General features: G+C 35.5%; 111 protein-coding genes, 1 other RNA gene and 2 riboswitches (2 of these 114 cut by a window edge). Of the genes, 63 read left to right on the top strand and 49 right to left on the bottom strand.

Annotation, left to right across the window (positions count from 1 at the left end):
* From prc to ACGH47_RS01010, 3 genes are all read right to left on the bottom strand, one after another.
* A protein-coding gene (prc, locus tag ACGH47_RS01000) for a carboxy terminal-processing peptidase (protein ID WP_267349685.1) crosses the window boundary here: on the bottom strand, window positions 1-552 show its beginning. It extends 1,539 nt beyond the left edge of the window; 552 of the gene's 2,091 nt are visible here — the first part of the coding sequence; its start codon is at window positions 550-552; its stop codon lies beyond the left edge, outside the window.
* 9 nt (window positions 553-561) lie between these two features.
* Entirely contained in the window at window positions 562-1,524 is a 963-nt protein-coding gene (gene proQ, locus ACGH47_RS01005; RefSeq protein WP_267380782.1) for an RNA chaperone ProQ, read from the bottom strand.
* Window positions 1,525-1,587: 63 nt separating this feature from the next.
* Window positions 1,588-1,944 carry a DNA-binding protein gene (locus tag ACGH47_RS01010; protein ID WP_065558735.1) on the bottom strand — a complete coding sequence of 119 codons (357 nt, stop codon included), beginning with the start codon at window positions 1,942-1,944 and terminating at the stop codon, window positions 1,588-1,590.
* A 177-nt stretch (window positions 1,945-2,121) separates the two neighbouring features.
* On the opposite strand from ACGH47_RS01010, the gene ACGH47_RS01015 reads away from it, so the two are divergent.
* Both ACGH47_RS01015 and rnpB read left to right on the top strand, forming a co-directional pair.
* On the top strand, window positions 2,122-2,463 hold the full coding sequence (locus tag ACGH47_RS01015) for a helix-turn-helix domain-containing protein (protein ID WP_411590973.1): 342 nt from the start codon (window positions 2,122-2,124) through the stop codon (window positions 2,461-2,463).
* Between the two features lie 356 nt (window positions 2,464-2,819).
* Window positions 2,820-3,208, top strand: an RNA gene (gene rnpB / locus ACGH47_RS01020) — RNase P RNA component class A.
* On the opposite strand, the gene ACGH47_RS01025 is transcribed toward rnpB, so the two are convergent.
* The 6 genes from ACGH47_RS01025 to ACGH47_RS01050 form a co-directional block, all read right to left on the bottom strand.
* Entirely contained in the window at window positions 3,203-3,907 is a 705-nt protein-coding gene (locus ACGH47_RS01025; protein ID WP_267349689.1) for a DedA family protein, read from the bottom strand. The genes rnpB and ACGH47_RS01025 overlap by 6 nt on opposite strands.
* A 26-nt stretch (window positions 3,908-3,933) precedes the next feature.
* Window positions 3,934-5,394 (bottom strand): metalloprotease TldD, encoded by a 1,461-nt coding sequence (gene tldD / locus ACGH47_RS01030; protein WP_411622425.1) that lies wholly within the window; start codon window positions 5,392-5,394, stop codon window positions 3,934-3,936.
* Window positions 5,395-5,488: 94 nt separating this feature from the next.
* Complete coding sequence (rng, locus tag ACGH47_RS01035) at window positions 5,489-6,964, bottom strand: ribonuclease G (protein WP_267349692.1); 1,476 nt, start codon at window positions 6,962-6,964, stop codon at window positions 5,489-5,491.
* Window positions 6,965-6,991: 27 nt separating this feature from the next.
* Complete coding sequence (gene mreD, locus ACGH47_RS01040) at window positions 6,992-7,477, bottom strand: rod shape-determining protein MreD (RefSeq protein ID WP_267349693.1); 486 nt, start codon at window positions 7,475-7,477, stop codon at window positions 6,992-6,994.
* Entirely contained in the window at window positions 7,464-8,306 is an 843-nt protein-coding gene (mreC, locus tag ACGH47_RS01045; RefSeq protein WP_065558741.1) for a rod shape-determining protein MreC, read from the bottom strand. The genes mreD and mreC overlap by 14 nt, the downstream gene beginning before the upstream one ends.
* 142 nt (window positions 8,307-8,448) lie before the next feature.
* Window positions 8,449-9,492: a rod shape-determining protein gene (locus tag ACGH47_RS01050; RefSeq protein WP_065558742.1), complete on the bottom strand. Its 1,044-nt coding sequence runs from the start codon at window positions 9,490-9,492 to the stop codon at window positions 8,449-8,451.
* Between the two features lie 363 nt (window positions 9,493-9,855).
* On the opposite strand from ACGH47_RS01050, the gene accB reads away from it, so the two are divergent.
* Entirely contained in the window at window positions 9,856-10,320 is a 465-nt protein-coding gene (gene accB, locus ACGH47_RS01055; protein ID WP_065558743.1) for an acetyl-CoA carboxylase biotin carboxyl carrier protein, read from the top strand.
* Between the two features lie 41 nt (window positions 10,321-10,361).
* Entirely contained in the window at window positions 10,362-11,708 is a 1,347-nt protein-coding gene (accC, locus tag ACGH47_RS01060; protein ID WP_065558744.1) for an acetyl-CoA carboxylase biotin carboxylase subunit, read from the top strand.
* 133 nt (window positions 11,709-11,841) lie between these two features.
* On the opposite strand, the gene ACGH47_RS01065 is transcribed toward accC, so the two are convergent.
* Together ACGH47_RS01065 and ACGH47_RS01070 are read right to left on the bottom strand one after the other, a co-directional pair.
* Window positions 11,842-12,612, bottom strand: a complete 771-nt coding sequence (locus ACGH47_RS01065; RefSeq protein ID WP_267349698.1) for an ABC transporter permease — start codon at window positions 12,610-12,612, stop codon at window positions 11,842-11,844.
* Entirely contained in the window at window positions 12,605-13,549 is a 945-nt protein-coding gene (locus tag ACGH47_RS01070; protein WP_411622427.1) for an ABC transporter ATP-binding protein, read from the bottom strand. The genes ACGH47_RS01065 and ACGH47_RS01070 overlap by 8 nt, the downstream gene beginning before the upstream one ends.
* A gap of 232 nt (window positions 13,550-13,781) precedes the next feature.
* Between ACGH47_RS01070 and mog the strand changes: the two genes are divergently transcribed.
* The 5 genes from mog to cysS all read left to right on the top strand — a co-directional run bounded on the left by mog (window position 13,782) and on the right by cysS (window position 18,971).
* Window positions 13,782-14,351 (top strand): molybdopterin adenylyltransferase, encoded by a 570-nt coding sequence (mog, locus tag ACGH47_RS01075; RefSeq protein ID WP_267359471.1) that lies wholly within the window; start codon window positions 13,782-13,784, stop codon window positions 14,349-14,351.
* A gap of 205 nt (window positions 14,352-14,556) precedes the next feature.
* Window positions 14,557-15,015, top strand: coding sequence for a transcriptional regulator ArgR (gene argR / locus ACGH47_RS01080; protein WP_267359469.1), 459 nt, complete (start codon window positions 14,557-14,559; stop codon window positions 15,013-15,015).
* 110 nt (window positions 15,016-15,125) lie between these two features.
* A riboswitch (Lysine riboswitch) is annotated at window positions 15,126-15,300 on the top strand.
* 81 nt (window positions 15,301-15,381) lie between these two features.
* Complete coding sequence (gene lysC, locus ACGH47_RS01085; RefSeq protein WP_267359467.1) at window positions 15,382-16,743, top strand: lysine-sensitive aspartokinase 3; 1,362 nt, start codon at window positions 15,382-15,384, stop codon at window positions 16,741-16,743.
* Between the two features lie 311 nt (window positions 16,744-17,054).
* On the top strand, window positions 17,055-17,297 hold the full coding sequence (locus tag ACGH47_RS01090) for a GlsB/YeaQ/YmgE family stress response membrane protein (protein WP_065558750.1): 243 nt from the start codon (window positions 17,055-17,057) through the stop codon (window positions 17,295-17,297).
* A gap of 282 nt (window positions 17,298-17,579) precedes the next feature.
* Complete coding sequence (cysS, locus tag ACGH47_RS01095; RefSeq protein ID WP_411622429.1) at window positions 17,580-18,971, top strand: cysteine--tRNA ligase; 1,392 nt, start codon at window positions 17,580-17,582, stop codon at window positions 18,969-18,971.
* Window positions 18,972-19,017: 46 nt separating this feature from the next.
* On the opposite strand, the gene trmJ is transcribed toward cysS, so the two are convergent.
* Window positions 19,018-19,704, bottom strand: coding sequence for a tRNA (cytosine(32)/uridine(32)-2'-O)-methyltransferase TrmJ (gene trmJ / locus ACGH47_RS01100; RefSeq protein WP_411603780.1), 687 nt, complete (start codon window positions 19,702-19,704; stop codon window positions 19,018-19,020).
* Window positions 19,705-20,036: 332 nt separating this feature from the next.
* On the opposite strand from trmJ, the gene raiA reads away from it, so the two are divergent.
* From raiA to ACGH47_RS01120, 4 genes are all read left to right on the top strand, one after another.
* Entirely contained in the window at window positions 20,037-20,369 is a 333-nt protein-coding gene (gene raiA, locus ACGH47_RS01105) for a ribosome-associated translation inhibitor RaiA (RefSeq protein ID WP_065558752.1), read from the top strand.
* 101 nt (window positions 20,370-20,470) lie between these two features.
* Window positions 20,471-21,622: a bifunctional chorismate mutase/prephenate dehydratase gene (pheA, locus tag ACGH47_RS01110; RefSeq protein ID WP_411598976.1), complete on the top strand. Its 1,152-nt coding sequence runs from the start codon at window positions 20,471-20,473 to the stop codon at window positions 21,620-21,622.
* Between the two features lie 15 nt (window positions 21,623-21,637).
* On the top strand, window positions 21,638-22,675 hold the full coding sequence (gene mutY / locus ACGH47_RS01115; protein WP_411622431.1) for an A/G-specific adenine glycosylase: 1,038 nt from the start codon (window positions 21,638-21,640) through the stop codon (window positions 22,673-22,675).
* Between the two features lie 125 nt (window positions 22,676-22,800).
* Entirely contained in the window at window positions 22,801-23,841 is a 1,041-nt protein-coding gene (locus ACGH47_RS01120) for an NADH:flavin oxidoreductase/NADH oxidase (RefSeq protein WP_411622433.1), read from the top strand.
* Between the two features lie 59 nt (window positions 23,842-23,900).
* Here the strand turns inward: ACGH47_RS01120 and ACGH47_RS01125 are convergent, their stop codons facing one another.
* Window positions 23,901-25,085, bottom strand: coding sequence for an FAD-dependent monooxygenase (locus ACGH47_RS01125; RefSeq protein WP_411622435.1), 1,185 nt, complete (start codon window positions 25,083-25,085; stop codon window positions 23,901-23,903).
* Between the two features lie 7 nt (window positions 25,086-25,092).
* Window positions 25,093-25,266 (bottom strand): twin-arginine translocase TatA/TatE family subunit, encoded by a 174-nt coding sequence (gene tatA / locus ACGH47_RS01130; protein WP_411590960.1) that lies wholly within the window; start codon window positions 25,264-25,266, stop codon window positions 25,093-25,095.
* Window positions 25,267-25,924: 658 nt separating this feature from the next.
* Between tatA and ACGH47_RS01135 the strand changes: the two genes are divergently transcribed.
* Window positions 25,925-26,617: a helix-turn-helix transcriptional regulator gene (locus ACGH47_RS01135; RefSeq protein WP_267349713.1), complete on the top strand. Its 693-nt coding sequence runs from the start codon at window positions 25,925-25,927 to the stop codon at window positions 26,615-26,617.
* Window positions 26,618-26,856: 239 nt separating this feature from the next.
* Window positions 26,857-28,692 (top strand): ABC transporter ATP-binding protein, encoded by a 1,836-nt coding sequence (locus ACGH47_RS01140; protein WP_411622436.1) that lies wholly within the window; start codon window positions 26,857-26,859, stop codon window positions 28,690-28,692.
* Between the two features lie 47 nt (window positions 28,693-28,739).
* On the opposite strand, the gene dacB is transcribed toward ACGH47_RS01140, so the two are convergent.
* Window positions 28,740-30,182 carry a serine-type D-Ala-D-Ala carboxypeptidase gene (gene dacB / locus ACGH47_RS01145; RefSeq protein ID WP_411622438.1) on the bottom strand — a complete coding sequence of 481 codons (1,443 nt, stop codon included), beginning with the start codon at window positions 30,180-30,182 and terminating at the stop codon, window positions 28,740-28,742.
* Window positions 30,183-30,355: 173 nt separating this feature from the next.
* On the opposite strand from dacB, the gene ACGH47_RS01150 reads away from it, so the two are divergent.
* The gene (locus tag ACGH47_RS01150; RefSeq protein ID WP_411622439.1) at window positions 30,356-31,387 is read left to right on the top strand and encodes a TerC/Alx family metal homeostasis membrane protein; all 1,032 of its coding nucleotides are present in this window, start codon (window positions 30,356-30,358) and stop codon (window positions 31,385-31,387) included.
* Between the two features lie 46 nt (window positions 31,388-31,433).
* On the opposite strand, the gene cycA is transcribed toward ACGH47_RS01150, so the two are convergent.
* Window positions 31,434-32,807 (bottom strand): D-serine/D-alanine/glycine transporter, encoded by a 1,374-nt coding sequence (cycA, locus tag ACGH47_RS01155; RefSeq protein WP_267349717.1) that lies wholly within the window; start codon window positions 32,805-32,807, stop codon window positions 31,434-31,436.
* A gap of 191 nt (window positions 32,808-32,998) precedes the next feature.
* Here cycA and mltA point away from each other — a divergent pair, with 191 nt between their 5' ends.
* From mltA to asmA, 3 genes are all read left to right on the top strand, one after another.
* Entirely contained in the window at window positions 32,999-34,078 is a 1,080-nt protein-coding gene (gene mltA / locus ACGH47_RS01160) for a murein transglycosylase A (RefSeq protein WP_267380797.1), read from the top strand.
* Between the two features lie 70 nt (window positions 34,079-34,148).
* On the top strand, window positions 34,149-34,730 hold the full coding sequence (gene dcd / locus ACGH47_RS01165; protein WP_065558762.1) for a dCTP deaminase: 582 nt from the start codon (window positions 34,149-34,151) through the stop codon (window positions 34,728-34,730).
* A 33-nt stretch (window positions 34,731-34,763) separates the two neighbouring features.
* On the top strand, window positions 34,764-36,656 hold the full coding sequence (gene asmA, locus ACGH47_RS01170) for an outer membrane assembly protein AsmA (protein ID WP_411622440.1): 1,893 nt from the start codon (window positions 34,764-34,766) through the stop codon (window positions 36,654-36,656).
* 100 nt (window positions 36,657-36,756) lie between these two features.
* Here the strand turns inward: asmA and hslU are convergent, their stop codons facing one another.
* From hslU to sucC, 11 genes are all read right to left on the bottom strand, one after another.
* Window positions 36,757-38,085, bottom strand: a complete 1,329-nt coding sequence (gene hslU / locus ACGH47_RS01175; RefSeq protein WP_267349720.1) for an HslU--HslV peptidase ATPase subunit — start codon at window positions 38,083-38,085, stop codon at window positions 36,757-36,759.
* Window positions 38,086-38,111: 26 nt separating this feature from the next.
* Complete coding sequence (gene hslV / locus ACGH47_RS01180) at window positions 38,112-38,639, bottom strand: ATP-dependent protease subunit HslV (RefSeq protein ID WP_025316169.1); 528 nt, start codon at window positions 38,637-38,639, stop codon at window positions 38,112-38,114.
* A 170-nt stretch (window positions 38,640-38,809) separates the two neighbouring features.
* The gene (gene tolA / locus ACGH47_RS01185) at window positions 38,810-39,823 is read right to left on the bottom strand and encodes a cell envelope integrity protein TolA (RefSeq protein ID WP_411622442.1); all 1,014 of its coding nucleotides are present in this window, start codon (window positions 39,821-39,823) and stop codon (window positions 38,810-38,812) included.
* A 30-nt stretch (window positions 39,824-39,853) separates the two neighbouring features.
* The gene (gene tolR, locus ACGH47_RS01190; RefSeq protein WP_267349722.1) at window positions 39,854-40,273 is read right to left on the bottom strand and encodes a colicin uptake protein TolR; all 420 of its coding nucleotides are present in this window, start codon (window positions 40,271-40,273) and stop codon (window positions 39,854-39,856) included.
* Window positions 40,274-40,276: 3 nt separating this feature from the next.
* Window positions 40,277-40,948: a protein TolQ gene (tolQ, locus tag ACGH47_RS01195; RefSeq protein ID WP_218837365.1), complete on the bottom strand. Its 672-nt coding sequence runs from the start codon at window positions 40,946-40,948 to the stop codon at window positions 40,277-40,279.
* Between the two features lie 9 nt (window positions 40,949-40,957).
* On the bottom strand, window positions 40,958-41,353 hold the full coding sequence (gene ybgC / locus ACGH47_RS01200; protein ID WP_267359440.1) for a tol-pal system-associated acyl-CoA thioesterase: 396 nt from the start codon (window positions 41,351-41,353) through the stop codon (window positions 40,958-40,960).
* A 180-nt stretch (window positions 41,354-41,533) separates the two neighbouring features.
* Complete coding sequence (gene cydX, locus ACGH47_RS01205; RefSeq protein WP_411622443.1) at window positions 41,534-41,647, bottom strand: cytochrome bd-I oxidase subunit CydX; 114 nt, start codon at window positions 41,645-41,647, stop codon at window positions 41,534-41,536.
* A gap of 9 nt (window positions 41,648-41,656) precedes the next feature.
* A complete protein-coding gene (cydB, locus tag ACGH47_RS01210; RefSeq protein WP_267349724.1) occupies window positions 41,657-42,793 on the bottom strand; it encodes a cytochrome d ubiquinol oxidase subunit II in 1,137 nt (378 codons plus the stop codon).
* 19 nt (window positions 42,794-42,812) lie between these two features.
* Window positions 42,813-44,384: a cytochrome ubiquinol oxidase subunit I gene (locus tag ACGH47_RS01215; RefSeq protein WP_267380800.1), complete on the bottom strand. Its 1,572-nt coding sequence runs from the start codon at window positions 44,382-44,384 to the stop codon at window positions 42,813-42,815.
* Window positions 44,385-44,494: 110 nt separating this feature from the next.
* Window positions 44,495-45,361: a succinate--CoA ligase subunit alpha gene (gene sucD, locus ACGH47_RS01220; protein ID WP_267349726.1), complete on the bottom strand. Its 867-nt coding sequence runs from the start codon at window positions 45,359-45,361 to the stop codon at window positions 44,495-44,497.
* A 27-nt stretch (window positions 45,362-45,388) separates the two neighbouring features.
* The gene (gene sucC / locus ACGH47_RS01225; RefSeq protein WP_411603421.1) at window positions 45,389-46,558 is read right to left on the bottom strand and encodes an ADP-forming succinate--CoA ligase subunit beta; all 1,170 of its coding nucleotides are present in this window, start codon (window positions 46,556-46,558) and stop codon (window positions 45,389-45,391) included.
* Window positions 46,559-46,737: 179 nt separating this feature from the next.
* Between sucC and fldA the strand changes: the two genes are divergently transcribed.
* From fldA to cls, 5 genes are all read left to right on the top strand, one after another.
* Window positions 46,738-47,250: a flavodoxin FldA gene (fldA, locus tag ACGH47_RS01230; RefSeq protein ID WP_267349728.1), complete on the top strand. Its 513-nt coding sequence runs from the start codon at window positions 46,738-46,740 to the stop codon at window positions 47,248-47,250.
* Between the two features lie 80 nt (window positions 47,251-47,330).
* A complete protein-coding gene (gene fur, locus ACGH47_RS01235; protein WP_065558774.1) occupies window positions 47,331-47,789 on the top strand; it encodes a ferric iron uptake transcriptional regulator in 459 nt (152 codons plus the stop codon).
* 66 nt (window positions 47,790-47,855) lie between these two features.
* On the top strand, window positions 47,856-48,401 hold the full coding sequence (locus ACGH47_RS01240) for a septation protein A (protein ID WP_411622444.1): 546 nt from the start codon (window positions 47,856-47,858) through the stop codon (window positions 48,399-48,401).
* Window positions 48,402-48,424: 23 nt separating this feature from the next.
* The gene (gene yciA, locus ACGH47_RS01245) at window positions 48,425-48,883 is read left to right on the top strand and encodes an acyl-CoA thioester hydrolase YciA (RefSeq protein WP_267349730.1); all 459 of its coding nucleotides are present in this window, start codon (window positions 48,425-48,427) and stop codon (window positions 48,881-48,883) included.
* Between the two features lie 5 nt (window positions 48,884-48,888).
* A complete protein-coding gene (gene cls, locus ACGH47_RS01250) occupies window positions 48,889-50,352 on the top strand; it encodes a cardiolipin synthase (RefSeq protein ID WP_065558777.1) in 1,464 nt (487 codons plus the stop codon).
* A 41-nt stretch (window positions 50,353-50,393) separates the two neighbouring features.
* Here the strand turns inward: cls and cpdA are convergent, their stop codons facing one another.
* A complete protein-coding gene (gene cpdA, locus ACGH47_RS01255) occupies window positions 50,394-51,221 on the bottom strand; it encodes a 3',5'-cyclic-AMP phosphodiesterase (protein WP_267359427.1) in 828 nt (275 codons plus the stop codon).
* Between the two features lie 176 nt (window positions 51,222-51,397).
* Window positions 51,398-52,027: an ADP-ribose diphosphatase gene (gene nudF, locus ACGH47_RS01260; protein WP_411596534.1), complete on the bottom strand. Its 630-nt coding sequence runs from the start codon at window positions 52,025-52,027 to the stop codon at window positions 51,398-51,400.
* 138 nt (window positions 52,028-52,165) lie between these two features.
* Between nudF and tolC the strand changes: the two genes are divergently transcribed.
* Entirely contained in the window at window positions 52,166-53,515 is a 1,350-nt protein-coding gene (gene tolC, locus ACGH47_RS01265) for an outer membrane channel protein TolC (RefSeq protein ID WP_411622446.1), read from the top strand.
* A 105-nt stretch (window positions 53,516-53,620) separates the two neighbouring features.
* On the opposite strand, the gene ACGH47_RS01270 is transcribed toward tolC, so the two are convergent.
* Window positions 53,621-54,511, bottom strand: a complete 891-nt coding sequence (locus ACGH47_RS01270; protein ID WP_267359423.1) for a LysR family transcriptional regulator — start codon at window positions 54,509-54,511, stop codon at window positions 53,621-53,623.
* 452 nt (window positions 54,512-54,963) lie between these two features.
* Between ACGH47_RS01270 and ACGH47_RS01275 the strand changes: the two genes are divergently transcribed.
* Window positions 54,964-55,752, top strand: coding sequence for an SDR family NAD(P)-dependent oxidoreductase (locus ACGH47_RS01275; RefSeq protein WP_411622447.1), 789 nt, complete (start codon window positions 54,964-54,966; stop codon window positions 55,750-55,752).
* 86 nt (window positions 55,753-55,838) lie between these two features.
* Here the strand turns inward: ACGH47_RS01275 and metG are convergent, their stop codons facing one another.
* Window positions 55,839-57,866 carry a methionine--tRNA ligase gene (gene metG, locus ACGH47_RS01280; protein WP_267359419.1) on the bottom strand — a complete coding sequence of 676 codons (2,028 nt, stop codon included), beginning with the start codon at window positions 57,864-57,866 and terminating at the stop codon, window positions 55,839-55,841.
* A gap of 253 nt (window positions 57,867-58,119) precedes the next feature.
* Between metG and apbC the strand changes: the two genes are divergently transcribed.
* Complete coding sequence (gene apbC / locus ACGH47_RS01285; protein ID WP_411622449.1) at window positions 58,120-59,187, top strand: iron-sulfur cluster carrier protein ApbC; 1,068 nt, start codon at window positions 58,120-58,122, stop codon at window positions 59,185-59,187.
* Between the two features lie 101 nt (window positions 59,188-59,288).
* On the opposite strand, the gene ACGH47_RS01290 is transcribed toward apbC, so the two are convergent.
* Window positions 59,289-60,050: an acid phosphatase gene (locus ACGH47_RS01290; protein ID WP_411622450.1), complete on the bottom strand. Its 762-nt coding sequence runs from the start codon at window positions 60,048-60,050 to the stop codon at window positions 59,289-59,291.
* A 298-nt stretch (window positions 60,051-60,348) separates the two neighbouring features.
* Window positions 60,349-60,705, bottom strand: a complete 357-nt coding sequence (locus ACGH47_RS01295) for a DMT family protein (RefSeq protein WP_267359414.1) — start codon at window positions 60,703-60,705, stop codon at window positions 60,349-60,351.
* Window positions 60,706-60,895: 190 nt separating this feature from the next.
* Between ACGH47_RS01295 and ACGH47_RS01300 the strand changes: the two genes are divergently transcribed.
* Complete coding sequence (locus tag ACGH47_RS01300; protein WP_411622451.1) at window positions 60,896-62,062, top strand: sugar transporter; 1,167 nt, start codon at window positions 60,896-60,898, stop codon at window positions 62,060-62,062.
* 38 nt (window positions 62,063-62,100) lie between these two features.
* Here ACGH47_RS01300 and ACGH47_RS01305 read toward each other — a convergent pair whose 3' ends face one another.
* Window positions 62,101-64,020 (bottom strand): ABC transporter ATP-binding protein, encoded by a 1,920-nt coding sequence (locus tag ACGH47_RS01305; protein WP_411622452.1) that lies wholly within the window; start codon window positions 64,018-64,020, stop codon window positions 62,101-62,103.
* A 195-nt stretch (window positions 64,021-64,215) separates the two neighbouring features.
* On the opposite strand from ACGH47_RS01305, the gene ACGH47_RS01310 reads away from it, so the two are divergent.
* The gene (locus ACGH47_RS01310; RefSeq protein ID WP_267359408.1) at window positions 64,216-66,384 is read left to right on the top strand and encodes a hypothetical protein; all 2,169 of its coding nucleotides are present in this window, start codon (window positions 64,216-64,218) and stop codon (window positions 66,382-66,384) included.
* Window positions 66,385-66,433: 49 nt separating this feature from the next.
* Here the strand turns inward: ACGH47_RS01310 and glyA are convergent, their stop codons facing one another.
* Window positions 66,434-67,690, bottom strand: coding sequence for a serine hydroxymethyltransferase (gene glyA / locus ACGH47_RS01315; protein ID WP_411622453.1), 1,257 nt, complete (start codon window positions 67,688-67,690; stop codon window positions 66,434-66,436).
* A 382-nt stretch (window positions 67,691-68,072) separates the two neighbouring features.
* Between glyA and ACGH47_RS01320 the strand changes: the two genes are divergently transcribed.
* From ACGH47_RS01320 to thiD, 13 genes are all read left to right on the top strand, one after another.
* A complete protein-coding gene (locus ACGH47_RS01320; protein WP_411599000.1) occupies window positions 68,073-69,515 on the top strand; it encodes an LTA synthase family protein in 1,443 nt (480 codons plus the stop codon).
* 7 nt (window positions 69,516-69,522) lie between these two features.
* The gene (locus ACGH47_RS01325; protein ID WP_411622455.1) at window positions 69,523-70,146 is read left to right on the top strand and encodes a LysE family transporter; all 624 of its coding nucleotides are present in this window, start codon (window positions 69,523-69,525) and stop codon (window positions 70,144-70,146) included.
* 211 nt (window positions 70,147-70,357) lie between these two features.
* Window positions 70,358-71,320, top strand: a complete 963-nt coding sequence (gene gutQ / locus ACGH47_RS01330; protein ID WP_267349756.1) for an arabinose-5-phosphate isomerase GutQ — start codon at window positions 70,358-70,360, stop codon at window positions 71,318-71,320.
* A 184-nt stretch (window positions 71,321-71,504) separates the two neighbouring features.
* Window positions 71,505-72,026, top strand: coding sequence for a shikimate kinase AroK (gene aroK, locus ACGH47_RS01335; RefSeq protein ID WP_065558794.1), 522 nt, complete (start codon window positions 71,505-71,507; stop codon window positions 72,024-72,026).
* Between the two features lie 70 nt (window positions 72,027-72,096).
* Window positions 72,097-72,906, top strand: coding sequence for an SPOR domain-containing protein (locus tag ACGH47_RS01340; RefSeq protein ID WP_267349759.1), 810 nt, complete (start codon window positions 72,097-72,099; stop codon window positions 72,904-72,906).
* Between the two features lie 46 nt (window positions 72,907-72,952).
* Window positions 72,953-73,768: a Dam family site-specific DNA-(adenine-N6)-methyltransferase gene (locus tag ACGH47_RS01345; protein WP_267349761.1), complete on the top strand. Its 816-nt coding sequence runs from the start codon at window positions 72,953-72,955 to the stop codon at window positions 73,766-73,768.
* Window positions 73,769-73,813: 45 nt separating this feature from the next.
* Window positions 73,814-74,491, top strand: a complete 678-nt coding sequence (gene rpe / locus ACGH47_RS01350; protein ID WP_411590302.1) for a ribulose-phosphate 3-epimerase — start codon at window positions 73,814-73,816, stop codon at window positions 74,489-74,491.
* A complete protein-coding gene (locus ACGH47_RS01355) occupies window positions 74,484-75,179 on the top strand; it encodes a phosphoglycolate phosphatase (protein ID WP_267380815.1) in 696 nt (231 codons plus the stop codon). Before rpe ends, ACGH47_RS01355 begins: the two co-directional genes overlap by 8 nt.
* Window positions 75,180-75,203: 24 nt before the next feature.
* Window positions 75,204-76,199 carry a tryptophan--tRNA ligase gene (trpS, locus tag ACGH47_RS01360; protein WP_267380816.1) on the top strand — a complete coding sequence of 332 codons (996 nt, stop codon included), beginning with the start codon at window positions 75,204-75,206 and terminating at the stop codon, window positions 76,197-76,199.
* A gap of 123 nt (window positions 76,200-76,322) precedes the next feature.
* Window positions 76,323-77,684 carry a Trk system potassium transporter TrkA gene (gene trkA, locus ACGH47_RS01365; protein WP_220215588.1) on the top strand — a complete coding sequence of 454 codons (1,362 nt, stop codon included), beginning with the start codon at window positions 76,323-76,325 and terminating at the stop codon, window positions 77,682-77,684.
* 68 nt (window positions 77,685-77,752) lie between these two features.
* Window positions 77,753-77,853, top strand: a riboswitch (TPP riboswitch).
* 45 nt (window positions 77,854-77,898) lie between these two features.
* Window positions 77,899-78,684, top strand: a complete 786-nt coding sequence (gene thiM, locus ACGH47_RS01370) for a hydroxyethylthiazole kinase (protein ID WP_411622457.1) — start codon at window positions 77,899-77,901, stop codon at window positions 78,682-78,684.
* 12 nt (window positions 78,685-78,696) lie between these two features.
* Complete coding sequence (thiE, locus tag ACGH47_RS01375; RefSeq protein WP_411622459.1) at window positions 78,697-79,338, top strand: thiamine phosphate synthase; 642 nt, start codon at window positions 78,697-78,699, stop codon at window positions 79,336-79,338.
* A gap of 8 nt (window positions 79,339-79,346) precedes the next feature.
* The gene (gene thiD / locus ACGH47_RS01380; protein WP_411622620.1) at window positions 79,347-80,144 is read left to right on the top strand and encodes a bifunctional hydroxymethylpyrimidine kinase/phosphomethylpyrimidine kinase; all 798 of its coding nucleotides are present in this window, start codon (window positions 79,347-79,349) and stop codon (window positions 80,142-80,144) included.
* Window positions 80,145-80,311: 167 nt separating this feature from the next.
* Here thiD and ACGH47_RS01385 read toward each other — a convergent pair whose 3' ends face one another.
* On the bottom strand, window positions 80,312-80,515 hold the full coding sequence (locus ACGH47_RS01385) for a heavy-metal-associated domain-containing protein (RefSeq protein ID WP_267349770.1): 204 nt from the start codon (window positions 80,513-80,515) through the stop codon (window positions 80,312-80,314).
* 844 nt (window positions 80,516-81,359) lie between these two features.
* Here ACGH47_RS01385 and ACGH47_RS01390 point away from each other — a divergent pair.
* The gene (locus ACGH47_RS01390; protein ID WP_411622460.1) at window positions 81,360-81,803 is read left to right on the top strand and encodes a DUF3597 domain-containing protein; all 444 of its coding nucleotides are present in this window, start codon (window positions 81,360-81,362) and stop codon (window positions 81,801-81,803) included.
* A 91-nt stretch (window positions 81,804-81,894) separates the two neighbouring features.
* Here ACGH47_RS01390 and pth read toward each other — a convergent pair whose 3' ends face one another.
* The gene (gene pth, locus ACGH47_RS01395) at window positions 81,895-82,479 is read right to left on the bottom strand and encodes an aminoacyl-tRNA hydrolase (protein WP_324100926.1); all 585 of its coding nucleotides are present in this window, start codon (window positions 82,477-82,479) and stop codon (window positions 81,895-81,897) included.
* Between the two features lie 86 nt (window positions 82,480-82,565).
* Complete coding sequence (locus ACGH47_RS01400; protein ID WP_065558808.1) at window positions 82,566-83,513, bottom strand: ribose-phosphate pyrophosphokinase; 948 nt, start codon at window positions 83,511-83,513, stop codon at window positions 82,566-82,568.
* A gap of 271 nt (window positions 83,514-83,784) precedes the next feature.
* On the opposite strand from ACGH47_RS01400, the gene trmB reads away from it, so the two are divergent.
* The 11 genes from trmB to relA all read left to right on the top strand — a co-directional run bounded on the left by trmB (window position 83,785) and on the right by relA (window position 96,853).
* Window positions 83,785-84,486: a tRNA (guanosine(46)-N7)-methyltransferase TrmB gene (gene trmB / locus ACGH47_RS01405; protein WP_411599005.1), complete on the top strand. Its 702-nt coding sequence runs from the start codon at window positions 83,785-83,787 to the stop codon at window positions 84,484-84,486.
* Between the two features lie 18 nt (window positions 84,487-84,504).
* Window positions 84,505-85,230, top strand: a complete 726-nt coding sequence (gene nfsA, locus ACGH47_RS01410) for an oxygen-insensitive NADPH nitroreductase (RefSeq protein ID WP_411622461.1) — start codon at window positions 84,505-84,507, stop codon at window positions 85,228-85,230.
* Complete coding sequence (locus tag ACGH47_RS01415) at window positions 85,230-86,390, top strand: histidine-type phosphatase (RefSeq protein ID WP_411622462.1); 1,161 nt, start codon at window positions 85,230-85,232, stop codon at window positions 86,388-86,390. Before nfsA ends, ACGH47_RS01415 begins: the two co-directional genes overlap by 1 nt.
* A 532-nt stretch (window positions 86,391-86,922) precedes the next feature.
* Entirely contained in the window at window positions 86,923-88,203 is a 1,281-nt protein-coding gene (locus ACGH47_RS01420) for an MFS transporter (RefSeq protein WP_267359387.1), read from the top strand.
* A 39-nt stretch (window positions 88,204-88,242) separates the two neighbouring features.
* Window positions 88,243-89,262, top strand: a complete 1,020-nt coding sequence (gene galE, locus ACGH47_RS01425; protein WP_411622464.1) for a UDP-glucose 4-epimerase GalE — start codon at window positions 88,243-88,245, stop codon at window positions 89,260-89,262.
* 41 nt (window positions 89,263-89,303) lie between these two features.
* Window positions 89,304-90,353, top strand: coding sequence for a galactose-1-phosphate uridylyltransferase (gene galT / locus ACGH47_RS01430; RefSeq protein ID WP_411622621.1), 1,050 nt, complete (start codon window positions 89,304-89,306; stop codon window positions 90,351-90,353).
* Window positions 90,354-91,511: a galactokinase gene (gene galK, locus ACGH47_RS01435; RefSeq protein ID WP_411622465.1), complete on the top strand. Its 1,158-nt coding sequence runs from the start codon at window positions 90,354-90,356 to the stop codon at window positions 91,509-91,511.
* Window positions 91,502-92,500 carry a galactose-1-epimerase gene (gene galM, locus ACGH47_RS01440; protein WP_411622467.1) on the top strand — a complete coding sequence of 333 codons (999 nt, stop codon included), beginning with the start codon at window positions 91,502-91,504 and terminating at the stop codon, window positions 92,498-92,500. Before galK ends, galM begins: the two co-directional genes overlap by 10 nt.
* Before the next feature lie 253 nt (window positions 92,501-92,753).
* Window positions 92,754-93,242: a pantetheine-phosphate adenylyltransferase gene (coaD, locus tag ACGH47_RS01445; protein ID WP_267359378.1), complete on the top strand. Its 489-nt coding sequence runs from the start codon at window positions 92,754-92,756 to the stop codon at window positions 93,240-93,242.
* Between the two features lie 12 nt (window positions 93,243-93,254).
* Window positions 93,255-94,592, top strand: coding sequence for a 23S rRNA (uracil(1939)-C(5))-methyltransferase RlmD (rlmD, locus tag ACGH47_RS01450; protein WP_411622468.1), 1,338 nt, complete (start codon window positions 93,255-93,257; stop codon window positions 94,590-94,592).
* 2 nt (window positions 94,593-94,594) lie between these two features.
* Complete coding sequence (relA, locus tag ACGH47_RS01455) at window positions 94,595-96,853, top strand: GTP diphosphokinase (RefSeq protein ID WP_411603377.1); 2,259 nt, start codon at window positions 94,595-94,597, stop codon at window positions 96,851-96,853.
* A gap of 63 nt (window positions 96,854-96,916) precedes the next feature.
* Here relA and folA read toward each other — a convergent pair whose 3' ends face one another.
* Window positions 96,917-97,423: a type 3 dihydrofolate reductase gene (folA, locus tag ACGH47_RS01460; RefSeq protein ID WP_411603778.1), complete on the bottom strand. Its 507-nt coding sequence runs from the start codon at window positions 97,421-97,423 to the stop codon at window positions 96,917-96,919.
* A gap of 10 nt (window positions 97,424-97,433) precedes the next feature.
* Complete coding sequence (locus ACGH47_RS01465; protein WP_411596516.1) at window positions 97,434-98,498, bottom strand: MJ1255/VC2487 family glycosyltransferase; 1,065 nt, start codon at window positions 98,496-98,498, stop codon at window positions 97,434-97,436.
* A gap of 319 nt (window positions 98,499-98,817) precedes the next feature.
* Here ACGH47_RS01465 and ACGH47_RS01470 point away from each other — a divergent pair, with 319 nt between their 5' ends.
* The 5 genes from ACGH47_RS01470 to mutT all read left to right on the top strand — a co-directional run bounded on the left by ACGH47_RS01470 (window position 98,818) and on the right by mutT (window position 104,679).
* Window positions 98,818-99,180 carry a hypothetical protein gene (locus tag ACGH47_RS01470; RefSeq protein WP_267359370.1) on the top strand — a complete coding sequence of 121 codons (363 nt, stop codon included), beginning with the start codon at window positions 98,818-98,820 and terminating at the stop codon, window positions 99,178-99,180.
* Window positions 99,181-99,310: 130 nt separating this feature from the next.
* The gene (locus tag ACGH47_RS01475) at window positions 99,311-100,861 is read left to right on the top strand and encodes a multicopper oxidase family protein (protein WP_411590283.1); all 1,551 of its coding nucleotides are present in this window, start codon (window positions 99,311-99,313) and stop codon (window positions 100,859-100,861) included.
* A 147-nt stretch (window positions 100,862-101,008) separates the two neighbouring features.
* Window positions 101,009-101,347 (top strand): hypothetical protein, encoded by a 339-nt coding sequence (locus ACGH47_RS01480; protein ID WP_411590281.1) that lies wholly within the window; start codon window positions 101,009-101,011, stop codon window positions 101,345-101,347.
* Window positions 101,348-101,430: 83 nt separating this feature from the next.
* Window positions 101,431-104,157: a preprotein translocase subunit SecA gene (gene secA / locus ACGH47_RS01485; RefSeq protein WP_411622469.1), complete on the top strand. Its 2,727-nt coding sequence runs from the start codon at window positions 101,431-101,433 to the stop codon at window positions 104,155-104,157.
* Between the two features lie 117 nt (window positions 104,158-104,274).
* On the top strand, window positions 104,275-104,679 hold the full coding sequence (gene mutT, locus ACGH47_RS01490; RefSeq protein ID WP_267349800.1) for an 8-oxo-dGTP diphosphatase MutT: 405 nt from the start codon (window positions 104,275-104,277) through the stop codon (window positions 104,677-104,679).
* 53 nt (window positions 104,680-104,732) lie between these two features.
* On the opposite strand, the gene ACGH47_RS01495 is transcribed toward mutT, so the two are convergent.
* Genes ACGH47_RS01495 through ACGH47_RS01515 form a run of 5 tightly spaced genes read right to left on the bottom strand, consistent with a single transcriptional unit; the run spans window position 104,733 to window position 106,623 of the window.
* The gene (locus tag ACGH47_RS01495; protein WP_267359364.1) at window positions 104,733-105,119 is read right to left on the bottom strand and encodes an EamA family transporter; all 387 of its coding nucleotides are present in this window, start codon (window positions 105,117-105,119) and stop codon (window positions 104,733-104,735) included.
* Window positions 105,116-105,475: an EamA family transporter gene (locus tag ACGH47_RS01500; RefSeq protein ID WP_267349804.1), complete on the bottom strand. Its 360-nt coding sequence runs from the start codon at window positions 105,473-105,475 to the stop codon at window positions 105,116-105,118. The genes ACGH47_RS01495 and ACGH47_RS01500 overlap by 4 nt, the downstream gene beginning before the upstream one ends.
* On the bottom strand, window positions 105,463-105,897 hold the full coding sequence (gene zur, locus ACGH47_RS01505) for a zinc uptake transcriptional repressor Zur (protein ID WP_065558826.1): 435 nt from the start codon (window positions 105,895-105,897) through the stop codon (window positions 105,463-105,465). Before zur ends, ACGH47_RS01500 begins: the two co-directional genes overlap by 13 nt.
* Before the next feature lie 23 nt (window positions 105,898-105,920).
* Window positions 105,921-106,193 (bottom strand): RnfH family protein, encoded by a 273-nt coding sequence (locus ACGH47_RS01510; protein ID WP_267349808.1) that lies wholly within the window; start codon window positions 106,191-106,193, stop codon window positions 105,921-105,923.
* 1 nt (window position 106,194) lies between these two features.
* A complete protein-coding gene (locus tag ACGH47_RS01515; RefSeq protein WP_267349810.1) occupies window positions 106,195-106,623 on the bottom strand; it encodes a type II toxin-antitoxin system RatA family toxin in 429 nt (142 codons plus the stop codon).
* Window positions 106,624-106,690: 67 nt separating this feature from the next.
* On the opposite strand from ACGH47_RS01515, the gene smpB reads away from it, so the two are divergent.
* On the top strand, window positions 106,691-107,173 hold the full coding sequence (gene smpB, locus ACGH47_RS01520; RefSeq protein ID WP_411622470.1) for an SsrA-binding protein SmpB: 483 nt from the start codon (window positions 106,691-106,693) through the stop codon (window positions 107,171-107,173).
* 43 nt (window positions 107,174-107,216) lie between these two features.
* Here smpB and ACGH47_RS01525 read toward each other — a convergent pair whose 3' ends face one another.
* The 3 genes from ACGH47_RS01525 to ACGH47_RS01535 all read right to left on the bottom strand — a co-directional run bounded on the left by ACGH47_RS01525 (window position 107,217) and on the right by ACGH47_RS01535 (window position 110,651).
* Window positions 107,217-108,215 (bottom strand): substrate-binding domain-containing protein, encoded by a 999-nt coding sequence (locus ACGH47_RS01525; protein ID WP_411590278.1) that lies wholly within the window; start codon window positions 108,213-108,215, stop codon window positions 107,217-107,219.
* 15 nt (window positions 108,216-108,230) lie between these two features.
* A complete protein-coding gene (locus tag ACGH47_RS01530; protein WP_411622471.1) occupies window positions 108,231-109,349 on the bottom strand; it encodes a glycoside hydrolase family 172 protein in 1,119 nt (372 codons plus the stop codon).
* A 63-nt stretch (window positions 109,350-109,412) separates the two neighbouring features.
* Window positions 109,413-110,651, bottom strand: coding sequence for an oligosaccharide MFS transporter (locus ACGH47_RS01535; RefSeq protein ID WP_267359356.1), 1,239 nt, complete (start codon window positions 110,649-110,651; stop codon window positions 109,413-109,415).
* Window positions 110,652-111,338: 687 nt separating this feature from the next.
* On the opposite strand from ACGH47_RS01535, the gene ACGH47_RS01540 reads away from it, so the two are divergent.
* A complete protein-coding gene (locus tag ACGH47_RS01540) occupies window positions 111,339-112,118 on the top strand; it encodes a GntR family transcriptional regulator (RefSeq protein ID WP_267349820.1) in 780 nt (259 codons plus the stop codon).
* A 145-nt stretch (window positions 112,119-112,263) separates the two neighbouring features.
* Here the strand turns inward: ACGH47_RS01540 and lolA are convergent, their stop codons facing one another.
* Entirely contained in the window at window positions 112,264-112,857 is a 594-nt protein-coding gene (gene lolA / locus ACGH47_RS01545) for an outer membrane lipoprotein chaperone LolA (protein ID WP_065558834.1), read from the bottom strand.
* 176 nt (window positions 112,858-113,033) lie between these two features.
* On the opposite strand from lolA, the gene ACGH47_RS01550 reads away from it, so the two are divergent.
* Together ACGH47_RS01550 and nrdA are read left to right on the top strand one after the other, a co-directional pair.
* Window positions 113,034-114,371, top strand: coding sequence for a replication-associated recombination protein A (locus ACGH47_RS01550; protein WP_411622474.1), 1,338 nt, complete (start codon window positions 113,034-113,036; stop codon window positions 114,369-114,371).
* Window positions 114,372-114,580: 209 nt separating this feature from the next.
* A protein-coding gene (gene nrdA / locus ACGH47_RS01555; protein ID WP_411622475.1) for a class 1a ribonucleoside-diphosphate reductase subunit alpha crosses the window boundary here: on the top strand, window positions 114,581-115,343 show its 5' portion. Its footprint extends 1,523 nt past the window's final position; only the first 763 of its 2,286 coding nucleotides appear in the window; the start codon lies at window positions 114,581-114,583; the stop codon falls past the right edge of the window.

Here is a 115,343-nt window from a genome sequence, read left to right on the forward strand (position 1 = left end):
TAATGAGAGACTTAACTCATCATATTTGACTCGTTTATCCCAATAATTATCAAGCTCTTCTTCGGTGCTTGCCCATGAAATATCTTCTCTTTTAAAATCAATATTTTCATTAGTTGAAAAATCCATAGGGCGTTGTAAAACTTTTAAAGCATATTGAAATCGGTTATATCTTTTTTGAATAGAAAGATTATAAATGTCATAGGCCATTTTCAAATCGCCATCTAACAGCTCTTGACCTAACGACGCTTGTTTATCTCTAAAGCTATCAATATCACGCTGAATAAAAAAAGATTTATTGCCATCTAATAGTTTAAAATAGCGGTCAAAGATTTTGGCTGAAAATGCCCCATCTAAATCAAAATTACGGTAATGGGCTTGAGTAAAATAGTTAGTTACCCTATTTGCCACAATTTGATGAATTTGATCTTGTTTAAGCGTAGGTAATTGTTCTGTAACTGACGAATTAGTCTGAACTGCTTGGCAAACGATACTTGGACTAATAACACAAAGAACAAGTAACGATTTTCTTATACCTTTAAATAAATTACTCATTGCCATTCTCTATTGATTAATTATGTGCTCTGGTTTAACTGTTAGTTGCATACCTGAACCAACCTTCACTTTGATATGTTCTTTTTCAATATCAATGATCTGCACTTTTAATGGTTTATTGCCCATCGTAACCTTAACAAAATCACCAATTTTTAAAACTCTATTTTTTTTAGGTGGAGTATAAGCTCTTTTAGGTTTCGATTTGTTTTGTTTTTTAAAGTGCTCTTTAGCTTTACTTTTGCTCTCTTTAAGCTGTTGTTGTGCATAATCCATCTGTTCTTGGGTAATGACTTCATTGAGATTACCATCTAAATCAACACGATGCGAGCCAACTTTTATACTATATAAGTAACGCCAATTATTGGTATAAACACGTAAGGCAACACGTAGTTTCGTTTTGCTTAATTCTTGGTTTCCATCAAGACGTGAAAGTATGTCCTGAAATATGCCGATTTTCAAGGGTTTTGCTTCGCCCTCAATAGTAAAACAATTAGGAAATTGTTGGGCTAAATATACAATAATTTCTTTACTATTTGTCAATTGAAACTGTTTTTCCATCTGTTCTGCCGTAATAATTAAACTGTTGGGTTGTGAATGAATTGCGTTATTGTTTACTTTGGGTTGTTCCTTAAAGGATTCTATCGTTTTTTCTTTACTTTCTATTAGTTGTTGCTTAGCAAGATCCATCTGTTCCTGAGTTATGATTTCATGGGGATTACCGTCTAAATCGATCCGATAAACCCCAATTTTTATACTTTCTAAATAATGCTGACTATTCATGTAGAAATCTAACGCATCATTGAGTTTAGCTAAGCTTAATTTAGGGTTTTCATTTAATCGGGAAATAATGTCGTGAACAATGCCCTTTTTTAAAGGTTTGACATTACTCCCGAACGCAAAAGAATCTGGAAATTGCTTAACTAAATAAGCAATAATTTCGTCATTTGTTGTTAATTGAAATTGTTTTCCCATTTACTTTTCCGTAATAACTAAATTTTATAAGCGCTAAAGTATATATCAGCTAAATTAATAACACTAATCTTCTTTATTTTGTTTATTGATGAAACTGATGAAATCTTTTATACCATTTCGCATTAGCCATGAAGAGACAATCGATTGCTCATCGGGTGTCAATTGTTCAAAAGCAGTCATCCAAAGTTGAAGAGGTTCAATGGGTGAAATTACATAGCTTGCACTCTCTTCCTCAATATATAATGCTTTTTTGACATCTGACGGTAAACTTCCAATATGATATTCGACAGCTTTACCTCGAACACCTGAACGTTTACGTGCAGTCCATTTTTCAGCTCTTGCTTTTCGATTAATACCTTGTATTGTTGTAGGCATCCCTGCAATGCTTGACAGCTCTTTAGATGAGAACCATTCTTTCATTTTAACCATCCTAATTTTAAATAACCAGAAAAAAATACAGAAATTAAAGAAATCTTGTTATACTAAATAAGAAACGAGTTATTATTGCAAATTAACTTGAATAATGAAATTACTCGTTTCAGTAATTTTAGAGCATAGCATAGATAAAATAAGTTATAAACTAAGAGGGAACAAAAAATGGAAATAAAATTCAGCGATTGGCATCACGCTGATATTATAGCTGCACTAAAAAAGAAAGGGACAACACTATCTGAATTATCACGCCGATCGGGTTTTAGTTCGTCAACTCTTGGTAATGCGCTTGTTCGACCATGGACAAAAGGGGAATTTATCATTGCTAAAGCCCTTGATTTAGATCCGGCCGAAATTTGGCCTAGTCGTTATATTGATGCAAAAACAAATCAGCCAATTAAGCGTGTTGTTTATGAAAAGAAATTAAATTTTGAATCATCCGGTTTAAATCAAGAAATGATTGAAGAAATGATAGAAAAAATAAATAAAAATAATCAGGAAACTTAAGAAATATTTCAATGAAATATATAAAGATTAAGTTCATTTGTTTCTAAATTTTATGTATTGACTGATATTTTCAACAAAATTAAATTATTAAACTATATTAATTTTAAGTGACTTCTTATTTTGTTTAAAAATAGTTTTTTAGTTTAATTAGTGAATGAATTAGGGAGTATATGATTACTCAATCTTTTATTGTGACTTCGCAAGTTGCATCATTATTTTTAATTTAGTAAAACTAGAGATAAAAAATAGTTTAATTGAGTTTAAAAACCATTCTTTTAAACAGATATTCTTATTAGTGATGCTAAAATCATGATGCTGTGCTAGACAAAATGATACTTTACGCTATACTAATCTGCGAAATTAACCAGACAATCGCTGCTTTGTTGTAGTCCTTGTAAAAGAGGAGACAAACAGAGGGGAGGAAAGTCCGGGCTCCATAGGGCAGAGTGCCAGGTAACGCCTGGGGAATTTTGGCGCGAGCTAATATTTACGACTAGTGCAACAGAAAGTATACCGCCGATGGCTTATAGTTAAGATCAGGTAAGGGTGAAAGGGTGCGGTAAGAGCGCACCGCGCAACTGGTAACAGTTGTGGCACGGTAAACTCCACTCGGAGCAAGGTCAAATAGGGATTCATTGGCGCGGCCCGCGTTGAATCCGGGTAGACTGCTTGAGCTAATGCGTGAGTATTAGCCTAGAGGAATGATTGTCCACGACAGAACCCGGCTTATCGGTTAATTTCAATTTTCTTCTTTTTGATTCTCAATTTCAGCGACATGCACTTGTTTCTTTTTGTTTAACCAACGTTTTAACGCCAGCCAAATAGAGAAGATCAAACCTAAAAGCAATAACAATACAGGAATTAACATTAAAAGTGACATGATCTGCTTCTCATAGGTTTTAAAAATCGGCGACAAACCGAATAGATAACCTAAAGTCACAATCAAGAAAATCCATAACGTTGCACTAATCCAATTATAAATATGAAATTTTCTACTATGTAGATTGGATAATCCAGCCATCATCGGTAATAATGTTCGTACAAAAGCAATAAATCGACCGATAAACAACGCTTGTAATCCATATTTATGGAATAAAACTTCGGATTTACGGTGATATTTTTCAGGCAGGTGTTCCATCCAACCTTTTACAATTTTGGTATTACCAAGCCAAAGCCCTTGTAAATAACCTAACCAAGTTCCCAGGGCTGCTGCTGCAATTAAGATGACATTGATTAACCCGAAATGGAAAACATCAAGACTAATTAGCACACCAGTTAAAAAGAGCAAGCTGTCACCCGGTAAAAAAGCTGCCGGTAAGACGCCATTTTCTAACAATATGATGACAAATAACATACCATATAATGTCCATAAGACATTTGGATTTGATAGTGTTGCAACATCCATATTAATAAAAGCTTGATAAAGAGTAATGATTGTTTCCATCTATTTTAAAATCCTATTCATCTAAGTTATTGGTGATTAATAGTACCACCTACAGTTAAATTATTCACTTTCAAAGTTGGTTGCCCAACACCTACCGGTACACTCTGCCCTGCTTTACCACAGGCACCCACACCAGAATCTAATTCAAGATTATTCCCGACCATTGATATTTGTTGCATGGTTTCGATACCTGAACCAATTAATGTTGCCCCTTTTACCGGCGTCGTTATTTTGCCTTTTTCGATTAAATATGCTTCTGATGTGGAGAAAACAAATTTACCAGAGGTTATATCAACTTGACCGCCAGCAAAATTTGGTGCATATAAACCATAATCAACACTACTGATAATTTCATCGAACGTTGACTTGCCTGATAACATATAGGTATTCGTCATTCGAGGCATCGGAAGACAATCATAGCTTTCACGGCGTCCATTACCTGTAGATTGAGTATTCATCAATTTTGCATTGAGTTTATCAAACATATAGCCTTTTAAAATGCCATTTTCTATCAGTACTGTTTTTTGACTTGGCGTTCCTTCGTCATCAATCGAAAGTGAACCGCGTCGATTTTCCATTGTACCGTCATCCACTATAGTACAAAGTTCTGAAGTGACTTTTTCACCTATTTTTCCTGAAAATACAGAGCTATTTTTACGATTAAAGTCACCTTCTAAGCCATGCCCCACCGCTTCATGTAATAAGACACCTGGCCAACCTGCGCCAAGAACAACTGGCATTGTTCCTGCTGGTGCTGGTTTAGCAGATAGTGAAACTAATGCTTGGCGTACGGCTTCATGTGTGTAGCTATCGGCAATGCTTTCCCCTGTTTTAGGGTGAATAGTTAAAAAGTAGTCATAACCAAAACGACCACCACCGCCACTACTACCACGTTCACGCTTGCCATCTTGCTCGACAAGAACAGAAACGGATAATCTGACTAATGGTCTGATATCGGCACAATAAGTCCCATCAGTAGCCGCAATAAGGATATCTTCATAACTGCCAGTCAAACTCGCCGAGACTTCTGTAACTCGTGAATCAAGCGCACGTGCTAACTGATCGACTTGCCTTAATAAGGCTATCTTTTGATCTTGATAAAAGCCATTAATTGGATTAATTGACGGATATCTTAAGCTATTTTCCAATGTTTTAAGGGGAGTAATTTTAATTGGCGTTTGTAAAGTTGTAATGGAATTTGCTGCCAAAACACTCTGCTCTAAGCGATTTAAAGCAAGTTGATCGGTATAGGCAAACCCTGTTTTTTCGCCAATGATAGCTCTAACCCCCACACCTTGATCACGATGATAAGAAGCATTTTTGATAATACCATCTTCGATTGCCCAACTTTCATAAAAGCCCGATAAAAAGTACAAATCGCCATAATCAATTTTTCTTGAACCTAACATATCCAATAAACGCATAATATCTGAATGATTTAGGTTATTTGGACAAAGTAGTCGTTCACTTACTTCAGTTACAATCATAAATTCCTTAATTAATATTTCAACTTTAATAATTTTTAAAGTTCATTTATTATCAATATATTGTTAATTATTAATATCTCAAGGCTTTGAAGCTTTACATTAATACCACATCATATTGTTCTTGAATATAAAGCGGTTCAACTTTGACTTCAACACGTTTACCAACAAACACTTTCACTTCTGCTAAAGCATGTGATTCATCATTATTTAAAGCATTGGCAACCGCTGCAGACGCATAAACCAATAAGTATTCAGAACGATGTGCTTTATGAACACGGACAATTTCACGCAATATTTCATTGCATACGGTTTCTACGGATTTGACGATACCGCGACCTTTACAGGCTGGACACTCTTCACATAAAATGTGCCCCAAACTTTCACGAGTACGTTTACGCGTCATTTCCACTAAGCCTAAAGTCGAAAATGAATTTACGGTCGTTCTTGCTCTATCTTTGGCTAAAAAATCTTGTAGTGATTGGAGCACTCGTTCTCGATGGACATCTTCTTGCATATCGATAAAATCGATAATAATAATACCACCTAAATTACGTAATCGTAATTGACGCGCAATAGCAATAGTTGCTTCGATATTCGTATTAAAAATTGTCTCTTCAAGATTGCGATGCCCAACAAATGCGCCTGTATTAATATCAATTGTCGTCATGGCTTCGGTTTGATCGATAATTAAATAACCACCTGATTTTAATTTAACTTTACGATCCAGTGCTCGTTGAATTTCGTTTTCTGTATCATAGAGATCAAATATTGGCGCACTACCTCGATAGTGCGTTAGTTTATCAGTAACTTCAGGCATGAATTCTTGCGTAAATTCAACTAATAAATCATACGTTAATTTTGAATCAACCAAAATGCGCTCAATAGGATCGCCAACAAAATCACGTAATACACGCTGAGAAAGTTGTAATTCTCCGTAAACCAGATTTTTACTGATTGGCCTAGCCATACGCTCTTGTATTTTTGACCACAGTCGTTTTAGAAAATTAGCATCTTGTTCTAATTCATGCGCACTTGCACCTTCAGCTGCCGTACGAACAATAAAACCACCTTGATCGGTAACATACTGTTCAACAATTTTTTTAAGTCTATCTCGTTCTTCTTCACTTTCAATACGTTGAGAAGTCGCCACGTGAGCTGAGTTTGGACCGGGCATTAATACTAAATAACGAGAAGGCAATGTAATATCTGTAGTTAACCTTGCCCCTTTAGTTCCCAACGGATCTTTAACAACTTGTACCATCAAGTCTTGTCCTTGGCGAACAAGTTCAGAAATATCTTTAACTTGAAATTGCTCTTGCTCAGTATCCGATACACATTCCGTATGAGGCATAATGTCTGAAGCATGTAAAAAGGCTGCTTTTTCAAGACCAATATCAACAAATGCTGCTTGCATGCCAGGTAAAATGCGGATCACTTTACCTTTGTAGATATTTCCAACAATACCACGCCGAGATTCACGATCGACATGAATTTCTTGTAATACACCATCTTCAATATAAGCGACACGAGTTTCAGAAGGTGTTACGTTCATTAATAGTTCAACTGACATAAAGATTCCTGTTAAATAGATCGCTAATTAATTGATCGCAAAGCTCCGTCTCACTAGTCGTAAAAATAGGTAAATTACTATCCATAATACTCCGTCAACAAAGCTTGATAGTAAATTTAATGGGGACATTGTTATAGTATGATAAATACTGACCTGAAATAAAAACATCAATAAATTATAACAAATTGATATGCCAAAAATAATAAAGCATTGTTGCCATAATGCTAAATTACGTATCAATTGGTATTTAAAAATCAGTAAATAAGCAATAATAGAAAAAATAAATGCATGGATACCGATTATCGTACCGGAAAAGAGATCCATAATAATGCCTAGAATAAATGCTGTCCCTATACCAACACGATGCGGAAGCGCAATTAACCAATAAGCTAAGAAGAGCATTAGTACATGTGGCTTGTATATATTATAAGATGGCGTCCAAGGTATAATTTGTAAACATAAACCTAAAAATAACGTTATCCAAATAACCAGTATTCCTCTAGGGTTTTTCATGTTGTTCTCCTTGATCGCCCCATAATAGTAATAGATAACGTAGTCGTTTTAAATCAGCAGTCGGAGTAGCTGAAATAATGGGTGATGAATCACTGATATCAATTTTAACTGAACTTACTACCGCAACAGGATAACCTTCTGGAAATCGACCATCTAGCCCCGATGTGACAAGAACATCACCAACTTTAATATCAACATTATTCGGTAAAAAATCGAGTGTTAAATCATTATTACATCCATTACCGACAGCAACCATAGCAATATCATTTCTTTGCACTTGAACAGGTATGGCATGTTGAAAATCACAAACTAAAATAGCTCGACTCGTGTTTTGAGCTGTCTCATAAATCTGTCCAACAATACCTTTTTCATCAATCACAGGTTGCCCAACATATACTCCTTCATGTTGCCCTTTATTGATAACGATCTGATAAGCGTAAGGATTAGTATCAGCTAATAAAACTTGAGCAGCCATTTTATGCTCTTCATGCCATAAAGGTGCTTTCAATAATTCCCGTAATCGATTATTTTCGTGTCTTAAATGTGCAAGTAGTAGCAGATCAGCTTTTTTATTTAATAATTCTTCAGATAATCTTTCGTTTTCATTGACTAATTCTTCTCTGGATTTCGACATTTCATAGAGTGAATCATACGATGCTGCCGGTGAATTAGAAATGTAATAAAGTGGCGAAATAATAGTATCAAGATAATATCGAATTTCTTTAAATGGACGATAATTAACATCAAAAACTATTAAAATTAAAGCAAGTGCCATAGAAATAAATAGTTGCACACTAAGCGGTGAACGATTAGAAAAAAGTAATTTCATTGTTCAATACTTACCTGTTATATACTTAAGCGCTATTGATACAAAGATGTGACTCCGTCGACAATGTCGACGGATAAGAAAGTATGATATTGAATAATTTACCACTTTATTGCACTAAATGAAATGGTAACTAAGACAAATCTTAATCTTCACTGAAAAGATCACCACCATGCATGTCAACCATATCCAGTGCTTTTCCTCCGCCTCGTGCTACACAAGTAAGCGGATCTTCAGCGACAACAACATGGATACCCGTTTCAGCGGCTAACAATTTATCGATATTACGTAATAACGCACCACCACCTGTTAATACCATACCATGTTCAGAAATATCAGAAGCAAGCTCTGGCGGACACTGCTCTAAAGCGACCTTGACAGCACTCACGATACCACTTAATGGTTCTTGTAACGCTTCTAAAATCTCATTCGAGTTCAACGTAAAGCTACGAGGAACACCTTCTGCTAAATTTCGACCACGAACTTCAATCTCAAGAACTTCATCACCCGGATAAGCGCTACCAATGAAATGTTTAATTTTTTCGGCTGTTGCTTCTCCAATGAGAGCACCATAATTACGACGAACATAGTTGATAATAGCTTCATCAAATCGGTCACCACCTATTCGAGCAGAAGCAGAATAAACCACACCATTAAGGGAAATCACCGCAACTTCTGTTGTTCCGCCGCCGATATCAACCACCATCGATCCCGTTGGTGACGAGACGGGTAAGTCTGCACCGATAGCGGCTGCCATTGGTTCTTCAATTAAATAGACTTCACGGGCACCTGCCCCTAATGCCGATTCCCGAATAGCACGACGTTCAACCTGTGTTGCCCCAACAGGCACACAAACAAGAACACGCGGGCTAGGTCTTAAAAAACTATGGCTGTGCACTTGGCGAATAAAATACTGTAACATTTTTTCTGTGACAGAAAAGTCAGCGATAACACCATCTTTCATTGGTCTAATAGCTGCAATATTACCTGGAGTACGCCCTAACATCTGTTTCGCAGCCTGTCCGACAGCAGCAACACTTTTCGGTGTTCCAGAACGATCTTGTCGAATGGCAACAACGGAAGGTTCGTTTAATACGATCCCTTGCCCTTTTACATAAATAAGTGTATTGGCTGTACCTAAATCAATAGATAAATCATTTGAAAACAAGCCGCGAACTTTTTTGAACATAATAAAAACTTTTCCTAGAATTAATCTTGTTTAAGTATATTTAGAGTTTGAAGCAAGCTAATTATAAAATATAATTTTCTTGTAAAATCGGTCAAAATAATATCTTATTTAGTCTGTCAATTCCATAGCAAGCCTCAATAATAATTGAGTTATAATATTGTATCGCAATTATAAAATAATACCTAGAAAATAGTATAGCAATAGATTGTAAAGGAGATATATAATGACAAATTATATTTTACAGTGTATCCTGCGGCGTTAATGTTGAGTTACTGCCTTATTATCACGTTAAAAGATTTCTTTTAAGATATTAAGGATGCATTAATTAATTGTTACTTATATCAAATAAACACGGTGTAATTCATGGATATACGCAAAATTAAAAAATTAATTGAGTTAGTTGAAGAGTCAGGAATTTCAGAACTTGAAATCTCTGAAGGTGAAGAATCAGTACGTATTAGCCGTTCAGTGGCAACAACAAGCTATTCTGCGCCTGTACAAAATATTCAAATTCCTCAAGCTGCTCCTGTTGTAGTAACATCAGCTTCTTCTAATGGAGAAGTGGCTAATGAAGTCGAGCCTGTTGCTGTTTCTGGAACAACAATAAAATCCCCAATGGTTGGTACTTTTTATCGTACACCTAGCCCTGAATCAAAAGCGTTTGTTGAAGTTGGGCAAACAGTGAATGTGGGCGATGTACTTTGCATTGTCGAAGCGATGAAAATGATGAATCAAATTGAATCAGAAAAAGCTGGGACTATTAAAGCTATTTTAGTTGAAAATGGTCAACCCGTTGAATTTGATCAACCATTATTCATTATTGAATAATCAGAATTTATTAATTAATTTTTACGATTAAGAGATTGAATATGCTTGATAAAATTCTTATTGCTAATCGCGGTGAAATTGCGCTACGTATATTACGTGCATGTAAAGAACTTGGCATTAAAACTGTTGCTGTTCATTCTTTGGCAGATAAAGATTTAAAACATGTCTTACTTGCAGATGAAACTGTCTGTATCGGTCCTGCTGCGTCTGCCAAAAGCTATCTTAATATACCGGCATTAATTTCAGCGGCCGAAGTTACCGGTGCAGCTGCGATTCATCCTGGATATGGATTCTTATCAGAAAATGCTGATTTTGCAGAGCAAGTTGAACGTTCTGGTTTTATTTTTGTCGGTCCAAAACCAGATACGATTCGTTTAATGGGTGATAAAGTATCTGCGATTGAAGCCATGAAAAAAGCAGGTGTGCCTTGTGTACCTGGTTCTGATGGTCCATTGAGCAATAATATTGATACAAATAAACAGATAGCAAAAAAAATAGGTTATCCCGTCATTATTAAAGCCTCAGGTGGCGGTGGTGGTCGTGGTATGCGTATTGTTCGTGATGAAAAAGATCTAGAACAATCCATTAAAATGACCAAATTAGAAGCCAAAACTGCCTTCAATAATGATATGGTTTATATGGAAAAATTCCTTGAAAATCCACGTCATATTGAAATACAAGTGCTTTCTGATGGTCAAGGTAATGCAGTTTATTTAGGTGAGCGCGATTGTTCAATGCAAAGACGTCACCAAAAAGTGGTAGAAGAAGCTCCTGCTGTTGGTATTACGCCTAAAATGCGTAAATTTATCGGGGAACGTTGCGTTAATGCTTGTATTGAGATTGGTTATCGTGGCGCAGGTACATTTGAGTTTTTATTTGAAGATGGCGAGTTTTACTTCATTGAAATGAACACACGTATTCAAGTAGAACATCCTGTAACTGAAATGATAACTGGCGTTGATTTGATTCGAGAACAAATCTTAATTGCCGCTGGCAAACCACTTTCAATCAAACAGAGTGATATTCATATTAAAGGTCACGCGATTGAGTGTAGAATTAACGCAGAAGATCCAAAAACATTTATGCCATCACCGGGTAAAATTACTCGTTTTCATGCGCCGGGTGGGTTTGGTATTCGTTGGGAATCTCATATCTACGCTGGTTATACCGTACCACCATATTATGATTCAATGATTGGTAAATTAATTGCCTATGGTGAAACTCGTGAAGTGGCGATCGCTCGTATGAAAAATGCGTTAGCTGAACTCGTTATCGATGGTATCAAAACCAATATTGATCTTCACATTGAAATTATGAATGATAAAAACTTCCAAAAAGGTGGAACAAATATCCATTACTTAGAGAAAAAACTAGGTATTTATGAGTAGTCCATTAATGTCTAATCTCGACAATAATATTGTTATTTTAGCGTGTTAATTGCTTGATTTGTCAAATCATTAACATAAAACTTAACGGTTCTACTTATCCGCCGACTTATGTCGGCGGTGTTATTTTTACTGCTTAACTTCTTAATCCTTTACCACTTTCAATCAAACGCCACACAGCGATATATAAAATCACCACAAACAAGATAAGCATTGAAAAAGTGATCCATAGCGAAACATCTGTGGTACCAAGAAAACCATAACGAAAACCATTAATCATATAGACAATAGGATTTAATTTAGATACCCATTGCCAAAATGTTGGCAGTAACGTGATTGAATAAAATACCCCCCCAAGATAAGTTAACGGCGTTAACACAAATGTTGGCACAATACTAATATCATCAAATGTTTTAGCATAAACTGCATTTAACAGTCCAGCTAACGAGAATAGTATTGAAGTTAATAGTAGTGTGAAAATAACGAATACCCAAGAATGAACTTCATAAGTCACAAAAAAAAGGGATACCATTGTCACTAAAGCGCCAGTTAAAATACCTCGAATAACGCCACCACCAACAAATCCCCAAATTAAGATATGTGTTGGAACAGGTGCAACTAAAAGTTCTTCGATATTACGTTGAAATTTAGCACTAAAAAATGATGAACAAACATTTGTATAAGAGTTGGTAATTACCGACATCATAATTAATCCCGGTACAATAAATGCCATATAACTATGACCACCCATATTGCCAACTCGTGACCCAATTAAATTGCCAAAGATAATAAAGTAAAGCGACATAGTTATAACAGGAGGAATTAAGGTTTGAATCCAAATTCTTAAAAATCGTATCACCTCTTTACGCCAGATACTTTTTAGGGCTATCCAGTATAAGTTATTCATTATCGGCTCCTTTTGTTTGAGTATCATTACGCACTAAATCAACAAATAACTCTTCAAGTCGATTGGTTTTATTGCGCATACTGATAACTTTGATTTGTTGTTGATTAAGTTGCTCAAACAATTGATTTAATCCATGCTGTTTATCGACTTTAACTTCCAACACGCCTGGCTCTACATTGGTAAATGCATAATCGTTTAAAACTATAGGCTGACTGGATGGTAAATAATCGATAATAATCGTTTCAGATTGACTATTCGCCAGTAAATCACGCATAGAGGAATTAGCAATGAGTTCACCATGTTGAATAATACCAATATGCCGACATAACATTTCTGCTTCTTCTAAATAATGTGTGGTCAAAATAATCGTAATACCCTGACGATTGATTTCTCTTAAAAAATCCCACATAGAACGTCGTAATTCAATATCAACCCCTGCCGTTGGTTCATCAAGAATTAATAATTTAGGTTCATGAACTAATGCTCTTGCTATCATGAGTCGTCTTTTCATGCCACCTGATAACATACCTGCTCGGCTATTACGCTTATCCCAAAGATCTAAAATACGTAAATATTTTTCAGCACGTTCAAGTGCTAATTTACGGGGTAATCCGTAATATCCACCTTGGTTTGCAACAATTTGCAGTACTTCTTCAAACTGATTGAAATTAAATTCTTGAGGCACTAACCCTAACTGCCTTTTGGCGTTGACAATATCTTTATCTAAATCAAATCCAAAAATTTTAACTTGACCCGATGTTTTGGTAACCAAAGAACTTATGATTCCAATCGTAGTGGATTTTCCAGCACCATTAGGCCCAAGCAGTGCATAAAAATCACCAGCTTGTACAGTTAAATTAATACCTTTTAATGCTTCTACACCATTTTTATAAATTTTTTTGAGTTCAATTAACTCAAGTGCAGGAATAGATGACATGGATGTATCCTAATTGAATATTTTATAATTAAATTGCTATAAAATCCTATTTGATGTGAATTAATATTGACAATATAATTATTCATTGTAAAGAGCTTTTTAGCATTATTTGAATTGATTATATGGCACCCCATTAACAAAACATAAAAAAGATTAATGTTTGTTAAAATCAACTCACAAACGCTTAAACTAAGTTAAGTTAAAATAAATCATTAAGTAAGGAAAGAATATTATGATTAAGATTGGGTTGGTTTCGGTATCAGACCGTGCATTTAATGGTGTATATGAAGATGAAGGAATTCCATCTTTAATTACCTGGTTAACAAAAACATTAAAAACCCCGTTTGAAACCCTACCGCGTATTATCCCTGATGAACAACCGTTAATTGAACAAACCTTATGCGATTTGGTGGATAAATTACATTGTGATTTAATACTGACAACTGGCGGAACAGGGCCAGCTTTAAGAGACGTCACACCCGATGCAACAATAGCGATAGCCGATCGTATTTTACCTGGCTTTGGTGAACAAATGCGTCAAATTAGTTTGCATTTTGTGCCCACTGCAATTCTATCCAGACAAATCGGTGCAATACGAAACAAATGTTTAATTCTGAATCTACCTGGCAGACCTAAATCTATTCAAGAAACATTAGAAGGTGTGAAAGATAATGCTGGAAATGTGATTGTAAATGGTATTTTTGCCAGTGTGCCTTACTGTATTGAGCTATTAGAAGGACCATACATCGAAACACATGAACATGTTGTTAAAGCTTTTCGACCGAATAAACCTGTAAAATAGAAACTTTAGTTTTATGCAACTTTGATGCATAATTATCTAATAAAATAAACTGCTTTTATTTCTCCATTCGATAAAAGTTTTTGTGCAATAAAAGATAACTTCTGACTTCTATATTGTTATATCTGATTGATTTTAAACTTTTAAGCAATGTTTATAAATAAAATTGAATGTCAAAACAGTAAAACATTTAATCCAAAGGAACACTATGAAACAAGATGATTTCACTCGCGTATTTAAAGAGATGCTAAGTCAAGAAAAATTCAGTTCACAAGTTGAAATTGTTCAAGCTCTTCAAGATCAAGGTTTTGACAATATTAATCAATCTAAAGTATCAAGAATGTTAACTAAATTTGGTGCCGTGAGAACACGAAATGCCAAATCGGAGATGGTTTATTGTTTACCCGCTGAAATCAGTGTTCCAACGACAAGTAGCCCATTAAAAAATTTGGTTTTAGACATTGATTATAATAGTTCAATGGTCGTCATTCGAACTAGCCCAGGCGCTGCGCAACTTATCGCAAGATTACTTGATTCAATCGGAAAATCAGAAGGTATTTTAGGTTCCATTGCTGGCGATGATACAATTTTCAGTACACCAACGAAAGGATGTACGGTGAAAAAATTATATCAAATTATTCTTGAGCTATTTGAACAGGAATTATAAAAACTGATCAGTTAACTTTTCTGTTATTATTTGAATTTTTAATATTTAACCTATTGACACAATTAACAGAATCGTTAATTCTATACACACTGATTTTGTAATTTAAATCACAAGAACGAAGAGGCGCATTACTCAGGTAGATTATTTTAGGGGCTGGAACCGTTAATAAATGATTGAGGGGATGTAATGCCGAGATTTAATTGATAATCCAGAACTCAGTTAGATCGACTGCAAGGGCTGAATCCCTTGGGTTGTCACCCTAACAGGTGGAGCGCTTCAGGGTTTTACTCATTTTCCTTAACGGTAAATAAGTCATGACCTCGCTCTAACTCTGTTAAAAATAATAATTTTTAATATGAGGAATTCATGGAAACATCATTTGTAATTGCTAAATTTGGTGGTACCAGTGTTGCCGATTACCAATCTATGGTAAACAGTGCAAATATCGTTGTCACCAATCCGAATGTCAAAGTTGTGGTATTATCTGCCTCTGCAGGTATTACAAATTTATTAGTAGCTTTAGCTGAAGGGCGAGATGCTGAAGTAAGAGCACAACACATCGCGAAAATTCAATCTATTCAATATAGTATTTTAGAACAACTTCCTCAAAATCCTACATTACGTGCTGAGATAGATCAGATAATTGCTAATATTGCCTCTTTATCAGAAGCCGCTAGTCTCGCTACATCATCCGCCCTAACCGACGAACTTGTCAGTCATGGCGAAATTATGTCTTCTAAACTTTTTGTAGAAATATTGAAAGAAAAACAGAAAAATGTGTTATGGTTCGATGTGCGTAAAGTCATGCGGACGGATAATAAGTTTGGTAAAGCCACACCAATAATTGAAGATATTAAACAACTCTGTTGTGCACATTTAAAATCATTGTATGCCAATAACATTATTGTTACACAAGGATTTATTGGTTCTGAAAGCACCGGTAAAACCACTACCTTAGGTCGAGGAGGTAGCGATTATACTGCCGCTTTGCTTGGTGAAGCGTTAAATGCAACACAAATCGATATTTGGACAGATGTTGCCGGTATCTATACTACCGATCCTCGAATTGCGCCATCCGCTAAACGTATTGACGAAATTTCTTTTGCTGAAGCGGCGGAAATGGCGACATTTGGTGCTAAAGTGTTACATCCTGCAACACTGGTGCCAGCTGTTCGAAGCAATATCCCAGTATTTGTCGGGTCAAGTAAAGCGCCACAAGCAGGCGGAACAATTGTTTATAATACTAATAGCATCAAATCAGATCTGCCATCATTTAGAGCATTAGCACTGCGCCGCAAACAAACCTTACTTACGTTAACTAGTTTAAATATGTTACATGCACAAGGCTTTTTAGCGAATGTGTTTACTATACTGGCTAAACATAATATTTCTGTTGATTTAGTCACAACGTCAGAAGTCAGCATTGCATTAACTATTGATACGACAGGAACTAACACCAATGGCACCAGTTTATTAACTAAAGCACTATTTGATGAGCTTTCCACACTTTGCCATGTCGATGTTGAAGAAGATTTAGCTTTAATAGCCATCATTGGTAATAAACTGACATCAACCAAGGGTATAGCTAAAGAGGTGTTTGGTGTCTTAGATGATTTTATCATTCGACTTTGCTGTTACGGTGCTAGCACGCATAACCTTTGTTTATTATCAAGAAGTAATGATGCGGAAGACATCATTAAAATTCTCCACAAAACAATTTTTGAATAATACTCTCTATGAGGAAGATAATCTCTTCCTCTTTATCTGCTAAGTTCAAACTAAATTCCATACTAAGCTAAAAAATAAATTGTAAAGCTTAATAAAATATCTAAACATTTAATAAAAAAAATTATAGAATATAGCTAAATTATTTTATGCCGTACGTTCATAAAACTGTTCTCTATTTATCAATTGTCATCAATCTTCATCTAGTTTTGTTATTAGTAATTTATACGTTTAAAAAGTGTATTACTTTTTTTAATTCAATTTACTACATCTGTAAACTAACATTAAATACAACAAAATAAGGGTAAATTATCATGGGTATTATAAGTTGGATTATTCTAGGATTAATTGCCGGTTGGATTGCTAAATTTTTCATGCCTCTAGGCAGTGTTGGGGTGGTGAAAACCATTTTACTCGGTATCGCGGGAGCCTTGGTAGGAGGATATATAAGTACTTTCTTCGGCTGGGGAAGCGTCACTGGATTCAATTTCCCAAGTTTGTTTATCTCAGTATTAGGGGCGATTTTATTAATCTATCTTTATCGTCTTTTCAGATAAAAAATTCGTTTCAAATCAAAATTGGCGGATTGCTTCCGCCAATTAATTAATGCAATTATCAAAATAATTCTTATCGATAATTCAATGAATTTTATTTTTTGGTTTAGCATCAGTTACCATACTCACCGCTTTTAAACCTACGCTTGTAGCATCAAAAAACCGAATGGCATAAATTAGATTCCTTTCATTTTCGTTGTAAAGATGTTAATAAGTAATTTCGTCGTATGGCGATTTTTGTTATATTAATCTCCAAAATCACTTATTAATAAATAGTAAACTAGAATGCTTAAAATATTCAATACATTATCTCGAGAAAAAGAAGTATTTCAATCCATTAACCCCAATAAAGTCGGACTTTATGTCTGTGGGGTGACGATTTACGATCTTTGTCATATTGGTCATGGGCGCACTTTTGTCGCATTTGATGTTGTTTCTCGTTATCTGCGTTTTTTAGGTTATGACTTAACTTATGTCCGTAACATTACCGATATTGATGATAAGATCATTAAAAGAGCCCTTGAAAATGGCGAAACCTGTGAACAATTAACCGAACGTATGTTACAAGAGATGTATGCTGATTTTGATGCATTGAATATTAAACGTCCTGACGTTGAACCTCGTGCAACTCAACATATGCAACAAATTATTGAATTGGTTGAAGAGTTAATAAAAAAAGACCATGCTTATATTGCTGATAATGGCGATGTAATGTTTTCCGTCGATAGTGATCCTAATTATGGTATTTTATCTCGTCAAAATTTAGAACAATTACAAGCGGGTGCCCGTGTTGATGTTGTTGATGTAAAACGCAATCCAATGGACTTTGTGTTATGGAAAATGTCTAAACCAAATGAACCAAGTTGGGATTCACCATGGGGTAAAGGTCGTCCTGGTTGGCATATTGAATGTTCAGCAATGAATAGCTACCAATTGGGTAATCATTTTGATATTCATGGTGGTGGGTCTGATTTGATGTTCCCACACCACGAAAATGAAATTGCTCAATCAACTTGTGCTCATGATGGACAATATGTAAATTATTGGATGCATTCGGGTATGGTAATGATTGACCAAGAAAAAATGTCAAAATCACTAAATAACTTTTTCACGATTCGTGATGTATTAAAGCATTATGATGCAGAAACAGTTCGCTATTTCTTATTGTCAGGTCACTATCGCAGTCAACTCAACTATAGTGAAGAAAATCTAAAACAAGCCAGAATGGCACTAGAGCGTTTATATACAGCTTTACGGGATACCGATCCTAATCATCCTCATACCACACCAGACAGTGATTATTACCGTCAGTTCTGTCAAGCAATGAATGATGACTTTAATACACCTGAAGCCTATTCCACACTATTTGATCTCGCGCGTGAAATTAATAAAGCAAAAGCGGAAAATGATATGGCGCACGCCAATGAATTGGCAGCCGAATTACGCTATTTATCCGCTGTTCTAGGTTTATTAGAACAAGATCCAGTCAAATTTTTACAAGGCGAATCACAAGACGATGTTGATAGCACCTTAATTGATGCTTTGATTCAACAACGTAATGAAGCCCGCGCCAGTAAAAATTGGGCGTTAGCCGATGAAGCCCGAGATAAACTAAATGCTATGAATATCGTGCTTGAAGATGGTGCGAATGGCACGACTTGGCGCAAAAAAAGTTGATGATATAAGCTTAAACACCCATTAAAAAATGGGTGTTGATAATCATCTATCTTAATTTTTTATCCACTGACGTTAAAATACCCCGTAAAATATTTAACTCTTGTTGCTCAATCCGTGCGCGAGTAAATAACCGACGTAAGCGCCCCATAATTTGACCGGGGTGATTAGCATTAATAAATTCAGTTTTCAACAAAGTTTGTTCTAAATGCTGATAGAAACGTTCGATGTCTTCATCTTTGGGAAACTCAATACTATTTATATCAGCCTCTTGTTCAGTTAAAACAGAATCAATATTTAACATCGACATTCGTATTTCATAACAAAGCACTTGTACTGACATCGCCAAATTCAATGAGCTATAAGCTGGATTTGCAGGAATCCCAACATGATAATGGCACTTTTGCAACTCCTCATTAGTTAATCCCACTCGTTCACGACCAAAAACCAAAGCAACATTTGCATCATTATTAGATGCTTCTTGAATAATTTTATCGCCACACTCTTTTGGTGTTAAATTCGGCCACTGTAAACTGCGAGGACGAGCACTAGTCCCGATCACTAACCGACAATCTGCAATCGCCTCATCCAAAGATGAAAAAATTTGGGCTTGTTTTATAATATCACTCGCTCCAGCTGCTAAAGAAATAGATTGAGAATCTGGTTTTATTACTGGGTTAACCAAACAAAGATGCGTTAATCCCATTGTTTTCATTGCTCTAGCGGCTGAACCCATATTACCAGTATGCGAAGTTTCAACTAAAACAATCTTCACGTTATCTAAATAATTCACAATATCCTCATTAAAAAGTATCGAGTTCCTATTAGAACCAAATAGTTAACAGTATATAGGAAAAAGATGGCAAAATGCAGATTTGAAATCTGATTGATCAAAATCAGCAGAAATTATTTTGAATGTTAATCACAAAATTTACAGAATAAATAAATAACTGATTGACGAAACTGCAATAATTTGCCAATGTAGAGGTAGAAATCCCCCATTGAGTTAGCTCAATTTGTTAGCGAATTTTTTAGTAAACTTTTTAGTAAACATAGTGGAGGTCAATCATGACGTTAAGTATTACCAGTAAACAAATGGACATTACTCCTGCAATTCGTCGTTATCTTGAAGATAAGTTTTCGAAACTAGATAAATGGAGAGCACTGTTAATCAACCCTCACTTTATATTATCGAAGGAACCTGATGGATTTATTATTGATGCCACCATTGCAACCAAAGGCACACCGTTAGTTGCTTCAGCTAAACACATTGATATGTATGCAGCAATTAATGATCTTATTGGAAAACTCGAAAAACAACTCAATAAGATTCAGCATAAAGGGGAATCTCGCCGAGCCTTTGATAGCATCAAAGGAGCCGTACTGGAAGAGCAAGTTTAGAAAATAGATGATCACAAATAAATTAAAAGGCACTTTGATAGTGCCTTTATTTTTTAGCTTGTTATAATATTACACATCTATTTTTTACTTAATTAAGCCAAATGACTGTTAATCCTTTACTACCCTTGCGAGATAAAATTAATGAAATTGATGCGAAATTATTAGAGCTTGTAGCTAAACGTCGCCAAATTTCAACACAAGTCATTCAAACAAAAATTGAAGCCAACATTCCTGTGCGTGATTTAGAACGTGAACGCTCATTAATCAATTCACTTATTCATCAAGGAAAAGACTATCATCTTGATGATATTTTAATAAAACGTCTATATCAGGTTATTATTGAAGATTCCGTTCTACTACAACAAAAGATCTTACAAGAAAAACTTAATCACAACACCATAGCGACGGCAAAAGTTGCTTTTTTAGGGCCCAAAGGCTCTTACTCCCACTCTGCTGCGCGACGTTATGCGAGTGCTCACTTTGAAGAAATGACGGAATCCAGTTGTTCAACCTTTAAAGATGTTTTTGAGCAAGTCGAAAAAGGAGTGGTGGATTTTGGTATTTTACCTATCGAAAATTCAAGCTCTGGTTCGATTAATGAAGTTTATGATCTTTTACAAAAAACCAATTTACATATCATTGGTGAACTTTCATTACCTATAGATCACTGCGTACTTGCTATTGCTGATGCCAAACTGGAGCAAATTGACACTATTTATAGTCATCCACAACCATTTCAACAATGCAGTAACTTTTTAGAAAAATCACCTCATTGGAAAATTGTCTATTGCGATAGTACCTCGTCAGCTATGGAGATGGTAGCAAGCCTCAATAAGCCAAATGTTGCAGCAATGGGGAACAAAGATGGCGGTGAATTATATGGACTACAAGTACTTGAACATGATTTTGCTAATCAAAAAGAAAATATCACTCGCTTTATTGTGTTAGCTCGACAACCTGTTGACGTTTCAAATCAGATACCTGCTAAAACAACTATCCTAATGAAAACAGGTCAACAAGCTGGGGCTTTAGTTGATGCATTACTAGTATTGCGCAATCACAACATTGTCATGACAAAGCTGGAGTCTCGACCAATCCATGGTACGCCATGGGAAGAGATGTTTTATATCGATCTACAAGGTAATCTAAATTCTCATGAAATGCAAACCGCACTTAAGGAACTTTCAGCTATTACCTTATACACCAAAGTGCTTGGCTGTTATCCAAGTGATTCCATTTCTTCTCTCATGTAATATATTATTGACATTATGCAAAAATTTTCAAATGCCGTGCTCAAGTGGTATGAACAGTACGGCAGAAAAACGTTACCATGGCAAATTGAAAAAAGTTCTTACCATGTTTGGTTGTCTGAAGTGATGCTCCAACAAACTCAAGTTGCAACTGTCATCCCCTACTTCAATCGTTTTATTGAGCATTTTCCGAAGATAACCGATTTAGCACACGCCCCGATTGATGATGTGTTACATTTGTGGACTGGATTGGGTTACTATGCTCGAGCCCGTAATTTACATAAAGCGGCGAAAATGGTTACTGACAAGTTTAAAGGTCACTTCCCTACTTTATTTGATGATGTCGTTGCCTTACCCGGTGTTGGGCGGTCAACTGCTGGCGCAATTTTGTCGCTATCTCAAAACCAACATTACCCTATTTTAGATGGTAATGTAAAACGGGTTTTAACACGCTTTTTTGCTGTTGAAGGTTGGACTGGCAATAAAAGCATTGAAAACAGACTTTGGCAATTGAGCGAACAGGTCACACCAAAGCATGATGTAGCAAAATTTAATCAAGCGATGATGGATATAGGCGCAATGGTTTGCACTCGTACTAAACCTAAATGTAACTTATGCCCACTACAAAGTGATTGTATCGCTTATCAAACAAACAGTTGGCAACAATATCCTACCAAAAAACCGAAAACAACAACTCCTGAAAAATCGGCTTATTTTTTGATGCTAGAATACAACCAGAGTATATGGCTTGAAAAACGACCGCCATCGGGTATCTGGGGCGGTTTATATTGCCCACCACAATTTGCTACAAAGCAAGCATTAATCAATTGGCTAAACGATTGTGGAATTCAAACAACTCCACCACAACAATTGATTTCTTTTCGCCATACTTTTAGCCATTTTCATTTAGATATCATACCGATTCATTGCATCATGGTTAACAACACGAAATGTTTAGATGAAAGTAATGGCTATTGGTATAACTTAACAACAGAAAATGCGAAAATTGGCTTAGCAACACCCATTTACAATTTATTGAAGCAATTGAATTCATGATTGATTAAATGAGCTTAAAATTGATCGGTTGGTTAACTATCGGTTAAATTAGCGATATTATAGCTTAATTATTCTTCACAAAAAGTTGAGAATCTATTGTTCACCAATAATTTAAGGAATTCTATATGGCTAAAATATCTTATTTAAATACGCCTTTTACGATTAAAAGATTATCATTAAAAAATCGTATTGTTATGCCTCCAATGTGTCAATATCAAGCTAAAGATGGTTTACCAAATGATTGGCATTTTATTCATTATGTTTCAAGAGCTGTTGGGGGCGTTGGTTTAATTATTGTTGAAATGACGAATGTTGCACCAAATGGACGAATCTCGCCAAATTGTCTAGGCTTATGGAATGATGAACAACGTGATCAGTTTAAACGCATTGTTGATGCCGTTCACGCCCAAAATGGCAAAATAGCCATTCAAATTGCCCATGCAGGGCGTAAAGCGTTGGGAGCTGATGATGTGGTATCTTGCTCTCCCCTTCTTTATGACGGCGTTAACGAAGCCAATAAACAGTGGCAATATCAAATGCCAAGAGAATTATCAAAAGACGAAATCGCTGACATTATTCAAAAATTTAAAGAATCAACCCAACGGGCCGTTGAAGCTGGTTTCGATGCAATTGAAATCCATGGCGCACATGGTTACTTAATACATCAATTCAGTTCACCTAAAACCAATTTACGAACCGATGAATATGGTCAAGATAAGCTACTATTTGGCGAACAAGTTATCAAAGCCGCTAAATCGGTAATGCCACCTGACATGCCGTTAATTATTCGGTTTTCAGCGCAAGAATATGGTAAAGATGGATATAGTATTGATTATGGATGCAAAATAGCTAAACGTTTTGCAGATGCGGGCGCTGACGTTTTAGATGTGAGTGGTGGCGGTGACGGACAACTTGATCCAGCAAACACCCCTGATTTTCATGCCGGTTATCAAGTTTACTTGGCTAGCGCTATCAGACAATCGATAGATTTACCAATAATAGCTGTTGGTATGCTTGAAGATCATTACTTAGCCGATTACGTTTTAAGCCGAGGTGATGCAGATTTGATAGCAATTGGTCGAGGCTTACTCAATGATCCTTATTGGCCTTTGCGTATTCCTTCATCGCCATTTGTTCCGGCATCTTATCAAATCGCCTTTAAATAACTTAAGCTAAAATTTTACTTCCTGTAGCACACGCTACAGGATAATAAACATTAGCAAATTTATATCTTCATGGCATATTTAATTAACTGTTTTTTTAATGGAGAACAATAATCAATAGTATTCATGCCTACCGTTCTTAGTGCCTTCTTAAATAAATTATCCCCATTAAACATATCTTGAATAGTTTGCATTGCAGTTAACATCACCACCGCATCTTTACGACGCGTAAACTGAAATGATTTTAGATTACCGACCAGGCCAATATCCTGATTTGCATCAATTAATTTTTTTATCGTCGACACTAACAAGGCCGAATCTTGAAAACCTAAGTTGACGCCTTGCCCGGCTAAAGGATGAATTGTGTGCGCTGCATCGCCTACCAAAACTAAACGATGCTTAACAAACTGTTTGGCAAAGCGTGCTTTTAATGGAAAAATCATTCTTGGGTTAATTAACTGACAGTGACCTACTTTATCACCTGTTAATTGAAATAATTGATGAGAAAAGTCGGTTTCAGATAACAAAGCTAAATTAGCTGCATTATCAGGTTTAGTTGACCATACTAAACAACTTTTATTAGGATGATAAAGGGGAAGAAAGGCAACAATACCATTGGGATAAAAAATTTGTTTTGCACAAGCATGATGAGGATATTCGGTTTCAACGGTTGTAATGAGTGCGTGATGAATATAATTACGTTCTAAAACCGAAATATTTTCATGCTGACGAATCCATGAATTTGCACCATCTGCACCAATAATAAGTTTCGCTGGTAAAGTAACCAGATCTGCCAAGGTCAAAAAAGCACTATTATCATCGAATACACTATCTATCACTTCTTGACTATAAATCGTTATGTTGTTACTAGCTAAAGCATAGTGATATAAATAATGAGACATAACGTGATTTTCAATGATATAACCTAAATTTTGATAACCATAATCCTTAGCCTGTGCTGATAAATGAGCCTTTCCATTCTTTTCCCACACATCAATTTCAGTAAACTCTTGCACACGACCACTTAAGCAAAGTGCATTCCATACACCAATTTGAGCAAAATAGCGCTGGCTAGCACCATTTAGCGCTGAAGCTCTGACCCCAATCTTATCCTTTGGCAAACTTTCATGTTGGTGAATATTTTTATCAATAATGGCAATTTTCAAATCATAATGACTTAAAGCACAAGCCGTTGCCAAACCTACTAAGCCACCCCCAACAATGGCGACATCAAATTGAATACTCATAGCTCAATTATTTATTATCTAATTTAGGATCATTCTTAGATTCAATATCTTCACTCATCTCCTTTTTAAACCCTTTCAGCGCAGAACCTAAATCAGATCCTAAGTTTCGTAGTTTTTTAGTACCAAATAACAAGACGACAACAGCAAGAAAGACTAAAAGATGTGGGATACTAAATGACATAATAAAATCCTCTTTATTAAATTTTATTAATTCGTCTAACAATAGAATTGTAAACAAATGGTATATATATTTATACATTATACCTTTTAAGGGATGATTTCATAAGAAGTTTAAGCAAAAAAAAAGACCTGCATATAAATATACAGGCCAACATGAAATATAAGGAATATAAGGAAAGAAAACAATGAAAAATCCTTACACTGCTTATTATCCATTTTTTTTCGTTTCAGTCAACGTTTTTATTTGTTTTTTTATTTATTTTAAATTTTAAAAGAAAAAGGTCAAAAACAAGAATTAAATCTTTTAAAATCAATAAATAAATAAATTTAACGTAAGTAACTCATGAAAATAAATTAATTTGACATATATCAAATATAAAATAAAAAACATTTAAAAAGCAGACAAAAATCTTTTTTTCTCGTGGAAATAAACAAAATTCCAACAGAAAAACAAAAATAAAATATTTTTTTAAAAACACTATATTTTGATTTTTTAATACGCAAATTGATATAATTAACTTGCTATAAAACGAACAATTCAGACAAAATTACAAAAAATTACTTTTTTATATTAGCTTTTCATTTAATGTTGTATGTAAAACTTATAAAATATCTACTATAATTTGAAAAACGGATGTAATAGGAGAAACAAATCAGAAATGAATATGATTAAAAATAAAAATGTAAAAACATTTAAAGAAAGATTACATAGCTCAATGCAAGGTTTATCTGTCTCCGCCTTCGCTAAAAAATGTGATATGTCTGAAACAGTGATCAGAGATTATTTATCAGGAAAAACTTATCCATCTTTGACACGTCTGGAAGTGATTGCTGAAAAATGCAATGTTTCATATAACTGGCTGGCAACAGGCTATAAATTAGAAGTTTTAGATCCTAAAGAAGATGAAGCAGATGTCTACAACGAGAATATATACCGTATTCCCGTCTATAAAAAACAGTTACCAACCAAAGAAGAAGCGCAATCACAACGATATATTCGAGAAACACCTCCTGTCATGAACTATCCCGTTGTTGAAGGTTGGGCTTCTCATCGAGGATTAGATATCAAAAAATTAATCATTTATTGGGCTAAAGGGGATCTCATGTCGCCTGAAATCAACAATAATAATGGTTTAATTATTAATACGGAAATCGTTGAAATTATTGATGGAGCAATCTATTTAGTTGAATATGAAGATATTACCTTTTTACGTAAAGTTCGATTAACGCAAAATGGGTGGGTTTTAATTTGTAACAATAACCAATTCCCTACCATTGAAGTCTCTAAAGAAAATTTTGATAAGTACCATTTTGTGGGTCGAGTTGTACAAATTATTAAAGATATTTTTTAGTCAAAAAATAGGCAAATATCGTTATTCAAGATATAATTGAAAAGCAAGAAAGAATATAAAATGAACTCTTTCTTGCTTTAGTTTTTAATATTTTTAGAATCTGCAATAATAGGTAGTAAAATGTTGTTAAATTTCATAACTATCCATCAGTTTTAGGATATCTAACTCTATTCATTCTACTCGCAATGTTAATATCAACGATTCAATTTAATGAAAAATAGCAAATAATTAGGTCAATTATGTATCGATTTTTTGAAAAATTGGTGTCACCTTATCCTAAAAGTGAACCGCAACCAGCAGCTAAAAATTTTCTAGGTTTTATATGGCAATCAACCCAAGGCACTCGAATATTCATGCTGCTTTTAATTATATTTAGTGCACTCAGTGGCGCATTTGAAGCTTTTCTATTCGCTGCCCTTGGCAAAGTGGTGGATTGGCTTGCGATTGTCGAACCTAATGAGATTTGGCAAAAAGAAAAAACATCGCTATTAATTTTAACCTTAATCATTTTATCCAGCACTTTGATTATTGGATTACAAACAATCATCAAGCATCAATGTTTAGCGGGAAATTTTCCAATGCGAATGCGTTGGAATTTACATCGACTAGTGCTTAATCAAAGTATGCGTTTTTTTCAAGATGAGTTTGCCGGAAGAATATCGGCAAAAGTTATGCAAACTGCATTAGCCGTTAGAGATACCTGCTTTCTTGTTGCTGATATCTTAATATTTGTGTTGATTTCGTTTATAACTATGGCTGCGGTAATCGGTCAATTAGCCCCTTGGCTATTGCTGCCATTCTTTGGGTGGTGTGTCCTTTATGGCTTAGCCATGTACTATTTTATTCCTCGCTTAAGTAAAGTTGCAAGTATGCAAGCAGATGCTCGTTCTACCATGACTGGACGTGTAACGGATGCTTATACAAACATTATGACGGTTAAACTGTTTTCTCATGCCGGTAATGAAGCAAAGTATGCCCAAGAGTCTATGGATGAGTTTTTGATTACTGTCAATAAACAAATGCGACTAGTCAGCAGTTTTGAAATCGTGAATCATTTACTATCTATTCTACTTATTTTATCAACGACTGGTGTTGCCTTGCTGTTATGGACAAATCAATTAGTTGGAATCGGTGCTATTGCAACAACCACAGCATTAGCGCTTCGTTTAAACGGTTTATCACATTGGATTATGTGGGAGCTTGCAGCTTTATTTGAAAATATTGGGGTTGTGAAAGATGGTATGAATACATTTTCAACTGCAACAACCATTGTTGATAAACCCAATGCCAAAAATCTAAATGTGACTGATGGAAAAATCGAGTTTAAAAATATTTATTTCACTTACGATGAAAAGATTCGAAATTCGGTAATTAACGATCTCAATTTAACTATTAAGCCCGGTCAAAAAATAGGGTTAGTTGGACGCTCTGGCGCCGGAAAATCAACATTAATTAATCTGTTATTACGTTTTTATGACTTACAACAAGGTAAAATTCTTATTGACGGACAAGACATTACCGAGATTAATCAAGAAAGCTTACGGGCGCAAATTGGTATGGTTACACAAGACACGTCCTTGTTACATCGAACTGTTCGGGAAAATTTACTTTATGGTAATAATCAAGCTACTGAACAAGAGATGATAGATGCGGCTAAAAAAGCCCATGCAGATAAATTTATTCAAACATTAATCGATGCTAATGGTAGAACCGGTTATGATGCTCATGTTGGTGAACGAGGTATAAAACTATCGGGTGGTCAAAGGCAACGCATTGCCATTGCTAGGGTGATCTTAAAAAATGCACCAATATTATTACTTGATGAAGCAACCAGTGCATTAGATTCAGAAATTGAACAAGCTATTCAAGAAAGTTTATATGCACTAATGGAAGGCAAAACTGTTATCGCTATAGCTCATCGTTTATCAACTATTGCCGCAATGGATAAACTGGTTGTTTTGGATGAAGGAAAAATTATCGAACAAGGTACACATCAAGAATTACTGAATAAAAATGGTTTATACGCTCAACTTTGGAAACATCAAAGCGGTGGTTTTTTACCAGATAGTCTATAAGTGCGTTTAACGGTTTGGCACCTTTGTCTAGGTGCCAATATCATTTTTTATTCACCAATCACAAATTTTTTATAAAATTCAGATTCGAAACGCATTATTGCACTATTTTTAGGCTCATCCCTTCTTTCAGGATGATACCCCGAAAGTAACTGAACAAAAGCGATAATTTTTCCATCTGACTTCTCAATAAATCCAGCTAAATTATAGCTGCCTTGTATATATCCCGTTTTTGCTCGTATGGTTTCTATAAAAGGCGGTTGATTAAAGCTTTTGCGATATTGTAATGTTCCATCCTTCCCTGCAACAGGAAGTTTTTCAATAATTTTGAGATCGCGATCATGAGCTGAAATATATTGCAGAATTTCCATCATTTTGTCTGCACTGACAAGATTCAATCTAGACAAACCTGAACCGTCAACAATCACCAAATTTTCGAGATCAATACCAGCTTTTTTAAGTAAAATTTGTTTAACCGCATCTCCACTATTTCGCCATGTACCTGGAATTTTAAAGTAATGAGCCCCAATTGTTCTAAAGATAGCATCAGCGTACAGATTGTTCGATTTTTTCAACATTACGGTTAACAATTCTGATAGCGGTGCAGACTGGCTTGAAACTAATAATGAAAGTTTGCTATTTATTGGCTCATTACGTGCTGAAATCGCACCATTAAACAAAATTTTCTGTTGTTTTAACTCATTTTTCAAAACACTTGAAAAATAATCCACACCATTAAGTACAGCAAATTTTAATGCTATTTTATCTGAACCTGACGCAATACATCCGGATAATTGATAGCGATTTTTGTCAGTATAACTGGCATCAAGCTCACAGTATTTATCATTCAAATCTTTACTGTTTTTAGCTATAGTTTTAACATTACCTGTCACCGTGACAGGAATATTTGAGGAAACAGAAATAGAGGCTTTAGCACCGACCTTACCCGGTTTGATTGTCACATAAAAACAATTATCATCGATAATTGCAGCTGACGGCGGTGCATTGTAACAAGCGGTTAAATTATTCCAAGACCAACCTTCTGCTTTATCGTGACTGGTAAATATAGAAGTATCTAAAATGACTTTTCCTGTTATTTTTTCAACCCCTTTCCCACGTAAACTTGCCAGCATATTTTTTAACTGTCCACGAGTAAAAGTTGGATCACCACTCAGTTGAATAATCAAATCACCATTTAATTGTTTATTGGCAATTGAACCATTAGTTAACATTTTAGTTTCAAATCTAAAATCCGCTCCTAATTCAAGTTCTGCTGCAAGTGCAGTGATCACTTTTTGGGTACTGGCTGGCTGTTTAAATTGATCGCTTTTATATTTAGCTAATGTTCTTGGTTTGTCATCAACAGATTGAACTAAAATTGATATATCACTACCTTTGGGTAACGAAGATACATAAGACTCAACTGACTGAGCTTGCAATATAGCGGAAAAAAAAGAAATAATAAAAAAACTTACTACTTTGAAATTTTTCATCAAATCAGCTCAAAATTATTTTAATTAATGGGAAGGGATATTGAAAACAAATATATCTTTTTTTGTTATTGCTATCAATATATACTCAACTACTTTTATATATATGTTCTGTAAAAATAGTTAAATTTTGTTATTAAAAGATCATGACATAACTACATATTAGGCGATAAATTATGATTCACAACTCATTAGGCTTTCCAATTGAAACGGTCATCGTTTTTATTGTATTAGCATTAACAGCTATTGTTATTGATTTATATGCACATCATAACGATAAACCCATAAATTTAAAAAATGCTGTATTATGGTCACTATTTTGGATTGCTGTAGCTTTAGGATTTACTCTTTATCTATATCTTCATCATGGTAGTGCAATAGCGAGCTTATTTATCACTGGTTATGTACTTGAAAAGGCTCTCTCTGTTGATAATTTATTTGTGATTATGGCTATCTTTTCATGGTTTTCTGTACCTGAAAATTATCGTCATCGCTTGCTTTATTGGGGAGTAATAGGCGCCATCATATTCCGTGCTATTTTTGTTATCATTGGGACAGGTTTATTAGCTTTAGGGCCTTGGATGGAGCTCGTTTTTTCCGTTATTGTTGCTTTTACCGGTTTGATGATGTTAAAAAATCAAGGTGAAAATGAAGAAATAAAAGATTATTCAAACCATTTCGCTTATCGAATAGCAAAACGTATTTTTCCCGCTTATCCTAAAATTGTCGGGCATCATTTTTTATTAACCTCTAAACAGTTAGATCAAGAACTTGCAAAACCAGAAAACAGTAACTTAATTGGCAAATTACCTAAAAGAGCTTTTTACGCAACCCCGCTTTTTTTATGTATTACTGTAATTGAACTTAGCGATGTGATGTTTGCCTTTGATTCTGTTCCTGCTGTCATCGCGGTTAGCCAAGAACCACTCATCGTTTATAGTGCCATGATTTTTGCAATTTTAGGTCTCAGAACCATGTATTTTGTTTTAGAAGCCATGAAACAATACTTAGTTCACTTAGGAAAAGCGGTTATTTGTTTACTGTTTTTTATAGCAATCAAATTAGCATTAAATGCAAGTAACCATTTATTTGGGCATGGTATTGATATTAGTCCTATAACAAGCCTTTATATCGTATTAGGCATTTTAGCTATCGGTATTATTGCCAGTATCATTTGGCCTGAAAAAGATCACCACAAAGCCGATTAATCTTCAGACAATGAGTAGGAATTCATCCTACTCATTATAGTAATAATTATTGACGTTTTAGCGAACGTATAAAATAGCTTATCCCTAAAATTACAAACCAAATTGGTGTTGCAATCAATGCTTGACGAGTATCTTTTTCAAAAGTAAGTAAGACAATAACAAATATAAAAAACATCAAGCTAACCAAGCACATCAAATTACCACCTGGCATCTTAAATTGAGATTGTTCGTGCAAATTCACTTTTTTACGTCGATAAGCCATATACGATATCAATATCATTGACCAAATAAACATAAATAATATGGCGGAAATCGTCGTTACTATGGTGAAAGCTTCCATCACATTAGGAACTAAATAAATCAGAACTACACCACCGAATAAACAAGTACATGAAAAGAGTAAACCATTGGCAGGAACTGAACGACGTGATAATTTTCCAAAAGGCTCTGGTGCATCTTGTTTTTTAGCCAAACCAAATAACATTCGGCTGGTAGAATAGATACCACTATTAGCCGACGAAGCAGCCGATGTTAATACCACAAAATTAATAATGCTTGCTGCCGCTGGTAAACCAATTAGGGTAAATAACTCAACAAATGGACTCTTATTTGGTGAAATAAATGACCATGGTGTCACACTCATAATGATAATTAATGCAAACACGTAAAAGAAGATAATACGTGCAGGCACAGAATTAATGGCTCGAGGTAAATTTTTATTTGGATCGACTGTTTCAGCGGCGGTAGTACCAACCAGTTCAATTCCCACAAAAGCAAAAATAGCTATCTGAAAACCGGCAAAGAATCCCATAAAACCATGAGGAAAAAATCCGCCATAATCCCAAAGATTCGAAAATGCAGCTGTGGTATTCGTTTGATCTGAGTGGTATGCTGTGAAAATTAATCCTAATCCAATACCAATCAAAGCTAAAATCGCAATAATTTTAATCATTGAAAACCAAAATTCGGTTTCGCCAAACATTTTTACTGTTAATAAATTAAGTGTTAACAGTAAAACGACGGTTAATAACATCGGGATCCAAGATTGCAAATCAGGAAACCAATGCTGTGCATAACCGGCAATAGCAACCACATCAGCAATACCTGTTACCACCCAACAAAACCAATAAGTCCAACCAGTAAAAAACCCTGCCCAAGGGCCGAGTAGATCATTGGCAAAATCACTAAACGATTTATATTTCAAGTTGGAAAGCAAGATTTCACCCATTGCTCGCATAACAAAAAATAAGATAAAACCAATAATCATGTAAACAAAGATGATCGACGGTCCAGCAAGGCTAATTGTTTTTCCTGATCCCATAAATAAGCCTGTACCAATTGCACCACTGATTGCAATTAACTGAATATGCCGATTAGAAAGGTTTCGTTTTAGGTCATTGTTTGAGGATGTATTGCTCATCACTATTATTACCTTTTATTCCGTAATTTTCGATTTTTTAAGGAATATAGGACTATAAATTCAATATTGCTAAATCGCAAGCTGATTTTTTATGAAAACTTTTTATTGTCCGTTAATAATTATGAGTAGTTTCTTATAATATAATTGTGTAGCATATTCAATACTGTTTATTATTGATAATAACTAATTAGATGAAAAAAAAACTTAATCATTATCTTTTCATTGTTTTTATTGCCTTTTTTACACTTTCGCTGTTAACCAGCTGTCAAGATAAACCCATTAAACAGGGTCAACAATACTCGGACGGGCGATTACCCTTATCACTTAATATCAGCTATCCAAATTTAGATACGCCTGTAAACATAACAGACTACATTATGCAGGTGGAACAAATAAAAACCGCATCGCCCGCATTATACAAACAAAATGAACATATTTATAAAGCTGTTGATGATTGGATTAATGGCTTGCTTGCTTCTAATGAATTTCACAAAGTAGGATTAAATAGTTATGAAATGGCAGGTCAAGATGGATTTGGAAACGTGCACTTAACTGGTTATTATACCCCAATTATTAAAGCCAGACATAAACCTACTAAAGAATTTAAATATCCTATTTATAAAATGCCGGTTAACTACAAAGGTCAATTACCAAGTCGACAACAGATTTATAAAGGTGCTTTAGCTGGTAAAGGACTTGAAATTGCTTATAGTAATTCATTAATTGAAAACTTCATTATGGAAGTACAAGGTAGTGCTTATATCGATTTTGAAGACGGTGAACCTTTGGTCTTTTTCAGCTATGGCGGTAAAAATGGACATGGCTATTCCAGCATTGGAAGAATTTTAATTGAACAAGGTGAAATTGAAAAAGAAAAGATATCGTTACAAGCCATTAGAGATTGGGCAACAACTAAAACTGAAAAACAGCTCAAAGCCTTGCTAACCGAAAACCGTTCCTTTGTCTTTTTTAAGCCCCAATACAATGCTGATGTCAAAGGAGCAGCAACTGTACCTTTGGTTGCTAATGCATCGGTAGCATCAGATAAGTTACTTGTCCCTCTTGGTTCGGTGGTGTTAATGGATTTACCATTACTCGATGAGGATGGTCAATATAGTGGTAGACGAGAAACTCGTCTAATGGTTGCGCTCGATGTTGGAGGCGCCATAAAAGGCCATCATTTTGACCTTTATCTTGGCGTTGGAAATGACGCAGGTAAACTTGCTGGATACTACAATCATTATGGTCGGGCATGGGTAATTAAACCTTAATTTACGAACATCGACGGCATAACAAGAAACTGTTAAAATAGCAGGATAGAGGCTCAATTAAGGATAACTCATGAGATTATGCGATCGAGATATTGAAGCATATTTACAAAACGGTAAATTAAAAATAACCCCTCAACCAGCACCAAGTTCAATAAATGGCGCAACAGTTGATGTCAGGTTAGGTAATCAATTTCGGACTTTCCGAGAACATACAACTCCCTATATCGATTTAAGTGGACCCAAAGAAGAAGTTTCCGCAGTATTAGAACGTGTAATGAGTGATGAAATAGTACTATCTGAAGGTCATGTTTTTTACCTTCATCCAGGAGAACTTGCATTAGCCGTTACACTTGAATCTGTGACGATTCCTGATGATTTAGTTGGCTGGCTTGATGGACGTTCTTCATTAGCCAGACTTGGTCTTATGGTGCATGTAACTGCACACCGTATTGATCCAGGTTGGCAAGGACAAATTGTCTTAGAGTTTTTTAATTCTGGAAAAATCCCATTAGCACTTAGACCTGGGATGACTATCGGAGCCCTAAGTTTTGAGACTTTAACAGGGCGAGCGGCGAGACCTTACAATCGTCGACAAGATGCAAAATATAAAGACCAACATGGCGCTGTAGCCAGTCGTATTGATAAAGACTAAATCAGCATATAACCTTACTATAGGAACACTAATATGATAAAAAAAATATTGGTTACTCTTTTTATTTTAATTCTGATTATAGCTATTGGGATCATTTCACTGATTGTTTTTGTCGATCCTAATAATTTCCGAGGATTTATTTCTGATAAAGTAAGAGATAAAACAGGTTATGAATTAACTATTGAGGGTGATTTACGTTGGCATATTTGGCCACAAGTCAGTATATTAACCGATTCGGTAAAACTGAATGATACCGGTGCGCAAAAACCTATTTTGACCGCAGACAATATGCGACTAGATGTTGAACTGCTACCACTTTTTTCGAAAAAGTTGGTAGTAAAAAATGTTTTTGTTAAGTCGGCTGTCATCAATATTACCGATGATAGCAAAGGTGAAATGGCACATAAAAAAAACGCCAACAATATACCTCATAAACCTAATGAAGATAAACAAAAGAATGAAGAGCAAAGCAAATCAAGTTGGCAATTCACATTGAACAAATTTGAAGTTGCAGATAGCACTTTAGTACTACAACAAAAAGATACGCTAATTAATTTTAGGAACATTAACTTAACGGTTGAACAAAAAGCGGATAAAAATCTCAATGTTGATTTCAAAGGAAATGTTGATAAAAATCAACAGGATTTATTTTATGTTGCAAATGCCAATATTGATTTAAGTCAATACCCTGAACAGGCGACAATCGATCTGAAAAAATTTGATTATACGTTAACAGGTATCGGCATCCCTAGTGGCGAAATAAAAGGTAATTTGAAAACTGTTTTACATTATCAAAAAAATCCGCAAAGCGTGAACACGCAAGATCTTCTATTATCAGTTAATGGTAATACATTTACAGGCAACGTTAGTCTCAATTTAGCTAACAAGCCTTATTTAGCGTTAGATCTCAATGCTGATAAATTAAATTTAGATCCGTTTATTACGGCCAAAGAGAAGCCTAGCGATAATGAAAGTAGTCCATCACAGCAAACGACACCTGTTGTATCGACAGTTCAAAAAACTAATAATGAACTTGATTTCCTAAATAGTTTCAATGCGAAAGCTAAGTTAAATATTGGGCAAATCATTGCTAATCAAATAACACTTGATAATGTTCATGCTGATATCAGTAATAATGATGGTATTGCAACGTTTAATAACTTGAATTTTGATTTTGCCAAAGGGCATATTACGGCAAATGGTTATGCCAGCGGCAAACAAAAGAATGCATTAATTAAACTGAGCAGTAAAATCAGTAATATCGATTTAAATGAATTCTTTAATCAAATCAATACACCAAATGATTTAGTAGGCGTATTTAATGCAAACGGAGAATTAGAAGCAAGCACCATTTCCACGGCTAACTTGTTATCCAGTTTACGAGGAAACGTTGCTATCAACATAGCTAATGCTAGATTGGATAATATTAATATTCAAAATATCATTCAAAATGCGGCAGCGAAGTATAGTAAAGATGTGCTGACAACCGAAAATCAACAAAAATTCACCGAGTTTCATCAAATTTCTGCTAATGGTAATATAAATAATGGTAATTTGGATGTCACGACATTAACCGCTAATTCAGAAACATTAGATATTATAAATGGTTCGGGAAGAGTAGGACTAGTTCAAAAAGACCTCGATATCAATTTAAATGTCAAAATGCTAGGTGGTTGGAATGGAAAAAGTGAAACCATTGCCAAATTACAACAATTAACGATTCCACTACGAATTTATGGTGAATTTACAAAACTTCATTATCAAATTGATATTAGCCAAGTCTTTAAAGATGTTCTTAATGATAAACTACAACAAGGATTAGATAAACTTCGAGAAAAACTCGAAAATCGAAATTCAAAAGATGATTCTAAATCAAAATCGAAGCAAAAAGCGGCGGATATCTTAGGTCAGTTATTTAAAAAATAGTGCTTGATCTGCACGTTAAATTGATTGTTGTGACGATCAATGATGTTAATAAAAAAGGTGAGATTAACTCACCTTTTTTTATTCGATAAAAAACATTTATTTATAGAATAAATTTACTTAAATCTTCATCAGCAACCAGTTTATCTAAGTGATCGCCTACATATTTAGCATCAATAGTAATAGTTTGACCACCTAACTCACTTGCATCAAACGAAACTTCTTCCATTAATCGTTCTAACACAGTATGCAAACGACGAGCGCCTATATTTTCATTTTGTTCATTCACCTGCCAAGCAGATTCAGCTATTTTACGGATACCATCAGGCGTAAATTCGATATTGACACCTTCTGTTGCCATTAATGCTTTGTATTGTACTGTAAGCGAGGCATTTGGCTCAGTTAAAATTCGCTCAAAATCTTCAGTTGTTAACGCCTGTAATTCAACCCTTATAGGTAAACGCCCTTGAAGTTCAGGGATTAAATCAGATGGATTAGCTGTTTGGAAAGCCCCCGAAGCAATAAATAAAATATGGTCGGTTTTTACTGCACCATGTTTAGTAGAAACAGTACATCCCTCAACAAGTGGTAATAGATCACGCTGTACACCTTCACGTGAAACATCAGGACCTGACGAATTACCTCGTTTACAGACTTTATCAATTTCATCAATAAATACGATCCCATTTTGTTCCACCGCTTCGATAGCTTCATGTTTAAGATCGTCAGGGTTAACCAATTTAGCAGCTTCTTCTTCAATCAACTGTTTAAATGCATCTTTAATTTTCATCTTACGTGGTTTGGTTTTTTGTCCACCTAGATTTTGAAACATTGATTGTAATTGATTAGTCATCTCTTCCATACCCGGAGGAGCCATAATTTCGACACCAATATTAACGCCAGCAACTTCAATCTCTATCTCTTTTTCGTCAAGCGTACCTTCACGTAATTTTTTTCGAAATGCTTGTCTTGCTGTAGAATCATTATTGTTTTCAACTTGTCCCCAGCCATCTTTAGCCGGTGGGACAAGTACATCTAAAATCCGTTCTTCAGCTAGTTCTTCAGCACGATTACGATTTCTTTCCATCGCTTCTTGTCGAATCATTTTTACCGCTGAATCCGTCAAATCACGAATAATGGAATCGACTTCCTTACCAACGTAACCTACTTCAGTAAATTTCGTCGCTTCAACTTTGATAAAAGGTGCATGAGCTAATTTCGCTAAGCGCCTTGCAATTTCTGTTTTACCAACACCAGTTGGACCAATCATTAATATATTTTTTGGGGTGACTTCGTGACGGAGTGCTTCATCTAGTTGCATACGACGCCAACGATTACGTAACGCTATTGCAACGGAACGTTTAGCTTTATCTTGTCCAATAATATGTTGGTTTAGTTCGCTTACAATTTCGCGAGGAGTCATTTCAGACATAATATAATTCTCTTAAATCAGTTAAATTAATAATTAAGTTCTTCAATCGTTTGGAAATTATTGGTATACACACAAATATCGCCGGCAATCGATAATGATTTTTGTACAATATCATGTGCAGATAAAGAAGTATTATCCAGCAAAGCTCTTGCCGCAGCTTGAGCATAAGGTCCACCAGAACCAATTGCAATTAAATCATCTTCTGGTTGAATTACATCCCCTGTACCAGTAATAATTAGTGAAGCACTTTCATCAGCAACAGCAAGTAAAGCTTCTAATTTGCGTAACATTCTGTCTGTTCGCCAATCTTTAGCTAGTTCAACAGCGGCCTTCGTCAAATGACCTTGATGCATTTCTAATTTACGCTCAAATAATTCAAAAAGTGTAAAAGCATCAGCAGTACCACCAGCAAAACCTGCAATCACTTTGTTATTATAAAGACGACGAACTTTACGTGCATTTCCTTTCATAATAATACGTTCGCCTAGTGTGACTTGACCGTCTCCACCGATTACAACTTGCCCTTCTCGACGGACACTGACAATTGTTGTCATATTCTGCTCCTTCTCTTACATAAATATCTTAATTTGGAATGAATAGGTTATATATTGGGATGATAAATTGGTTTTCAACATCTTTTATACAAAGATGTTGTCAATTTATTGAATGAATGGATAATCGAGATTCACATCACATTGTAAAATCAATTGAAAATCCATATTTACTATGGTTCAAAGTTGATTATCATCTTTTTAACTTCAGGATAAAGTATTTGAGAAGGTTCCGGAATTACGGCTAACAATGTAGCAGCAACGGCTTCACGGCATAATGCATCATCGCCGCTCAACACTTTATGATCCAACAATAGACCGTCCGGTGCGATTTGAATTTGTAATTGGCAACGCTGACCTACATAAAGACGATTTGGATTAATAAATTTATTACTTATAGCGGTTTTAACTAAAAATTTATATTTATCTAATTCGCCGTTAGAAACACCTTTTCTTGTTGCTGGTACACTTGATCCACCTGTCGTAAGTTCACCTAATAGTTCATTAACAGCTTTATCATTTGCTGCCTTTTGTTGCGCAGCTCGTTTAGCAGCTTCCTTTTTTTCGCGTGCCGCTTTTTCTTCAGCAGCTTTTTTTTCTGCTTCTTGCTTTTCTCGTGCTGCTTTTTCTGCAGCAGCTCTTTTTTCTGCTTCTAACTTTTCTCGTGCTGCTTTTTCTTCAGCTGCTCGCTTTTCAGCTTCTTGCTTTTCTCGTGCTGCTTTTTCTTCGGCGGCTCGCTTTTCAGCTTCTTGCTTTTCTCGTGCTGCTTTTTCCTCAGCGGCTCGCTTTTCAGCCTCTAGCTTTTCTTGTGCTGCTTTTTTCTCAGCTTCAAGCTGTTCTTGTTTAAGTTTTTCAGCAAGTTTTAAACGCTCTTTTTCTAAATCCTTTAAATACTGTTGCTGTTCCAGTTGCTTTTGCTGCAACAACTGATTCTGTTTTGTAATTTGCTCATCAACCTGTTGCCTTAATTGCTGTTGATTTTTCTGACTTTGTGATTGCCTTTTATATTGTTCAGATATAATAGATGGATCAACCATAATTGCATCAATCGATTGACCATTGACCGTACCGTAATTATCACTATCATCTTGTATAGCTTTATAACATAAAAAAATTATCAATAACACATGAAACAGGATTGATAAAATTATGGCTAAACTGAATTTTGAATTTGATTTTTTAGACATTGCTGACATTTTAATGTGTTTTATTCTAGTTTACATTGGTTGTGTCATTAAACCAACAGATTTAACACCTGCAGATTGTAATAAGTTTAAAGCTTTTATAATTTCTTCATAAGGTACATTTTTAGCTCCACCGACTAAAAATACCGCCTTTTCATTCAATGCTAATAACTGCTTAACTTCAGCAATGATCTGTTCTTGCTGTAAGCTTTCTTGTGGCACACCATCGATTCTGAGTGTATAAACCCCGACATCTGCCACTTCTAATATTATGGTTTTATTTTCAGAAGCTGAAACCGTCTTAGATTCGGTTGATTCAGGCAGATCGACTTCAACGCTTTGGCTAATAATGGGGGCTGTTGCCATAAAAATAAGTACCAATACTAACAGTACATCAAGCAATGGTACAATGTTAATCTCTGATTTAGTTGAAAAACGTGAACTTCTACGCATAGTTTATTTCCTGACAGCCACAGCTTGACGCTGTAAAATAGCTGAAAATTCATCAATAAAGTTGAGATAACTTTGCTCAATACGGCTGACTTTCAACGATAAACGATTAAATGCCATAACCGCTGGAATTGCAGCAAATAAACCAATTGCTGTTGCAATTAAAGCTTCAGCTATACCTGGCGCAACAAGTTTTAATGTCGCTTGTTTAGCTGCGCCAAGAGAAATGAAAGCATGCATGATTCCCCAAACGGTCCCAAATAACCCAATATAAGGACTAATAGAACCTACCGTACCTAAGAAAGGAATATGCTGTTCAAGATTATCAAGTTCTCGATTCATAGCAAGGCGCATAGAACGAGATGCACCGTCTAAAGCGGCCTCTGGCATATTTGGATTGATTTGATATAGACGGGTAAATTCTTTAAAACCTGAATAAAAAATATGTTCTGTACCTGTAATTTCATCTTTGTTGGATTTTGCTTTCTCAAATAAAACATTCAACTCGTCAGCTGCCCAAAAACGATTATCAAATTGTTCAATTTGCTTTTTGGCTTGCCTTAAAACCTTAGTTCTCTGAAAAATAATTGCCCATGACATAATTGAAAACATCAATAATAACAACATAACACATTGCACTAAAAGACCTGCTTGTAAGAACAGATTAACAATATTCAGATTTTCCACTTATATAAACTCCAAAACTAGTGACTTTGGAAGCCCACATGGCTTCATTTTAGTGATATCAACACAAGCAATAATAACATCAGCACTGCTAATCACTTGATTGTTCTCATTAATAATAGTTTGCTTAAAAATTATAGATGCCTTGCGAATTTGATCAACTTTACTATTAATAGTTAACAGGTCATCCAAACGAGCGGGGAAGTGATAGCTAATATCCATCTTTTTAACAACAAAAGCAATACTTTCTTGTAATAGCTTATGTTGACTGATTCCAAGTTGTCTTAGCAATTCTGTTCTCGCTCGCTCATAAAAAGCAAGATACCTGGCATGATATACGACACCACCAGCATCAGTATCTTCATAATAAACTCTGGCACTCCAATTAAATTCTTTCATATTTGTATTTACATATTTTAAAAGCAATATGTTTTATTATATCTAAATCTTAAATATGCTGCACTATGATATAGAATTACTCAAATGAAAACAATTATCATTTGTAACATATTAATGATTTAAATTAACGATGAATGAAAAAGGTGACGATTGTCACCTTTAAAAATATAGAGATGCTTATTAATTGCTATTTTTGGGTTCTTTTTCGCTGTTTGTTTGTTCAACCCAAAGTCCTGTAACAACGGCAAGCATACAAGCTGCAATAAGACCGATAAACCATAAAAAGTAATACATAATTATACCTTAATAAAGTGAATGTTTGTTATTTTCGATATGATTTTTATCAAGTCGTCCGAACATTTTAATATATGACCAAGTAGTATAGAAAAGGATAATGGGTAAAAATATCACTACTACAAAGAACATAATATTAAGTGTTAACTGGCTTGATGTTGAATCCCACATTGTTAAACTCGCATTAGGCATAATGCTTGATGGTATAATGAATGGGAACGTTGCTATGCCATAAGTTAATAACACACACGCAATAGTTAACGTTGATAAAATAAATGATAAAGCATTTTTATTTAACCCAGAACAAACAATGTTGAGTAAAGGTAAAACAACACCGAGTACAGGAACAATCCATAAAATTGGATAATTCATATAATTTCTAAGCCATGTTGATTCGGTGGATACCACTTTATTTAATGGCTGTGACGTGACACTATGATCTATCGTGCTGACCACTTCATAACCATGCATACCAAACATGACCCAAATACCCGCTAAAATAAATGTAATGACTAAAATTAAGCAAGATATTTGAGTTGCTTTTCGGGCTCTTAAATATAATTCACCAGAGGTCTTCATTTGCAACCAAGTGCCGCCATGAGCAACAAACAACATCAAACTCACCACACCGGTTAATAAAGCAAACGGATTAAGCAAACCAAAGAAGTTTCCATCATAGAAGACACGATAAGAATTATCAAATCTAAATGGAACGCCTTCTAATAAATTACCAAAAGCCACCCCAAAAACAAGAGCAGGAACAAAGCTACCAATAAAGATTGCAATATCCCATAAACCACGCCATTTTGAATTTTCAAGTTTACTGCGATAATCAAAGCCTATTGGTCTAAAAAATAATGCACATAGAACCAAAATCATTGCGATGTAAAAGCCCGAAAACGACACAGCATAAGCAAATGGCCATGCAGCAAAAATCCCAGCTCCAGCCGTAATTAGCCAAACCTGATTACCATCCCAATGAGGCGCAATAGCATTTATCATAATTCGGCGTTCAGTATCTGTTTTACCTATGAAAGGGAGTAAAATACCAACCCCCATATCAAAACCATCAGTGATAACAAAACCAATCAAGATAACACTAATTAGCAACCACCAAATCGCTCGTAGAATTTCGTAATCAATCATTGTGTTTACTCCCTTTGTCCTATTCTGTAGTTGGTTGCGTTTTTTCGTAATGATATTTGCCTGTCCCCAAAGAACTTGGTCCAAGACGTGCAAATTTAAACATTAAGAACATTTCAGCAACTAAGAACAGAGTATAAAGTCCACAAATTAGTATCATAGTAAATAATACTTCACCTGGAGTTAACGACGAATTAGCCACACCTGTTGGTAAAATATCTTGAATTGCCCATGGTTGTCGACCGTATTCAGCAACAAACCAACCACATTCACATGCTATCCATGGAAAAGGTAAGAACACTAATAATAAACGGTGAAGCCAACGTTTTTCACCAATTTTATTTTTATAAGTAGTCCATAATGCAAGACCAGTTCCTAAGATCATTAATACACCAAGACCAACCATGATTCTAAATGACCAGAATAGTGGCCAAACAGTAGGAATAGAATCTTCTGTGGCAGCTTTAATGTGCGCTTCCGTCGCTTCCGGAATCGTTAAATTATCTCGATCAGTAAAACGTTTGACTAAATAACCATAACCTAAATCAGCTTTGTTATTTTCAAACAATTTAAGCACCTCGGGATCTTGATTTCCTTGTTGGATTTTTTCAAGATTTGTATAAGCTAAAATACCGTTACGAATTCGCATTTCGTTAGTGGCTAAAATGTCCTTTAACCCTGTTACTTGCTTATCCAATGAACGTGTTGTCATAATGCCCATTGCATAAGGTATTTCAATCGCAAATAAATTTTCTTTATCTTTTTGAGAAGGAAAAGCAATAACATTAAATGATGCAGGGGCGGGTTGAGTTTCCCATTCGGCTTCGATAGCAGCAAGTTTAGCTGGCTGAACGGTTGTCATTTCGTGACCGGCTTCATCCCCCATAATCGCGACAACAATAGATACAATGAAACCAAACATAGCTGCTACGGCAAAAGAGCGTTTAGCAAATTCGCTATCACGTTTTTTAAGTAAGTAATAAGAACTGATACTTAAGACAAAAATCGCACCTGTTAGATAACCCGCTGCGACAGTGTGCACAAATTTGTATTGTGCAACAGAGTTGGTGATCAGATCATAAAAACTTGCCATTTCCATGCGAGAGTTGATTGGATTGAAATCTGAACCGATTGGGAACTGCATCCAACCGTTAGCAACGAGAATCCATAGTGCAGAAAAATTCGACCCGAATGCAACGCACCATGTCACAAGAAGATGTTTACCGCGACTTAATCTATCCCAACCAAAAAAGAATAACCCTACCATTGTTGATTCTAGAAAAAAGGCCATTAACCCTTCTATTGCCAATGGTGCCCCAAAAATATCGCCGACGTAATGCGAATAATAAGACCAGTTAGTACCAAACTGAAATTCCATTGTTAAACCTGTTGCTACACCAACAGCGAAGTTAATAGCAAACAGTTTTCCCCAGAATTTAGTCATATCTTTCCAGACTTGCTTACCACTAACAACATATACCGTTTCCATAATTGCTAGCATAAACGCTAAACCTAGCGTTAATGGTACAAAAATAAAATGATACATTGCCGTGAGTGCAAACTGGAGACGCGATAGTTCTACTATATCTAACATAATTGCTCCCTGTTCCTTTAATATGCCCACAAAGTGTATAAAGATATATCGCAATATTGTACATCAATATTTAAAGAATAAAAATTGATTAATGTCAAAAAAAACACTGTTTAAACTGCTTTTTTTACCGCATTACCAATTTCAGCAAGACTACTAACTACAACTACACCAGCAGCAGTTAATGCTTTTACCTTTTCTTCAGCAGTGCCTTTATTACCCGAGATAATTGCTCCTGCATGCCCCATGCGTTTGCCGGCTGGTGCCGACATACCGGCAATATAGGCTATAACTGGTTTGCTAACATGTTTTTTAATGTATTCAGCAGCTTCTTCTTCCGCACTACCACCAATTTCGCCAATCATCACAATTGCTTTAGTCTTCGGATCTTGCTCAAGTAATGCTAAAATAGAAATAAAATCACTGCCTGGAATGGGATCACCACCAATACCAATACAAACAGATTGACCTAGTCCAATATCAGTAGTTTGTTTGACTGCTTCATAAGTCAAAGTCCCTGATCGAGACACAATACCGATATCACCAGCTAGATGAATATGCGCAGGCATAATGCCAATTTTACATTCATCAGGCACAATAATACCCGGACAATTAGGACCAATCATAATTGTATCACTCTGTTTTAGCTTTTCTTTGACAATAAGCATATCCAAAGTAGGAATACCTTCAGTGATACAAACAATTAATTTAATACCTGCTTCTATTGCTTCGAGTATCGAATCTTTACCAAATGCCGCAGGAACATAAATCACACTTGCCGTTGCCCCCGTCGCTTCAACAGCTTCTTTGACAGTATTAAAAACCGGCAATCCGAGATGAGTTGTTCCCCCTTTACCGGGTGTAACCCCACCAACCAATTGAGTTCCATATTCAATCGCTTGTTGTGAATGAAAGGTACCTTGGCTACCCGTAAATCCCTGACAAATGACTTTCGTTGCGTTATTGATTAAAATTGACATAATTATTGTTCCCCACTCTTCCTATTATTATGCGACCGCAACAATTTTTTGTGCAGCATCAGTCAAACTTTCGGCTGTAATAACATTTAATTGGCTTTCAATTAAAATTTCTCTGGCAAGCAGAGCATTATTACCTTCAAGACGAACAACAACAGGAACAGTTAGCCCAATTTCTTTAATAGCGCTGATAATACCATCGGCAATTAAATCACATCGAACAATACCACCAAAAATATTGACCAATATCGCTTTGACATTTTTATCTGATAAAATCAATTTGAACGCTTCAGCGACTCGCTCTTTGGTTGTACCGCCGCCTACATCGAGAAAATTGGCCGGTTTTCCACCATAAAGTTTGATCATATCCATGGTTGCCATTGCCAAACCTGCCCCATTAACCATACAACCGATATTGCCATCTAACGAAACATAACTAATCCCTTGTTTGGCGGCAATAGATTCACGTTTATCTTCTTGTGTGGTATCTCTTAAAATAGTTAAGTCAGGATGTCTAAACATTGCGTTATCATCTAAAACGACTTTAGCATCTAAGCAAACGAATTCACTGGCATCGGTAATTACCAAAGGATTGACTTCTGCTAATGACACATCATTTTTTAAGAAAAACTGCGCAAAATTAACAAATAGTTTAGCAAATTGGTTAATAAGTTTACCCGTTAACCCTAATTTAAAGGCAAGTTCTCTACCTTGAAAAGCACAAGGACCAGTTAAAGGATCAAGTGCAATTTTATGTATTAAATGTGGTGATTTTTCAGCGACACTTTCAATATCAACGCCGCCTTCAGTTGAAGCCATGATGACCACACGTTGAATACTACGATCTATTACTGCCCCTAAATAAAGTTCTTTCTGTATATTGGAAGCTTTTTCAATTAAGATTTGATTAACAAGTTGACCTTCTGATGTGGTTTGATAAGTGACAAGATGCTGACCTAGCCATTTTTCAGCAAAAAGTTTAATTTGATTAAGATCATTAGTACAAATTACACCACCAGCCTTTCCTCTGCCCCCTGCATGAACTTGACATTTAGCAACCCAAGCACCTGAATCAGACTTAGATGCTAATTCAGCTAAAGTATCTTGTACTTCATCCATTGAGTTACATACAAACCCTTCTGGTACGGGTAAGTTGTATTGCTTGAAAAGATATTTGGATTGATATTCATGCAAGTTCATAAACAAATTCCACAACTTAAGTTAATATTTAAAATAGCCTCAATTCTAATCCAAGATTAATCAATTGTGTAGTAAATAATATCTTATAGGTATTGTAATTGAGAATTATTGCTGATAATAAGTGACAATGATATACTCATTAGCTAAATTAATATCGTAATAATTGTAAAGGTAAAAAAATGAAACAAGTTGGTATTTTTTTTGGAAGTGATACAGGCAATACAGAAAATGTTGCCAAACAAATCCAACTCATTTTGGGTAACGATAAAGCCGATCTTTTAGATATTCGAGAAGCCACCAAAGAGCATATCGAGCAATATGCTTACCTTATTTTCGGTATTCCAACTTGGTATTATGGTGATCCACAAGCTGATTGGGAAGACTTCTTTCCTAATTTAGAGCAAATCGATTTTAACGGAAAAACTGTCGCTATTTTTGGCTGCGGAGATCAAGAAGACTATTCAGAATTCTTCTGCAGTGCAATGGGAACAATACGCGATATTATCGAACCGAAAGGCGCCAAAATTGTTGGGCATTGGCCAACTGAAGGTTATAACTTTGAAGCATCTAAAGGTTTAGTTGATGATACACATTTTGTTGGTTTGGCAATTGACGAAGATCGTCAACCAGAATTAACAGAAGAACGCATTTCTACTTGGGTTGAACAAGTAAAAACAGAAATGAATATTTAATCTATTTTAATGATTTAATGTATTTTTCGTTCATCATATTTTATAATCATTAACTTATATCAACTATATTGGGATGTAATATGACAAATCATGATAGAGATAATAATGCAGCGCTGAAAAGTGCTGGTTTAAAAGTTACATTACCTCGTTTAAAAATTTTAGAGTTACTACGTGATCCTTCATGCCAACATATTACTGTAGAAGATCTCTATAAAAAACTTCTTGATATGGGAGAAGAAATTGGACTTGCAACAGTTTATCGAGTTTTAAACCAATTTGATGACGCAGGTATCGTAACCCGACACAATTTTGAGGGTGGTAAAGCCGTATTTGAACTTGCAACACAACAACATCATGATCATCTAATTTGTTTAGATTGTGGTGAAGTATTTGAATTTCGTGATGAAATTATTAATACCCGACAAAAAGAAATTGCAGAACAATATGGCGTAAAATTAACTTTCCATAGTTTGTATCTTTATGGTCATTGTGATTCCGGTAATTGCAAAAAACACCCAGAACTTCATACCAAAAAATAAGCCTATTTTATAGGCTTTTTTTACTTTTCAAATTATCGTAATTCTTCTGTTAGGTTAATAATTAAAATGAAACAGCTTTTAAACTTTGTCCCACTTGTTGTCTTTTTTGTCTTTTTGACAATGTATGATATTTTTGTTGGTGTTCAAGCATTAATGATTGCATCATGTGTATCACTTGTTATTGGAATAATTTTATACAAAAAAATTGATAAAGTAGAATTAATTTCCTTTTTGATGGTGATGATTTTTGGTGGTATTACGCTCGCCACAAAAGAAGCGATATTCATAAAATGGAAAGTAACAATTATTAATTTTTTATTTGCATCTGTTCTATTAATCAGTCAATCTATATTTAAGAAAAACTTAATTCAAAAAATGTTAGGCAAAGAGTTACAATTAGATGACATTATTTGGAATAAACTGAATTTAATATGGATAGTCTTTTTTATACTTTGTGGAACGTTCAGTTTGATTGCAACTTATTATATGTCTGATAACTTTTTTTGGAAATTTAAGGTTTTTATTTTACCCATTTTATCATTGTTATTATCTTTGATTTCAGGAATTTATATTTTCAAAAATATTGATAAAAAAGATCTAGAAAGTAAATAGCATATGCAGGAGCATCTTTAAATATGAGACAAAATATTGAAAGTCCTAAAGGACAATTAGTACTAAGAACACTTGCTATGCCTTCGGATACCAATCCTCATGGACATATTTTTGGTGGTTGGATCATGTCTCAAATGGATCTTGCAGGTGGTATTTTATCAAAAGAGATTGCTAAAAACAGAGTAGTGACTGTTAATGCTAGTAGCATTACTTTTCATAAACCCGCTATGGTTGGTGATGTAGTTTGCTGCTATGCTCGTTGTATAAAAACAGGAAGAACCTCAATGACAATTGCTATTGAAGTTTGGATCAAAAAATTAATTGATACTGATGATACAACACAGCGTTTTTGTATTACTGATGCGGTATTTACCTATGTGTCTGTCGATAAGCATAATAATCCAAAACCTTTACCAGAAATATTTCAAAACTTCGATTGCGACAAAGACCCGATTAGCAAATTAAATCTTAACAATAGTTGAGCAATATGCAATTATACTCATTCCATACTCTAATTAGTTCGTTGATCTTTCTAACTTATTGGTTGCTTATTGTAGCAACCTCATTGCGTATTGTTTTCAAACGCAGACCGACAACCTACGTTATTGCATGGATGTTAATAATCTATATTTTACCAATTGTTGGAATCATACTCTACTTTGCCATAGGGGAAGCCCATTTAGGTCAACAACGTGTAAAACGTGCGCAACAAATGCGTCCTACAATTGCTAAATTTATTAATCGACTTGAAGATTTTCCTGATATTTTTACCCGTAATGTTAGTCAAGTCAGTAAACCGATTTTTCAACTTTGTAAGCACCAAACCGGCCTCGATGGTATTAATGGTAACCATATAGAGTTACTTAGCGAAACAGATGAGATATTCGATCGTTTAATCGATGATATCAATCATGCAACATCCAATATTGAAATGGTTTTTTATATCTGGAACGAAGGCGGTAGAGCGGATGATGTTGAGAATGCATTGATTGCCGCAACCAAACGAGGCGTAACCTGTCGTTTAATGGTTGATTCCGCAGGTAGTCGCCATTTTATCAGAACCAAAGCAAGTAAAAGAATGCGTGACGCAGGCATTACAATTATCGAAGCGTTAAAAGTAAATCTGTTACGTTTTATGTTCCGACGTCTTGACCTACGTCAACATCGCAAAGTTGCCATTATTGATAATTATATTTCTTATACTGGCAGTATGAATATCGTGGATCCTCGCTATTTTAAACAAAATAAACACATTGGCGAATGGGTAGATATCATGGTAAGAATGAATGGGCCAGTGACAACGTTAATGGGTGCAATTTATGCAAGTGATTGGGAGCTTGAAACGGGGAAATACTTAGCATTACCGCAAATTACTGAGTTTGCCGAACCGCCCGAAGAGAAAAAACACATAATGCAATTAATTGCTTCAGGGCCGGGTTATACTGAAAATATGATTCATCAAGTGCTGTTAACCGCAATATACTCAGCGCAAGAACAAATTATTTTTACTACCCCTTATTTAGTGCCTAGCGATGATATATTACACGCTGTTGTGACAGCTGCTCAGCGAGGTGTTGAAGTGATTATTATCGTTCCGAAAAAAAATGATTCACTTATGGTCAAATGGGCTAGTCGAGCATTTTTCTCTGAATTACTAGAAGGTGGTGTCAAACTTTATCAATTTAATGATAATTTATTACATACCAAAAGTGTGTTAATTGATAATCAACTTAGTTTAGTGGGTACCGTAAATTTAGACATGCGTAGTTTATGGCTCAATTTTGAAATCACTACAGTTATTGATGATGCTGAATTTGCTAAATCATTATCTCAGCTTTTACATAAATACTTATCTAACTCAGATATCGTAAATATCGATGAATGGAAAAAACGCCCAATTTGGCAACGTGTTATTGAACGACTTTTTTATTTTTTTGCACCGTTGCTATAAAAAATTAATTTTTTAAAACTAATGTTATAATCGGATCTAATTCAATAGCCATTTTGTGACATATCTGGTTGAAAACAATTGTCAGCAATACGATGAACCTTGGATTGAATTGTTCCATCTATTGAAAGCTTGATTTCTCGCCATCCTGGTGCTTCATAGGATAATTTAAAATCATAAGATTTTGGCATAAATTGTACGCAAGTGGAAGGTGTAGAAAACGCTTTGCAGCCGTGCCAAATATATTCCAGACTTTGATGAATATGTCCCCAAGCTACGCCTTTTATATTGGGTTGATGCTTAATAATTTCTTCTAATTCATGTTTGTTTTTTAATATGTGTTGATCTAACCAGTGACAACCTGACTCAATAGCATGATGATGCAAAAACACAAAAGCATAACGATCATCATGACTTGTTAATGTGCATTGCAAAAATTCAAGTTCTGACTGGGGTAAAAAACCATAGGCTTGATCCACAACCTGACTATTAAGCAACACTAAAAGCCATTTATCCCCTAGAAGAACAATTTTATTTTCAGCGAGTTGATAGTCAGCAAAAATTTCATGCATATCATGATAATTGTCATGGTTGCCTGCTAACCAAACACAAGGTAAATTAAATTTTTGTATTTGCTCGGCAAAAAGACGATAAGCTTGTTTAGATCCATCTTGAACAAAATCACCTGTTGCCACTATTAAGTCAAACGGGCTTTTTCTATTTTCTATTTCTCTTATCACTGTTCGAAAACTAGCATTTGAATCAATACCTAATAATTTACTCTGGTCATTAGCAAAAAGATGTGTATCGGTAATATGTAAAATATTACTGTAATTTCTATTTATGATTGGAAGCGTTAAAAATGACCCCAAAATTGACCTCAACATTTTATCAAAATACACGATTAGAGATAATCAAATCCCCAAAAAAAGGATAGCAAAGCTGGCTAGACTAAATATTTTTTATTATAAATTCAAGTAGATTTATAAAGTGTAAAATGGATCACATTTTTATGAAAGAAAAACTTAAATGTGATCATTGCCATTGATTATATCCATTCATCTTTTAATGATTTATAGTTGAGCTGTAACCATTGAAGCGCAATAATTGATGCCGCATTATTAATCACGCCTTCTTGAACCCACTGATAAGCTTGCTTGCGGCTAATTACATGCACTTTGATATCTTCGTTTTCTTCTGCCAATCCATGAATTCCCATAGCAGTTGAGGAATCTACTTCACCAACTAATATATGAAGTTTTTCCGTTAATCCTCCCGGTGAAGCCAAATAACTTACAATCGGCTTACAACGTCCAATTGTTATACCTGCCTCTTCCATCGCTTCTCGCCTTGCAACCTCTTCATAAGATTCATTTTCATGATCCATCATGCCAGCAATAAGTTCTAATAACCACGGACTATCCTGAGTTTCGATAGCAGCAATACGAATCTGTTCTATCATGACTACGTTATCAAGTTTAACATCGTAAGCTAATAACACGACAGCATGTCCCCGCTCCAGAATTTCTCGCGTTACGACATCGCTTTTGGTGCCGTCAAATTTACGGTATTGAAAACGGTATTCAATTAAAGAAAAAAAGCCTTTATACAAAACGCGTTTAGTCAAATTAAACACATCTTTCTTGTTAAACACAACAGGATCATTATTAATTTTCATAGAAACTCTCAATTTTAGTCTTAATTTTAATAAAAAGTGCGAATAGTTAACAAACTATGCTTACTATATCCTATTTATCTGTTAAAATTATGCAAATTAAAAATACTATTATATTTGAATGTTTTAAAGAGAAAATTGATGAAAAAAACTTTAACCTTTCTAATCGGCTTAGCGCTAAGCCACTCTGTATTTGCCGAAAATTTGGTTCAGGTTTATGAACAAGCTAAGGAAACGAATCCTGATTTAAGCAGTTCATTAGCTGAAAAAGAAAAGGCATATTCAGCAATTTCTGGATCACGAGCAAGCTTATTACCACAAATTGGTTTAAGTGCTTCTTATGGTGTAACTCATGGGCGTCGTGATACCAGTGGTGTAAAATCCAAAAGTGGGAACCTTTATCAAGTAAGCTTATCACAAAGTATTTTTAATTATTCTAATTGGAAAGCTTTAGATATCACTAAAAAGCAAGCTAGTATTGCTGATATAGCTTATCAATATCAAGGACAAACGCTTATATTAAATACCTCAGTTGCGTATTTTAATGTACTTAAAGCACTTGAGGCATTAAACTTTATCGATGCACAGAAAAAAGCAATTGGTCGTCAATTACAACAAACCAAACAACAACATCAAGTTGGTTTGGTAGCAATTACCGATGTGCAAAATGCGCAAGCAAATTATGACCTTACGCTTGCTCAACAAGTTAATGCATTGAACGATTTGAATAACGCTATCGAAAACTTACGTCAGGTCAGTGGTCGATTCTATTCAAATTTAGCAACCATTAATACCAAAATGTTTAAAACCGAAGCGCCAATTTCAATTAATTCGTTGTTAAAACAATCTGAAGTGTCTAATCTTAATTTATTAACAATGAAATTAAACCAAGAAATAGCTCGTGATCAAATCAAATTATCACAAGCAGGACACCTACCGACAGCAAGTTTAGATGCATCAACAAATCTAAATAAAACCGATAGATATGGGGATAATTTTGCAACTAATGGGGGTCAAAGAGGAAAATCTTATTCGGGTAATAATTATGTTGGATTAAGTTTAAATTTACCTATCTTCTCAGGTGGCGCTACGCAATCTAAAGTTGAGCAAGCTCAACACAACTACGTTAGTTCGAGTGAAAAGCTTGAAAGTACTAATCGCAGTGTAATCAATCAAGTCCGTTCTTCTTATAACAATATTTCTTCGTCAATTAGTGCGATTAAAGCTTATCAACAAGCGGTTGTTTCAGCTGAAAGCTCATTAGAAGCGACGAATTCAGGTTATCAAGTAGGAACTCGAACTATTGTTGATGTATTGAATGCAACTACTCAACTTTATAGCTCTAAACGAAATTTATCAGATGCTAAATATAACTATCTAATAAATTTACTACAACTTAAATATGCTGTTGGTACATTAACCGCAGACGATTTAGTCTATCTAAATAATATGCTTGGTAATGAAGTCAGTACCTTAGCAACAATACAATAATCTTTAAGTATAACTGTTTGACTTTAGGCGATTTTATCGCCTTTTTTTATTGCCTTATAGCAGTTATCTTAAATCAAGTCTGATCATAACATCATTTGATGATTTTCATGACATCGTATCAACCACGAATTCAATAAACATTTTCATTATAGCTAGCGGTTGCCTGTCAGCAGTATAAAGCATATGGACTTCCCGAGCGGGAGGTAAATAATTTTGTAATATCGGTAATAATTTATCTTGTTTTATCGCCTCATTAAGCATCGGTTCGGGTAACATCGTTATCCCCAAACCTTCAATAGCGGCAATCGCTAATGCTGAAGTATCATTTGATTGTAATGAACCAGAAATAGAAAGATTGACGGCTTTGCCATTCATCGTAAATGGCCAAACATAATCATTTTTATTTCGATTCACATATTGATAAATTAAACACTGATGATTTTTTAAATCGTCAGGAACAGCTGGTACACCATTTTGCATCAAATAACTGGGCGAAGCAGCAAATATAAGTTGAAAAGGTTTAAGTTTGCGTCCGATCAGACCGGAATCATTTAATTGACCGATACGAAACACAATATCATAATCCTCTTTTACTATATCAACATAGCGATCACTTAATTGAATATCAATGTTTAATTTAGGATAGCGTTTCATAAAACGGCTAATGACCGGAATTAAATTATAGTGTCCATAACTGACAGGTGCACTAATCCTTAATCGACCTTTTGGCTCTTCAATAAATTGTTGGGCTAATATCTTCGTCTCTTTTATTTCTGCAAGAATTAACAAACACCGTTGATAATACTGTTTGCCAAACACGGTAAGATGTTGCGAGCGTGTTGTTCGATTAAGTAATTTTAATCCTAAGTGTTTTTCTAAAAAAGCAATGTATTTAGTCACCATCTGAGGTGAAGTATTCAATGATACTGACGTAGACACAAACGATCCTGTTTTCACCGTCAATACAAATGCTTCCATACACTTTAATAGATCCAAATTATCAACTCCTAGTTGTTAATAAATCAATTTTTATAATATTTATTATCCCTTATTTTATAAAGATAATAAAACAAAATCATCTTGGGTGTGAAAACATAAAATTTACTACGAGATAAACAGGTATTGTCAATTAAACTTCTATTGAAGATAACGTTATAGATTCAAAACTGAATAATACAACAAATTGAAGATCGCTTGTTATCCTAAATAATGACGTAAAAAGTAAACACCTTTATATTTTAATAATTTGCGCAAAGGGTATTTGGTTCTATCAAAACTAGCTTTATATCCTGAAGTTGGTGATTGGCGTGAACTTAACCAACATAAACTGTGTTTTATTCAAAATCAATTAGTTAAAGCATAGAAATCCAATAAACAGAAAATTACTCCATAGTCTATGGAAAAACCGACATAACAATTACTTTATTAAGAAATTAAAAGGAAAAAAAATGAACAATCATGTTAAAAAATACACTGCAATTACCGGCGCAAGTTCAGGCATTGGTTATGCCACTGCAATTGAATTTGCTAAACGAAATAAAAACCTTATATTGATAGCAAGAAGAGAATCACAACTAGAAACATTGAAACAAAAAATTGCCGAATTAAATCCAAATTTGGAAATCATCATTAAAATTTGTGATTTGTCGCAAGCCGATAATGTTTTTTCACTCTTCAAACAATTAGATAGCTATTATATTGAAACATGGATAAATAATGCAGGTTTTGGGCATTACGGAAGTGTTAAAGATCAAGATTTAGATAAAATACAATCTATGCTACATTTAAATATCGAAGCCTTAACAATTCTATCAACGCTGTATGTGCATAAATATCACCATCAATCTGGCACACAAATAATTAATATCTCTTCACGAGGTGGATACACAATTGTACCCAATGCTGTCACTTATTGTGCGACTAAATTCTATGTTAATGCTTTTACTGAAGGTTTAGCGCAAGAATTAAGACAAGCAAAAGCGAAATTAACGGCTAAAGTCTTAGCCCCTGCGGCAACCCAAACTGAATTCGGTCAAAAAGCGAATAATGTCAATGAATATGACTATAATAAAAGTTTCAGCCAATATCACACAGCAGAGCAAATGGCTGGTTTTTTAATGGCGCTATATGATAGCGACAACATCATCGGAGAAATTAGCACAAAAGATTTTTCATTTACATTAAAAGATAGCATTTTACCTTATTCTGGCAATGCGGCTGAAAATCAAAAGTCTTAAAACTTTTACAACAAAACACGTTAAAAAAATTAAACATCTTAACAAGCGTTTTAACTTGTTAAGATGTAAAAAAAGAAAACAATTAATTACGAAATTCGCATACCCGGTTTTGCTCCACTATCAGGTGACAATAAGTAAACGCCTTCACTATCATCTTTACCACTTGCACAAAGTACCATGCCTTCAGAGATACCAAAACGCATTTTACGAGGCGCTAAGTTAGCGATCATAATCGTTAATCTGCCCACTAAAACTTGAGGATCAGGATAAAACTCTTTAATGCCTGAAAAGACATTACGAGTTTCGTCTCCTATATCAAGTGTAAGTTGCAATAATTTGTCTGATCCTTCAACAACACATGCATTTTTAATTAATGCAACACGCATATCCACTTTTGCAAAATCATCAAAATTGATCGTGTCAGCAATCGGTTCAGCGACTTTTTCTTTAGCTGGCGTCGCTAATGCAGCTTGTTGTTTTGTTTCGTCAATCATAGCAGTAATTTTATCCATATCTATACGGTTAAATAGGGCTTTAAATTTGTTAATATTGTGTCCGGTCAAAGGTTGATTAATCGAATCCCACGTCAATTGGCTACTTAAAAATGCTTCAGTGCGTTCCGCTAATGCTGGCACAATAGGTTTTAAATAGGTCATTAAAATACGGAATAGATGAATACCCATTGAACAAATATCTTGTAATGCTTGATCTTGCCCTTCTTGTTTTGCTACAACCCACGGCGCTTTTTCATCTATATAACGATTTGCTTCGTCAGCCAGTGCCATAATTTCACGTATTGCTTTACCGGATTCACGTTGTTCAAAATAATCAGCAATTACTTTTGATTTTTCAATGAACAAAGCATAAAGTTCTGGCTCAGCAAGATTATCAGACAATTTACCGTCAAAACGTTTGCTGATAAAGCCTGCCGAACGGGAAGCAATATTAACAACTTTATTGACTAAATCACTATTAACACGTTGGACAAAATCTTCCAAATTTAAATCGATATCATCAATATGTGGCGACAATTTCGCTGCATAATAGTAACGCAAGCAGTCTGGATCTAAATGTTTTAAGTAAGTACTTGCCTGAATGAAAGTTCCACGTGATTTTGACATTTTTGCACCATCAACCGTGACATAGCCATGAACAAAAATATTGGAAGGTTTACGATGTTCACTACCGTCTAACATTGCTGGCCAAAATAGACTATGGAAGTAGACAATATCTTTACCGATAAAATGATAAAGTTCAGTCGTTGAGTTTTTATTCCAAAACTCATCAAATATCGCTTTATTATTTTTATTACAGTAATTAAGGAAAGATCCCATATAACCTATTGGCGCATCTAACCAAACATAAAAATATTTACCGGGTGCATCCGGAATTTCAAAACCAAAATAAGGAGCATCACGACTAATATCCCAAGGTTGTAATCCTGCTTCAAACCACTCTTGCATTTTATTCGCAACTTGATCTTGCAATGTGCCCGATCGGATCCATGCCTGTAACATTTCTGAAAAAGCGGGCAAATCAAAAAAGAAATGCTCTGAGTCTTTCATTATTGGGGTTGCGCCAGAAATAACCGATTGAGGATTAATGAGATCAATTGGATTATAAGTTGCACCACAAACTTCACAGTTATCACCATATTGATCTGGGGCTTTACAACGTGGACACGTGCCTTTCACAAACCGATCAGGTAAAAACATCTGTTTTTCTGGGTCAAATAATTGTGATATTACTTTTGTTTTGATATAACCATTGGCTTTTAGCTTTTTATAAATCTGTTCAGATATCTCACGATTTTCTGGACTATGCGTTGAATGGTAATTGTCATAACTGATGTTAAATCCAGCAAAATCACGTTGATGTTCAGTTTTAACTTCTGCAATCATCTGTTCAGGCGTCATCCCTAATTGTTGGGCTTTAAGCATGATTGGCGTACCATGCGCATCATCTGCACAAATAAAGTAAATCTCATTGCCACGCATTCGTTGATAGCGTACCCATACATCAGCCTGAATATGTTCTAGCATATGTCCTAAGTGAATTGAACCATTTGCATAAGGAAGTGCACAAGTCACTAATATTTTGCGTTTTGTTGTCATGTCAATTTAATACCTTTTATTACATAATGTCGGGAATAGTACATCAAACATGGGATTATCGCTAGATTTATGCCATAATTTAATAAAAATTCTTTCCAGATTCAGAAAAATCAGCAAACTAATGACTCACGACATTTTGGAAAGCATAAAATAATTTGGCTGTTCTCAATATTTTACTTAAATAAGCATGATAATTATACAAATCAGCATAAAAGCAGATAAAACCGTAGATAAAAAATGAAGGCTAATCACCATGGAACCCAAAAAGATTCTTGAAAATTTTGCTCATCCTACTTTGCGAAAAAATTTGATCGAATTAGGTGCAGTTAAAAAGTGTAAAATGGAAAATCAAACTTTGCATATTCATTTAACGATGCCCTTTGCATGGCAAATCACTTTTGAAGAGCTGAAAAAAACCATTACACCTCAATTACTCGAAATTGACGGTATAAAACAAGTGAATTGGCAAATTGATTTCAATATTGCCACCCTAAAACGAGCAAATCATCAACAAGCGATAAAAAACATTAAAAACATCATCGCCATTAGCTCTGGTAAAGGAGGAGTCGGTAAATCATCAACCGCGATTAACCTTGCGCTTGCACTGCAAAAACAAGGCGCCAAAGTTGGTATTTTAGACGCCGATATTTATGGCCCGTCTATACCTACCATGTTAGGAACCGAAAAACAACAGCCACTTACTCCCGACAATAAACATATGACACCAATTATGGCCTATGAATTAGCCAGTAACTCGATTGGCTATTTAGTCGATTCGGATGGAGCAATGGTATGGCGAGGACCAATGGCAAGCAAAGCATTATTGCAAATTTTGCAAGACACGCTTTGGCCTGAACTTGATTATTTAGTGATTGATATGCCACCAGGGACAGGAGATATTCAATTAACACTCGCGCAAAGTATTCCTGTTACTGCTGCGGTGATTGTTACCACGCCTCAAGACATTGCCTTAATCGACGCTAAAAAAGGCATCACAATGTTCAATAAGGTTAATATCCCGACGCTAGGCATTATCGAAAACATGAGCTACCATATCTGTGAAAATTGTGGGCACCACGAGGCAATTTTTGGTGAAGGTGGTGCGGCACAGCTTGCCGAAAAATATCAAACTCAATTACTTGGGCAAATACCGCTGCATAAAATGTTGCGACAAGACCTTGATACAGGAACGCCAACAGTTATTAGTCATCCAGACAGTGAATTTACTGAAAATTATTGTCGAATTGCCGGGCAACTTGCCAGTGAATTATATTGGCAAGGTGAAGCGATTTTACCGGATATCTCATTTAAAGCGTTATGATTGTTAAGCTGGATATTGGTTGTTTAACGAAACAGCCAATATCAGCCTTAAATTGATAAACATTGGATTTACAATCGAATCATATTTTTCGATAATTCTTATTATTTTTTATTTTGTTGGTTGGTTTTTAAGCGGTTAAACTCCATTTTGGCTTTTGCCAGTTGTTGATTAAACTGGGCATTAGCATGCAGTTGTGCCACCACACTCGCCGCCATCACTCTAGCCGCATCAATATCACTTTGCCAATGGTATCCACAAATAACACGACTTTCACCCACTTCAAGACCTCGTTTTAAAATTTCATTTTGACGTTGTGGGTTGATTTCAGCTAACACCAGCGATATAGCAAAACCAATTGTTGTATGTCCTGAGGGATAAGATCCATTAGTAGACAGCGTTTTTTCGTCTTCTGGTCGGCAAGTGGGCTCATTGAAAAACGAAAATGGTCGGATACGATTGTAATAATTTTTCGCCGAACGAGTAGCCAGATCACCAGCATCTTCTTTCATTGTCGTAATCAATTTATAAATTTCGGGTGTTTTGATAGCAGATATATCAAAACCAAACGACGTTGAAAATTGCTGAGTGACATTTTCCTTGCTAGAGTCAGCATCAATATAAGCTTGTCTTCCTCGTTCGGTATGACGCATCGATTTACCCCAATCATACATGGCTTTATCTCTTAAAAATTCAACACTGGTAAATGAAGGAGGTGGTGGTAACAATTGTAAACTATCAGGAGCTTGATTTTCAGTAAGATAATAGTCATTAGGATGTGTTGTTACATCTTTTATTTCTACGGCGAATGCTTGAGCACATAATAAAGAATACAGCATAATACTTTTAACTAACATTTTTTGCATAGACGGCCCCCTTTTCTTTCTCGATATTGATATTCCTATATCGTTGGTATTTAAAACGATTAAATTGCCTTGTTACAATGTCCATACAATAAAGTTTTCTAAATCTTATTGTCTAATCACATTGATTTATTTGATATTAATCAATCTTAAATTGAATTATTGGATTAATAAATTACATCATTTACATTATGTGACAACTATCACATTTTCATACTGTCACTTTTTATCAATAGTGATATAAAAGTTTAAATCACTCTTCAAGCCGTAATGATATTTAAAATAGAGGTATCATAACTGTTTATGATGCAAAAATTTTATCTCGAAACATAAAAAATACTGCGCCAAGCAAACAACAACCAGCCCAAATATAATCAGTTTTAAAAGGTTCTTTTAAGATATAAATTGAGAAGGGTATAAAGACAGACAAACTAATGACTTCTTGAATAATTTTTAATTGACCAGCGGTGGCAACTTGAAAGCCTATACGATTAGCAGGAACTTGCAATAAATACTCAAACAGCGCAATCCCCCAACTAATAAAAACGGCAACAATCCAGACTTGATTATGCAAAAAACGTAAATGGCCATACCAAGCAAACGTCATAAACATATTACTAAAAATTAATAGACATATCGTAATAAAAAGTTGATTCATGATTATCATCACTGCTAGTGGAAAGGTATGAGTATTATATACCTGTTACGAATGAAGGTACAAAATCGATAAAGAATGCCGATTAGTTGTCATCGAAGATGACACCATTATCTTTACTGACTGTTTAATAACGAACATTATTCATGTTATAATGACACTCAATCTATTTATCCCTTCTTTAAAAAACAACATGATAAACAATGCTAATAAACGGTCTCGAATTTGGTCGTCAATTTTATGTTTGGCATTTGCAGCATTTATTTTTAATACCACCGAATTTGTTCCGGTAGGGTTGCTACCCAACATCGCTAAAAGTTTTTCAATGGATGAAGCGCATGCTGGATTATTATTAACTATCTATGCTTGGTCTGTTTCATTATTATCGTTACCCTTAACGGTATTAACTTCAAAAATGGATCGCCGAAAACTTCTTGTTTTCTTATTTAGTTTATTCATTGGTAGCCATATCTTAGCGGGTTTTGCTTGGGACTTTTATAGTTTAATGGTAGCCAGAATTGGAATCGCTTGTGCACACGCTGTATTTTGGGCTATTACTACGCCTTTAGCAGTACGACTTGCACCCAATGGCAAAAAAGCTAAAGCAATGGGTTTTATTGTTGTCGGCGTTTCAATGGCAACAATTTTAGGTATTCCAATTGGCACGATAATTGGTCAAGTTGTTGGTTGGCGGATTACTTTTTTATGCATCGGTTTTATTGCTTTTTGTGTCATGGTTTCATTACTCTATTTATTACCGCCTGTGCCAAGCACAGACACCTTATCTATCCGTGATATTCCGAAAGTACTTAAACGACCAGTATTACTCAATATCTATCTGTTAACAGCAATTATTATTACTGGGCATTTTTGTGCTTATACCTATATCACCCCATTTATGATAAATGTCGGTGGCTTTAACGAAAAAGTGGTGGTTAGCATTCTATTAGCTATTGGTTTTTCAGGTATGATCGGCAGTGTTGTCTTTGCTAAATATTCGGATAGACATCCAACAGCAATTCTAATCATCCCTTTGTTATTATTGATGATTTGTTTACTTTCACTCTATGTTTGCTCGTTCAATTTAATCACTGCAATCTTACAAGGCATGTTATGGGGACTTGCGATCACCATCATCGGCATGGTTATGCAAAGTAAAGTCATTGATGTTGCTCCAGATGCAGCTGATATTGCAACCTCCGTTTATTCAGGTATTTATAATATCGGCATTGGAGCAGGTGCGTTTGTGGGTAGCCAAGTCTTAGTTCGACTATCAACCGAGTATATCGGGTTTATTGGTGCAATATTTGTTATTCTTGCATTAGCACTCTTTTTAATATTAACAAAAAGAACATGGTAAATGCTAACAAGAGCTTGCCAAGCAAGCTCTTAACGCTATTATTGTTGACTTAACGACTCAAGCGCTTCCCAACGTGCAAAAACTGCTTCTAGTTCAGCTTCTTTATTGGCCAAATCAGTTAAAATCGGGCTTGTCACCTCGTGGGGTTGATTAAAAAAGTCACTGTGCCCTATTTGCGCTTGTAAATCAGCTATTGCTAATTCCAATTGCTCTATTTGGTTTGGTAATTGTGCTAATTCACGTTGTTCATGATAACTTAACTTTACTTTCTTTTTCGCTTCAGGCATTTTGGTTTCTGCTGTTACCGGTTTTTCATCGGATTTAACCGGTGCAGTATTTTTATTCACCGGCACGGGTTTTGCTTGCTGCTGTTGCTGTAAAGCATCAGTATATCCGCCCGCATAAATACCGATATGACCTTGTTCTTCAAAAAACCAACATTGGGTAACCACATTATCAACAAATTGTCGGTCATGGCTAACCAATAAAACAGTGCCTTGATAATCATTAACTAGTTCTTCTAACAACTCTAAAGTTTCAATATCCAGATCATTGGTGGGTTCATCGAGAACTAATAAATTACTTGGTTTTAAAAATAGTTTGGCTAACAATAAACGATTTCGCTCACCGCCAGATAATGCACGAACAGGAGTTCTGGCGCGTTTTGGTGGAAACAAAAAGTCCTGCAAATAGCCAAGCACGTGACGAGATCGACCATTAACCATCACCTCTTGCTTACCTTCAGCCAAATTATCCATCACAGTCTTTTCAGGATCCAACTCAAGTCGATACTGATCAAAATAAGCGACTTCCAATTTGGTACCACAATGTACGCTACCCGAGGTCGGCTGTAAGTTACCTAACATCAGCTTTAAAAGTGTTGTTTTACCTATACCATTAGGACCAATCAGCGCAATTTTATCGCCACGTAATACTTGTACCGTAAAATCATTAACCAGTAATTTACCTTCGACTTGATAGCTCACATTATCCAATTCAAAAACAATTTTGCCCGAACGCAACGCTTCTTCAATTTGCATTTTTGCACTACCCATGACTTGGCGACGCTGTGAATGTTCTTGTCTCATCGCCTTTAAAGCGCGTACTCTACCTTCGTTACGTGTACGGCGAGCTTTGATACCTTGACGTATCCACACTTCTTCTTGAGCTAATTTTTTATCAAATTCTGCATTTTGCAACTCTTCGACACGTAGTGCTTCCTCTTTTCCAACAAGATAACTATCATAATCACCACCCCATGAAGCCACTTTACCTCTATCGAGGTCAATAATACGCGTTGCCATTTGCCGAATAAAAGAACGATCATGTGAAATAAACACAATGCTACCATTAAAACTTTTTAAAAATTCCTCTAACCATTTAATCGTTTCGATATCTAAATGGTTAGTTGGCTCATCCAGTAACAATACTGTTGGCTGACACACTAATGCTTTAGCCAATGCGGCTTTACGCAACCAACCTCCTGATAAGGATGACAACAGCACATCACCATCCAAGGAAAGTGAAGAGATAACATTACGAATACGATTATCAAGTTGCCAACCATTTTGCTGATCTAATTGCTCTTGTAATTTAGCTAATTTAGACAGATTACTTTCACTGGGATCTTGTTCAATACGATGAGATAAATCATAATAATCCCTCAATAATTGAGCTTGTTCTTTTAAACCTTCTGCAACGAAATCGAACACATTTCCTTGAATATCCCTTGGGGGATCTTGTTGTAAACGTGATACAACAACATTATTCTCATAAATAATTTGACCTTCATCTAACGGTACTTCTTTATTTAATACTTTTAGTAACGTTGATTTACCTGCACCATTACGCCCAACAAGACAGACACGCTCATTAGCTTCAATCGACATATCAATATGGTCGAGTAGTGGCGCATCACTAAAGGAAAGATAAGCATTTGTAAGATTGATTAATGACATAGTTATTTTTTATTTGGATATTAAGTAATATGGCGTTATTCTATCATAAAGTTGTGGTCAGCAACTAAACTCAATTCTTCAAAATTTTTTAAAATTTCACAAGTTTAAAATCACTGTTCTCTTTCATTAAACGACTAATACTGTTATATTTATTTACATAAAGGAAATAAAATAAATTTCAGTATGGAGGTTATCATGAGTCATATGTGGACATTTCAGCGTGTAGGTGGATTAGATCAAGTTGTTTTTAAAAACGCCGACGATATTATTAATCTACCCAATCTTGACCCTAAATTATGGGTCGCACTCAGTTGCCCGACGACAGGGCTAGATTTTGACAAACGAACATTGGCACTTTTGGATGAAGATCAAGACGGTCGCATTCGCATTCCCGATATATTAGATGCTATCGCTTGGACAAGAGGTAAAATTCACTCTTTTGAAACGATCTTACATTCATCAGATATTTTACCTTTGTCACAAATTAATACAGAAACAGAACAAGGTAAAAAATTATTCATCACCGCTCGCAGCATTCTTGTCAATTTAAACAAAAGTGATTGTGATTATTTAACTCAAGATGATGTACAACAATCTATTAAAATTAATGCAGGCAAACTTTACAATGGTGATTTAATTTTTCCTGCATCCGCCGAGCTATCACCAGAAATGCAAACTTTTATCAAATCAGCAATAAAAATTGTTGGGGCTGAAAAAGATATGAGTGGAGAAAATGGAATTAACATAGATATTGCCAAAACATTTGTTCAAAACTTACAAATATGGCAACAATGGCAAAAGGATATAAGTAATACACAAACACCATTTGGCGAAAATAGTGCTGAAATATGGAACCTTGTTCAAACGCTAAAACCCAAAATAGATGACTATTTTTTACGTGTGGAACTTGCACAATATGCACCACAAGCACAAACAGCATTGAACGTTGATGAGAAGTATATAGTCCCAACAGAAAATGGGTTATTATCAGACGAAGCGCTAGCCGAATTACCGTTATCAAAAATCGATACCCATAACTCTCTCGATTTGGTCAATGGGCTCAATCCATTATGGAAAGCAAAAATTACACAATTTAAAACACTCGTTTCGCCGTTATTAGCTAATTCTAATGTACTAACAGAAGAAGAATGGCAAAATATTCAAACCAGTCTGGATCCTTACGCCTCGCTGATTAATTCAAAACCTAGTATGGTTCAAACCAAAGTTTCAGTTCAACCAACCGATAGCATTGAAGATTTATCAAACAAAACGATTAAAAACATGGCAAATAGTGATTTATTGGCTCAATTTCAAGAAATGGTTGATCAAGACAATAAAACGCCGATTTCAGCCTCAGATGTTTTAATTTTAGAAAAACTTGTTCTATTTCACAAACATTTGTATCGACTACTCGTCAATTTTACCTCTTTTTCTGATTTCTTTTCACTTGAAAAAAGAGCCGCATTTCAACTTGGAAAACTCTATATTGATGGTCGCTGTGCAACGTTATGTGTTTCGGTAGATAATATTGCCAAACACATTACAATGTCTAACTACTCGGAACTGTGTTTACTTTACTGTGAATGTACCAGACAAGGTGAAAAAAAGGTGATTGCAGCGGCTATTACTGCAGGGCAAGGTGATTTACTTATCGAAGGTCGTAACGGTGTATTTATTGACAATGAAGGTAATGATTGGGATGCTAATGTAGTTAAAATTATTACAAAACCAATCAGTATCCAACAAGCTGTTTGGGCTCCTTATCAACGTATTGGTCGCCTAATTACTGAACAAATTAATAAATGGGCAACCAGCAAAGATGCCGATATCGAAAAAACCGGTACGCAAGTCTTACAAAATCCAGATACCAAATTTGATATTGGTAAAAGCGTGGGTATATTTGCCGCAATTGGCTTAGCACTTGGTGCAATTGGTACTGCTTTAGCAACCATTTTCCAAGCACTATTTTCATTAAGCTGGTGGCAACTTCCTTTGGTTATTATTGGATTATTTGTCATTATATCGGGCCCTTCTGTGATTTTAGCTTGGTTAAAATTAAGACACCGTACACTTGGACCACTTCTTGAAGCATCCGGTTGGGCAATTAATGGGCAAGTGAAAATAAACTTATTATTAGGTGGATTACTCACTAGTAAAGCAGAATTACCGAAGAATGCAAAACGTAATTTACGTGACCCAATGAGAAAACGTCGTAATAAATTTGCTATTGTATTTTGGATAGCTTTAGTATTAGGTATTGGTATAACAGGTGGGTGGTTATGGCATAAAGGTCATATAACACACTTTATAGAGCAACAAAAGCAAGAACTTATACAAAAAACCACAGACACAGAAAAACAATAAAAACAAATCTATCATTATCGCCGATAGTGTCGGCGATAATGATGGTATCTTAATGTTGATAAACAGGGAATTGCCGACATATCGCTAATACTTTTTCTTTTACGGCTTGGATCGTTTGTTCATCATCAATATTATCTAATACATCGCAAATCCAATTAGCCAATTCACGAGACTCGGGCTCTTTAAATCCTCGCCTTGTAATCGCAGGTGAACCAATACGAATACCAGATGTGACAAAAGGACTTTGCGGATCTTTTGGCACACTATTTTTATTCACGGTAATATTTGCACTACCTAATGCGGCATCAGCTTCTTTACCTGTAATTTTTTTATCGACTAAATCAATCAAAAATAGATGATTGTGTGTTTCACCAGAAACCACTTTATAGCCTCGTTTTAAAATCACATCAACCATTGCTTGCGCATTTTTAACAACTTGTTGTTGGTATTGTTGATAAGCCGGTTCCATTGCTTCTTTTAATGCTACCGCTTTTGCTGCAATGACATGCATTAAAGGCCCGCCTTGGGCACCCGGAAATACGGATGAATTTAATTTTTTATAAAGATCTTCACTACCACCTTTTGCCAAAATTAATCCGCCTCTTGGTCCACCAAGAGTTTTATGGGTTGTTGTGGTAACCACATGCGCATAAGGAACAGGATTTGGATAAACACCTGCGGCCACTAAACCTGCAACATGCGCCATATCCACAAGTAAATAAGCTCCCACACTATCAGAAATTTCACGCATACGCTTCCAGTCAACAATACCAGAATAAGCAGAAAAACCACCAATAATCATTTTAGGTTTTGACTCATTAGCAATGGTCGCTAACTGTTCATAATCAATATGGCCTGCCGCATCAACACCATAGGCAACCACATGATAAAGCTTACCTGAAAAACTAACCGGTGCACCATGGGTTAAATGACCACCTTCAGATAAATTCATACCCAGTACTGTATCGCCAGGATTTAATAACGCGGTATAAACAGCAAAGTTAGCTTGCGAACCTGAATGGGGTTGTACATTTGCATAATCAGCACCAAATAACGTTTTTGCTCGTTCAATAGCCAATTTTTCAACAATATCGACATATTCACAACCACCGTAGTAACGTTTACCTGGATACCCTTCTGCATATTTATTGGTTAACTGGGAACCTTGTGCTTGCATTACTCTTGGGCTGGCATAATTTTCGGATGCAATTAATTCAAGATGATCTTCTTGACGTTGTTCTTCACCCTTAATGGCATCCCACAACTCCTTGTCATAATCGGCAATAGTCATTTCTTTACTAAACATTTTGACTCCTTATTTTCAATTACATTGGCTTTTAGGCTGTTGGTTAACTTTACGCTTAAAAATCACGATGAATTATCCTTACCTATCCAACATTTTATTTCAATCTTTTTTATGAGTTATAAATAATATTTATAGAAATAAGATTATAAAAATCTTGATAGGCTAAATATCCGATTAATTCACCAAACGGTTATAATTTAACCTTAACAAAAAAATGTGATTTTTTAATTTATTTGTTGATAAATAACAGATTAATTACACTCAAAATTGTCAGTTAACAGCATTCTATCTAGCTATTGAGATAAAAATACTCGCTGCTTTTTATTTTTCATAATATTAAGTATATACTTATGCAAAAGTTAATCATTGAGTATTTTGTTCTATGCCACTTTCGACATTAATTGTTTTACCTCTTTTAATTATTACCGTCGTGGTTGCCTCTTTTTTTAAACGCAAAAAGTGGCAACTGCTGGTGATCAGCCTGTTGACAGTTTTTGTAGTCATGGAGTTAACCTCAATCTATTTTAGTGGCGGCTTTATAGACTACCAGTTTTACGTCAATTTAAATATCAATGACATTATACAAGGGTTATTCATTTTTAAATTACAAGCACTCTTGGTGATTGTTGTTTTTTTGGGTTTTGTATTTTTACTGTTTAAGTTAGCGAGTTTATTTAAGCGAAAATGTCATCCATTACTTCGTTTGGTATTGGCTATGATTGCCATTATTAGCATCAGTTATCACAATGGACCGTTAAGCCGTTTATACGAAATTTATCAAGTGACAAACGCACCTCGTGAATCATTCGAACAAGCACTACAAACGCTCAATATGACAGATTACACTAATAAAAATCAGTTAATTAGTCATAAAGGAAAAAATATTGTCGTCATTTCGTTAGAATCGTTTGAACAAGGTTTTTTAGATTTTGCGGATATCACACCGCATTTAAGACAATTACGTCAAACATATACTTTCTTCCCGAATATGCCAATGAGTGTTGGTAGTAGCTGGACAACTGCATCAATGTATACTTACATGACAGGCGTGCCTTTTTTAATTGGTGGGTACTCAACTTCGCCATTGATGAAAAGCAATCAAACCCAATTAATCAGTTTAGGGGATGTATTGAAACAGGCAGGCTACCAAACACGCTATGTTATGGCTGGCCCTGATTTTGCAGGTATTGGACATACCGCTGAATTACTTGGTTTGAAAGTGATTTCTGAAAAAAACTATATAGGTCAGTATCCCAATGCACCTTTTGGATTATATGACAAAGATATTTTTGATATCGCCAAAAAACAAATTAATGATATGAATGAAGCAAATCAACCTTTTGCGCTATTCATTTCAACTGTTTCAACCCATGCCCCTAACGGATTTTATGATGAACGAATGACATCGGTTATCACACCTAAAGAAGATAATATGTCATTTGTTGCTGCCTCACTGGATTATAACGTTGGACAATTTATCCAATATTTAGAGCATAATGGATTGCTCGAAGATACGGTCTTTTATATTTTTCCGGATCACTTAATGATGGGTTCGGGTACCCCTACTATTCATCGCCTATCTGAAAAAGAGCGTCAACTTTATTTATTAACCAATGCTAAACCTGAAAATTTACATAAATCACCCGATCAAACAATCTATCAAATTGATTTACCAAGATTGATTTTAAATGGTGCTCAAATTAAAAGTAATGCTAAATTTTTAACTGATTATTTAACCCAAACCGACATGGATAAAAAACAGTTTATTGAACAAAATAAATCTAAAATCGCAACGTTAAATCACTCAGCTGAATACGTTAAATAGGTCAAACATGACACTTGATACCATGATCATAGTCACTACCGTCAGTTTTTTGGGAATGATTTCGCCCGGACCTGATTTTTTTCTAGTGCTAAAAAACAGTTTAAGTTATAACCGAAAAATAGCACTACTCACGTGTTTGGGTGTCATTATCGCCATATTAATTCATATGAGTTATTGTGTTGCGGGAATCGCAGTGCTGATTACCGCAACACCCTTACTTTATAATGCATTACGTTATGTTGGTGCTGTATACCTAATCTGGATAGGCATAAAAGCACTACTTGCCAAAAATAGCGGTACTCGTTATCTAAATTGTGAATCACATGGTAGGATGATCTCATCTGGCACAGCGTTTATTCAAGGCTTTTTATGTAATTTACTTAATCCTAAAGCTACTTTGTTTTTTCTGGCTATATTTACTCAGGTACTTAGTGCTAATTCAACGATCATTGACAAATTATTAGTGGCACTGATAATTTGGGTAGAAGCGATTTTTTGGTGGCCATTTGTTGTCTTTATTTTTCAAACCCGATCGGTACAACGATGTTACGGTAAAATTCAGTTCATCATTGATAAAATTCTGGGTATCATTATAATCGCACTGGGAATAAAAGTAGCTTTAGGTGGTTAATGCCTCGTTATTTTCCAAATTCTAATACTTTATCGATCATAAATTTATAAGAAACATGATTGACGTAAAAATTAACTCGCTTTCTTTTTGAATATTTCTCTGTTACTTGCTACACTGTTAGCTATCTAATATATATTATTATTTTCAATTTTACTTATTGAAGATCATAAATGGCACAAATACCTTCTAAAAACTCCATAGGTTAATTGAAATGGATAAATTATTAAAATATGGTCGTGAACTTCTTGAATTGGAAATTCATGAAGCTCAAAAGTTACCTAATCGGCTAGGTGAAGACTTTATTACAGCTTGCCAGCTTATTTTAACTGCAAAAGGAAAAATTGTCGTATCGGGTATTGGAAAATCGGGACATATCGGAAAAAAAATTTCTGCTTCTTTAGCCAGTACTGGTAGCCCTTCTTTTTTTATGCATCCCTCCGAAGCGCTACATGGCGATTTAGGAATGGTAAGCGAAAATGATGTAGCAATACTAATTTCTTATTCGGGTCGAGCAAAAGAGTTTAATTTTATACTCCCTATACTTGCTTCGATGAAAGTACCGGTGATTGCCATAACTGGTGGTTTAGACTCACCCTTAGCCAAAGCGGCTCAAGCCGTAATTGATATATCGATCGAAAAAGAAGCTTGTCCTATGGGGCTAGCACCTACTTCGAGTTCGACAAATACATTATTAATGGGTGATGCGCTGGTCATAGCCGTCATGCGAGCCCGAGGTTTTAATGAAGAAGATTTTGCTCGTTCACATCCGGCAGGCAGTTTGGGTGCGAAATTACTTAATCAAGTAAAAGATGTCATGAGAACGGGAGATTTAATTCCAAAAGTTCCCCATACTGCAACAGTACTTGAAGCTATGCTTGAACTCAGCCGTACAGGTGTGGGATTAGTTGCAATATGTCAGGATAATAATAAAATTATTGGCGTATTTACTGACGGGGATTTGCGTCGATTATTATTAAAAAATGGCACATTACAAGACAGTATTGAAGCTGTGATGACAAGTCCTGGTTATAGAATACCCGCAAGTTGGAAAGCAACAGAAGCTTTAAAATCATTTAATTATCACAATATTACTGCTGCACCAGTTGTGAATAACGAAGGTGAATTAGTCGGTGCATTAAATATTCACGATTTGCATCAAGCAGGAATTAGCTAAAACTATTAATAAATACCTATTGCAAAAAGGGGCTTTCTATTGAGATAATTACCAACCTAAATTTTTGTCGTTAGACGGAGATACAAGAAAAGTTACACAATTAACTGCTTGTGAAACGAAAGATCACGGTCAGTTAATATTGTGTTGTAAATTTTAACCAAAATTAATAGATGATGAAACTACAATGGCAGAAAAGCGAAATATTTTTCTAATTGGCCCAATGGGGGCAGGAAAAAGCACAATAGGTCGACAAATTGCACAACAGTTAGGCATGGAGTTTTTTGACTCTGATCAAGAGATCGAAAAACGAACGGGTGCCGATATTGCTTGGATTTTTGACTTAGAGGGTGAAGACGGATTCCGCGCCAGAGAAGAAAAAGTCATTAATGAATTGACTGAAAAACAAGGTGTAGTACTCGCGACAGGCGGTGGATCGGTTCTATCAAAAGAGACACGTAATCGTTTATCTGCTCGTGGGATAGTGGTCTATCTTGAAACAACCATTGAAAAACAGATGGCAAGAACTCAAAAAGACAAACGGCGTCCATTATTACAAGGAGGAAATACCCCTCGAGAACTCTATGAAGAGCTTGCTGATGAACGTGAACCACTTTATCAAGAAATTGCTGATATCACTATTAAGACAGATGAACAAAGTGCTAAAGGTGTAGCTGGTTATATCATCGATAAAATAGAGCAAATTTAAGCTACTTATTATCAAGATAATGACTGATACTGAAATAGTAATAGTGTAGATGTCAAGTTAAGGAGTAAATATGCGTGTAGATAAAGATGACCGTTATATATCAGAAAAAGCGAATAAAGACTCTACAACTTCATTCAAATTACCAAGTTTTCTTAATTATTTTTCCAAGAAAAAATTAATTATTCTTGGTTCTGCTATGGTAATCTTTTTCTTAACGCTAAGTTTTGTGATATTAAGTTCTTCAACAGAAAATGAACCAACATCATTGACGTCGCCTGACGTCAATGGTTATTCATCAACAAATATTGAAAACAGCAACAACGCTCAATCTTTAACTGATGAGTTAAACGCATCAAGTAACACACAAACCACCGATTCAAGTTTATTACCCAACTCTACAACTGCTTCAAGATCGAATCAATCATTAGACAGTCAAGAGCCACTAACCAGTAATAGTAATATTGTGGATGAATCAAGGAAAGCTCGTAATCAATCAAATGATTCGACTATAAAAAAACCAACAACATCGTCCCTTTCTGAGAAAAATGGAGCGAATAGTCATAATACTATTTCAAGTCATAACGGAAACAGGAATAAAAACAATACTATTTATATTAAAGATGATGAATACACTATTCAACTTAGTGCTTCATCATCTATTGAAAACTTAAAAAAATTTGTTGAAAAAAATAATATTACTCATTACCAAATTTACGAAACTAAACGTAATAACAGTAAATGGTTTATTTTGATTAAAGGTATATATAAATCATCAGATGAAGCCAAAAAGGCTATAAAATCTTTACCTAGTGCTTTACAAAAGGATAATCCATGGGTCAAATCTGGTGCATCTGTGAATAAAGAAAAAGCTGAAAAATAAAGGATATGGTTCATTTATCCTACCAAAGACAAAATAGGAGTATCCTTTGAAAAAACAACGAGCCTTTTTAAAATGGGCTGGAGGAAAATATGAGCTTGTGGACACCATTAGGCAGTATCTACCAGAAGGAGATCAACTGATTGAACCTTTTGTTGGTGCAGGTTCGGTCTTCTTAAATACCAATTATAAAAGCTACCTTTTAGCTGATATTAACCATGATTTAATTGAATTATTCAATTTATTGAAATCAAAACCAAATGAGTTTATTAATGATCTAAAAATATTTTTCCAACCTCAGAACAATAAGCCTGAGGCATTTTATCAACTACGAGACGTATTTAATTATAGTAAAGATCAGTATTTACGATCGTTATTATTTATTTACTTAAATCGTCATTGCTATAACGGTCTATGTCGTTATAACAACAGTGGACTTTTTAATGTGCCATTTGGTCGCTATAAAACAATCTATTTTCCTGAGAAAGAGCTAAACTTTTTTGCAAAAAAAGCACAAAATGCGGAATTTATCTGTGCCCCATACCAAGAGGTCATGAAAAAAGCAAAGAAAAATTCTGTGATATACTGTGATCCGCCCTATTTATCGCCAAATGATTCGGCTGGATTTACGGCATATTATTCAAATAATTTTGGCTATGAAGAACATAAAAAACTCTCTAAATTAGCCGAAAAAATGGCTTATAAAAACAATATTCCAGTGCTTGTATCCAATCATGATACTGATTATACAAGAACGTTATATAGTAAAGCTCGCCACCTTTATCGAGCTGAAATGCGACGCTCAATAAGCTGTGATGGTGAAGGTCGAAAAAAAATTGATGAAATATTAGCGCTATACAAATAATCCTAAAAACATTTGAGTATTGGCTTGTATGATTAGAGGTATGTTATGAAAGAGTTTATTATTGCACCGTCAATACTTTCAGCAAATTTTGCTTGTTTAGGTGAAGAAACCCAAAAAGTGATTGAAGCAGGGGCTGATGTAATTCATTTTGATGTCATGGACAATCACTTTGTGCCTAATTTGACAATGGGGTCAATGTTTTGCCAAGCACTACGTGACTACGGAATAAAAGTCCCAATCGATGTCCATTTAATGGCATCCCCTGTCGAAGAACTTATTGTCTCTTTTGCAAAAGCTGGAGCTAGCAATATCTCTATTCATCCCGAAGCAACGATTCATCTTGACCGAACGTTGCAACTTATCAAAGATCATGGTTGTACCGCTGGTTTAGTTTTTAATCCGGCTACTCCGTTAGATCATTTAGATTATGTAATGGATAAAATTGATATTGTGTTATTAATGGGAGTTAATCCTGGTTTTGGTGGGCAATCTTTTATCCCGTCAACATTAAAAAAATTACGACAAGTTAAACAACGTATTATTGAATCAGGTCAAAATATACGACTTGAAATAGATGGGGGCGTCAAAGTCGACAATATTGCAGAAATAGCCCAAGCAGGCGCTGATATGTTTGTTGCAGGGTCTGCCATATTTGGTCAGCCTGATTATAAATCAGTTATTGATGCCATGCGAAAAGCATTAGCAGGAGTAAAATATGCCTAAACTGGATGACATTCAAGCAATAGCATTTGATCTGGATGGCACACTCGTTGATAGTGTACCCGGACTTGCATTAGCAATTCAGCAAATGCTTGCCGACTTACAATTACCTACTGTTAGCAAAGATCAAGTTAAAAATTGGGTAGGTAATGGCATCGATGTTATGTTAGAACGTACCTTTAAAGCAATCGATATTACCCCAACAGCAGAATTGTTTAGTCAAGCTAAAAATTGCTTTAATCAGCATTATGATAAAGTTATCGATGCAGAAACAAAACTCTTTCCACATGTTAAAGAGACCTTAAAAGTGCTTTATGATAATCATTATCCCTTAGCACTTGTTACCAATAAACCTGCACAATTTTTACCTGCTTTATTAGAATCATTAGGCATTAAAGAATATTTCAAACTGGTGCTAGGTGGTGGTGATGTTATCAAGCTAAAACCTCATCCTGCCCCACTTTATCAGGTTATGGCAACGTTTGGGCTCTTTTGCGATCAATTACTATTTGTTGGTGACTCGAAAAATGATATTACCGCAGCAAAGAATGCTAACTGCCATACTGTTGCGTTAAGTTACGGTTACAACTATGGTGTATCCATAGCGACCAGCGACCCCGATTTTTTGTTTGACGATTTCAAAGATATATTAACCTTGTTACCACTGCCTAAAGCTGAGGCAAAAAAATAAGAATGAATAGATTAGGAATAAATTATGAGTAAACCGATTGTATTTAGTGGCGCTCAGCCATCAGGGGAATTAACACTTGGCAACTATTTGGGTGCCTTAAAAAATTGGGTCGCTTTACAACAAGAATACGATTGCGTTTATTGTATTGTAAATCAACATGCTATCACAGTACGCCAAGATCCACAGAAGCTACGCAAAGCAACACTGGATACCATGGCGCTTTATTTAGCATGTGGCATTGATCCTCAAAAAAGCACTATATTTGTACAATCTCATGTACCTGCTCATGCTGAATTAGGGTGGGCATTAAACTGTTACACTTATTTTGGTGAACTCAGTCGCATGACCCAATTCAAGGATAAATCATCACGACATGCTGAAAACATTAATGCAGGGCTTTTTGATTATCCTGTATTAATGGCAGCTGACATTTTATTATATCAAGCTAATTTAGTACCGGTGGGTGACGATCAAAAACAACATCTCGAACTATCACGTGATATTGCAATGCGCTTTAATGCCCTGTATGGTGACATTTTTACTGTTCCTGAACCTTTTATCCCTAAAGTTGGTGCAAGAGTGATGTCTTTACAAGACCCAACGAAAAAAATGTCTAAATCTGATGAAAATCGAAACAATGTGATTGGCTTACTTGAAAATCCTAAAGACATCGAGAAAAAAATCAAACGAGCGATGACCGATTCTGATGAACCGCCTGTTGTACGTTATGATTTAAAAAATAAAGCTGGTGTATCAAATTTATTAGATATATTAACTGGCGTAACAGGAAAACCAGTCACCGAACTTGAAAAAGAGTTTGAGGGTAAAATGTATGGACATCTTAAAACGGAAGTGGCGACTCAAGTGATTGATATGATAAGTCACTTACAAGCACAATATCACCAATATCGTGATAATGAAGATTACCTCTATTCAATCATGAAAGAAGGCGCTGAAAAAGCTCGAACTAAAGCGGATATCACATTGAAAAAGGTCTATGACGCTATCGGTTTTGTATAGTCTGAAATCAAAAAAACATGATTATTATTAACACTAAACAGTATTAATTAGCTTTGATATAGGCATTGATTATCCTAATGACAATCAATCCGATGAAAGCCATTTAATTAAAATAGGTTAGTTATGAAGATTATCATTCTTGGGGCAGGACAAACAGGCAGTGCGCTTGCAGAATATCTTGTTACTGAAAAACAAAACGATGTCACTGTTGTCGATGAAGATCATGATAAATTGCAATCTTTGCAAGAACGCTTTGATTTACAAGTTATTTGTGGAAAATCATCTTATCCACAAGTATTAGAGAGTGCTGGCGCAGAATCGGCTGATATGCTTGTTGCCGTTACCAACTCTGATGAAATCAACATGATGGCATGTCAAATAGGGCATGTCATGTTTAATATTCCGCAAAAAGTGGCGCGTATCCGCGCACCGGAATACAATGATGAAAGATATCCTTTTTTCAATAAAGAGTGTATCAATATCGACCATATCATTGCACCAGAAAACCTTATTACCAACCACATCAGTCATTTAGTTCAATATCCAGGCGCATTACAATTTGCCTCATTCAACGATACCCGTGTATGTCTAGTCGCTGTTATGGCATATTATGGTGGCGCGCTAGTTGGCAGTGAGCTATCAGAGCTTAAAGAACATCTTCCGCATGTTGAAGCCAGAGTCGTTGCTATCTACCGTAAAAATCGCTTTATTCGTCCACTGGGTTCTACCTTAATTGAAGCTGGCGATATGGTGTATTTTATTACTCCGCCTACCAATATCAAAGCCGTGACCAGTGAGCTACAACGTTTAGAAAAACCCTATAAACGAATTATCATTAGTGGCGGTGGCGGCATTGCACTTGCACTGGCTAAGCGCTTAGAAAATGATTATCAAGTCAAACTAATTGAACGCAATGCTGAACGAGCAGAACTCATTGCTGAACAGTTACTTAATACCACGGTATTACATGGCGAATCATCAGACCAAGAATTGCTATCCCAAGAACAGATTGAACTGACAGATCTTTTTATTGCGGTAACCGGCGATGATGAATCCAATATTATGTCATCGATGCTAGCGAAAAGAATGGGCGCTAAAAAAGTCATCGTCTTAATTCAAAAACAAGCTTATCTTGAACTCATTAATGACAGTGTGATTGATATTGCTATTTCACCCCAACACGCCACTATTTCTGAACTTTTAAGTCATGTCAGACAAACAGGCATCGTCAAAGTTGTATCACTACGACAAGGCGAATCTGAAATTGTGGAAATCGTTGCGCATGGTGATAAAGAAAATTCAAAACTGGTCGGAAAAAACATCAATGGATTAAAGCTACCGTCAGGGGCAACAATCGGCGCAGTTGTACGTGATGAAGATGTTATTATTATCAACACGGATTTAACGATTGAAGAGAATGATCACCTGATTATTTTCTTGCCGGATAGAAGAGCGATTACCGATATCGAAAAATTGTTACAATAACATTTAAATCGAAATTTTCTATTATACAAACTTGTTAAAAGCCAATAGGCAGTTCATAATATAAGCATAATTTTGACTCGGGGTGTTTTTTATTCATTAAAAAACTGAGAGTTTACCCGTTGAACCTGATCTGGATAACACCAGCGTAGGGAAGTCTAGCCATTCAACTTTACAATAGGCAAATTCTTCCCGATAAATCAAATAAGGAATGAACATGTCAGTAACCACATCGCTTCAAATCACACAAGTTACACCTTTTATTAATCTTGTCAAAACGCAACGCCCATTAGTTCATTGTATAACAAATGATGTTGTACAAAATTTTACTGCTAATGTCCTACTTGCTATTGGAGCTTCACCAGCAATGATTATTGCTGAACAAGAAGTGGCTGAATTTGTTAAAATTGCTAATAGTTTACTGATTAACATCGGTACAATTAATCACAATACCGCCAAAAGTATGCTACTTGCAGCAAGCCAAGCTCAACAAAGCCAAACTCCATGGGTACTTGATCCTGTTGCCGTTGGTTCGGCACTTGCTTATCGTACCGAAATTGCGCATCAATTATTATCATTTAAACCCACCGTTATTCGTGGCAATGCTTCGGAAATCTTAGCGCTAAGCGGTCAATTTGCATCATCAAAAGGCCCGGACAGTCAAGACTCGACAAAATCCGCTTTACAATATGCAAAACAATTGGCACAAGACTACCAGACTATCATCGCCATGACTGGTGACATTGATTATATTACTGATGGTCATACGACTTACGCTATAGCAGGCGGTGATATTGCTTTAACCAAAATTACCGGAACAGGCTGTTCCTTATCTGCTATGGTTGCAGCGTTTATTGTAAATTCAACCGATTCACTTTTAGCCACAGCAGCCGCTTGCTTTATGATGAAAAAAGCTGGAGAAAAGGCAAATAAACAGCTTGGATTAGGCAGTTTTGCCGTATCGTTATTAGATCAATTATCACTATTTTATTCATCATACTAATAGGGACGTAGCATGCAGAAAAAGTTGGATCTTACTCTCTATTTAGTGCTCGATCCGACACTATGTGGAGGAATCAGTGGCATGGTCGACACAACCAAAATTGCCGTTGCCAACGGTGTAACCGCCGTACAATTACGATCAGAACAAGAATTGACAGGCAAAGATTGGTATAAAGCTGCTTTAGCCTTAAAAGAAGCACTCAGTCAGACATCGGTACCGCTATTGATTAATGATCATGTTGATATTGCTTTAGCTGTCGATGCAGATGGTGTGCATGTTGGTCAAAATGATTTGCCCGTTGATGTAGCTCGCCGATTGATCGGTAATAATAAATGGTTAGGGCTATCTGTTTCGAATCAGCAACAACTTGAAACCGTGCCTTGGCAAAACGTCGATTATATTGGAATTGGTCCTGTCTATCCGACCTCGACCAAGAAAGATGCTTCCTCGGCACTTGGTATTGAGCAGTTAACTCAATTAGTCAAAACCAAACATTGCCCTGCTGTTGCCATTGGTGGTATCGACGTAACAAAAGTTACAGAAATAATACAAACAGGAATTGAAGGCGTTGCAGTCGTATCGGCTATTTGTGGTCAATCCAATATTGAACAAGCAACCACCTTACTAATCAATAAAATACATCAAGCTAGATAGGAAGCAACATCATGACAATTACAGCCCTAACTATTGCTGGTTCAGATCCCTGTGGGGGAGCTGGCATCCAAGCCGATCTCAAAACGTTTTCGGCACTTGGTGCGTATGGCATGTCTGTCATTACCGCGTTAACCGCACAAAGTACCCAAGGTGTTGATGCGGTATTGGCAATTCCCACCGAATTTATCGAAGCAGAATTTAACACCTTATATCAAGATATCCACATTGATAGTGTCAAAATTGGTATGCTAATGAATAAAGAAATTGTCACAACAGTCTATCAGTTATTAAAAAATCATCCTATACCATCGATTGTACTTGATACTGTTATGATTGCTAAAGGAGGGCATGCTCTTTTAAAACCCGATGCCATTACCGCCATTCGAGAACAATTATTGCCACTGGCAACAATTATTACACCTAACTTACCCGAAGCCGCAGCGCTTTTAGATTGTGATGAAGCGAAAAATGAAGATGAGATGCTAAAACAAGGGCAAGATTTACTTAAACTAGGTTGTAAAGCGGTACTAATGAAGGGCGGGCACTTAGCCAGTCAAGAAAGTCCCGATTATTTAATCACCTCAGACCAAACAATCCGAATGACATCGCAAAGAATTCAAACAAAAAATACGCACGGTACAGGTTGTACCTTATCAGCCGCTATTGCGGCTTTATTACCTAAAAACAGCTTAGAACACGCGGTTAAACAGGCGAAAGAATATCTTCACGGAGCCATACGCCATGCTGATGATTTAAATATTGGTAAAGGAATTGGACCAACACATCACTTTTATTGTTGGTGGTGATTCAAAAACAAAATTGACGCATATTTGCGAACACTCTCTTCAAATTTTTCAAAATATGAGTGATTAAAAGAGGATGTAAAGTAGGTTTTGGACGTTTTAAACGTGTTAATGAAAACAGATAAATAAAAAAACTAACGTCCAAATTTGTTTGCTTGAATATAGGTTAATTAATATGAAATACCTACAAATTCATACCCAGCTTCATTGATAGCCGCTATAGCGGCTTCTTGTGAAATGGTCCCGCCTTCGATATCAACTTCATGTTTAGCCAAATCAATGGTTACTTTCGCTTTTGGATCAATATCGTTAATCGCTTTAGTAATCGTATTAACACAGTGCTGACAACTCATATTATCGACAATTAATTTCATAGTTGACCTCTCTTTTCAATTAAATCTTATCAGAATTCGGATCGCCTAAATTAGCGTAGGCTTTATAATTGTGTTCGATCCATTGACCCGCATTATTACTCGTTTGAAAATAATCAAACCCAGTAGTTTTCATCATACTTTGTGGGAAACAAAAAAGATTGCGTACAGTAAAAAAATGAAGCTAAATTTTTTGAAACGTCCACAATATTGTTTGCAAAAAGCATGCTTCAGTTACAAAGCCACAATGACATTATTTCTTTTATCATACACAATTTTTTATTCTGATAAAACTGGCTCTGACATATTATCGTTTTGCGTATAAGGTATTGCCTTTAGCATATCGAATTATTGCGTGAATGTTGCGAATTTTTTTGTTGGACGTTGTCATCGCAATACTTTTTAAAACTAGAATTTGTCAGGCATCTCTTTTATCGTTTCGATTTACTCATCAACGTGATTCACTTTAGCTTCAAATAAACTGGAATTTATAGGACACAAATAAAAACATCTCAATCATCTTTTCATGTTCAACACTTGGAATCATTATCAGATAACAAACTGAACAATCTAGGATTAATAGCATCATTTTCACTAATAGTGAATGGTAAACAATCTAAGTTTATCCATGGTTATCATAATTTAAAACGCCAAGATAATTTTTTTATAGAAAAATTTATTCATGCATTTAATTTATTTACTCTCTGAATTAACAACAAAAAATGCTATAAATCCAGAACTTCTTTGACACTATTGCTTGTTAAACGTTATACTAAAGGGGATATTTTGTACATCTGAATAGTTAAGCACTTTTTTCAAAAGCAGTTTAAACATAGGGGGGTGTAATTTGGGTATCTTAAATAATATTTTTTCTAAAATCTTTCCAAGTGCTCAAGCGGCTGTCGGTAATGTCGCTGATGCCGTTAAAAATCAAGTCAACAGCATTACCGGTCATGATAAAGATGCCGCGTCAAATAATCAGAATCAAGACCAAAATCAAAATCAACCACATTCAGACAACCAAACGCCCATTTCGGACGTGGATGTTATGTCAATTCTTAATAATTTAGCGAGCAAATTTCCTGAAAAACTTAATTGGAAAACATCGATTGTTGATCTTTTAAAATTATTAGGAATAGACAATAGTCTAGATGCTCGTAAAAGATTGGCAAAAGAACTTAATTACACGGGTAGTACAGATGATACCGCTGCAATGAATACTTGGTTAATTAAAGAAGTATTTAAACGAATTGCCGAAAAAGGCGGTAATATTACCCATCTATTTTCTTAATCAAAGATTGTTACGTGATTTGTTATCCACCTGGTCTTCGGGTGGATTTTTTATATAGCATATTGTAATTCGTTCGACTCAATCAACGGCATTACGCTTTAAACGAGTGTAATCGATTCATTGCGGCTTCAAAGCTTTGTGATAATAAAATATCCGTGCAACGTGCAGATTCATCAATCGCTTTATCTATTAGTTCTTGCTCGGGCTTAGAAGGTTTATTTAACACAAAACCGACCACTTTATTTTTATCACCCGGATGCCCGATACCGATTCTTAATCGATAAAAATTTGGATTATTGCCTAATTTGCTAGCAATATCTTTCAAACCATTGTGACCACCATGACTTCCGCCAAATTTAAATTTCGCAATACCCGGATTTAAATCAAGTTCATCATGAGCAACTAAAATTTCTTCGGGTTTTATCTGATAAAATGAAGCCATCGCTTGAACAGCTTTACCACTTAAATTCATAAACGTGGTAGGCACTAATAAACGTATGTCATGTCCTGCGATATTGATACGTGAACTATAACCAAAAAATTTAGGATCATTTTTTAACGGTTGTTGATAACGTTGTGCAAGCAAATCAACATACCATGCCCCTGCATTATGTCGAGTTTGGGCATATTCATTTCCAGGATTGGCCAGTCCTACAATAAGTTTTATGGTTGTCATGATGTTTTAATTGTTAGCTGTTGTTACTTGAAGATGTTAAATTAAAAAGCCCCAAAAAACGGGGCATCTTTATCATTAAAAATCAATTATTGATGGAACATTGCAGAAATCGATTCTTCGTTGCTTATGCGACGAATTGCTTCTGCTAACATTCCTGATAATGTTAATTGACGTACATTTTTCAATGCTTTAACTTCAGCTGTTAATGGAATAGTATCACAAACGACTATTTCATCAATGGCTGAGTTTTTAATATTACTGACGGCTTTACCCGAGAAAATCGGATGCGTTGCGTAGGCAAATACTCTTTTAGCACCACGTGCTTTTAATGCATCAGCGGCTTTGCAAAGCGTTCCTGCTGTATCAATCATATCATCGACTAAAATACAATCTCTATCAGCAACATCACCAATAATATTCATCACTTCAGCTTCATTCGCTCGTTGACGACGTTTATCGATGATCGCCATATCGGTGTCATTTAACAGTTTTGCAATAGCACGAGCTCGCACCACCCCACCAATATCCGGAGAGACAACAATTGGGCGTTCAAAATCACGTTGAAGCATATCTTCTAAAATCACAGGGCTACCAAATACATTATCCACTGGCACATCAAAAAAACCTTGGATCTGTTCAGCATGAAGATCAACCGTTAATACTCTATCAACACCGACAGTTGATAAAAAGTCAGCAACCACTTTAGCTGTGATCGGAACCCGTGCAGAACGCACTCGACGATCTTGTCTAGCATAACCAAAATAAGGAATAACAGCGGTAATACGACCTGCAGATGCTCGACGCATTGCATCAATCATAACAAGCAATTCCATTAAATTATCATTGGTTGGTGCACAAGTTGATTGAATGATAAAAACATCCTCACCACGGACATTTTCATTAATTTGAACGTTCACTTCTCCATCGCTAAAACGACCAACAACAATATCACCAAGAGAAGTATAAAGACGATTAGCTATACGCTTTGCTAGCTCAGGTGTAGCATTGCCAGCAAAAAGCTTCATATCAGGCACGAGAAATCCTCAAGCATGTAATCATGATTACGTATCCGTAATCGGTTAAATCGGAGTGACAATTATATAATCATTTGGTGATCATGCTCAACCACATTATAAAAAATTATCAAAATAATTTAACCTGCCTAGCAAAATAGTGTAAGAGTCCATGGGTAATCAATATGTTTTTTGACGTCAACTTAAAATCGAGTAAACTAAGTAATCATCGCTATTTTAGGGTAGCTTTCAATTAGTTTAAATCAATTTTACAACACAAGTAGATAATCTAATGGCAGAACAATTACATACAGATATTGAAGAACAAAAACCGAAACGAACAATACGCAGTTTTGTGCTACGACAAGGTCGTTTGACCAAAGGTCAAGAACAAGCATTACAAAATTTATGGCCCGTCTTTGGTGTCGAATATAATGCGGGATCGCCCATTCACTTTGAACCTAATCAACACGTCGTTTTAGAGATTGGATTTGGTATGGGCGCATCACTCATCGAAATGGCAAAAAATGCCCCCGAGAAATCTTTTTTAGGTATTGAAGTACATAAACCGGGTGTCGGAGCTTGTTTAATGGCGATCGAAGAAAATCAATTATCAAACTTAAATGTGATGTGCCATGATGCAGTCGAAGTTTTAGAAAACATGATTGCAGATAATTCATTAGATAAGGTGCAAATATTCTTCCCTGACCCTTGGCATAAAGCAAGGCACAACAAGCGTCGAATTATTCAGCCTGCTTTTGTCGAACTTATCAGACGTAAATTAAAAGTTAATGGTATTTTACATCTAGCAACAGATTGGCAACATTATGCCGAACATATGCTTGAGGTGTTAAATCAAGCGACAGGTTATAAAAATTTATCATCAACAGGAGATTATATTCCAAGACCAGCAGACCGACCTATTACCAAGTTTGAAAAAAGAGGTCAAAATCTTGGTCATGGTGTTTGGGATTTACAGTATCAAAAACAATAACGTTATTAAGGAGCCGTTATGGAAAATCAAACTCTTGATTTCATTTATCATCGTCGTTCAATTCGTGCTTATAAACCCACCCCATTGACGCAAAAGCAAATAGCATCGATGATTCAAGCAGCACAATCGGCTCCGAGTTCTAACTTTCTTCAATGTTCAACCATTATTCGTATCACAGACAGTGATAAGCGAAAAAAATTAGCTCACTATTCAGGTGATCAAAATTATATTTATCAAGCTCCCGAATTTTGGGTGTTTTGTGCCGATTTTAATCGACATTTTCAAATTGATGCAACGATTCCTCTTGAACGAGCCGAACAACTTTTAGTCGGTTGTATTGATACCGCATTGATGGCGCAAAATACGGTTATTGCTGCGCAATCGTTAGGATTAGGTACAGTCTATATTGGTGGTTTACGTAATAATATATCTGAAGTGACACAATTACTAGCCTTGCCAAAGTATGTTATCCCCCTTTTTGGTCTCTGTATTGGGTATCCAGATCAAGAGCCCGAAATGAAACCAAGATTACCGAGTGAATTAGTCTTTTTCGAAAATCAATATCAACCAATCAATCAGACATTATTGGCACAGTATGATGAGCAAATAGAAAATTATTATCAAACTCGTAGTTCTAATCAAAAAGAAGGCGGATGGAGTAACAAAATAGCTGAAACGATCTACAAAGGACAACGAGAATTTATTCTCAACTATTTACATCAACAAGGCTGGGTGAAACAATAATGAACAATCACTATCAATTGGATAAAGTCGTCATATTAAGCCGACATGGAATCCGTACACCATTACAAAATACACTTGAATTTTTAGAACAAGCCACGCCGTTTAAATGGCCTAAATGGGATCATCCTTATGGTTATCTAACTACCCGAGGCGGTGCGCTAGAAGTTTATTTTGGACGATACTTAGCGACATGGCTTGAAAATCAACATATTCAATACGAAGCAACTTCTTCTGAGGTGTTTGTGTATGCAAATAGTTTACAAAGAACCGTTGCTACAGCTCAATTTTTGACAGCTGGTGCTTTTGCCGGATATGACATCCCCATCAATCATAAATACCCCATTGAAAAAATGGATTCCATGTTTGATCCTAGTTTACGTAACGATTCTGACGAATTTAAACAAGCTGTTATTAAGGACATTGATGAAACTGTTACAGCAGAATCAATCTATAAAAATTTAGCGCCTGCTTATGAAATTTTAGCCGATATTTTAGACTATAAACATTCCAAATTTTATGCACAATATCAATGTGATTTAGCCGATATTCCTGTTGAAGTTTATTTGAAAAAGCATGAAGAACCTGCTCTGTTAGGTGCATTAGCGATTGGTGTTAGTGCAGTAGATGCATTTTTATTACAATATTATTCGGGCTTTCCTAAAAAACAGATTGCGTGGGGAAGAATCAACAGCCAAGCACAATGGCAACAACTTATTCAGATACGTAATCAATATCTAAACTTAGTCTGTCGAACTAAAACGCTTGCAAAACATTCTGCTACCGAATTGATTAATATGATAAATAAGCTTATGCATCATGATGATCGAAAAATTCATTTACTTGTGGGACATGATAGTACCATTGCTTCATTATTCGGCGCATTAGACTTTGAACATTATCAGTTACCGAATCAATATGAAACAACACCAATCGGTGGTAAGGTAATTTTACAACGTTTTCGTCATTTAGAGTCTGGAACATACTATTTTAAAGCCGAATACATTTATCAAAGCTTTGAACAACTATTTACCGGTGCTCAAATCAGTATGAATAACCCACCACAACATTTTACGTTGCAGCTTAAAAATGCCATGCAAAATCAAGATGGATTTTATGACTGGCATGATTTTGAGCAGCGTTTAAACATGTTTAAAGGATGATTTAATCAATTCACTTCTCACGTCAGCATTTATCCTACATGGCGTGAGATGATTTTAACATTTAGCTCCCTGTTATGGTTAAATACCGCTGTTATATTATCTCACCTAATCACTATTCCCACCTTATCTTCAAGGAGTGGATAGAATAGATAAAAACGGCTTCTTGTTTATTAATGTAATCGATACCATAAAAGTTATCTTATTTTCGCTCAACATGTAACCTGCATATTAACGCTATATTTCATTGTAAGCAGAATCGCCTCATCAATAAATTGATAATATTAAATAGAATAGAGTTATCTTCTTGAATTCTTTGAGTTGAATTAAAACATCGTCATCAACAAAACATCTTACTCATAAACAACAAAAATAATGTAATCGATTTCATAAAGTGTTATCTAGATCACTTTTTTCATCATTTTATGGTGATACTATCCACCATAAAAGAAAAGCAAGTTCATCCATAAAAAAATATGTAAACGATTTCCTAATGAATGCATGTTCATTCAAATTCGATTAAAGGAAGTAAATTATGAATCAAAATACTAAGTCAGCAAGGCATAATAAGAATTATTGGATTTTCAGTTTTTATTTCTTTCTCTACTTTTTCATCATGGGTGCCTATTGCCCATTCTTTCCCGTTTGGCTGAAAATGAACGGGCTTGATGAAGCAAAAACTGGCTATGTTTTTTCGTTTATTTCATTTTTTGCACTACTCTTCCAACCTTTATTCGGTTTAATTTCAGATAAATTAGGACTGAAAAAACATCTCCTTTGGCTTATTACTCTACTGTTAGTCTTGTTTGGGCCATTTTTTATTTATGTGTTAGGGCCACTTCTACAATTTAATGTTACTGTCGGTGCGATAGCTGGAGGGTTTTATCTTGGCATGGTTTTTAGTGGTGGTGCGCCTGCTATTGAAGCCTTAGTTGAAAAAATAAGCAGACGCAGTGGATTTGAATTTGGGCGTTGCCGTATGTTTGGCTGTTTTGGTTGGGCAATTTGTGCATCATTTGTTGGAATTATGATTTCGAAGAACATTAATGCGGTTTTTTGGCTCTGTTCTGGTTTTGCATTATTTCTACTTATTTTAGTGAAATTAGCCGATCCCGCTAAAACTTCCACCACCGATATCGTTGAACAAATGGGATTAAATAAGCCTGAATCCTTTAATTTTAAACTCGCAGTCGATTTATTAAAAATGCCGAAACTTTGGTGTTTTATGCTTTATATAATTGGCGTCGCCTGTACTTATGATGTTTTTGATCAGCAGTTTGCAAACTTTTTTACGTCGTTTTTTTCCAGTGAACAAGTCGGTCAAGAAGCCTTTGGTTATGTCACAACTCTCGGTGAAATTTTAAATGCAACCGTCATGTTTTTTGCTCCATGGATTGTGAAAAAAATTGGTAGCAAAAATACGTTATTAGTTGCCGGTGCTATTATGTCAATTCGTATAACTGGCTCAGCATTTGCCAGCAATGCAGTTGAAGTTATTATTCTAAAAACCTTACACATGTTTGAAGCGCCACTATTACTTGTCGGGGCATTTAAATATATTACAAAACACTTCCCTATACGATTATCGGCAACCGTTTATTTGATTGCATTTTGTTTTGCTAAACAACTTTCAACGATGTTTATGTCCACACTTGCAGGTCTAATGTATGTCGAAATTGGATTTACAGGAGCCTATCTGGTGCTTGGTTTGATTGCATTTAGTTTTACATTTATTTCATCTTTCACTTTATCCGGACGAGGACCTTGGGATCTATTCATACCTAAAAATAAACACCCGTCTGAAATACAACAATAACCAAATTTTTAACAATTTAAGATAAATTGAGGTTTCTATATGAAAGTATTCGTTACTGGTGGTTGTGGATATATAGGAAGTCATACCTGTGTTCAATTGATTAAAGCAGGTTATACGCCAATTGTGATAGATAATTTATTCAATAGTAAAGCATCGGTATTAAAAAGAATCCAACAAATTACGCATCAGCCAATCAATTTTTATCAAGGTGATGTACGAGATGCCAATTTATTAGCGCAAATTTTTAATGAACATGATATTCAAGCAGTGATCCATTTTGCGGGTTTAAAAGCCGTCGGTGAGTCGGTATATAAACCACTTGAGTATTATGAAAATAATGTCTATGGCAGCATTGTGTTAATGAAGGCAATGCGTGATGCAGGCGTCAAACAATTAGTTTTTAGTTCATCCGCAACCGTTTACGGTGAATTAGCCCCCGTACCTTATGTTGAAACCTTGCCACAAGGTTTACCAACCAGCCCTTATGGAAAAAGTAAGTTAATGGTCGAACAATGTATTATGGATTTGGCTATTGCCGAACCTGATTGGTCATTGACTTTACTACGCTACTTTAATCCTGTGGGGGCTCATCCTAGTGGATTAATAGGCGAAGATCCTCTTGGTATTCCTAATAATCTTATGCCATTTATTACCCAAGTTGCTGTAGGAAAAAGAGAATCATTGGCGGTGTTTGGAAATGATTATCCGACGCAAGATGGAACGTGTGTTCGTGATTTTATTCATGTTGTTGACTTAGCTGATGGTCATATCGCCGCATTAAAAGCTGATCATAATCAACCCGGTGTCCATATTTACAATCTAGGATCAGGTGTTGGGTATAGTGTTTTACAAGTCATCGAAGCATTTGAGAAAGCGTCAGGAAAACCGTTAAAGTGGCATTACGCACCCCGACGTGCGGGCGACCTACCCGCATTTTGGGCAGATGCAAAAAAAGCAGAACAGATACTCGGGTGGAAAACCCAATTAACGCTTGATGATATGGTCAGAGATTCTTGGAATTGGCAATCGAATAACCCACAAGGTTATCCTCAAGATTAATGAAAAAGATGAATACCAGCAATATGTTAAAAGAGGCAAACATGCAAATATTTAATCCTGTTGATCATCCCCACCGTCGTTATAACCCATTAACGGCTCAGTGGGTCTTAGTATCACCGCATAGAGCCAAGCGACCTTGGCAAGGTCAACAAGAAACACTAAATCAAGAACAAAAACCCAGTTACGATCCTAACTGTTTTTTGTGCCCCAGCAATAAACGGGTCACGGGTGATAAAAATCCGGACTATACAGGTACTTTTGTATTTACTAATGATTTTGCCGCATTAATGGATGATACCCCTGATTCGCCGCCAGCTGATGATCCTCTTTTTCAAATGCAAAGCGCCAAAGGAACCAGTCGAGTAATCTGTTTTTCCCCCGATCATAGTAAAACCTTGCCAGAATTAGACTTAACGGCAATTGAGGGAGTAATTAAAACTTGGATATCACAGCAAAAAGAACTAAGCCAAAATTATCCTTGGGTGCAAATATTTGAAAACAAAGGTGCTGTAATGGGATGCTCTAATCCTCATCCACACGGACAAATTTGGGCAAATAGCTTTATCCCAAATGAAATCGCTCGTGAAGACCAGAATATGCATCATTATTTTGAAACCTATCACCGCAATTTATTAGTTGATTATGCCGAAAAAGAATTGATCTATCGTGAGCGAATAGTTGTTGAAACAGACCATTGGCTTGCTGTCGTGCCTTTCTGGGCAACATGGCCATTTGAAACGTTATTATTACCCAAAACACATATTGCACAATTAACCTTATTAACCGACGACCAACAGATTGATTTAGCGGTGGCGCTGAAAAAATTAACAAGTCGTTATGATAATTTGTTTAATTGCTCTTTCCCCTACTCTATGGGTTGGCATGGCGCACCATTTATGCAAGGTACCACTGACTATTGGCAAGTTCATGCTCACTTTTATCCTCCTTTGCTTCGTTCAGCGACAGTCAAAAAATTTATGGTAGGTTACGAAATGTTAGCTGAAGTACAACGGGATTTAACGCCTGAACAGGCAGCTGAAAGACTGCGCAATGTCAGTGATGTTCATTATAAAGATAAAAAGGATAAATAGATGAAAGCATTAATCGATAAAACTAAACAAGCTTTTGCAACCCTATTTGGTTATCAACCCGATATCACTGTGCAAGCACCAGGGCGAGTCAACTTGATTGGTGAGCATACCGATTATAACGATGGTTTTGTATTACCTTGTGCGATTAATTATGGCACAGTAATAAGCTGCCATAAACGTACCGATAAATTAATACGTGTAATTGCCGTTGACTATGATAATCAACAAGATGAATTTTGGCTAGATTCCCCTATTGAGAAACATTCACAATATCAATGGGCTAATTATGTTCGAGGTGTAGTAAAACATTTAAAAAACTATGCAAATACCCTTTATGGTGTTGATTTAGCAATTAGCGGTAATGTCCCCCAAGGTGCAGGATTGAGTTCATCGGCTTCGCTTGAGGTGGCTATCGGCAAAATGTTTCAAGTTCTAAATAATTTACCTTTAGATGGCACTAAATTAGCATTAATCGGTCAGGAAGCGGAAAATCAATTTGTTGGTTGCAATTGTGGAATTATGGATCAATTAATATCGGCACTTGGACAAGATCATCATGCTTTACTTATTGACTGCCGTACGCTCTCTGTTCATCCAGTTTCAATACCCGATGATTTAGCTGTTGTTATTATTAACTCAAATATTAAACGTGGATTAGTCGATAGCGAATATAATACTCGTCGTAGGCAATGTGAAGCAGCAGCAACAGCGCTGGGCGTAAAAGCATTACGAGACGCCACATTATCAGATTTATTGAAAATTAAACCAACGCTTGATCCTACCGTTTTTAAACGTGCACATCATGTCATTACTGAAAATGAACGGACTTTACTGGCATCTCATGCACTTGCACGTCGTGATCACAAATTACTATCGACATTAATGGCGCAAAGTCACAATTCAATGCGTGATGACTTTGAAATTACAGTACCTGCTATCGATTATCTGGTGAACATTATCAACAAGGTTATCAGTGAACAAGGTGGAGTTCGTATGACAGGTGGCGGTTTTGGCGGCTGTATTGTTGCACTGGTAAATAAAAATAAAGTTGATGCAGTAAAAACCGTTGTAAGCAATAATTATCAGAATAAATTTGGTATTAAAGAAGATATATATATCTGTCAACCAAGTGAAGGAGCGCACGCCATATGTCTTTAACAACGATCATTACACTATCTAATAAGCAAGGGATGCAGATTAAATTATCTAACTGGGGAGCGACTTGGCTTTCTTGCTTAATACCGGTTGATAATAAAAATCGTGAAGTACTTCTTGGTTGTAGTTCGTTAGCGCAATATCAACAACAACATGCTTATTTAGGTGCAACTATTGGGCGTTATGCTAACCGTATTGCTCATGCATCTATTGAATTAGGCGATAAACGCTATCCGCTTGTTGCCAATGAAGGTAAAAATCAGCTTCATGGCGGAAAGTTAGGCTTTGATAAGCAATTATGGCAAATTGATGATCAATCTAATCAACAAGTCATTTTCAGTTTAATTTCTTGCGATGGTGATCAAGGTTATCCCGGTGAACTGAAAGTTCAAGTGACCTATCAACTTACCGATAATAATCAAGTTATCATCAAGTTCAATGCCTCTACCACGCAAACTACTGTGGTAAATTTAACCAATCATGCTTATTTTAATTTAGATGGCGAAACAAGTAACACTATCCTCAATCACACTTTACAAGTCAATGCTAACCAATTTTTGCCCGTTGATAATCATGGCATACCTGATGACAATTTAGCTAGTGTCGCTGAATTTGATATGGACTTACGCCAAGCAAAACGATTATCAGACCGATTACTTGAAAGTTCTGAACGACAAAAAACAGGTGGCTATGATCATGCGTATTTACTGGACAAAACCCAGCCAATTGCCGCGCAATTAACCTCATCCGATAATAAAGTGACCATGAATGTCATAACGACCAAACCAGCGTTACAAGTTTATACCGGTAATTTTCTGCAACATACACCTAACCGTCATAATGGGGAATATGACAATTATGCAGGTATCGCGCTAGAAGCACAATTTCTACCAGATAGCCCACATCACCCCAAATGGCCACAACCTAGTTGTTGGTTAACACCTGATGAAACCTATCAATATCAAACGATCTATCAATTTTTAATTGAATAATATTATATCAATTGAGTATGTAAACGGAAAAATGAACACTTAATGCTATATGAGCTAACACCAATGGAGTTAAGTCCAACTGGATTTAATGGGACTTACTACCACGGTAACACCTCAATTTTATTCAATGCGCGTTTATAACCAACGATGAATATTCCGATAAAACCATCAAAGCTTTTTGTCAAGTTACCCTAACAATTTTGATAAGAATTCGGTATGATAGAGCTATCATGGCAAATGGACATTATGATTGATGAAAAGTAAAAGTTTAACTGCAATTTTTCCGGGAACGTTCGATCCAATTACTAACGGGCACATCGATTTGATTACTCGAGCTTCGCTGTTGTTTCCTCGATTAATTGTTGCAATTGCGGAAAATCCGAATAAAAAAACGTTATTTAGTTTGAAAGAACGGGTCAATTTAGCATCCAGTTCAGTTGAACATTTACTTAATGTACAAGTGATTGGATTTGATAATTTAATGGCAGATTTTGCACAAACTCATAATGCAACGGTCATTGTTCGAGGTGTTCGAACCACTCAAGATTTTGAATACGAAAGACAATTAGCCGAAATGAATCGCGCATTAAAACCGGATTTAGATACTTTATTTTTAATGCCATCAATGACTATTGGTTTTATTTCTTCAACCATTGTGAAAGATGTCGCTTATCATGGTGGCAATATTACCAATTTAGTTCCTTTACATGTCAAAACAGAATTGTTAAAACGGTTAACATAACGTTGAATTTATATGGTTATTTTTTATACTCCACCTTCAAAAAAACAAGCTCCACAAAAATTAACGGTCACCATCTCAGCGATAGATGCCTTCGGACAAGGAATTGCAAACCACAAAGGCAAAATGATTTTTGTCAAATCAGCCTTACCCGATGAAACTGTTGATATCCAGTTAACAGAAAATAAAAAAAATTATGCTAAAGCGAAGGTCATCAAATATCACAATCAAAGTGCCCAACGGGTAAAACCATTATGTGGCTATTACCAAAAATGTGGTGGCTGTGAATTGCAGCATATTTCAACGGATTTACAGCAAAGTACAAAATATCATGCGCTTATTAATCTGATACAAAAAGAAAGTGGGCAATCGTTAACCCATATCACTCATTCAGCACCGCTTATTATTGCTGATCAACCTTATCATTATCGCCGACGAGCCCGACTTTCAATAAATATTGTAAAAGGTGAATTATTTATTGGTTTTCGTCAGGCTGAATCAAATCAAATTATCAATATTGAACACTGTCCAGTGTTGGTCGAAAGCTTGGATCAGTTACTCGCTCCTTTGCAAAAAATATTACGTCAAATTAAATCAAGAAAATCGCTTGGGCATATTGAATTGGTTGCTGTTGATAGTGGCATTATCATGGTATTAAGGCATACTTTGCCTATGACCAATGAAGACACTCAGTTACTATCAAACTTCGCTGAAGAAAATGGTATTTCACTCTACTTTCATGGCACAAATTTACAACACATTACCGGCCATACGGAACATTATTATCTAATCAATCAGTTAAAGCTTACTTTTAGTCCTTTGGATTTTATTCAAGTTAACAGCAACGTTAATCAAAAAATGATTGAACAAGCGCTTGATTGGCTAACATTAACATCAACCGATAAAGTGTTAGATCTCTTTTGTGGTATGGGTAATTTTTCATTACCTATGGCTACCTATTGTCAATCATTAACGGGCGTTGAAGGCGTAGAAGAACTAGTTGAAAAAGCGAAATTAAACGTTATATTAAATAGCAATAAGGTTTGTGCCGAAACTCATTTTTTAACAAGTAATTTAGACGATAATCAACAATTTTTTACATGGAATCAATCACAATTTGATAAAGTTTTATTAGATCCTGCCAGAGCTGGGGCATTTAATGCAACGACAGAAATTGTTAAAATGGCTCCGTCAAAAATTGTTTATATCTCATGTAATCCCGCAACATTAGCGAGAGATAGCAAAGTGTTAACTCAAGCGGGTTATAACATTGCTCAAGTAGCAATTTTAGATATGTTTCCACAAACTAAACATATTGAATCAATGTTGTTGTTAACCAAATCAGGATCATAATTATGGTATCAATTAGAGGAGCACACCAACATAGTGAAGAGCATTACTCTCTTGCACAGTTTGATGTCGAACAATGGGCAAAACAAGAATTACAACTGACTAACGCGGATAGTTATCAGACGTTTAAACAAGTCTGGGATTTTTGCTTTGAAAGCAGTGCCGGTGCAGCTGAGCAAGTCTACTGTTTTCAAAATGCCGTTGAAATGGTTGAAATATTATCCACACTTAATATGGATATCAACAGTTTATGTGCGGCTTTGTTGCTCCCTTTCCTTGAAACTAAGATTATACGTCGAGAAGATATTCCTGAAGATTTTGACCGTGAAATGATGCACATTATTTCTAGCATTGTTCGAATGAAAGAAATTCGTCAACTTCGCGCCATCCGTAATGGCAGTGCAACGTCTGAACAGATTGATAGCATCCGCCGTATGTTATTGGCAATGGTTAATGATTTTCGCAGTGTAGTGATAAAAATTGCCGAACGCATCACTTATTTACGTAATTTGTTAAATGCTCCACAAGAAGAACAAGTACTGGCTGCTAAGGAGTGTTTTAACATTTATGCACCGCTTGCCAACCGTTTAGGAATTGGTCAATTAAAATGGGAGCTGGAAGATTTTTGTTTCCGTTATCTCTATCCGAATGAATATCGCTTTATTGCTAAAAAATTACACGAAAAACGCCTTGATCGTGAATCCTATATTAATCATTTTGTTAAGCATCTACAAGCGTTAATGAATAAAGATCATATTCGTGCAGAAGTTTATGGACGCCCGAAACATATTTACAGTATCTGGCGAAAAATGGAACGCAAACACCTTGAATTTGAAGATCTTTATGATATTCGTGCTGTACGGATTATTTGTGATCGTATTGAAGATTGTTATAACGCATTAGGTATTGTCCATAGTCATTATAAACATATTGCTAAAGAATTTGATGATTATGTTGCCAACCCCAAACCAAATGGTTATCAATCAATTCATACCGTAGTGTATGGCCCCGAAAATAAAACGATTGAAATTCAAATTCGAACTGAGCAAATGCACAATGATGCTGAATTAGGCATTGCTGCGCACTGGAAATATAAAGAAGGCAGTACTGATAAAATGACTGCTTATGATCAGCGAATTACTTGGCTACGAAAATTATTAACATGGCAACAAGAGATGTCTGAAAGTGGTGAAATACAAGAAGCCGTACGTAGCCAGATTTTTGATGATAGAGTCTATGTCTTTACGCCTAAAGGTGATGTGGTTGATTTGCCTACTGGCTCAACACCGCTTGATTTTGCCTATCATATTCACAGTGATGTAGGTCATCGTTGTATTGGTGCAAAAGTTGGAGGACGAATTGTACCATTTACTTATAACCTAAAAATGGGCGATCAAGTTGAAGTAATCACTCAAAAACAACCTAATCCGAGCCGAGATTGGTTGAATCCAAATACCGGATTTGTAAATAGTAGTCGGGCACGAGCTAAAATTCAGGCATGGTTTAAAAAACAAGATCGACATAAAAATATAGCAGCTGGTCAACAAATTTTAGAAGATGAGCTGGAACCTTTAAATATCAGTTTGAAAAGCGTTGAAAAAATGCTGATTGATAAATATAACGCCCATTCCTTTAATGAAGTTCTTGCCGGTATTGGTAGTGGTGATGTCAGAATAAATCAATTGGTCAATTTTGTTAATGCCCAAGTCAATAAACCTACCGCTGAAGAAGAAGACGAAGCGGCATTAAAACAAATTGTTCAAAAATCCAATTCACAAACGAAAAATACCAATAAAATCGGTAATAAAAAAGGAAGTGAAATTATTATTGAAGGTGTCGGTAATTTAATGTGCACTATTGCAAATTGCTGTCGCCCTATTCCCGGTGATCCAATTGTCGGTTTTGTGACTCAAGGGCGAGGCATTTCCATTCATCGGGCGGATTGTGAACAGTTACAGGATTTAAAAAATCACGCTCCTGAACGAATCACTAGTGCGGTTTGGAGTAATGAAACCAATTCAAGTTATACCATGGTGATACAGATCATCGCTAACGATCGGAGTGGCTTATTACGTGATATCACCACCATTTTAGCTAACGAAAAAGTCAATGTGCTTGGATTAATAAGTCGAAGTGATATGAAGCAACAATTGGCTAACATTGATGTCGACATGGAAATCTTTGATCAAGACTCGTTAAATCGTATACTCAATAAAATAAAACAGCTACCCGATGTCATTGAAGCAAGACGCCAGCAAGGGTGAGCTATTTTTTAAGCCACCCTCACCCCCTTAAGTTTTGCTCAGACAATCATTTCGTAATGTGATTTAGTTACGTTCTAACACTTCAAAGTTATAATCGTAAGGATTTTTATCATCAGCTTGATGATGTTCTTGAAAAACTGATTGCCAAGTTTCGGGGGCATAATTAGGGAAATAAGTATCACCTTGTAAATCAGCATCAATATGCGTTAAGTAAAGTCTATTGATAAACGGTAAAACTTGCTGATAAATATTTCCACCACCAATGATAAAGACTTCCTGACATTGTTGACTATTGGCCACTACCAGTGCCTCATCAATAGATGTGACCCAACTTATATTAGGGTTTATATTTGATTCGGCTTCGGTTTTTGCTTGCCTTGAGATAACAATATTATGTCGATTGGGTAACGCTTTGCCGATAGATTCAAACGTTTTCCTGCCCATAATAACAGGTTTATTAAGCGTATTTTTTTTAAACCATGCCAAATCAGCAGGTAAATGCCAAGGCATCTGATTGTTAAAACCAATAACACGATTATGTGCCATGGCAACAATGATACTAAGTGTCATGTGAGTTTGTTTATACATAACCTAAAGCTTTAATTCGTTGATTTACATTTTCGGGAAAAACAGTTTGCGCCCAAAGTCGTTGACTTAAAGAAAGCAAAGACTCTTTTTGCCCATTAACAATCCAATTAGCAAGTTCAGTTGCAACATCAGGATAGACCGTTGGTTTTGGCGAAGGTAAATCTAACCAATACTTAAGTTTAATGCTATTTAAGGTTTCCATCACCGTTGCCATATCTAATGTATGTAAACATTGAGCATTATAGATTTGTTCAAACTGACCCGAGACAGGTTTAGTCAAAATCTTTTTACCCAAAACTAATGCTTCAGATATTAGTGCAAATCCCGTGTTAGAAATAATCCCCGAACAGCTTATTACCGCATCCATAAAACCGTCACGACAAAGAGGGTGCAAAGTAACATTATCGTTTTGTGATAATTGCTTTATATTTGGATGAAAACAGATAAATTGATGTTTAGGAAATTGTTTAAGTAATTCAACAATTTCAGTCATATTTTCAAATGGCAAATAAACAACAATGGAACCATTTTCGGTAGGCGCTACTTGAAATGAATCAATCATGGGTGGCAATAATTTATGTCCAAAATGAAACCAGTGTAAACCAATTGGCTTGGTTACTGGCGCATAATACTTCATGATCACATTTGCAATCAGTCCATATTCTTTGGGTTTTAAATACTGACAAACCGCCTGATTACTGATACCTAAGCATTCTCGATGCTGATGATGAGCAGCCCAAGCGCTTACCGGCTCAAAATCACTAATAATACAATCATACTTTGATAAGTCCAGTTCGCGAACATCTTTAATTAACCGAAAAGCACGGATGCGTTGAACCGTTTTACGAAAATTTATCTTTCCATTGACTGTTGCAAAGGTAACACCCCGAAAAGTCTTATAATGACCAAAAACGTCCATATCAAAATAATCTTTTGGATCACGCCCACTAAAAATATACTCAACATCAGCGCCTGCCTTTTTTAGCGCTTTGGCTAAAGTTCGACATCGGCTAATATGACCATTTCCTGTTCCTTGAACACCAAAAAGAATTTTCATATTGTAATGATTAGTCAATTAAAATTACTGCATATCATACCAGAAGCCTAAACAATTATCTTGCTTATTTTAAACAATAAAGGGGAATTTTGAGACAAATTTGAAAATGAGTTTAAGGGTCAATCGCAATACGAATTTCATGAACTCGCCAAACTTAAAAAAAGTCTATAGTTGATTTTTATAATTAATATAGTTATTCAATCTGTTAGCTTTCAATTATACTGTTTAAAAATAAGAAATGTTTAAAAAACGTGCTATATCGTGACGTTTGAAGTACAATATTGCTTATTAGCGATTTGATGCGTTGTGAGATTGTAATATGTCAATAAGGATCCTCAATATACAATTTAAAGGCATCGTTGTGTTAACAGCGGTTTTGTTGCTGTTTGGTTATTTTTTACTACCATTATCAAAAATGGGAAAATCTTTTGACTCGACTTGTTTTTCAACGACTCATTCCATTTTAACATTCGATCAAAGCTCGGATCCTCATCACGCTAAATCTTTATCATCAAAAATAAATTGTTCATTAATCAATCATTGTGCTGTATGTGGGGCAATCGTTTCAAACTATGCCATTAACCTCGATAGGCAAATCAACTTTACACATTTTTTATCACTTAAATTCATTGCAAATGATAATGAATTTATTCCTGAATTAAGACCACCACGAATTGCTTAATAAGTTATCGCTATTAGATAGTAGTTGTTAATCACTATCAGTTATAAACAAACGTTATCTATCGTTATGTTTGCTCACATCACGATTTTCAGCGTTATTGTTAAATCAGTTAATTTATTATGGGAATATTATGAAACGTCGACATTTTTTAATGAATTTTACGGCTGCTGTAGGTGGATTAGTTGCAACCAAAGCCATTGCTAAAATGGAACATACCAAGATGACGGGTATGACCTGCGAACTCAATTCTGATGATTGTAACAAGGGGGATAATATGCACGAACATATGAATATGAACATGAATATGAATCACGATCAAAAACCACAAAAGCTTTTGCCTACTTCCTCACTAAAACAGAACGACAATTTACCCAGCTTGATCAATTTAAAAAATGAAAGTAATCAACCGGGAGTATTTGAAGCGACCTTACACCTCAAACCCGTCAAAATTGCCTTAACACCTGAAATTACGACGGAATTTTGGGCATATAACGGTATGATTCCCGGCCCTAAAATTGAAGTTAACGAGGGTGATCACGTTAAAATCACGGTGAAAAATGATCTGCCACAAGCCACAACCGTGCATTGGCATGGGTTACTTATTCCATCGAATCAAGACGGTAACCCTCAAGATGCCATTCCAGCGGGAAAAAGTCGTGTTTATGAATTTGACGTTCCTAAAGGAAATGCAGGCACATTTTGGTATCATCCTCATGGACATGAAACAGTAGCTGAACAAGTTTATCGAGGTTTAGCTGGAACATTCATCGTTCGAAGCAAAGATGACCCTTTAAATTCTCTTCCTGAACAACACTGGTTCTTTTCAGATTTAAAATTAACGGATAAAGGTGAAATTGCCGATAATACCATGGTTGATTGGATGAACGGTCGTGAAGGTCAATTTGTATTAATTAACGGGAGTTATCGACCTAAAATTAAAGTTGATTCAGCGACACGTGTAAGAATCTGGAACGCTTGTTCAGGTAGATACCTTAACTTATCCATTCCTGATTGTGATGTCTTTTTAGTGGGGACTGACGGTGGATTATTGTCTGAACCGGTATCACTAAATAAACCATTACTGTTATCCCCTGCCGAACGGGCAGAAATTGTTATTCTACCTAAAAAAACGGGGACGGTTTATTTGCAATCTATCGGTTACGATCGAGGCAAAATGGGCAATGTACCACCTGAACAAGATATGTTACTTGCAGAGTTAGATTTAACGCAGTCAAACTCAATCACCTTGCCATCAACACTTCGTACCTTACCAAAACTTGGACAAGCCACCGCACACAAAAAACTGGAATATACCGAAGTGATGGACATGAAAGAGCCGCGTGGCGGAATGTTATTTTTAATCAATGGCAAACGCCATGATATGAATCGTATCGATCTTGAAAGTAAAATTCACGAGGTTGAAGAATGGACTATTCATAATAACTCTCATATGGATCATAACTTTCATATTCATGGTGCACAATTTATGGTCGTTTCACATGAATTTAATGGTACCAAAACACCCCCCCAATACGTGGCATTAAAAGATACAGTAAATCTTCGACCCCATGAAACAATCACGATAAAGATTCAACAAAATATGCCCGGATTACGCATGTATCATTGTCATATCATTGAACATGAAACACTGGGTATGATGGGTCAATTGATGGTAAAATAGTTTTTTATCTTTATCTATCTTGTCATTAAACGTTCGACAAGATAGATAAATTTCCTTTTTAACTGAATCTTCATTTTCTTGATAACAATACAAGTAATAAATGTTTTTCATTTTGGCAAATAATGCTAACATATTGCCACTATGATCATGACTAATTTCTGGCAAATACTCAGTAAACGCTTAACAATCAAAACAGCTCTATCGCACTTATTATTAGGTGTAATTGCTACTGGGTTTAGTTTATGCCAGCAAGAAGCAATCCCCAATGAATCAACGGTTTCTCACGTTGGGATTATGGCGAACAATGAAATCGTTCAAGATCAACAAGTGTCAACCCGAAAGGTGTCACCATCGTTAACCAACCCCCAAAAATTCAGTACCAGTACTGTCTTTATGGCGATTAATTACGATATTTTATCCACCAATAAACCCATTCAAATAACTTCACATAATGCGATAAGAGCAGGCCCTAAAAACACTATTTAACTTAAGAGTTTATTACTTAATTTTTATGTTGTTATCTAAGGTGTCGACCTTACATTCCCTATTAAAAGAAGAAAGAGAAATTTATGTTATTAAAATTATTAACTAAAGTTTTTGGTAGCCGTAATGAACGTGTGCTAAAAACCCTGCGTAAGCGTGTTGAAAGAATTAATGCATTAGAACCTGCAATGGAAGCATTAACTGATGATGAACTTAAAGCAAAAACAGTTGAATTTAAACAAAAATTAGCATCAGGTACCCGTTTAGATGATATTTTAGAAGAAGCTTTTGCCGTTGTCCGTGAAGCCAGTAAACGTGTTTTTGGTATGCGTCATTTTGATGTTCAGTTAATTGGTGGTATGGTTTTAAATGAGCGCTGTATAGCCGAAATGCGTACAGGTGAAGGTAAAACGTTAACCGCAACATTACCCGCTTATTTAAACGCATTAACAGGCAAAGGTGTGCATGTCGTCACGGTCAATGATTATTTAGCACAACGTGATGCTGAAAATAATCGTCCTTTATTTGAATTTTTAGGTTTAACCGTTGGTATTAACCTGCCCAATATGCCGCCAGCAATAAAACGAGAAGCTTACAGCGCTGATATCACTTATGGTACCAACAACGAATATGGATTTGACTACTTACGTGACAATATGGTGTTTAGTAAAGATGCGCGTGTTCAACGACCATTACATTATGCTTTAGTCGATGAGGTTGACTCAATTTTAATTGATGAAGCAAGAACACCGTTGATTATTTCTGGGCAAGCCGAAGACAGCTCAGATAAATATGTGAGTGTTGATAAAATTATCCCTCATCTTATTCGCCAAGAAAAAGAAGACTCAGATCAGTTTCAAGGAGACGGTGACTTTTCAATTGATGAAAAATCACGTCAAGTTAATCTAACTGAACGAGGATTAATTAAGGTAGAAGAACTACTAATTAAACAAGGTATCATGAAAAATGATGAGTCGCTTTATGCGCCAAGTAATATTGTGTTAATGCATCATGTCAATGCGGCACTACGAGCCCATCATTTATTTCATCGTGATGTCGACTACATCGTTAAAAATAACGAAATTATTATTGTCGATGAGCATACTGGACGAACAATGGAAGGACGTCGTTGGTCTGACGGCTTACATCAAGCGGTTGAAGCAAAAGAACATGTTAAAATTCAGAATGAAAACCAGACGTTAGCTTCAATCACTTTCCAAAACTATTTCCGTCTATATGAAAAATTAGCCGGTATGACGGGTACTGCCGATACTGAAGCCTTCGAATTCCATCAGATTTATGGTTTGGATACCATTGTTATACCAACTAACCGCCCAATGCAGCGTAAAGACCAATCCGATTTAGTCTATATGACTGAAAAAGAGAAGATTGCAGCCATTGTCGCTGACGTACAAGATTGTGTAAAACGAGGACAACCAGTACTAGTGGGGACTGCATCGATTGAAAAATCAGAATTGGTATCCAATGCATTTAAAAAAGTTGGCATTAAGCACAACGTATTAAATGCCAAGTTCCATGCCCAAGAAGCAGAAATTATTGCTAATGCAGGGAGTAAAGGCGCTGTCACTATTGCAACCAATATGGCGGGTCGAGGTACCGATATTATGCTTGGCGGTAACTGGCAAAGCGATTTAGCAAAACTTGAAAATCCTACTCAAGAAGATATCGAAAAAGCTAAACAAGCATGGCAAGTTAAACATGAAGAAGTTATTGCACTGGGCGGGCTTTACATTTTAGGTACAGAACGACATGAATCCCGTCGGATTGATAATCAGTTACGCGGTCGTGCTGGTCGTCAAGGAGATCCGGGCGGTTCACGTTTTTATTTATCGCTTGAAGATCCGCTGATGAGAATCTTTGCGTCAGAACGTGTTGGTAATATGATGCGTAAATTGGGTATGAAAGAAGGCGAAGCGATCGAACACCCATGGGTCAATAAAGCGATTGCGAATGCTCAAAAGAAAGTTGAAAGTCGTAACTTTGATATTCGTAAACAATTGCTTGAATATGATGATGTTGCCAATGAGCAACGTAAAGCAATTTATCGTCAACGAAATGAGATACTGGATAATACTGAAATTAAAGATACCATTACCGTAATCCGTGTTGATGTATTTAATGCGCTCATCGATCGTTATATTCCACGGGAATCAATCGAAGATATATGGGATGTACCAGGACTTGAATTAGCGCTAAAACGTGATTTTGATTTGGATCTTCCAATTGCTAAATGGTTGGATGAAGAACAAAATCTTTATGAAGAGTCACTTCGAGAACGTATTATTCAAATTGCTCAACAAGCTTATGAAGAAAAAGAGCAAGCAGCAGGTTCAGAAGCATTTAGACATTTTGAAAAAACAGTTATGTTACAGACGCTTGATAACTTGTGGAAAGAACACTTGGCTGCGATGGATTATCTACGTCAAGGTATTCATCTACGAGGTTATGCGCAAAAAGATCCTAAACAAGAATATAAACGTGAATCCTTTAACATGTTTGAAGACATGTTAGAATCACTAAAATATGAAGTTATTGGGATATTAAGTCGTGTTGTTATTCGTTCACAAGAAGAAGTGGAAGAAGCAGAACGTCAACGCATTGCTGAAATGGAAAAACTATCAGCTAAGCAACATGCAAGTCATGAATCAGCTTCTAATATCGAAGGTGAAAGCGAAAACAATACAAGCTCAACTCAACCTAGAGTTCGCACTGAAGCCAAAGTGGGACGAAATGATCCATGTCCTTGTGGTTCAGGTAAGAAGTATAAACATTGTCATGGTGCTGTTCAATAAGCAAAAAATTTAGTATCATCAAACATTATTGATGATTTAATCAGCGATTATCATCGTCGTTTAAATTCAAGGGAAAGTGTTCACTTTCCCTAATTTTACGGATAGATAAACAGAATTATGAGAAAACATACTGAAATAGCAATAGGAATTATACGTTCGGAAAATTGTCAAATTTTTATTACCCAACGTGGAGAAGACTCTCATTTAGCGGGTTTTTGGGAGTTTCCCGGAGGAAAAATAGAAGTAGGTGAAACACCTTATCAAACTTTGCAACGCGAGATTGCTGAAGAAGTTGATATCCAAATCCATGATGCTCAATTTTTAAAAGTAGTGAAACACAGCTACGATGATCGTGATATTACCATTCACGCTTATTTAGTGGAAGAATGGGACGGTGTTCCATTTGCTAAAGAAGGACAACCCAGCCGATGGGTAGATCAAGAAGAATTGAATGCGGATGAATTTCCTGATGCAAATCGACCTATAATCGAAATGTTAAAGAATCTCGATAAACAAATTTAAGAAGTAATTGCCATAAATTGTTAAAATCACATCATTTTCAAATTAGCTATGCGCTATTTAGACTTTTGGTGAATTCTTTGTTCAGCTAACGCTAAAAAAATAATCCCGATGATTATACTTATTGCGCCTATAAAGCGTGTTAATGTAATCTTTTCATTAAACACCATTACCGACACTAACATTACCGTAACAACTTGTAAATGCGAGGCTGCAAAAGCAGGGCCAACTGGTGCTTTTTTTAACAGTACCATCCAGGTCACAAATGCACCGGTATAACCTATCATGACTAAATAAGCCCAACAGTGGCTAAAAATACGTAATAACCAATCAACACTCAATTCGAAAGGCAAAGCCGATATTGCTGTCAGCTTAAAACTGGTTTGACCAAAAGTATCAAAAAAAAGCAGTAATATAAAGCCAATTAAATAGAATTTTTTCATTCCGTGAGTCCTACTAAAACTACTCCTGCTGTAATAAAAAATATCCCTAACAACCGAAAACACGTTAGGTGCTCTTTAAATAAGATTCGTCCTGCTAACATGACCGTTATCATATTAAACGAACCCAATAAAATACCTTGTGACAAAGGCACTTCGCTTAAAAAAGCTAACCAGAAAATAAAACCAACAAAATAAGATCCAAAACCAATCCAAAGCCAAAAATTACCAAATAGTTTATGCCAATAATCCAAACCTTGATTATGCTTTGAGGTAATCGCTGCATATTTAAAGGCGATTTGACCGACCGTGTCACAGCCGATATTTAATAGCCAAAGAAAAATAATTAAGGTTGACACGACTGACACACTCCATGAATTTCCAACACGCTGTGTTTAATCAAAAATTGACTTTGTTGTGCCAGTTGTTTTAGTTGTTGTTCAATATTTGCTGAGTGTTTTTCAAAAATTTGTCGGCATTTATCACAAATAAAGAGAATTGAAAGATGATCGGGGTCTTGAAAATGTGGGCAAACAATATAACTATTGCTTGATTCAACTTTATGTATAAAGCCTTGCTCAAGCAGAAATTCAAGGGCACGATAAATAGTCGGTGGTTTGGCTTGGGGTTCACTGACTTTTAATAAATCTAAAAGATCGTATGCACTCATAGCCTTATTTGCCGTTAACATGATATCTAAAACTGTACGACGTTGGGTTGTCAATTTAATACCGCGTTTTTTGCATAAGGTTTCAATCTTTTCAATTATCAGATTATGCATCGTGTTTCCCTTGCCAGTAATCATTATTTATTTAATGCTGCTCTTCTTCGTCTTATTTCTTTAGGATCGTTGATTAAAGGGCGATAAATTTCAATACGATCACCCTCTTTCACTAGTTCATCAAGCGAACAACGTTTTCCATAAATACCAATTAGATGATCATCTAATTGAATGCGACAAATAGATAAGATATTGGATTTTACTATTGCTTGCAAGATATTCGTCGATTCTTCAACCTGACAATCAATTATTGTCGGATTATTCGGTAACGCATACACAACTTGAACCGTTATCATATTAATAAATCTGCCTTGCTCGATTGGAAAACGCTTTAACCATATTTATCATCACATCTTTAAACATTGGGGTAAAAGTCATGTCTAATAATTTATTTTGAAATTCAAAATCTAAACTAAAACTGATTTTACTTTGGTTGTCAGAAAGTGTAGTAAACTGCCATTTGCCCGAAAGGTGCTTGAATGGGCCTTCTAAAAGGGTTAAATCGATTGAATTAGGTTCATTAATTTGATTTAATGTGGTAAATGATTTTTTGAAACCAAATTTTTCAACTTCAATAAATGCAGCAATAATATTATCCTGTTTTCTAATAATTCCCGTTGCGATACAATCGGGAACAAATTCAGGATATCGCTCAATGTCATTGACTAATGAAAACATTTGTTCAATTGAATACGGTTCAATAACTTCGTGAAATATATGTGCCATAACATTAATTAATTAAAAATAAAATTTGTGGCATATATTAACACGTAACTCTATAATAACGCACATTATGACTAAGAAAAAATCACACAAACTCGGTTCGGCAACCATTGCATTAAATAAACGCGCACGCCATGAGTACCTTATTGAAGAGGAAATTGAGGCGGGATTATCCCTACAAGGTTGGGAAGTTAAATCCCTGCGTGCAGGAAAAGTAAATATTAGCGATAGCTATGTACTGCTTAAAGACGGGGAAGCATGGTTATTTGGTGCAACCATTACACCATTAAATGTGGCTTCAACACATGTTGTCTGCGATCCCATGCGTAACCGTAAATTGCTTTTGAATGAACGTGAATTAAATTCGCTATTTGGTCAAATCAATCAAAAAGGTTACACAGTTGTTGCGCTTTCATTATATTGGAAAAATGCTTGGGCAAAAGTCAAAATTGGTGTGGCTAAAGGCAAGAAAGAGTACGATAAACGAACGGATATCAAAGAACGGCAATGGCAGGTTGATAAAGCGCGTATCATGAAAAACGCTAATCGCTAATCGCTAATCATCTTATTATTACTTTTGTCTCTCATCGTAAAAGCTATGGATGGCGTTTAATTTGTGGTTTGATGAAAATCGCGTTATGCTTTAGCGCTTTAAAATTAAGCAGATCATCAATAGTGTTTACACACGTCAGTGCCATAGTTTGAAAATCTTGTGCAATAGCATCAATCGGATAATAAGAGTAATCCAGATAAATATTATAATCATACGAACATAAGCAAATTTGGTCTGGATTAACTTTAACCTCGACTAAATAGCTCAACACTTCCTGCAATAAATTACCGGACGGAGTAAAAATAGCTTTCGGTAAACGCCCTAATTTTTGATGCAATCGTTTGAGTAAGTCATAACCTTTATTTGGGCAATAACTATCACAAATGATCCAGTCAGAAGCTGGCGTTAAGCCTGCATTCGTTAAACCTTGTTTAAATCCTTGTAACCGAGCACGAATTGAAGTGAGTTGTGCATCACAACCAATAAAATAAAACTCATTTAATTTTTTTGCATAAGGTTCGATTAATTCAGCTACCGATCCTATTGCCTCACTTGTAATAAATGGAAGTGTGGTATGCTCAATATAACGATCAAAAAATAACACCGGAGTATGTTGATTAATACTCATGTAAAACTCATCGCTATCTAGTGATGTGACCACTATCATTGCATCCACTTTTCGTTCAACCAAATTTTGCGCTACATTAATTTCAACCTCTTTATTATAGTGGCTACAAGTAATTAAAAGCTGAATATTTTTTTCCCGAAATGATGCTTCTAAATGGTGTAAAAACATCGAAAAAAACGAGTTCGACATATCAGGAACAATGACACCAATTGTATTGGTACTCTTCGCCTTGACTAAGTATCGACGAATATGCGATTGCTCTTTATACTGCTCAGCTATTGCAAGCACTTTTTGGCGTGTAAGAGATGAGATTCGATATTTTTTATCTCGTTTATTAAAAATATGGCTGACGGTCGTTGCCGAAACGCCAGCCAAACGAGCAATATCATTGATTCTTAATTTATTACTCGCCATATTTCACCTTCCAGACTATCGTGGTGTGCGTTGTTGTTTATTGGGAAAAGTCGGGTTGTGATTTTCCGACGGATTTTGATACCAATACGCCACGCTGGCAATATCATCACAACGTTCATACAATCTTATATCATCATTTCCGATCTGTTGAAAAGCTAACTTAATATTTTTATGGAAAGCAACCGGATCAGGTAAATGCCAACGGTATAAACCATGCATCGGAAGTGCATCATCGCCGAAGCCATGTACCGGATTTGAATCACCTGTTTGAAAAAAATCCCGTGTAGCATCTCGATTAGTTTGATAAGGATAGCCCATAAACAGTGTTTGAAAACATTTTGCTTTAGGCTTACCTTGACTGTCACGATTATGAAATGCCCATGCCCCACCAAAATAGTCTTCTGAGCCAGTTGAATGTTGTGTTGGATACGCACTATCATCATCCAGATAAAATTTGAACTCGCCTTCTCCCCACCAATACCGTTCTAAAGCGGTTAAGGCTAAATACGTCCCCACATAATAGCCATGACCTTGTACGTTATCTAATATGACATAATCTTGTGCATACTGAGTTACACGCTGACGACGCCATTGTGCATGAAAATAGAGAGGCTGTTCGAACGGTTTTGGCATGATGGCATAATTAATAGTGAAAAAGAAATGTTGTAAATCTGCTTCATGCTCATTGTGAATTTCTATCCTGGCTTTTTTATTGAATGGCATTCTAAAATAACAGTTAAATCCCCCTGTTGGATTAACCACAATCGGTAATGAATTGATATCACATCTTGCTCCAAATCCATTACAGAAAAAATCACCAATTGGGCTTTCAACTGACGGTATTGTTTCGTCATCCCAGTAGATACGAATAACCACATCACGCAAGACAAAACTACCACAATGTGTTCTATCGGTTAAGGTAAACCACATATGTCTAATTTCAGCAGGCCCGCTAATTTCTGCAATTGTTATTTTTTCCCCTGCCGGAATCGAGATACACCCTTGTCCTTTACGGCTAGGGCCTAAAGCACTCGCTTTCATACAAGACTTACCCTTTTCGCCTGTCATATTTTCAGGTGAAATAGTTCGAGTTTGTTCAAAGTTAAATTGTGTCACTGAATTGAATATATTCATTTTTAATCCTTAATATGTCTTAATAAATTCTTATTATTACCGTCTAAAAGATATGTGTTTTTATTAATCTTTTTTTAATGTGTTTGCTTTTTGGTCTCGACTTAAGAAGAAAATGGCAAAAATCATAAAACCTAAAACCACCAAACCTAAATTATTAAACGTCGTTGCTGCGCCAGCGGTATCATAAATGTCGCCAACATAAGTTGAGAACAAAATAACCCCAACTGAACCTGCGACTTGATAACCAATCAGAAAAACAGTGGCAGAAAGACGAGCATTAAAATTGTTATCAATATACTTAAATACTGAGACTAAAATGGTTGAAATTTCTAAACAATGCATCAGCTTAATAATGGATATAATGACAATGCTATCAACATGAGCAGTTAAAAATATTCGTGATGCCGATATAAATGCAGCAAAAATAAGTGCATTTTTTGCGCCAACTCGATTAACAACAAAAGGAACACAAAACATGACTGCAGCTTCTAAGAACACTTGAAAAGAATTTAATAAACCATATAAATGATAACCATCATTTACATCGGTAAATTGTTGTGTGAAATAGACAGGAAACAGTTGCTGATCATAAATATTATAAAGGCTATAAGTGCCTAATACATAAATAACAAATATCCAAAACTTTTTGAGCGCAAACACAGAAAGGATTTCATTAAAGGTCAATTTTTCTTTCTTTTGAAATACCACACTTGAGGATTGAGTTAAGTCAGGTTTGAAATTGAGATTTAAAATCATAAAACAGAGACCGACAATTGACGCTGCCCAAAAATTAAGATGGGGATTAATACTTATTAAAATTCCGGCGATAAAAGTCCCTACTGCATAAGCAATACAGCCCCAAGTTCGACATTGTCCAAATTCAAATCCAAACGCCCGACTAATCTTTTCACAATATGAATCAATCAATCCCATACCTGCGACCCAACCAAATCCTAAAAAGAAACTGCCAAAAATCACACCAACATAAAAGTTATGCTTTAAAAGTGGTTCATAAATATAAATTAATGCAGGTGCTGCGCAGGTGATAATAATACTTTGAAACCAAATAAGGTGTTTTTTTAAGACTAATTTATCTTGATAAACACCATATATAATCATGATAATTAACGAAATAAAGTAGTTAAATGAATAAATGATACCCGTTTGTTTCGCTGTTAAACCAATCTCTTTACTAAGCCAAATTGAGTAAAAAGAGAAAACAAAACTGCCTGCTGCGTAATACATAAAGCTATAACAGGAAGCAAACCAATAAGTTGGTTTTTTATAAAATTCACTTGTCATAATTTATCCTATGAAGAGTTAACCACTGATAAGGAATATAAAGAGCTAAAAATTTAGCTTTAATGGGTTTATTGGATAAATGTGATCCACATCAAAAATTATTTCTAAGACTTGCAATAAACAGCAAAATTCATCATGGTGTTTTGTTAACAATAGGTAAATCTAAAAGTAAGATAATCATTATGCTGATAAATTCAAAAAAATTTGAACGTTGAACTTTAAAACAAGATATCAGACAACTTTTTAATTCATAAATCGCAACAAGATGGGTTTACCCATTGAATGATTAAAAATGTTTTAATTAGACGCCATTAACTGTGTTTTAAATGATCAAAAAATGAGGAATGTCGATTCAGCAACTTGCGTGAGACGATAAAATGTAACACGGTTAAGTATCCCTAAAAAATCTAACTTATAACTGCAAGATAGTTAACCTATATTAGATATATAAATTTAGTGAAAAAGACATCAAATTTAACTCAAACATATATGACAATCTAAAAAGTTGACACACATGATATAGCTAAAATATAACAACAATTTAAGATGGTTTATCGACTTGTCAGTTATGTAAGAATTGATAAAAATAGTATAAAAAAAATTAGAGTTACATTATTTAACTCTAATCAATTAGATGTTATTTTAAGGTTATATTTAAACGACTTAGGTATTTTAAAAAAATAAATTATGACCGAAAAACAAAATGAATATCACAGGCTTTATCAAGTCATCGCATCAGAATTAAAAAATCGGATTATTAGCGGTATTTACCCAATAGGAAGCAAATTACCTTCAGAAAGATTGGTGTGCGAAGAGTTAAAAGTTAGTCGTTCTGTCGTAAGAGAAGCAATAATCATGTTAGAAGTTGAAGGTTTTGTTGAAGCACGTAAAGGATCGGGTATCCACGTTATTGGCAATAGCTCGCTTAAAAACCTTTCATCAACTTCAGGAGGATTAAATTTTGTAAAAAGTGGGCCTTTTGAACTGTTGCAAGCACGCCAACTTATTGAAAGTAATATTGCTGAATTTGCTGCCACACAAATCACCAAGGGAGATATTGTTAAATTATTAGAAATTCAACATAATGCTCAAAAAGAAGATCATCATCGCGATCCCTATTGGGATATTAAATTCCATACTCAGATTGCCATGATTACTCGTAACAGTGCTTTAACTATCATTGTTGAAGAGACATGGCAACAGCGCACGTTAAATCCTTTATGGAAAAAACTTCATGAAAATATGCCAGAACAAACCATTAATAATTGGGCAGATGAACATAACCAAATTTTGGAAGCTTTAATTAATCGAGATCCTAAAGCAGCAAAATTAGCGATGTGGCAGCATTTAGAAAACACTAAAAAAGCACTTTTTGATGCTGCAAATAAAGATTTTGAAACAAGACGTGATCACTATTTATTTTCTGATAATCCCGTCATTAGTATCAATAACAATGAATTAGACTAAACTAAACAAATCATCAAGCTTTAACTCACTCGTAGCTATCAACTAATTAAAAATAAATTTAGCAAAATTAATTGACGCTATCTTGTGTTTAAGGCTCAAAATGATAATCGATAATGACTTTTATTACTTTAAATGCATTGATCACTTATCGTTGATCGTCAATTTGAATGCCTAAAGGCGGTTCAAAATGAAACTTACTGAGTTCTACTTTTCCAAGTTTTTGGTGCGATAGATCATAAAAACTGCGTTGTCCATCTTCCTCAATAATCGTAAAATTGGAAATCATTCCGCTTGGTAACACTGAAATGATAAAATTCTGACTTGAACTGTCTGTTGGCTTTAAAGTGAATGAATCTTGTTTACGTGTAACTTGATAGTGGTTCCAAATAGGATTATGACTATCGGTAATTAAAAGCATTAAACGATTATCAACGGCTTTTTTTAAATCCATCACCGTGACTTGTTCGACTGTTGGCGTATAGACCCACATATTACTTCCATCCGAAATAATAGTTGTTTCCTCTGGCTCTGTCATTTTCCAATTAAAATAGTAAGGTCTTGTTACCCAAAGATCCCCCTTTCCTTCCTGAACTTGCTGATTATCTGCTGTTTTTACATCTTGTGAAAAGCGTGCATAAAATCCGTCAACTTTGTCTAAACGCTGTTGTAAGACCTCTTTATCACCTGCCCAAGCGGATACGCTAACTAATAATCCCATTAATACTAAAAATTGTTTCATAACGAATCCTTACTTTTTTTATCTATAACAAAGCGTTAAATAGTGTTCGCAAATCTGATTAGGTCAAAATATTACCGTTTTTCGTTAAGTTCGAAAAGTTATTTTCTTTTCTTTTTCACTTATCAATTAACAAGTATATAATATAATGAATTTTTCAAACTTGGATACCACCTGTTATGCCTAGCATGTCATTTGATTTTACGACTGATGAATTTCAGCCTTTAGCGGCAAAAATGCGTCCACGTAATTTATCAGAATACATTGGACAAACTCAGCTACTAGGAGCAGGAAAACCATTACCGAAAGCAATTGAAGCCGGAAACCTCCATTCAATGATCTTATGGGGGCCTCCGGGAACTGGGAAAACCACATTAGCTGAAATTATAGCGCATCATGCTCATGCTAAAGTCGAAAGAATTTCGGCAGTCACATCCGGAATCAAAGATATTCGTGAAGCCATTGAGCGTGCAAAAATCAATCAGCAAGCGGGTATCCGTACGATCTTATTTGTTGATGAAGTTCATCGTTTTAATAAAAGCCAACAAGATGCATTTTTGCCTTATGTTGAAAATGGTACAGTTACTTTTATTGGGGCGACAACTGAAAATCCGTCATTCGAACTCAATTCAGCGCTGTTATCACGAGCTAGGGTTTATTTACTCAAATCATTAACCAATGCCGATATCGAAAATATTTTACAACAAGCCATTGATGATCCGGTTCGAGGTTATGGCAATAAACATGTCGTGTTACCACCAGAAACAAAAAAACAGATTGCTGAATTTGTTGGGGGGGATGCCAGACGTGCACTGAATACACTTGAATTATTAGTGGATATGTCCGGTGGCAATGAACTAACACCAGCGTTACTCAAAGAAGTCATGGGTGAGCGTAGTGCCAGATTCGATAATCAAGGTGACCGATATTATGATTTGATTTCTGCCGTCCATAAATCAATTCGTGGTTCTGCGCCTGACGCTGCATTATACTGGTATGCAAGAATCATTACTGCTGGTGGTGATCCCCTCTATGTTGCTCGTCGATTACTGGCAATTGCCTCTGAAGATGTCGGCAATGCCGATCCAAGAGCAATGCAAGTTGCATTGGCGGCGTGGGATTGTTTTACGCGTGTTGGCCCCGCCGAGGGAGAACGCGCCATTGCGCAAGCTATAGTTTATTTGGCTTGTGCACCGAAAAGTAACGCCGTCTATCTTGCTTTCAAACAAGCTATGAGTGACGCGCAGTCTAAGCCAGACTATGATGTACCTGAACATTTACGTAATGCACCAACCAGTCTAATGAAAAATTTGGGCTATGGAGCACAATACCGTTATGCACATGATGAACCTAATGCTTTTGCTGCAGGTGAAAATTATTTTCCGCCTGAAATGGCTGATAGTAAATATTATCAACCAACTGATCGTGGTGCAGAAAAAAATTATGCCGATAAACTTGCATGGTTAGAAGCCCAAAATAAAGCAAGCCCAATTCAACGTTATAAAAACCAAAAATGATCCATAAGTAAAACCTTTCTAAACCATTTTATTTTATTACAGAAAAAAACGTTTACTAACCGATAGTTAACAAAATAAAAAAATGTTAACTGACTAATAAATACACTATATATAGTAATAAAATGATTAATAGGCACTATATATTGTATATTTTGACAAATATCAATTATGATAAGCTCCACAAAAAACGGGATAAAACTGGATGGAAAATGAATAAATCAATATTTGTGACCAAGCGAGATGGTAAGAAAGAACCTATCAATCTTGATAAAATTCACAAGGTAATTACATGGGCAGCAGAAGGATTAGAAAATGTTTCGGTATCTCAAGTTGAATTACGTTCACATATTCAATTTTATGATGGGATCCGAACATCTGATATTCATGAAACAATTATTCGAGCTGCCGCCGATCTTATATCGCAAGATTCACCAGATTATCAATATTTGGCTGCACGTTTAGCCATTTTTCATTTACGTAAAAAAGCGTATAACCAATTTACTCCTCCACCACTTTATGAACATGTAAAAAAACTAGTGGCAAGTGACCGTTATGACAAACACTTACTTGAAGATTATACGCAAGAAGAGTTTGAACAAATGGATAAAATTATCGATCATTGGCGTGATATGTCTTTTTCATATGCGGCAGTAAAACAGCTTGAAGGAAAATACTTAGTTCAAAATCGGGTAACAGGCGAGATTTATGAAAGCGCACAGTTTTTATACATTTTAGTCGCAGCTTGTCTTTTTGCTAATTACCCTAAAGATACGCGTCTTAGCTACATCAAACGCTTTTATGATGCAGTCTCAACTTTTAAAATTTCATTACCAACGCCAATTATGGCCGGTGTTCGCACCCCAACACGCCAATTTAGTTCATGTGTACTTATCGAATGTGATGACAGCTTAGATTCTATTAATGCGACGGCAAGCGCAATTGTCAAATATGTGTCACAACGTGCAGGCATTG

This window comes from Gilliamella sp. CG16, from assembly GCF_046635785.1.
Classification (GTDB): domain Bacteria; phylum Pseudomonadota; class Gammaproteobacteria; order Enterobacterales; family Orbaceae; genus Gilliamella; species Gilliamella apicola_I.

What these genes read in the sequence shown, in the direction of transcription:
- proQ (WP_267380782.1), bottom strand. Translation starts at nt 1,524, where the DNA reads ATGGGAAAACAATTTCAATTAACAACAAATGACGAAATTATTGCTTAT.
- ACGH47_RS01010 (WP_065558735.1), bottom strand. Translation starts at nt 1,944, where the DNA reads ATGAAAGAATGGTTCTCATCTAAAGAGCTGTCAAGCATTGCAGGGATG.
- ACGH47_RS01015 (WP_411590973.1), top strand. Translation starts at nt 2,122, where the DNA reads ATGGAAATAAAATTCAGCGATTGGCATCACGCTGATATTATAGCTGCA.
- ACGH47_RS01025 (WP_267349689.1), bottom strand. Translation starts at nt 3,907, where the DNA reads ATGGAAACAATCATTACTCTTTATCAAGCTTTTATTAATATGGATGTT.
- tldD (WP_411622425.1), bottom strand. Translation starts at nt 5,394, where the DNA reads ATGATTGTAACTGAAGTAAGTGAACGACTACTTTGTCCAAATAACCTA.
- rng (WP_267349692.1), bottom strand. Translation starts at nt 6,964, where the DNA reads ATGTCAGTTGAACTATTAATGAACGTAACACCTTCTGAAACTCGTGTC.
- mreD (WP_267349693.1), bottom strand. Translation starts at nt 7,477, where the DNA reads ATGAAAAACCCTAGAGGAATACTGGTTATTTGGATAACGTTATTTTTA.
- mreC (WP_065558741.1), bottom strand. Translation starts at nt 8,306, where the DNA reads ATGAAATTACTTTTTTCTAATCGTTCACCGCTTAGTGTGCAACTATTT.
- ACGH47_RS01050 (WP_065558742.1), bottom strand. Translation starts at nt 9,492, where the DNA reads ATGTTCAAAAAAGTTCGCGGCTTGTTTTCAAATGATTTATCTATTGAT.
- accB (WP_065558743.1), top strand. Translation starts at nt 9,856, where the DNA reads ATGGATATACGCAAAATTAAAAAATTAATTGAGTTAGTTGAAGAGTCA.
- accC (WP_065558744.1), top strand. Translation starts at nt 10,362, where the DNA reads ATGCTTGATAAAATTCTTATTGCTAATCGCGGTGAAATTGCGCTACGT.
- ACGH47_RS01065 (WP_267349698.1), bottom strand. Translation starts at nt 12,612, where the DNA reads ATGAATAACTTATACTGGATAGCCCTAAAAAGTATCTGGCGTAAAGAG.
- ACGH47_RS01070 (WP_411622427.1), bottom strand. Translation starts at nt 13,549, where the DNA reads ATGTCATCTATTCCTGCACTTGAGTTAATTGAACTCAAAAAAATTTAT.
- mog (WP_267359471.1), top strand. Translation starts at nt 13,782, where the DNA reads ATGATTAAGATTGGGTTGGTTTCGGTATCAGACCGTGCATTTAATGGT.
- argR (WP_267359469.1), top strand. Translation starts at nt 14,557, where the DNA reads ATGAAACAAGATGATTTCACTCGCGTATTTAAAGAGATGCTAAGTCAA.
- lysC (WP_267359467.1), top strand. Translation starts at nt 15,382, where the DNA reads ATGGAAACATCATTTGTAATTGCTAAATTTGGTGGTACCAGTGTTGCC.
- ACGH47_RS01090 (WP_065558750.1), top strand. Translation starts at nt 17,055, where the DNA reads ATGGGTATTATAAGTTGGATTATTCTAGGATTAATTGCCGGTTGGATT.
- cysS (WP_411622429.1), top strand. Translation starts at nt 17,580, where the DNA reads ATGCTTAAAATATTCAATACATTATCTCGAGAAAAAGAAGTATTTCAA.
- trmJ (WP_411603780.1), bottom strand. Translation starts at nt 19,704, where the DNA reads ATGGGTTCAGCCGCTAGAGCAATGAAAACAATGGGATTAACGCATCTT.
- raiA (WP_065558752.1), top strand. Translation starts at nt 20,037, where the DNA reads ATGACGTTAAGTATTACCAGTAAACAAATGGACATTACTCCTGCAATT.
- pheA (WP_411598976.1), top strand. Translation starts at nt 20,471, where the DNA reads ATGACTGTTAATCCTTTACTACCCTTGCGAGATAAAATTAATGAAATT.
- mutY (WP_411622431.1), top strand. Translation starts at nt 21,638, where the DNA reads ATGCAAAAATTTTCAAATGCCGTGCTCAAGTGGTATGAACAGTACGGC.
- ACGH47_RS01120 (WP_411622433.1), top strand. Translation starts at nt 22,801, where the DNA reads ATGGCTAAAATATCTTATTTAAATACGCCTTTTACGATTAAAAGATTA.
- ACGH47_RS01125 (WP_411622435.1), bottom strand. Translation starts at nt 25,085, where the DNA reads ATGAGTATTCAATTTGATGTCGCCATTGTTGGGGGTGGCTTAGTAGGT.
- tatA (WP_411590960.1), bottom strand. Translation starts at nt 25,266, where the DNA reads ATGTCATTTAGTATCCCACATCTTTTAGTCTTTCTTGCTGTTGTCGTC.
- ACGH47_RS01135 (WP_267349713.1), top strand. Translation starts at nt 25,925, where the DNA reads ATGAATATGATTAAAAATAAAAATGTAAAAACATTTAAAGAAAGATTA.
- ACGH47_RS01140 (WP_411622436.1), top strand. Translation starts at nt 26,857, where the DNA reads ATGTATCGATTTTTTGAAAAATTGGTGTCACCTTATCCTAAAAGTGAA.
- dacB (WP_411622438.1), bottom strand. Translation starts at nt 30,182, where the DNA reads ATGAAAAATTTCAAAGTAGTAAGTTTTTTTATTATTTCTTTTTTTTCC.
- ACGH47_RS01150 (WP_411622439.1), top strand. Translation starts at nt 30,356, where the DNA reads ATGATTCACAACTCATTAGGCTTTCCAATTGAAACGGTCATCGTTTTT.
- cycA (WP_267349717.1), bottom strand. Translation starts at nt 32,807, where the DNA reads ATGAGCAATACATCCTCAAACAATGACCTAAAACGAAACCTTTCTAAT.
- mltA (WP_267380797.1), top strand. Translation starts at nt 32,999, where the DNA reads ATGAAAAAAAAACTTAATCATTATCTTTTCATTGTTTTTATTGCCTTT.
- dcd (WP_065558762.1), top strand. Translation starts at nt 34,149, where the DNA reads ATGAGATTATGCGATCGAGATATTGAAGCATATTTACAAAACGGTAAA.
- asmA (WP_411622440.1), top strand. Translation starts at nt 34,764, where the DNA reads ATGATAAAAAAAATATTGGTTACTCTTTTTATTTTAATTCTGATTATA.
- hslU (WP_267349720.1), bottom strand. Translation starts at nt 38,085, where the DNA reads ATGTCTGAAATGACTCCTCGCGAAATTGTAAGCGAACTAAACCAACAT.
- hslV (WP_025316169.1), bottom strand. Translation starts at nt 38,639, where the DNA reads ATGACAACAATTGTCAGTGTCCGTCGAGAAGGGCAAGTTGTAATCGGT.
- tolA (WP_411622442.1), bottom strand. Translation starts at nt 39,823, where the DNA reads ATGTCTAAAAAATCAAATTCAAAATTCAGTTTAGCCATAATTTTATCA.
- tolR (WP_267349722.1), bottom strand. Translation starts at nt 40,273, where the DNA reads ATGCGTAGAAGTTCACGTTTTTCAACTAAATCAGAGATTAACATTGTA.
- ybgC (WP_267359440.1), bottom strand. Translation starts at nt 41,353, where the DNA reads ATGAAAGAATTTAATTGGAGTGCCAGAGTTTATTATGAAGATACTGAT.
- cydX (WP_411622443.1), bottom strand. Translation starts at nt 41,647, where the DNA reads ATGTATTACTTTTTATGGTTTATCGGTCTTATTGCAGCTTGTATGCTT.
- cydB (WP_267349724.1), bottom strand. Translation starts at nt 42,793, where the DNA reads ATGATTGATTACGAAATTCTACGAGCGATTTGGTGGTTGCTAATTAGT.
- ACGH47_RS01215 (WP_267380800.1), bottom strand. Translation starts at nt 44,384, where the DNA reads ATGTTAGATATAGTAGAACTATCGCGTCTCCAGTTTGCACTCACGGCA.
- sucD (WP_267349726.1), bottom strand. Translation starts at nt 45,361, where the DNA reads ATGTCAATTTTAATCAATAACGCAACGAAAGTCATTTGTCAGGGATTT.
- sucC (WP_411603421.1), bottom strand. Translation starts at nt 46,558, where the DNA reads ATGAACTTGCATGAATATCAATCCAAATATCTTTTCAAGCAATACAAC.
- fldA (WP_267349728.1), top strand. Translation starts at nt 46,738, where the DNA reads ATGAAACAAGTTGGTATTTTTTTTGGAAGTGATACAGGCAATACAGAA.
- fur (WP_065558774.1), top strand. Translation starts at nt 47,331, where the DNA reads ATGACAAATCATGATAGAGATAATAATGCAGCGCTGAAAAGTGCTGGT.
- ACGH47_RS01240 (WP_411622444.1), top strand. Translation starts at nt 47,856, where the DNA reads ATGAAACAGCTTTTAAACTTTGTCCCACTTGTTGTCTTTTTTGTCTTT.
- yciA (WP_267349730.1), top strand. Translation starts at nt 48,425, where the DNA reads ATGAGACAAAATATTGAAAGTCCTAAAGGACAATTAGTACTAAGAACA.
- cls (WP_065558777.1), top strand. Translation starts at nt 48,889, where the DNA reads ATGCAATTATACTCATTCCATACTCTAATTAGTTCGTTGATCTTTCTA.
- nudF (WP_411596534.1), bottom strand. Translation starts at nt 52,027, where the DNA reads ATGAAAATTAATAATGATCCTGTTGTGTTTAACAAGAAAGATGTGTTT.
- tolC (WP_411622446.1), top strand. Translation starts at nt 52,166, where the DNA reads ATGAAAAAAACTTTAACCTTTCTAATCGGCTTAGCGCTAAGCCACTCT.
- ACGH47_RS01275 (WP_411622447.1), top strand. Translation starts at nt 54,964, where the DNA reads ATGAACAATCATGTTAAAAAATACACTGCAATTACCGGCGCAAGTTCA.
- metG (WP_267359419.1), bottom strand. Translation starts at nt 57,866, where the DNA reads ATGACAACAAAACGCAAAATATTAGTGACTTGTGCACTTCCTTATGCA.
- apbC (WP_411622449.1), top strand. Translation starts at nt 58,120, where the DNA reads ATGGAACCCAAAAAGATTCTTGAAAATTTTGCTCATCCTACTTTGCGA.
- ACGH47_RS01290 (WP_411622450.1), bottom strand. Translation starts at nt 60,050, where the DNA reads ATGCAAAAAATGTTAGTTAAAAGTATTATGCTGTATTCTTTATTATGT.
- ACGH47_RS01295 (WP_267359414.1), bottom strand. Translation starts at nt 60,705, where the DNA reads ATGAATCAACTTTTTATTACGATATGTCTATTAATTTTTAGTAATATG.
- ACGH47_RS01300 (WP_411622451.1), top strand. Translation starts at nt 60,896, where the DNA reads ATGATAAACAATGCTAATAAACGGTCTCGAATTTGGTCGTCAATTTTA.
- ACGH47_RS01305 (WP_411622452.1), bottom strand. Translation starts at nt 64,020, where the DNA reads ATGTCATTAATCAATCTTACAAATGCTTATCTTTCCTTTAGTGATGCG.
- ACGH47_RS01310 (WP_267359408.1), top strand. Translation starts at nt 64,216, where the DNA reads ATGAGTCATATGTGGACATTTCAGCGTGTAGGTGGATTAGATCAAGTT.
- glyA (WP_411622453.1), bottom strand. Translation starts at nt 67,690, where the DNA reads ATGTTTAGTAAAGAAATGACTATTGCCGATTATGACAAGGAGTTGTGG.
- ACGH47_RS01320 (WP_411599000.1), top strand. Translation starts at nt 68,073, where the DNA reads ATGCCACTTTCGACATTAATTGTTTTACCTCTTTTAATTATTACCGTC.
- ACGH47_RS01325 (WP_411622455.1), top strand. Translation starts at nt 69,523, where the DNA reads ATGACACTTGATACCATGATCATAGTCACTACCGTCAGTTTTTTGGGA.
- gutQ (WP_267349756.1), top strand. Translation starts at nt 70,358, where the DNA reads ATGGATAAATTATTAAAATATGGTCGTGAACTTCTTGAATTGGAAATT.
- aroK (WP_065558794.1), top strand. Translation starts at nt 71,505, where the DNA reads ATGGCAGAAAAGCGAAATATTTTTCTAATTGGCCCAATGGGGGCAGGA.
- ACGH47_RS01340 (WP_267349759.1), top strand. Translation starts at nt 72,097, where the DNA reads ATGCGTGTAGATAAAGATGACCGTTATATATCAGAAAAAGCGAATAAA.
- rpe (WP_411590302.1), top strand. Translation starts at nt 73,814, where the DNA reads ATGAAAGAGTTTATTATTGCACCGTCAATACTTTCAGCAAATTTTGCT.
- ACGH47_RS01355 (WP_267380815.1), top strand. Translation starts at nt 74,484, where the DNA reads ATGCCTAAACTGGATGACATTCAAGCAATAGCATTTGATCTGGATGGC.
- trpS (WP_267380816.1), top strand. Translation starts at nt 75,204, where the DNA reads ATGAGTAAACCGATTGTATTTAGTGGCGCTCAGCCATCAGGGGAATTA.
- trkA (WP_220215588.1), top strand. Translation starts at nt 76,323, where the DNA reads ATGAAGATTATCATTCTTGGGGCAGGACAAACAGGCAGTGCGCTTGCA.
- thiM (WP_411622457.1), top strand. Translation starts at nt 77,899, where the DNA reads ATGTCAGTAACCACATCGCTTCAAATCACACAAGTTACACCTTTTATT.
- thiE (WP_411622459.1), top strand. Translation starts at nt 78,697, where the DNA reads ATGCAGAAAAAGTTGGATCTTACTCTCTATTTAGTGCTCGATCCGACA.
- ACGH47_RS01385 (WP_267349770.1), bottom strand. Translation starts at nt 80,515, where the DNA reads ATGAAATTAATTGTCGATAATATGAGTTGTCAGCACTGTGTTAATACG.
- pth (WP_324100926.1), bottom strand. Translation starts at nt 82,479, where the DNA reads ATGACAACCATAAAACTTATTGTAGGACTGGCCAATCCTGGAAATGAA.
- trmB (WP_411599005.1), top strand. Translation starts at nt 83,785, where the DNA reads ATGGCAGAACAATTACATACAGATATTGAAGAACAAAAACCGAAACGA.
- nfsA (WP_411622461.1), top strand. Translation starts at nt 84,505, where the DNA reads ATGGAAAATCAAACTCTTGATTTCATTTATCATCGTCGTTCAATTCGT.
- ACGH47_RS01415 (WP_411622462.1), top strand. Translation starts at nt 85,230, where the DNA reads ATGAACAATCACTATCAATTGGATAAAGTCGTCATATTAAGCCGACAT.
- ACGH47_RS01420 (WP_267359387.1), top strand. Translation starts at nt 86,923, where the DNA reads ATGAATCAAAATACTAAGTCAGCAAGGCATAATAAGAATTATTGGATT.
- galE (WP_411622464.1), top strand. Translation starts at nt 88,243, where the DNA reads ATGAAAGTATTCGTTACTGGTGGTTGTGGATATATAGGAAGTCATACC.
- galT (WP_411622621.1), top strand. Translation starts at nt 89,304, where the DNA reads ATGCAAATATTTAATCCTGTTGATCATCCCCACCGTCGTTATAACCCA.
- galK (WP_411622465.1), top strand. Translation starts at nt 90,354, where the DNA reads ATGAAAGCATTAATCGATAAAACTAAACAAGCTTTTGCAACCCTATTT.
- galM (WP_411622467.1), top strand. Translation starts at nt 91,502, where the DNA reads ATGTCTTTAACAACGATCATTACACTATCTAATAAGCAAGGGATGCAG.
- coaD (WP_267359378.1), top strand. Translation starts at nt 92,754, where the DNA reads ATGAAAAGTAAAAGTTTAACTGCAATTTTTCCGGGAACGTTCGATCCA.
- rlmD (WP_411622468.1), top strand. Translation starts at nt 93,255, where the DNA reads ATGGTTATTTTTTATACTCCACCTTCAAAAAAACAAGCTCCACAAAAA.
- relA (WP_411603377.1), top strand. Translation starts at nt 94,595, where the DNA reads ATGGTATCAATTAGAGGAGCACACCAACATAGTGAAGAGCATTACTCT.
- folA (WP_411603778.1), bottom strand. Translation starts at nt 97,423, where the DNA reads ATGACACTTAGTATCATTGTTGCCATGGCACATAATCGTGTTATTGGT.
- ACGH47_RS01465 (WP_411596516.1), bottom strand. Translation starts at nt 98,498, where the DNA reads ATGAAAATTCTTTTTGGTGTTCAAGGAACAGGAAATGGTCATATTAGC.
- ACGH47_RS01470 (WP_267359370.1), top strand. Translation starts at nt 98,818, where the DNA reads ATGTCAATAAGGATCCTCAATATACAATTTAAAGGCATCGTTGTGTTA.
- ACGH47_RS01475 (WP_411590283.1), top strand. Translation starts at nt 99,311, where the DNA reads ATGAAACGTCGACATTTTTTAATGAATTTTACGGCTGCTGTAGGTGGA.
- ACGH47_RS01480 (WP_411590281.1), top strand. Translation starts at nt 101,009, where the DNA reads ATGACTAATTTCTGGCAAATACTCAGTAAACGCTTAACAATCAAAACA.
- secA (WP_411622469.1), top strand. Translation starts at nt 101,431, where the DNA reads ATGTTATTAAAATTATTAACTAAAGTTTTTGGTAGCCGTAATGAACGT.
- mutT (WP_267349800.1), top strand. Translation starts at nt 104,275, where the DNA reads ATGAGAAAACATACTGAAATAGCAATAGGAATTATACGTTCGGAAAAT.
- ACGH47_RS01495 (WP_267359364.1), bottom strand. Translation starts at nt 105,119, where the DNA reads ATGAAAAAATTCTATTTAATTGGCTTTATATTACTGCTTTTTTTTGAT.
- zur (WP_065558826.1), bottom strand. Translation starts at nt 105,897, where the DNA reads ATGCATAATCTGATAATTGAAAAGATTGAAACCTTATGCAAAAAACGC.
- ACGH47_RS01510 (WP_267349808.1), bottom strand. Translation starts at nt 106,193, where the DNA reads ATGATAACGGTTCAAGTTGTGTATGCGTTACCGAATAATCCGACAATA.
- ACGH47_RS01515 (WP_267349810.1), bottom strand. Translation starts at nt 106,623, where the DNA reads ATGGCACATATATTTCACGAAGTTATTGAACCGTATTCAATTGAACAA.
- smpB (WP_411622470.1), top strand. Translation starts at nt 106,691, where the DNA reads ATGACTAAGAAAAAATCACACAAACTCGGTTCGGCAACCATTGCATTA.
- ACGH47_RS01525 (WP_411590278.1), bottom strand. Translation starts at nt 108,215, where the DNA reads ATGGCGAGTAATAAATTAAGAATCAATGATATTGCTCGTTTGGCTGGC.
- ACGH47_RS01530 (WP_411622471.1), bottom strand. Translation starts at nt 109,349, where the DNA reads ATGAATATATTCAATTCAGTGACACAATTTAACTTTGAACAAACTCGA.
- ACGH47_RS01535 (WP_267359356.1), bottom strand. Translation starts at nt 110,651, where the DNA reads ATGACAAGTGAATTTTATAAAAAACCAACTTATTGGTTTGCTTCCTGT.
- ACGH47_RS01540 (WP_267349820.1), top strand. Translation starts at nt 111,339, where the DNA reads ATGACCGAAAAACAAAATGAATATCACAGGCTTTATCAAGTCATCGCA.
- lolA (WP_065558834.1), bottom strand. Translation starts at nt 112,857, where the DNA reads ATGAAACAATTTTTAGTATTAATGGGATTATTAGTTAGCGTATCCGCT.
- ACGH47_RS01550 (WP_411622474.1), top strand. Translation starts at nt 113,034, where the DNA reads ATGCCTAGCATGTCATTTGATTTTACGACTGATGAATTTCAGCCTTTA.